Source organism: Rhodococcus sp. NPDC056516, assembly GCF_042794655.1.
GTDB lineage: Bacteria > Actinomycetota > Actinomycetes > Mycobacteriales > Mycobacteriaceae > Rhodococcus_F.
Genome location: NZ_JBHTTG010000006.1, coordinates 57,347 through 172,387 on the forward strand (window position 1 = coordinate 57,347; position 115,041 = coordinate 172,387).

A 115,041-nucleotide genomic window follows, 5' to 3' on the forward strand; every position below is an offset into this window, starting at 1 on the left:
ACCGCACCGGTGATTGCAGTGATCACGCCGAAGCTGAGCGAAACGTGCTCGGCCACACCCTGATGAAACACATCCCACGGATCGAGGCCGAGCCCCGCTGTGATCATCATGGCCATCGAGAACCCGTACAACCACAGACCGACGAACAGCGAGGCAAATCTCCGTATCAACACTCGACCATCCTGAAGGCCACTGGACTGTTCATCCATAGCCAAGTTGCCGATACTGGACTGGTCGGTTGAGTCTTACGGAACCGCGATGACTGTCATGGAACCCGGTGCCACTTCCGTGAACCCTGCATCACGAACCGCGACGGCCTCCGACTTCTTCAATCGATCTACTGCCTCGGCCCACTGTTTCGGACTCGCGTCGCGGACCGAGCAGCGAAAGTCGTTCTGCGCCCAGGTCCAGCATTGTTCCTCGGACATGGCCGCTGCCAACAACATCGAGGCATGGCCGACCTGAGCCGACGCCTTGCCTACCGTCATCTCGAGCGCCGAGTCGATCCACAGAACCGGCAGCCCAGGCTCGGGCGGTCCGGGTTCGTCGTGCTCGAGATCGGTGCCACCGATCTGCAACTTCTTGATTCGGGGGTCCAGTTCTCCGACCGGCCCGGGAACCAAAGCCCGCGCCTGGGCACCATCCACGTCGACGGTGATGCCCGGTACCTCCTGTGCGGCAAGCCACTGAGCACCTCGCGCTCGACGAGAGACCTTCCGGATCCGGGCACCCACCCACGCCGAATAGTCCTCGTGCCACGGGCCGGGTTCCCCGTCTTCGGTGAACCCGACGCGTTCGTCCAGGCACAGCGCAACTGCCGCGGTTGCCGCAGCCTCGAGGAGTGCAGTGCGTTTCGGCGGGTCTGCCTTCGGAATGTGGAGAACGATCGGCATCGCCAGCACCAGCGCCGGATCCGCAGGATCGTCTTGCCCACCGTACCCAGCAGCCAGCACCGCGTGACGCTGGCGCCACCGAGAATCGGGGCCGGACATCACAGCGGGATCGGAACTGACAGCTGGATCGGAACTGACTGCTGGATCGGAACTCATGGAATCGGTACGCGTCGTACGCCACCGTCGACGGCGTCTGCCGCCTCGACCTCGTCGCGAGTCACACCGAGAATGAACAGCACAGCATCGAGGAAGGGGTGCGACAGAGCCGCATCCGCTACCTCGCGCAGCGCAGGCTTGGCGTTGAACGCCACACCCAGGCCCGCAGCGTTGAGCATGTCGATGTCGTTGGCACCGTCACCGACGGCGACGGTCTGTTCCATCGGCACACCGACCTGATCGGCGAACTTGCGCAGCGCTACGGCCTTCGCGGCACGGTCGACGATCTCACCGATCACACGCCCGGTCAGCTTGCCGTCGACGATCTCGAGGGTGTTGGCGTGTACGAAGTCCAGTTCGAGTTCGTGTGCGAGGCCTTCGATGACCTGCCGGAAGCCTCCGGACACGACACCGCAGTGGAATCCGAGACGACGCAGGGTGCGAATGGTGGTGCGAGCACCCGGCGTCAGTTCGATGCTCTCTGCCACCTCGTCGATGACGGAGGCGTCGAGACCGGCGAGTGTGGCAACCCGCTGGTGCAGTGATTCGGTGAAGTCGATCTCGCCGCGCATTGCAGCTTCGGTGACAGCGCGGACCTCGTCCTCGACGCCGGCCTTCGCGGCCAACATCTCGATGACCTCGCCCTGGACGAGCGTCGAATCCACGTCGAACACGATCAGACGCTTGGCCCGGCGAGCGAGACCTGCGCGCTCGACCGCGATGTCGACGTTTTCGAGTGCAGCAACCTCGGCGAGTCCGGTGCGCAACTTCGCGTCGCCGTCGACAGTATCCGCGGCACTGACGCTGAGTTCGAGACCGGTGACGGGATAATCGGCGACACCACGGATGGAATCGATGTTGGCGCCCTGCTTCGCGAGTTCGCGCGCAACCGATCGCATAGCGCGAGCATTGACCGGGCTGCCGAGAACAACTACCGCATGGGTGGACACCGCGGGCCGTCCGGGATCGGCACCGATTTCGATGTCGACGTTCATTCCGACCGTCGCCATCGCCTGTTCGAGTTCTTCCTGAAGCGCTTCGGGATCGTTCGGGCAGGCCACCATGACTCCGAGTGTCAATCGACCTCGAATCACCACCTGCTCCACGTCGAGTAGACGCACATCGTGCCGCGACAGCGCCGCGAACAATACCGAGGTGACGCCAGGGCGGTCCGGCCCGGTTACAGTCACCAGAACAGTGGTGTCAGAGGCACCCACCGAAAACTCCGATCGTTTCTTCGTTCGCGTCTTTATCGTCACTATTGTGCCAAGCGAAAGGCCCCACCCGTTACTCGGGCGGGGCCTTCGCTGATTACTTCAGTGTGTTACTTCGCTCAGGAGCGGCTGTCGGTGCCGGGGTCGCCTTCGTCCCCGACTGTCAGCGGCTCGTGACGAGCATCTTCGAGCACGGTGCTGGCGTTCTTCCCGCCGTGGCCGGGGCCGACGTGCGCTTCCGCGCGCATCCGCTCCACCATGTGCGGGTAGTGCAACTCGAACGCCGGACGCTCGCTACGGATGCGCGGCAACTCGGTGAAGTTGTGACGCGGCGGCGGGCAGGTGGTTGCCCACTCCAGCGAGTTTCCGTAACCCCACGGATCGTCGACGGTGACAACTTCGCCGTAGCGGTAGCTCTTGAAGACGTTCCAGATGAACGGAAGCGTCGAGGCACCGAGTACGAAGGCGAAGATCGTGGACACCGAGTTAAGAACCGTGAATCCGTCCGAGGGCAGGTAGTCGGCGTAACGACGCGGCATACCTTCGGCACCGAGCCAGTGCTGAACGAGGAACGTGCCGTGGAAGCCGACGAACGTGGTCCAGAAGTGCCACTTGCCGAGGCGCTCGTCCATCATGCGACCGGTCATCTTCGGGAACCAGAAGTAGATACCGGCGTACGTGGCGAACACGACCGTGCCGAAGACCACGTAGTGGAAGTGGGCGACGACGAAGTAGCTGTCCGTGACGTGGAAGTCGAGCGGCGGGCTCGCGAGGATGACACCCGACAGACCACCGAATAGGAAGGTGATCAGGAAGCCGATCGAGAACAGCATCGGCGATTCGAAGGTCAATTGCCCCTTCCACATCGTTCCGATCCAGTTGAAGATCTTCACACCTGTCGGCACGGCGATCAGGAACGTCATGAACGAGAAGTACGGCAGGAGAACAGCGCCTGTTGCGTACATGTGGTGAGCCCACACCGCGATCGACAGAGCGGCGATGGCCAGCGTTGCGTACACCAGGCCGCTGTAGCCGAAGATCGGCTTACGGCTGAAGACCGGGAAGATCTCCGAGACGATGCCGAAGAACGGCAGCGCGATGATGTACACCTCGGGGTGACCGAAGAACCAGAACAGGTGCTGCCACAGGAGCACACCACCCGTCGCCGGGTCGAAGATGTGTCCACCGAGATGGCGGTCGACGAACAGGCCCATGAATGCAGCGGTCAGCAGCGGGAACGCCAGCAGGATCAGGATGCTGGTGATGAAGATGTTCCAGGTGAAGATCGGCATGCGGAACATGGTCATACCGGGTGCGCGCAGGCAGATCACGGTGGTAACCATGTTGACGCCACCGAGGATGGTGCCGAGGCCGGCGACAGCCAGACCCAAGACCCACAGGTCGGCGCCGACGCCGGGGCTGTGCAGCGCGCTGGTGAGCGGCGTGTATGCCGTCCAACCGAAGTCTGCTGCGCCACCGGGCGTGACGAATCCGGCCGTCGTGATGATCGCGCCGAACAGGTACAGCCAGTAGCTGAACGCGTTCAGACGCGGGAACGCGACGTCGGGTGCACCGATCTGGAGCGGAAGAATGTAGTTCGCGAAGCCGAAGACGATCGGGGTCGCGTACAGCAGCAGCATGATCGTGCCGTGCATGGTGAACAGCTGGTTGAACTGTTCGTTGGAAAGGAACTGCATGCCGGGTACAGCAAGTTCGGCACGCATCATCAGTGCCATGAGGCCACCGATGAGGAAGAAGGCGATGGAAGTCGCCAAGTACATGATTCCGAGCACCTTGGGATCGGTGGTCGTGATCATCTTGAAAATGAATGAGCCCTTGGGTCCCTGCCGCGGCGGGTAAGGCCTGGCCGGCGCTATCGTGGGGACTGGCTGGGGCGCTACGGCAGTCACTGATCCTCCTGAATGTGCCTTTGGTCGCTCCGCAGACTCCGTTACAGAGCCCTTGGTTGCGCCCGCAGGGTCCGTCGCCCGGGCTGCGGACAACGGCTTCTGGCTTGCGCTCATCGAATCGTAGACCGTGACTCCGAGGCACCGCGACCCGGTCCTACTCTGCGTCGTACTCGAGCATCCGTTTTTCGGGGAACCAAACGAACGACCTGCGGTTTATGTTCCCTGGGGAGTCCGAACCCACTTCCGAATCGGCGTGTCGCACCCGTCGAAGATTTCGGCCGGTGTCCGTTTTCGGCCAACTCCTCCACTGATAAGGTCACCCTCGCCTAACTCATTTCAGGAGCCAATCAGTGAAATTCTTTCCCCGCCGGGCCGCGCTGGTAGCGGTCGCAGCTTCGATCGCCTTGGTCGTTCCTGCGTGCTCGAGTAACGACGAGCCCGCTGCAACCACCAACTCGACCGAGTCGGGCGCATTTCCCCGTACCGTCGAGCACTTCCGCGGAAGCACCGAAATCCCGGCCGCACCCCAGCGGATCGTCGCGCTCGACAACAGCTTCACCGACGCCGTCCTTCTCCTCGAATCCCCGCTCGTCGGCTACGTCGACTACCGCGAGCCCGGTCTGCCCGACTACCTCGGATCCTCCCGGGAGGAATTCGCCCCGGACGCCGTCTCGGTCGGCACGGTCAGCAGCGCAAGCCTCGAGAAGATCGCCGCACTGCAGCCGGACCTCATCATCTCCGCCGAGGTCCGCGACGGGAAGAACTACGAGCAGCTCTCCGCAATCGCGCCCACCGTCTTCACCCAGACGACCGGTCCGACGTGGAAGGACAACATCCGCGTAGTCGGTGAAGCGCTGGGCAAGGAATCGCTGGCCGAGGCGAAAATCACCGAATACGAAACACGCGCGGCTGCCGTCGGCAAGGAAATCAACGAGAAGGCAAACAACCCGGTCATCTCGGTGGTCCGATTCGCCGGTGAACCGACCGCACGCCTCTACCGCACCACCTCGTTCAGCGGCATCGTTCTTCAGGATGCCGGGCTGAAGCGTCCGGACAACCAGGGGCCAGACCCCGCCGACGCCGGCAACATCATGATGAAGATCAGCCCCGAGCTGATCAACGAGGCCGACGCGGACGTCATCTTCATCAGCACCTGGCAGGACGCCGAGGGCAAGAGCGCCGAAGCTGCGAAGCCGTTCCTCGAGAGCCCGCTGTGGCAGACACTTCGAGGACGCAAGGTAGACGTGGACGATTCACGTTGGATGTCGCCGGTCAGCGTCCAGGGCGCGCACATGATCCTCGACGACCTCTCGGACACGTTTGAGGTGGACAAGCAGAACAGCTGAGTCGAGCAGCTAACCTGAACGGCGCCCGCTCACACAGGAAGCCGTCGACTTGTCTGTTCTCTCACGCACGTCTGTTCTCTCACGCACGACTGTTCCCTCACGCACGACTGCCCGCACGTCCATTCGTCGTGTCTCGATCCTGGGGATCGCCGCCACGATGCTCGTCCTCGGTGGTTGCTCGTCCGACTCGTCGGACGATCCCGCGAGCACCATCGTCCGGACCACCACGTCGATCGCCGGCGCCGGCGTGATGGGCATCGAACGCGACACCGCCACCGCCTGCCCGACGCCGACGCCGGCCGACCCGGGCGCGGGCCCCGAGGTGAAGCGTCGAGTGGTGCACACTGCGGGCGAAACCGAGGTTCCTTCCGATCCACAACGGATCGTGGTCCTCGACAGCGTCTCGATGGACGCCGTGTGCGCCCTCGGACTGTGGGAGCGGGTGGTGGGCGCTGCGACCGGCGTCGACTCGCCTCAACCGTCGTACCTGGGTTTCGGCATCTCGGAGATTCCGAGTGTCGGTCCCGTGAGCGCACCTGACGTCAACGCCGTGAAGGCCGCCGCGCCGGACTTGATCCTCGGGTCGAGTCCGGCGTCCGACGGTTTGTACGGGCAACTCGGCGCCATCGCGCCCACCGTGTTCGCCGGGTCCGATCCCGTGTACTGGAAAGCGCAGTTCGCGCTCGCCGGTCAGGCACTGGGCCGCTCGTCAGCGGCGGCGACGGAGCTCGATCGATACCAGCAGGACGTCGTGCAACTCGGCGACACATTGAATTCATCACAGACGCAGGCATCAGTGGTTCGGTTCGGTGCGAAGGACCTGCAGATCGAGGGTCCCGCGTCCTTCGCCGGACAAATCCTCAGCGACGTCGGCGTCCGGCGCCCACCGGCGCAGCGATTGACCGATGCGACCACAGCACCGATTCCGGCCGACGATCTCAGCGCAGCAGAAGGTGACTTGATCTACGTCCTCTTCGACGGGCCGAACGGTCGTACCTACGGCACCGAGGTCATGAAGAGCGACCAGTGGCAGGACCTCGCCGCCGCCTCCGATCGGCGCGTGTTCGTGGCGGAAGACGAAATCTGGAACGGAAACGGGATGACTGCCGCCCATGCCGTATTGGCGGATTTGAAGGGAACCTTGAACGGATATGCGAGCTGACCGGAACGAAACACGACTCCCACATTCGAGGCAGCTCGCCGCAACTGTGATGGTCGGTTTCTGACCATGCCGATCCCGGAATTCATTGTCGCCCTGCGCGAGAAGGTCGGTCATGCGCCGCTCTGGCTGTCCGGAGTGAGCGTCGTGATTCGCGACGACGACGGCCGAGTCCTTCTCACCCGCCGAGCCGACAACGGTCAATGGGCCGTCGTGTCCGGTGTTCTCGAGCCCGGCGAGGAACCGTCGTCGGCGGCGGTGCGGGAGGCGAAGGAAGAAACCGGAGTCGACGCCGAATTGATTCGGATCACGAGTGTCGATGTCACAGAACCCATTACGTACCCCAACGGCGACGTGACTCAGTACCTGGACGTGTGCTTCCTGGCCAAGTGGACCGGCGGAGAAGCGCATGTGGCGGACGACGAGAACCTCGAGGTCGCATGGTTCGCGCCGGGCGAATTGCCCTCGGACATGACCGACACCTCGCGACTACGCCTCGAAAAAGCGTTGCAGGACAAGCCGGAAGCCTGGTTTCTGCGCTAGTCCACTCCCCCATGGACGACCGAAGCCCGATTCCCGCGTGTGCAGGAGTCGGGCTTCGTTTGATATAGGCGCTCTAGAAGTCCCGAGCGGGTCGCTCTAGAAATCCCAGTCGTCGTCTTCGGTGTTGACGGCCTTGCCGATGACGTAGGAGCTTCCCGAGCCGGAGAAGAAGTCGTGATTCTCGTCCGCATTCGGTGAAAGTGCCGACAGGATAGCCGGATTGACGTCCGTCTCGTCCTTCGGGAAGAGGCCTTCATAGCCGAGGTTGTTGAGTGCCTTGTTGGCGTTGTAGCGCAGGAACTTCTTGACGTCCTCGGTCAGACCGACGCCGTCGTAGAGGTCCTGCGTGTAGTCGACCTCGTTCTCGTAGAGCTCGAAGAGCAACTCGAACGTGTAGTTCTTGAGCTCTTCGCGCTCGGCCTCGGTGAGCTGTTCGAGGCCCTTCTGGTACTTGTAGCCGATGTAGTACCCGTGCACGGCCTCGTCACGGATGATGAGGCGGATGAGGTCGGCGGTGTTGGTGAGCTTGGCGCGCGAGGACCAGTACATCGGCAGGTAGAAGCCGGAGTAGAAGAGGAAGCTCTCGAGGAGCGTCGAGGCGACCTTGCGCTTGAGCGGCGACTCGCCGTTGTAGTAGTCGAGAACGATCTGCGCCTTGCGCTGCAGGTTGGGGTTCTCCTCCGACCAGCGGAACGCGTCGTCGATGTCCGGGGTGGAGCACAGCGTCGAGAAGATCGAGCTGTAGCTCTTGGCGTGCACCGATTCCATGAAGGCGATGTTGGTGTAGACCGCTTCTTCGTGGGGAGTGATTGCGTCGGGGATGAGGCTGACTGCGCCGACGGTCCCCTGAATGGTGTCGAGCAACGTCAGACCCGTGAAGACACGCATCGTGAGCTGCTGCTCCTGCGCGGTCAGCGTTCCCCAGGACGGGATGTCGTTGGAGACCGGCACCTTTTCGGGCAGCCAGAAATTGCTGACGAGGCGATCCCACACCTCGGCGTCCTTCTCGTCCTGGACGCGGTTCCAGTTGATGGCGGAAACGCGACTGACCAGCTTGACCATAATTCCTACCTAGCGAGAGAGATACTGCCGAATGTTGGCTTGCCTGAACACTACCCGTTGTGTCGGGTCCGCGATGCCAACACAACAACATGTGTCGCACGCGCCCCTCCGCAAGGATCAAAAATGTGATATCAATTAAATATCACTTACCGATGGAAAGCGAGTCTCGCATGACCAGCACACCCACCGTGGCCGAGAAACCGACCGGTGTCGCCACCACCACGATCGCCGAACGCCCAGGCTGGGACCTGTCCGGCGGGTGGATGCTTCTCGGCGGCGTCCTTTTGTTCCTGGCCGGAATCGCGCTGTCCGTCGTAGGCGGAGTTCTGGGACTCTTTGCCCTGATTCCGGTCGGAGTGGTGCTGTTCATCGCGTCACTCCCCCTGCTGATGGGTCTGACTTTGGTGCAACCGAATCAGGCCAGAGTTCTTCAGCTCCTGGGCAGCTCGTACAGCGGCACCCTGCGCACGCCGGGACTGCGATGGACAAACCCGCTGACGGTCCGTCGATCGATCTCCACGCGTATCCGAAACCACGAGACCGGTCAGGCGAAGGTGAACGACGCCGACGGCAATCCCATCGAGATCTCGGCGGTGGTCGTCTGGCAAGTCGCCGACACTGCGCTCGCGTCGTTCCAGGTGGACGACTACGAGGAGTTCGTCTCGGTGCAGACCGAGGCGGCCGTCCGCCATATCGCCGGCAGCTATCCGTACGACGCCGAAGGCCGAGTTTCGTTGCGCGAGAACGCCGATATCATCACAACCACCTTGTCGGAGGAAGTTCACGCCCGCGTGCGGGCGGCAGGTGTCGAAGTGATCGAGACACGGATCAACAGGCTCTCGTACGCACCGGAGATCGCCAGCGCGATGCTTCGGCGCCAGCAAGCGGGTGCTGTGATCGCCGCCCGCAAGCAAATCGTCGAAGGTGCGGTGTCCATGGTCGACATGGCACTCAAGCAGCTCGAGGAAAAGCACGTCGTCGAACTCGACGAGGAACGCAAGGCAACGATGATCAGTAACCTTCTGGTCGTGCTGTGCGGCGACCGCGACGCACAACCGGTGCTGAACACCGGTTCGCTCTACCAGTAAAGGAAAGGCCACATGGCCACGGATCCAGCTCCGAGATCCGAGCGTAAAAAGATCCTGCTTCGGTTGGATCCTGCGGTGCACGACGCGCTCGCCCGGTGGGCGGCCGACGACCTCCGAAGTACCAACGCCCAGATCGAGTTTCTCCTTCGGCGCGCACTTACCGAACACGGTCGTATGCCGAAGAATGCCGGCAAGATGCACGGCCCCGGCCGTCCGCCGGCCTGATACCCCTGTGCGCCTTTTCGGTAGCAGTCACTACCAAAAAGGCGCACGGGGGGGGCGAAGCCCTTACAACATGCAGGAAACGCAGCCCTCGACCTCGGTACCTTCGAGTGCCATCTGACGCAGACGGATGTAGTAGAGCGTCTTGATGCCCTTACGCCACGCGTAGATCTGCGCCTTGTTGATGTCACGCGTGGTGGCGGTGTCCTTGAAGAACAGCGTCAGGGACAAGCCCTGGTCGACATGTTGCGTTGCGGCAGCGTAGGTGTCGACGATCTTCTCGTACCCGATTTCGTAGGCATCCTGGTAGTACTCCAGGTTGTCGTTGGTCAGGTAAGGCGCCGGGTAGTAGACGCGACCGATCTTGCCTTCCTTACGGATCTCGATCTTCGACGCCACCGGGTGGATGGAGCTGGTGGAGTAGTTGATGTACGAGATCGAGCCGGTCGGCGGGACGGCCTGAAGGTTCTGGTTGTAGATGCCGTGCTTCTGGACCGAAGCCTTCAGCTCACGCCAGTCGTCCTGGGTGGGGATGTGCAGCTGCGCATCGGCGAAGAGTCCGCGGACCTTGTCGGTTGCAGGCTCCCAGACCTGGTCGGTGTACTTGTCGAAGAATTCACCCGAGGCGTACTTCGACTCCGGGAAACCCTTGAAGTACGAGCCGCGCTCGATGGCGATCTTGTTCGACGCACGCAAAGCATGGAAGAGCACGGTGTAGAAGTAGATGTTCGTGAAGTCGATGCCTTCTTCGCTGCCGTAGAAGATCCGCTCACGAGCGAGGTATCCGTGCAGGTTCATCTGGCCGAGGCCGATGGCGTGAGAGTCGTTGTTGCCCTGCTCGATCGACGGCACCGAGTAGATGTGCGTCTGGTCGGACACTGCCGTCAAACCGCGGATCGAGACCTCGATGGTCTTGGCGAAGTCGGGCGAATCCATGGTCTTCGCGATGTTCAGCGAACCCAGGTTGCAGGAGATGTCCTTGCCGACCTTCGAGTAGGAAAGATCGTCGTTGAACAGCGACGGCGTCGAAACCTGCAGGATCTCCGAGCACAGGTTCGAGTGCGTGATCTTGCCTTCGATCGGGTTGGCCCGGTTCACCGTGTCCTCGAACATGATGTACGGGTAGCCCGACTCGAACTGCAATTCGGCGACGGTCTGGAAGAACTCACGAGCCTTGATCTTGGACTTGCGAATTCGCTTGTCGTCGACCATCTCGTAGTACTTCTCGGAGACGTTGATGTCGGAGAACGGAACACCGTAGATGCGCTCGACGTCGTACGGCGAGAACAGGTACATGTCCTCGTTCTTCTTCGCCAGTTCGAAAGTGATGTCCGGGATCACGACGCCCAGAGAGAGGGTCTTGATACGGATCTTCTCGTCGGCGTTCTCACGCTTGGTGTCGAGGAATCGGTAGATGTCGGGGTGGTGCGCGTGCAGGTACACAGCTCCGGCGCCCTGACGCGCGCCCAACTGGTTGGCGTAGGAGAACGAGTCCTCGAGAAGCTTCATGATCGGGATGACACCCGAACTCTGGTTCTCGATCTTCTTGATCGGCGCGCCATGCTCACGAACGTTGGTGAGCAGCAAGGCAACACCGCCACCGCGCTTGGAAAGCTGCAGTGCCGAGTTGATGGAGCGACCGATGGACTCCATGTTGTCTTCGATGCGAAGCAGGAAGCAGGACACGGGCTCGCCGCGCTGCTTCTTGCCCGAGTTCAGGAACGTCGGGGTGGCGGGCTGGAAGCGTCCGGCGATGATCTCGTCGACGAGTTCGACGGCCAGGTCTTCGTTGCCTGCGGCCAGCGTGAGCGCAACCATGCAGACACGATCTTCGAAACGCTCGAGGTAACGCTTACCGTCGAAGGTTTTGAGCGTGTAGGAGGTGTAGTACTTGAACGCGCCCAGGAACGTCGGGAAGCGGAATTTCTTGGCGTACGCGTGATCGATCAGGAACTTCACGAAAGTACGTGAGTACTGATCGAGAACCTCGGGCTCGTAATAGTTTTCCTCTACGAGGTAGTCCAGCTTCTCGTCGAGGTTGTGGAAGAACACGGTGTTCTGGTTGACGTGCTGCAAGAAGTACTGACGGGCTGCGGCGACATCCATCTCGAACTGGATCTCACCGTTGGCGCCGTACAGGTTGAGCATGGCGTTGAGTGCGTGGTAGTCGAGACCGTTGGTGGAATCACCGCCGCGTGCATCACGCTCTACGCTTCCTGCCGCGATCGTGTCAGTGATGGTTGGCGCCACTGCCCGTGCTCCTTCTCTGTTTCGAGATGATTCCAGAACTCCCCCAAGCCTTCTCGTACTCGGTCTACGTCCTCGGCAGTGCCCATGAGTTCGAACCGGTACAGAAAAGGAACGTGGCATTTCTGGGAAATGATGTTTCCTGCATAGCAAAAGGACTCACCGAAATTGGTGTTTCCCGCCGCGATCACTGCTCTGATCAACGACCTGTTGTGTGGATTGTTCAAAAAACGAATGACCGGCTTCGGCACATAACTGGTGTCGCGCCCTGTCACGGTGGCCCCGCCACCATAGGTGGGCAGAATCAGCACATAGGGCTCGTCTACGCGAAATGAGCCGTCACGGTCATGGATGGGTATACGTGTCGCAGGCAGGCCGAGACGTTGAACGAATCGGTGGGTGTTCTCCGACACGCTGGAAAAATAGACCAGCGAAGTCATCGGTTGTCACCATTTTCTTGTACGGTGCCCGGAACTACTCAGATGTGTCGGCGGAGGTGTCCACCGCCGACACTGCGGCGCTTCAAGCAGCGACGGTCAGGGTCTTGATGCGATCGGGACGGAAGCCCGACCAGTGATCTTCACCGGCAACCACGATGGGCGCCTGGAGGTACCCGAGAGCCATGACGTAGTCGCGGGCTTCGGCATCCTCGGTGATGTCGATGATGTTGTATTCGAGACCGGCCTTGTCGAGGGCGCGGTAGGTGGCATTGCACTGAACGCAAGCGGGCTTGGTGTAGACGGTGATGCTCATGAGAGTCCCTCTTTCGCTTAGCCAACAAAGGCCGATGTAGTGATGTTCAGCACCGATTCGACCGATTGCCGGAGTCTCGCTCAAGGCGTTCCGCGTTGTGGTCTCTCAGTGCTCAAGACACTACACCTAGTGGCCGACAGAAACACATAACGCGAGATGTTGTGAGTCACATCGTTGGAATTCCCAGGTCGCCCCAGTTCAGCGCCCTCATTTCCCGGCGCGTCGGCGTGTCGCCCGTCACATTTTCTTTTTGTGCTCGCCGGCCTCTCGGAGCCGCGTCACGGACCTACCATGAGCGTCGTGGAAACACCCCCGAAGGACGAAGCACCGCGCCACCAGGCAACCGTGACGAGAACGCAGCAGGTGACACCGCTGATGCGCAGAATCACCTTCGGCGGCACCGGCCTGAGCGACTTCGAGACGAGCGGAAGCCCCGACGAACGGGTGCTCGTCAGATTCCCTCTCGATCCCCCTCACGCCCGCAGTTACACGGTCCGGCGCTGGCAACCGTCGAAGAACGAACTCGAGATCGACTTCGTTCTCCACGGCCATGGCGGAGCCGCTCTCTGGGCCGAGAATGCGCAAGCAGGCGAGACCGTCCACCTCTCGACCGCCAGCGGATGGTTCGAGCCGCCGACAGAGTGCGACTGGCTCCTACTCGTCGCCGATCACGCCGCTCTGCCGGCAGTCGGGCGAATTCTCGAAGAGGCCCCAGGCGGTCTGCCGATCCACGTCATCGCACAGGTACCCGCGCCGAGCGAACAGCAGACGTTCACCACGCGCGCCGACGCTCACTACCGATGGATCGACACAGCGGGCTCTCTCCTCACCGAACTGTCCGCCTATCCCCTACCGCCCGGCACCGGCTATATCTGGTGCGCAGTCGAGGCCGCGGCTGCCAGACGCATCCGCACCCATCTGCGTCGAACGATCAATATTCCGGCAGCGCACATGCACGTGATGGGCTACTGGCGAGAGGACAAGGAGAACTGGGAGCGTCGGTACGCCGCGGTCGCCAACCGGATAGATGCCGCGATGGGCGAAGCGATGATGGCGGGCAAGGATTTCGAGTCGGTGCGCGACGCCGTCGACGACGCGATGGAACGCGAAGGGCTCTAAGTACACAAGAGCTTTAGTGCACATACGGCTGAGGGCCACGCCTTTCGGCATGGCCCTCAGCTGTGAAACGGATCAAGCGTTGACGAGCTGCTTGCTGGCGTCGACGAGGTCGGAGACGACCTTGGAGACCTGAGCGAGCACCTCTGCGTTCTCACGCGGGTGCAGCTCGCCGAACAGTGCGCCGGTTCCACCGATGCTCAGTGCGGTGTCCTCGACGACCTTGCCACCGGCGATGCCGACTGCCTTGGTGGTGTCTTCGTGTGCCCACTTGGCGCCGTTGCCGCTGGGCGAAGCGCTGATGACTGCGACAGCCTTGTCCTTGACAGCGCCGACGCCGTACGGACGCGAGATCCAGTCGATGGCGTTCTTCAGCACTGCGGGGATGGTGCCGTTGTACTCGGGGGTGACGAGCAGGAACGCGTCCGCGTTGCTCGCAGCGGAGCGCAGCGCGTCGACAGCGGGGATGGAAGCACCCTCGACGTCGATGTCTTCGTTGTAGAAGGGAACGTCGGCGAGGCCTTCGAAGACCGTCAGCGCAGCACCCTCGGGCGCGGCGGACACAGCAGTCTCGGCAAGCTGGCGATTGACGGATCCGGCGCGCAGGCTGCCGACGAGAACGAGAACATTGGTCTGTGACATAACGAGTTTCCTTCGAGAGTGGTGCGGTTGGTGGCTCCGGTTGAAAGTTATATCAACTAAACGGACCGCGGTCCACTTACATTCCCCAGCCCTGTAACCTGATCCCGTGAGCGCAATCCCCCTCCCCCAGATCGGCGCCGCGCCGGTCGAGCGCGGTGACGCAGCACGTAACCGCGCACTTCTGCTCGACGCCGCAGCCCTCCTCGTCGCCGAGCGAGGTGTCGACGCGGTGACGATGGATGCCGTCGCATGCCGAGCCGGTGTGGGCAAGGGCACAGTTTTTCGGCGCTTCGGCAATCGATCGGGACTGATGCAGGCACTGCTCGATCACACCGAGCGAGAACTGCAGCAGGCATTCATGTTCGGCCCCCCACCGTTGGGTCCTGGCGCGCCGCCGATCGAGCGCCTCATCGCGTTCGGACGAGCCCGGATCGCCATGGTGGAAGTACAGGGCGAAGTCCTCCGAGCGGCGGAAAACGCTCCTGAATACCGCTTCGGCGGTCCGGCACGAGCACTCGGCATCGCTCACGTCATCGGACTTCTTCGAGGAGCCGGCGTCGAGGGCGACCTCGATCTGCTCGCTTCAGCGCTGTTGGCACCACTCGAAGCGTCGCTTGTCCTTCATCAGGTGCGCGATCTCGGGATGACCACCGAGCGCCTGGCCGCCGGCTGGGAAGACCTTGCCCGGCGCGTTACTCGATGTTGACTCCCCAGATCCGTCCCACCACTTAATGTGAGCCCATGCGCATCGCAGCTGCCGTCATCGGCCTCCTGACCATCGCCGCGGTAAGCGGTTGCTCCGCTTCGTCCGACTCCCCCGAGGACAAGACGGAGCCCTCCGGCCGCGTCTTCATCTCGACCTCCGTCGACGGAACACAAATTCCCGGCGGCGGCCCGCTGACTCTCGATTTCAGCCAAGCGGGTCGAGTGTCCGCGAGCGCCGGATGCAACACGGCAAACGGCTCGGTCGAGTTCACCGACGGCAAGCTGACCACCGGCACCATGGCGTCGACCATGATGGGCTGCCCTCCCGGCATCGCCGAATCCGACGCCTGGACAACAACATTGCTGACCTCCGCGCCGACGTGGACCCTCGACGGCGACACCCTCACCCTGACATCGGACGAGGCCACAGTGACCCTGCAGGACAAGAAGATCGTCACGCCGGATCGAGCGCTCCAGGGCACGACGTGGACCGTCACGTCGCTCATCAGTCCCGATGCGATCAGTACGAGCCTGGCTCTGGAGACGTCAGCTCCCGAACTCACGATTGCCGCAGACGGTTCGGTCAGCGGGACCACTGGATGCAATCGCATGACCGGCAGCGCCCAGATATCCGACACCACAGTCACGTTCACGCCGATGGCAACCACGCGAATGGCCTGCCCCGAGGAGAACATGGACATCGAGCGTCAGATCCTGGCGGTACTCGACGGTGAAGTGAGCTACACCGTCGACGCCGACACGCTGACCCTGCGCAAGCCCGACAACACCGGATTGATACTGACTGCGCAGGCTTGACCAGACGCTGCAGGCTCGATCAGACGTTGTCGAGCAGCCAGCGCCCCAACTCACGGGCGCTGGCATCGATCATCGCGGGCCAGTCCAAGGCCGAGTCGTCCGCGTGATCGCTGACATGTTTGACGAGTCGGCAGCTAGCACCCGCAGCCTGCGCGGCGAATGCGATGGCAAACCCCTCCATGTCGACCAGATCGGCTCGCTGAGCGAGAGCGTCCCGGGTCGCAGTGTCGGCGATGAATGCGTCGCCGGTCGCCAACACCGAGTCGTCACCGCCGGCGAGCACCAAACGGTCCGCGACGTCGTGCCCCAGCGCTCGGATCGCGGTGCTGCTGATGTCGTGATTGATGACAACCCCGGGAACATAGAGGCCACCGTGGTGCGCGTGCAGCGCACCGGCGGTCCCGATGTTGACGACCAGCGGCAGATTCTCCCGCTCGTACCGCGCGAGAGCAGAGGCGACTGCTGTTGCAGCACTGACCTTTCCAATCCCCGTGATCAGCAGTTCGTATCCTTGCGGCACGTATGCCGCTTCCGACTTCGTCGCACTGACCACCAGAACGTTGTTCGCACTCATGTGCGCGACCGTACCGCCCAGGTTGCGGTGGCACTGCACGCGCCTGCTCACATCGCTAGAGTCCATTCATGGCCACACTGCGTGAAAGCATCATCGAAGAACTCGGCACAAAGCCGACAATCGACGCCGCAGCGGAGGTTCGCGCGCGAGTCCAGTTCCTGAAGGACTACGTTCGCTCGACCCCCGCCACAGGGTTCGTTCTGGGAATCAGCGGCGGTCAGGACAGCACGCTCGCCGGGGCTCTCGCCCAACGCGCCGTCACCGAGCTTCGCGATGAAGGCCACGACGCCGAGTTCGTCGCGGTCCGACTCCCCTATGGCGCACAAGCCGACGAATCCGATGCGCAGATCGCACTCGGCTTCATCAAGCCGGATCGCTCGCTCACCGTCAACGTCAAGCCCGGCGCCGACGCCACAGCCCGTGAGGCGTCCGAGGCGTTGGGGAACGGCGAACTGCGCGACTTCGTCCGCGGCAACATCAAAGCGCGCGAACGCATGGTCATTCAGTATGCGATTGCCGGGCAGCTCGGCTACCTGGTGATCGGTACCGACCATGCTGCGGAAGCGATCACCGGGTTCTTCACGAAATTCGGCGACGGAGGTGTCGACATCACCCCGCTCACCGGCCTGAGCAAACGTCAGGGCGCTGCGCTCCTGCAGGAATTGGGTGCACCGGAGAGCACGTGGCGCAAGGTTCCGACCGCCGACCTCGAGGACGACCGGCCCGCGCTGCCCGACGAAGTTGCGCTGGGTGTCACCTACTCACAGATAGACGACTACCTCGAAGGAAAGGACATTTCCTCCGAGGTAGCCGAGAAGCTCGAGAAGCTGTTCATCAACACTCGTCACAAGCGCACGGTGCCGGTCACACCCCTCGATGACTGGTGGAAGTAACTCCTACCAGAGCTCTTACCAGCGACTAGCTACCGAACAGGCTGCCGAAGATGTTGCCCAGCGAACCCGTTCCCGAAGCCGGATCCTTCTTCGCGAAGTTGGTGGTGCATCCGTTGAACTGCACTGCATCGACCAGCGTCGACGTGGCGGCGGAACCGGTGCCCACGCTGACGCCGTAGTGGTCGACTACCGCGTTCGGGTTCGCGGCGACGATGTCAGCCAAAGGCACTGACACGCGATCCTTGGCGCCGTCGATGTTCTGAGTGCTCCACCACACGCCCTTCTGGAGATCCGCGTGAACGCCGCCGTCAGCCGTCGGCGTCGCGTCGGGTCCCGGGACCCACACCAGGGTGGTGAATCCGTTCTCGAACTTTCCGCCGGTCGTTCCGGTGAGGCGGAGCTGGAACGCCGCAGTCGGCGTGGCGGCGCGCTCGGCAAAGCCGATCGCCTTGCTGACGGCGTCGGCGAGCTTGATACCGCCGGCCGAATGATAGGAAACCGAACGGTCGCCGGTGCCGTCGACGGCGAGCTTCAATGAACCGTCCTTGTCCAGGACATTTTCGGCCGAGTACGACGCGGTCTGGTCCTTCTCGTCGGCGAACGGGATGCCCCATCCGTTCGGTGTCGCTTCGGTAGACAGGGTTGAGCACGAGGCTTCCGGTGCAGAAGAGCCGAGCGAACCGGTGGACGGAAGCGCAGTAGCAATTGCCGGAGCGGTGAGTGCAGCTGCTCCGAGGAGTGCTACGACGACTCCGACACGGCGCGTGGAATTAATCGACATTGAAATACCTTTCGCATATCCCGACTGGAATTGCGCCAAAATTAACACATGCCGCCAATTACCAACAGCGGCGGAATTTCTTTTGTCATCCGAACAGATGACAATTGGCATCGGCAAACAAACGTGCATGCACTCCCCTAAAAGTAGGAGAAATGAAACAAAACAACCAATTCTGAACAATTGACCAAGAGTGGATTATAAAGATATAAACGCGACTTGAACTGCAGCGATATCAATCAACCTATTCGAACCGGGCCGCTGAAATCCGATAGTAGATCTGTCGCCGACAAATAGCTGCGCCGACAATCCTCGGACTATCCTCCCGCGAAAGGCGGAAGAATATCGACAGCACTACCGGAGGGCCGAGTGACGTCGCGAGTCAACTCGTCGCCCACGAGGAACGCCGAGACCGACAACACTCGCTCCATCTCCGGGCCGTATTGCGCGATCAGCACCGCCACCAACTCGGCAAGTGTGTTGTCGGGCGAGATGGCGACTACCTCGCTACGGCAACCGGAAACATCCGCTGCAGCAGCAAAGTATCGAACCGAGATCGAATGCGAATCAGCCACCAATCGCTCCCATACTTCTTTCCGGCGGAACGAAGTCCGCGGCGTCGATGCCATGCCCTGCCCACTTGTTCCACATCGCACCGCGCCACAAATCCGCAAGTTCGTCATCACTTGCTCCCGACCGGAGCGCCGCACGCAAATCAACCTCGCGATCACTGAACAAGCATGACCGAATTGTCCCTTCGGCGGTCATTCGTGTCCGATCACATTCACTGCAGAACGAGCGGGTCACGGAAGCGATGATTCCCACCGTCATCGAGGTCCCATTGACACGCCATTCTTCAGCCGGCGCCGACGGGTCTTCGCGGCCGATTTCTTCCAATTCGAAACGACCACTCAATACGGACAACAATTCAGCCGCCGTCACCATATTCTCGCGGGCCCATGCATGGTCTGCATCCAGAGGCATTTGCTCGATAAAGCGCAATTCGACGCCGGCATCGAGGCACCACTGCAAAAGATCCGCCGCGCCGTGGAGCGTTTCACGCATCAGCACCGCATTTATCTTCAGTGGCGCGAGCCCGGCCGCCGCTGCCGCTCGAATTCCCGCGAGAACGGACGGCAATCTGTCTCTACGTGTCAATTCAGCGAAATGGGCGCGATCAACCGAATCCAGAGAAACATTGACGCGAGTCAAACCAGCTGCGGCCAACTTCGCAGCACGATGTTCGAGCCCAACGGCATTGGTGGTCATGGCAAGTGGAATTCCTGGCACACGCGCGGCGCATCCCGCGATGATCTTTTCGAGGTCACTACGCATCAGCGGCTCGCCGCCGGTGAATCTCACCTCGCGAATACCGACTCGTTCGACACCGATTCCGACTACTCGAACGATCTCGTCGGCACTCAGAAGGTCTTCCGCAGCGATGGCCGGCAAGCCTTCCTCCGGCATGCAATACGTGCAACGAAGTGAACACTTCTCGGTGATCGAGACTCGCAGATCTCTGGCAACACGCCCGAACCTGTCGACCAGGAGATCCGTCTCGGGACGACCGGCGAGGGAGGCAGCGTCAAACCGCACGGTGGGAATTCCCATCGAGACCACTGTCATCACTTCACCAACTTCCGTATTGCTCCAGTATGACCGAAAGCCGTACTCCGTGTGTCGGACGGACCACACCGCCTAGGATCAAAACATGTCGAGGTTGTCGAGGTTACTGTCATGAGCGCGCGTTCGGTCGAGGAACACGCTGCGCACATCTCCGGATTGCTCACCGGCCTGCACACCCTCTCTCCGTCGGCGGTTCCGACGGCAGAAGCGTTGGGGCGCATAACTTGCTCTGATATCGCATCTCCGGTGGACCTCCCGCTCTTTCGTAACTCTCAGATGGACGGATATGCGGTCGACGCCGCCTCAGTGGCCTCGGTTCCCACCACGCTGACGGTTCGAGGTGTGATCGCCGCCGGAAGCGGAAAACCACCGAAACACCTTCCAGGATCGGCATTTCGCATCATGACCGGTGCGCCGCTCCCCGAGGGTGCCGACGCCGTCGTTCCCGTCGAGGACACCACGGGCGTCACCGAACACGTCGTCACCATCGAACGGGGCAGGTCTGTAGGCGAATTCGTTCGCGAACGCGGCAGTGACATCACTGCCGGAATGCTACTGGTCACGGCGGGAACGCACTTGGAACCTCGCCATATCGCTGCGCTGAGCGCCGTCGGGTTGGCCTCACTCGACACGTACACGAGACCACGGGTCGCCGTCATCACGACGGGCGCCGAACTCAAGAGTGCCGGAACAACTCTCGAACCCGGCGAGATTTACGATTCCAACGGTGCAGCTTTGGCAGCATTGGCCGAAGCCAACGGTGCCGATGTCGTCTCCGTCGCTCGAAGCAGTGACGATCCGGCTGAATTCCGCGAATTGCTCTCGTACGCAACCTCGGTCGCCGATCTGGTTTTCACTTCCGGCGGAGTATCGATGGGTGACTTCGAAGTGGTGAAGGAGACCCTCACACCCTTGGGGGCGCAATTCGGCCACGTCGCAATGCAACCGGGGGGCCCGCAAGGCACTGCCGTGGTGAACGAAGTGCCGGTACTGAGCTTCCCTGGCAACCCGGTGAGCACGATGGTCTCCTTCGAGGTCTTCGCACGGGGCGAACTGCGCCGGGCCGCGGGCCTGCCCGAGATCCCGCGCGAGCGACTCCCGTTGACTGCACCGCTGCGTTCGGTGGACGGCAAACGGCAGTTCCTGCGGGCACGCAGAACTGCGGACGGTATCGAACTCGTTGCCGGACCCGGATCGCACCTCGTTGCAGCCATGGCGTGGGCCGACGTCCTGATCGACATCCCCGCCGCCGTGACCGAACTCGGCGCAGGCGATCTCGTCGACGTCGTCCCGCTCTCGACTTCCTCGATTTGATTCACTCGATCTGATTCAAAGGACACTCATGACCGAATTGACACACGTCGACAGCGAAGGCCGCGCACGCATGGTCGACGTCAGCGCCAAAGCCGAGACGACGCGGATCGCCGTCGCTGCCGGTGAACTTGTCACGACCGCCGAGGTGGTCCGCCTCGTCCGCGCCGACGGCATGCCCAAGGCCGATGTCCTCACCACCGCACGCATCGCCGGAATCGCCGGCGCAAAGAAGACGTCCGAACTGATTCCGTTGTGTCATCAGCTCGCACTTTCGTCGGTCAAGGTGGAGTTCGGATTCACCGAAACCTCGATCACCGTCGAAGCGACGGCAAAGACTCGCGGACAGACCGGCGTCGAGATGGAAGCACTCACCGCCGTCGCGGTGGCCGGCCTGACCTTGCACGACATGGTCAAAGCAGTCGATCCCGGCGCCACCATGAACGGTGTGCGTCTGCTCACCAAAGACGGTGGTAAACGCGGGCATTGGACCCGCGAGGCTCAGGGCGCCCCGGCTACTCCGGAGCACGTCTTCACCTCGACGAGGTCCGCGACCGTGCTAGTCGCCTCAACTGGCGGCGCCAACGGAACCAGACCCGACACCACCGGACCGAAGATCGCGGACTGGCTCCGCGAGCGGGACTTCGAGGTGCGTGGACCGCTCGTGTACGCCGACGCAGACATCGCGGCGGGCATAGCGGACGCGAAGCAGGGCTCCCCGTCGCTTGTCATCAGTACCGGCGGCACCGGCGCTTCCCCCACGGATGCAACCCCGGAAGCTACCCGCTCGGTCTTGACCCGTGAGTTGCCCGGGGTCGCAGAAGCGATCCGAACCAAAGGACTCGAGAAGACCCCGCACGCATCACTGAGCCGTGGTGTGGCAGGTATCACAGGTACGACGGTCATCGTCAATCTTCCGGGTTCTCCCGGCGGAGTGAAGGACGGTCTCGCCGTCCTCGAACCCATCATCGATCACCTGCTCGCGCAGGTCGCAGGCGGAGGAGCACACGATGAGTGAGCTACTGGCTCGGATCTCCGAGCAACCGATCCATGCAGACACCGTCGACGCGGCCGTGGCCGGTCCGAAGAACGGTGCTGTTGTGGTGTTCACGGGAACGGTGCGCAATCACGATGGAGGCCAAGCGGTTTCGGCGTTGGAGTACCAAGCGCATCCGGATGCCGAACGCTTCCTCCAGACATGCTGCCAAGAAGTTGCAGCCTCGACCGGCCTACCGGTTGCCGCGATTCATCGCGTCGGGCATCTCGAGATCGGAGACCTCGCACTGGTCGCCGCCGTCGCCGCGCCACACCGCGCGGAGGCGTTTGCCGCGTGCGCCGAACTGGTCGAGCGCATCAAGCACGAGGTACCGATCTGGAAGCGGCAACACTTCGCGAACGGCGTCTCCGAATGGGTCGGGTTGTAGGTCGAACGCTCTGGGAAGGTAGAGTTGCGATCACTAGGTGCCTGAAATCGGGCATCCAGCGTCGTAGAACGCAAAATTTCTTGCTGAGTGCTCAATGCACCCGCTCTTCTTACGGCGAAGAAGCCTGCCGACCGGCAGCGCCGCCACCACTGTGCTTGATTGTTCGACCGGTTAATTCCCGTGTCGGCATCCGGGCACGAACACGTGCCCGAAAGGCTCTGAACACACTTGTCTGACATCTCTACGCCCGCTACCACCTTCGCAGCCCTCGGTGTGCGCGCACCGCTGGTGAAAGCTCTCGAAGACGGCGGAATCACTTCTCCGTTCCCGATCCAGATCGACACCCTCCCCGACACTCTCTCGGGTCGCGATGTACTGGGCCGCGGAAAGACCGGAAGCGGAAAGACCCTCGCGTTCTCCATCCCCATGGTCTCTCGCCTCGCCGGCGAACTGTCCGGCGGCAAGCGTCGCCCGGGTCGACCGCTCGGCTTGGTGCTCGCACCCACGCGTGAGCTCGCCACCCAGATCACCGCAACCCTCGAACCGTTGGCCGCCGCATACGACTTGCGCGTGACCACGATCTTCGGCGGCGTCTCGCAGCACCGCCAGGTTCAGGCTCTGAAGGCCGGAGTCGACATCGTCGTCGCCTGCCCCGGTCGCCTCGAAGACCTCATGAAGCAGAAGTTCGTGAGCCTCGACGCCGTCGAGATCACCGTGCTCGACGAGGCCGACCACATGGCCGACCTCGGCTTCCTGCCCGTCGTCACCCGCATCCTCTCGTCCACGCCGCAGGACGGGCAGCGCCTGCTGTTCTCGGCGACGCTCGACAACGGCGTCGACAAGCTCGTCAAGCGTTTCCTCAAGAACGAGGTCATGCACTCGGTCGACGAGGCCAACTCCCCCGTCGCCGCGATGACGCACCACGTGTTCGACGTCGACGGCGTCGAAGCCAAGAAGGCTCTGGTCGAGAAGCTCGCTTCCGGTACCGGTCGTCGCATCCTGTTCATGCGCACCAAGCACCAGGCTCGCAAGTTGGCTCGCCAGCTCACCGAGTCGGGCATCCCGTCCGTCGACCTGCACGGCAACCTCTCCCAGGCCGCTCGCGACCGTAACCTGGCAGCTTTCTCCGCCGGTGAAGCGCGTGTCCTCGTCGCCACCGACGTCGCAGCGCGCGGCGTCCACGTCGACGATGTCGAGTTGGTCGTTCACGTCGATCCCCCGGCCGAGCACAAGGCTTACCTGCACCGCAGTGGTCGCACGGCTCGCGCAGGCAGCGCCGGCGACGTGGTCACAGTGGTCTTGCCCGAGCAGCGTAAGGATCTTGCGATCCTCATGCGTAAGGCAGCCATCAAGGTGACGCCGGTTCGTTCGACGGCCAACTCCGAGCACGTCGTCAAGTTGGTCGGCGACATCGCACCGCACGTCACTCCGGCTCCGAAGGCTCCGGCCCAGCCGAACGGTGGACGCGGACAGCGCCCCGCCGGCCAGGGTGGACGCGGCGGCGCAGCACGTTCGGGTCAGGCTCGCTCCGGACAGGGCGGTCAGTCACGCGGTGCACGCACCGGCGGCGCTGCCCGTCAGGAACATGCCGGCGGCGGCGCTCGCCGTCCCCGCACCGGCGGCGGCGCTCGCACTGCGGGCTCCACCGGTGGCCGTCCCGCACGCTAGGTCGTCCCGCGCGCTAGGCCGCACAGGCACAATTCAAAAGGTTTCGTAGTGGACAGCGTCGGCCAATGGCCGGCGCTGTCGCCATCCGAAGCGCTCGAGATCCGGAACCTGTTGGAATTCAGTCACCTTCCCGACGCAGAGCCAGGCGATGGGGCGAACGGGTGAGGGAATGCCCATGAGTTCGGTGAGGTACTTCTCGTCGTAGAACGAGACCCAGCCGATCCCGATCTCCTCGGCTACCGCGGCGAGCCACAGATTCTGAATCGCGAGCACTGCCGAGAACAGGCCGGTGTCGTCGACGGTGTGGCGGCCGAGGATGTTCGGGCCACCGCGTGACGGGTCGTAAGTGACGACGATCCCGGTACCGCTCTCGGCAATTCCCTCGATCTTGATGGGGTCGAACGTCGAGCGGCGATCCTCGGGCAAAGACTGCGCGAAATTCATCCGGGCATCGGCGACGTGCGCCGCGAAGGTGTTGAGCGTCTCCGGATTACGAACGACGACAAAATCCCACGGTTGCGTGTTTCCCACGCTCGGCGCGCGGTGAGCGGCGTCGAGAATTCGCATCAGGGTTTCGTCCGGGATGACCTCTCCCGAGAACTCGGCGCGAACGTCTCGCCGTCGCCGAATCGCTTCGTACACGGATACATCGGATTCACTCACGCTCCGACGGTATAGCGGTGCAATCCCAGCATGGCGTCGGGGTGCGGTTCGGCCGTTTCTTCTCGTACGCAGGTGCGCAGGGCTCTGCCCACCGCTCCCGAATCCATCCCGGTACCGATCACGACCAGTTGCGTAGTTCGAGGTTCGCCCGACTTCCATCGCAGCGGGGTGATCCGAACATGATCACCCACCGACTGGATCTCGAATTTTCCTGTGTACCCGGGAATTTCGAAGTTCACGAATCCCTTGATGCGGTAAACACCCGACGGCTGATTCTCGAGAAAGTGCGTCAGAGCCCTGGCATCGAGTGGTGTCTCCGATATGAAATCAACCGACTCGTAGCGATGATGCAGGTGATCGTGGTGACAGGAGCCGTCCTCGTGGTCGTGCCCGTGATCGTGGTCGAGTCCGTCGCGCAGGAGCTCGTCAAGGCTCAGTTGATCGCCCGGAGCGGGAGGGGTCACCTCACCGGAATCGAACAACAGAGCGGGGTCTATCCGCGAGTGCGACGTTTCCACTATCGGCGCTCGCGGATTCAACTCACGAATTCCGGCCGAGAATTGCTCGCGCTCGGCGGCGGGAACGCTGTCGATCTTGTTGACTACCACCAGGTCTGCCAGGCGGACGTGTTGATCGAGTTCGGGATGTTCGCTGCGAACGGTGGAGAAATTGGCTCCGTCGACCAAGACCACCAGGCCGCCGTAGACGACGGACGGGTTCTCACTTCCGAGGACGAGTCGAATCATGTTCCGCGGCTCGGCAAGCCCGCTGGCCTCGACGACGATCACGTCGATCCCTGATTGCCGGTGCGCCAGCTTGTTCAGCATCTCGTCCATGTCGGAGACGTCGACAGCACAGCACAAACAGCCGTTGCTGAGCGTGACCATCGAATCGACCTGACCGGCGACCATCATCGAATCGATGTTGACGGAGCCGAAGTCGTTGACGATCACGCCGATGCGTACGCCGTCGTTGTTACGCAGGAGATGGTTGAGCAGCGTCGTCTTGCCCGAACCGAGAAAGCCTGCGACGACTATTACGGGAATCTGCTTCTTCGCCACCACACAACCTTCCGAAACCACACGTACCGATCAGTGATCGTAGTGGAGTGTGGCTTCGGAAGGTTCACGCTGACAGCAGACTCACACCGTGCAGAGTGGGCGGATGTCCGAAGTGCCCTCGGTGGTCGGTGACGTCAAGATCGTGCACGCGTTGTATCCACGGGATTCGGCGACCCGGCGGATTTCACTCCAGCCTGCCGCGTCGACGACCGGCGACCGTGAGAGCACGAACCCGGAAAGCCTGAGCGGATCGCCCACCAGGGCCCACGAATAGTCGTCGGCGATATACGTGACGATGTAATTGGGCGGACCGTCCAAGCTTTCCTGTGAGGGCACCCCGGGGAAGCTCACATGCAACTGGGCACCCGTTGCTGGATCGGTAACTCGGGCATTCCCGACGATCTCGTTGGCTTGGCCGGTCCACGTCGTACACGTGTTCTTCACGCTCACGTTCGACGAATCGACTATCCCGTAACTCGCCCGGGTGTCCTTCGCGCACGCGAGGTTGAAGGGCTGAGGAATCGCCGCCACCTGGTTCCATTCCCCTACGTAGCGCGCGGCGTCCAGGTTCGCCACCGGCTGCAAGGGTTCCCAGAGTGGGCTCGCCTGCGCGGTTCCCGAAAACATCGCCGCTGCGGCGCACACTCCCGCAATCGCAATCGCACTTCGCCCCGACCACTTCATATCACTGCTCCTCGTCTGTACAACGCTCGATCGGCATTGGTTCCTCAAAGCATTCGGAGCTGACGGACTGGAGGATGGGAACGTATGTAAAACTACTTTTGGTTTGTTATGGACCTACTTCACATACCTTATGTAGTCTTTGCTAAAAGATAGCTGAAAGTCGGACGGAGCTACTGTGATGAAGGTTGTCGACTTAGGTCTAGAGCGCACGCGCTACGCAGTCATCGACGAGACGATCGAGTCGAGGTGGCGCCGAGTTACCTCGATGCAGCACGACACCGTTGCCGTCGTGACTCCGCGCGACCGGATCACTTTCGCCGAACTCGAACTCCGGACCGACGCATTGGTCCGCGAACTTCGCCTGCGCGGGTCACACGGGGCTTGCCCGGTTGCGGTCGATCTCGAACCAACCGCCGAGTCGGTACCCGCCATCCTCGCCACTCTGATTTCCGGTCGGCCGTTGGTCATGATCGACCCACAACTCCCCGAGGCCCGGCGAGCGCACATCATGAGCACCTCGGGTGCCGTCGCGCTGCAGTCGATACTCGACGAATCAGCCGCAACGGGCTTCCGTTTCGACAACGCACTTGAACCCTCCAGTTCCGACCCTGCCATGATCGCGTTCACGTCCGGGACCAGCGGAGCCCCCAAGGGAGTCGTGCTGAGCCACTCCATGTGCCTGAACAAAGCCGACGAACTTGCCGCAGCAATCGACCTGCGACCCGACGATCACATCGGGAACCTGTTGCCCGTCAGTTTCGGAGCCGGAATCACGGCCCTGATCATGGGACTGATGAACGGAGTCACGGTCTTCTGCTGGGATCCACGCACAGACGGAGTCTCGGGAATCGATGACTGGCTGATCGAGAACTCGATCACGACCGCGCACTGCGCACCGTCATTCCTGCGAGCGTGGTCGGATCTCGAATCCGATGAAGCACTGGATAATTCGCTCGGATCGCTGAGGGTCGTCGTGACGTACGGGGAACCGGTTCACGGCGAGGACTACGCGCGCCATCGCAGTCACGGCTTTGCTCGCGTCACCTATGTCAACTGGCTGGCCACCACTGAGACCGGCGTCGTCGCATACAACGCGTTCCCGCCGCATTCCGAACTGCCCGACGGAGTGGTGCCGGCCGGACGTGCTCGCGATGGCAAGGACGTTCAGATCGTCGATGTGAACGGCGTGCCTCTCCCCGACGGGGAGATCGGCGAGATACAGGTTGTCTCCAGCGATCTTGCCGACGGATACCACGGCGACCCGGATCGAACTGCAGCACGATTCACACGTCTCGGCGAGGGGGTGAGTATCTACCGGACCGGTGACCGGGGCCGCATCGACGAACACGGCGAACTACAACTGCGTGGACGGGTTGACGACGCCGTCAAGATTCGGGGCTACCTGGTAGAACCGATGGAAGTCGAGTCGCATATTCGTCGAATTCCCGGCGTCGCCGATGTTTTCGTCGCTGCCGTACTGGAGAACGATCGACCGGAGATTGTCGCTTACGTGGTCCTGACCAAAGCCGTGATGACTCGGTCGGGGGCCGAGATGCGGCGGGAATTGGCGAAATACCTGCCCGCCTGGATGCTTCCGCGACATTTTGTTCTCATGGCCGAGCTGCCCCGTAACGAAAGGGGGAAGGTCGAGAGAACAACATTGCCATCCGTCGCGGTGAGGGACACTCCCCCAACTCTCGCCGGACCTGCCGAACTGTGGCTGTCCTCGATCTGGGAGTCGATTCTCGGCATCGATTCCATCGACCGTGAGGACGACTTCTTCGAGCTCGGCGGCGACTCCCTTGCTTCGACCGAGGTGGTGGCCAAAATTCACGACATGTTCAGGGTCCGGATCACGGCGGCAGAGTTCGCGACCGCGAGCACCGTCAAAGACCTTGCAGCGCTGATCGATCGGTGCACAATCGATCCCGACGATCGCGTCTCTCACGACACGATGGTTCCACTGAAGCTCGAAGGGTCAGGGCGACCGCTGTTCATCATGAACGGTGCAGGGTGCCCCTCGACAACACTGTCCACCTTGTCGAACGCGCTCAACACCGATCGCCCGGTCTACGCACTTCAGCCACACGGCTTCGAATCTCGCGGACTGCCCGATCGGTCGGTAGAGGCAAGCGCTCGCCGTTTCATATTCGAAATCAAGAAGATTCAGCCCACGGGCCCCTACCTCCTCGCCGGCTACTCGTACGGCGGCTACGTGGCGCTGGAAATGGCGTCACAGCTGTCCGAGACCGGTGACGCTGTCGAGCACGTCACCGTTCTCGACACCAGAATCCCCACCGACACTGCCGCACGACTAGCCGACCGTGCGGGCATCAGTTTGGATCCATCGATCGTCGACCTCGCACCACAACCATCCACCAATACCCGCTGGAAGCCGACCAGACGCACCGTAGCCGCGATGTGGATCCGCACGCTGTTCGCCGGCATTCTGCAGTACCCACCGGCCACCCAGTGGACAGTGTTCCTCTACATCGGAGGCCAGGCGCTCCGGAAGCATCGGATGCGGGAGTGCTCTGCGCCCGTCACCGTGATCCGTGGAGCCACCAACAACCGTGGACGCGAGATCTGGTCACTCATTGCCACGGGCTCACTCGATTTCGACGACGTCGACGCGTGCCACGAAGACGTCGTCCGCCAACCGTACGTCCGCAAGACTGCGGCGATCATCGATCGAGTCTGTGATCGAGCGTGACCAGCGCTGCTCATGTCCAGCTGTAGAAGAAAGAGCGGCGCGGAGTGAGTGCCCAGTCGGTCGTCGACGAACACACTCGTTCCTTGACGAACGCACCCGCCCTGCCTGCGACGAACATGCCCGTTGCGTCGTCGACACGAGTGGTCCGCTGGAACACACCTCGCCGCCTCCCGAGACTGATGCACCGGCCTGCGAACTGCGGAGCCACCGGGCGCGGCGCGGAACCTTCGAGTCGATGCAGGATCGTCTCGGCCGCATGGACTCCCAAGGGAATCGCGGCCTGACAACTCATCCTCAGTGACAGATCACCGACCGCAACCGCATCGCCCGCACCGACGATGTTGGGGTGGGACGGGCATTCGAGTCGGTCGTCGAGTTTCAGGCGACCGAGATCGTCCACGGGAAGGCCACTTCGGCGCGCCAGCTCCGGGACGCCGAATTCTGTCGCGAGAATCGTGCAATCTGCCTCCACCCGCACGCCTCCCGCTAGCTCACAAAACGCATCATCGATCCGAGTCACCCGGGATTCGGTGACAATATCGACCCCAAGATCGGTCAATGTTCTGAGAATTGCCGATCGCGCACGCTCTGACAGGTCCGGGGCCACGATTCCACCCGTCACCAAAGTGATTCGGCTGCTTCGATGCTCAGCCAGTTCTGCGGCAGTCTCGATCCCGGTGAGACCGCCGCCGACAACACAGACTGCAGCCTTCTCATCGAGAGCCGCCAGCCTGGATTTTAGGCGTACCGCGTCCTCGAATTCGGAAACGCTGAACCTGTGCTCCGCCGCCCCAGTGGTGGGTGACTGCCCACTTCCGACTGCGTAGACCAGATAGTCGTAGTCGAGCACACTGCCGTCGTCGAGGGTGAGCCTGCCGAGCCTCGCCTCGATCGTCGTCACCTCTCCGAAGACTCGGTGTGCCGCACGCGGTAGCGCCCTGTCGAACGAGACCGTCGCGTCGTAGCCAGCCGTGATCATCTGATGGAGCCTGATTCTTTGCACGAAGTGCGGGCGCGGATTCACGACGGTGACCGTGACGTCCGAACGAGTTCTCAGCAGCCGCTTCGCTGCCATGGCGCCCGCATATCCTGCACCGATTATCACCACGTGTGCGCGCATGACTCCCCATTCCGAAAACGACAAATGCTCTGCACCGATTGGTGCAGAGCATTTGTGTTGGGTGGAGCTAAGGGGACTCGAACCCCTGACCCCCACACTGCCAGTGTGGTGCGCTACCAGCTGCGCCATAGCCCCGTATTCAATTAACTCTAACAGTCGAACTCGCAGCGGCTTTTCTGCTTTCCGCTTGCTTGAAGAAAGTTACACCACTTCGATCCTGGGCAACAAATCGCCTGCTCAGAGGGAGGCGGCCGCTCCTCATCGGAGCGGCCGCTTCGACTCAGGAAAGCTTGGAAACCCAGTCGCTACTGCGCGTGTCAACGATCTTGCCGTTTGCCACGACGGTGGGGGTCCCGGTCGATCCGGCATCCTTGAGTGCCTGGCTCGCGGCTGCGGCGTTGGTTGCGGCGGCCTCGACGTTGGTGCCGGAAGAGATGCAGGTTGCCACATCTTCGGATGCGCCCGCATCCCGAGCGATCTGGGCGAGGTCGTCGTTGGTGTGGTCACTGCTGCCGCCCTCCGCAGGCTGCGTGTCGGTCGCGAAAAGCTTTGTGTGGAATGCGGAGTACGCGATCGCGTCGCCACTCTGAGCGACGCACAGCAGAGCGGCGCCGGCCCGTGTGGAGTAGTCACCGCTGCCCGACGCCCGGTTGAGGAAGTTCAGCATGTGGTAGCGAACGGCGACGTCACCGTTGTCAACGGCAGCCGAGAGCGCTTGGCCACTGAGGTGCTCGAGAGCAGCACAAGCCGGGCACAGCGGATCCTCGAAGAGATCAATGGTCGTTGCGGCGCTGGGCTTGCCGAGCAGCACCACGCCGTTGTCCTGCACTGTGACGGCAACTTCGGAATTCTGCACGGAGCCGTAGCCGTCGTTCTGGGGCTTGTTCTTGTTGTTCGTCCACAAGACACCGCCGATGACGAGGGCCGCGATCACGAGCACTGCGAGGCCACCGATGATGTAGGTGGAGCGGCTCGAGACCGGTTCCGGCGAGTATTTGTTCTTGCTGCTCTTGGTGCTCACGCTGATGCAGTCCTTCGTGCGTCGAAACGATTTACCGATTGCTTACCTTGCCACTGAAGACTGAGTATCCACTGAGAACGCCGCGCGTGATCCGGGGCCCAATGCCAACGGCGAACGCGGGAACACGAGCAGCCACACGGCAAGCGCCATGAAGCCGAGGTCCCGGAGAATCTCCTTCAGATAGTCCCAAGCACCGACGTCAGCAGCACCGCCGCCGCCGAAACATCCACAGTCGATGGACAATCCCCTGGCCCACACCGAAATGATCACCGCGATGAGGACCGTGAGAATCACCACCGAGACTGCGGCGGATACTCGAACCGCCAGACCGACGAGGATCAGCAGTCCCAGGACTATCTCGACCAGAGGAAGAGCCGTCGCCACCGGACCCACCAGTGACTCGGGCAACAGTTGATAGGCGCGCACCGCGATCTTCGTCTGCACGGGATCAAGGAACTTGAGCCCGCCGGAGATCAGCCAGACGGCTGCCAAGCCCAATCGGGCTACAAGACTCACGATACGAATTGCCACCCGATCGAGAGTACAGAATGCCCGGTCAGTCCAGGTTTGTCCGCGCAGGCGTATCCGTAAGCACCGTCACATCAGTCAGATCTTCGACGACGGATTCGACTGTCTTCGTTCGCGACGGGACGAACAACCAACCCGTAGCCGACACGACGACGACCGCTCCCATCACCGCGAAGGCCGCAGAGTACGACACATGCTGGGCGATCAGCCCGGCACAAATCGGCGCCACTACCCCACCGATGTCCGACATCATCTGGAATACCGCCAGGACGGGTCCGCCGCGAGCCGTCGACCCGATCACATCGGCAACCGCTGCTTGCTGAGCCGGGCTCATGAGCCCTGAACCGACGCCCGTCACTGCAGCGATGACAAAGAACACCACGAGGTTGTCCGTGAATCCCATCGCGATGGTGCCCACACCACAGATGAGCAGGCCGCTCACGACAAAGGGCTTGCGTCCGAAGCGGTCCGAGAGTCGTCCGGAAACGATCAACACCAACGCATTGCCGACGGCGAAGATCGTCAGGGCGTAGGCCGCAATCGACGGATCCCGATCGAGGAACTCCACGACGAACAGGGGGACCATGGCAACGCGAACTCCGAAGATGACCCCGCCGAAGGCGAGGTTCGATCCGAGCGCTGCCCGGTACACCGGCGACTGGAGGCCTTCTGTGAGAGTCATCGACTTCACATCGACAGCCTTGTCCGGTGACGCCAAATGAGATCCACGCAGGCTCACGAAGACAACGAGCGCGGCGATCACCAACGCAATTGCGTAGATGATGAACGGCATCCGGAGACCGAACTGCAACAGCGCACCGCCGACCAGCGGGCCGCCGATCGATCCCATGAGAAAGCTTGTCGCGTACAGACCCGACACGCGGCCGCGACTGTCCGGCGGTGACATGCGAATGATCAGCCCGAGAGCCGACACGGTGAACATGGTCGACCCGATGCCGCCCAACGACCGGAACAGCAGAAGTTGCCAGTACTCCCCCGCGAAAGCGCACGCGCCGGTCGAGACCGCGACGATCAGAAGGCCGACGATGTAGACCGGTCGCTCACCGAGTTTCTGTACCAAAGAGCCGCTCATCGGCGCGAACACCAATCGCATGAACGCGAAAGACGAGATCACGATCGTGGCGGCGGTGACCGATACGTCGAAGCTTCGCGCGAACTGCGGTAGCGCCGGAGCGACCAATCCGAATCCGAGGGCGATGACGAAGCTGGCGGCGACCAGTACCCAAATTTCCTGTGGCAGCTTGGCTGCACGAGTTTTCATGTCGCCCGGAATTCTAGCCGGGCGACATGAGGGGTCCGCGGGCTAGTTCGCCTTCAAGACTCCGGACACCAAGTCCTTGGCCGCTGCCTGAACCTGAGCCAGATGATCGGTGCCCTTCATCGACTCGGCATAGATCTTGTACACGTCCTCCGTGCCGGACGGCCTCGCTGCAAACCACGCATTTTCCGTCGTCACTTTGAGACCACCGATCGCCGCACCGTTTCCGGGCGCCGCTGTCAGTGTCGCGGTGATCGGCTCACCCGCCAGTTCGGTTGCACTCACCTGATCAGGAGACAGCTTTGCCAGGACTGCCTTCTGTGCGCGTGTTGCGGGCGCATCGATACGTGCGTACGCGGGGCTCCCGAACTTCTCGGCCAACGCGGCGTAGTGCGCTGACGGAGACTTTCCCGTCACAGCGGTGATTTCCGAGGCGAGCAGCGCAAGGATGATGCCGTCCTTGTCCGTCGTCCAGACGGAACCGTCGTGTCGGAGGAAGGACGCGCCGGCGCTTTCCTCGCCGCCGAATCCCACAGACCCGTCGAGTAATCCTGGAACGAACCACTTGAACCCGACCGGAACCTCGAGCAATTCGCGACCCAGGCCGCTGACCACACGGTCGATCATCGAGGAACTCACGAGGGTCTTGCCGACCTTGGTATCTGCGCCCCACCTTGGCCGGTTCGCAAACAGGTACTCGATGGCAACGGCGAGATAGTGATTCGGGTTCATCAAACCGCCGTCGGGAGTGACGATGCCGTGGCGGTCGGAGTCCGCATCGTTTCCGGTCGCGATGTCGTAGCGATCCCGAATCCCGATCAGCGACGCCATCGCGTCGGGCGACGAGCAGTCCATGCGGATCTTGCCGTCCGTGTCCAGCGTCATGAACCGCCAGGTCGGATCCACGAGAGGATTCACCACTTCGAGGTCGAGTCGATGAGTGTCGGCGATCGCGCCCCAGTAGTCGACACTTGCCCCGCCGAGGGGGTCTGCACCGATCCGGATTCCGGCGTCGCGGATCGCATCGAGGTTGAGGACAGAGGGGAGATCTTCGACGTAGTAGCGGAGGAAGTCGTAGCGTTCGACGCGGTCCAGCGCCTGCGCTGCCGTGACGCGCCTTACCCCGGAAAGCCCTTTGCGCAGTAGCTCGTTCGCTCGGTCGGCGATAACCGACGTCGCATCCGTGTCCGCGGGTCCGCCGTGCGGCGGGTTGTATTTGAAGCCGCCGTCACGAGGCGGATTGTGTGACGGTGTCACGACGATACCGTCGGCCTTGGCCTCCGGCCCCGTCGAGTTGTATCGCAAGATCGCGTGGCTCACAGCCGGGGTGGGCGTGTAGGCGTCGCGCGAGTCGACAAGAACGACGACGTCGTTGGCGACGAGGACCTCCAACGCGGAGAGCCAGGCGGGTTCGGACAGCGCGTGTGTATCCCGGCCGATGAACAGCGGGCCGTCGATTCCCTGCGAAGCGCGGTACTCGACGATCGCCTGGGTTGTCGCCAGGATATGAGCTTCGTTGAAAGCCGAGTCGAGACTGGAACCGCGATGTCCGGAAGTGCCGAAAAGTACCTGCTGCATCGGGTTCTCGGGATCAGGAGTGCGCGTGTAATACGCGGTGACCAGATGAGGAACGTCGATCAGATCCTCTGGCAGAGCCACTTGTCCTGCTCGTTCGTGCGCCACGAATCCCCCTCGGCCCGGTGGTCGACCATTGTGTCGACGCGACTGTGGACAATTGTCTACCCTGGCCGCGTGGCGTGCACGCTCGACGCCGAATACGTCAGTCCGTGATCTGGATTCCCACCCACGCAGCGGACAAGCCGACGATCAGACTGACGACGATGTAGATCAGCGAAAGCATCGTCTGACGCCGCTCGACCATGCCCACATTCTCGGTCGCGAAGGTCGAGTAGGTGGACAGGCCGCCGCAGAAGCCCGTCGCCAGGAGCGCGGCCATCTCGGTGGAAAGAGTTGCCCCGGTGAACAATCCGAGCAGGAAGCAGCCGATCACGTTCGCGGCGAAGGTTGCAGCCGGGAATCCCCTGTAAGCGGGCACATACCGCGCCAACAGGTACCGGCCGCTCGCACCCGCGCCGCCGCCGAGTGCCACCAGGAGAACCGTCATGCCGACACCCCGTCCCGCGCACGGATCCAGCGTTCACCGAGCCCTTTGCCCAGCGCTGCGGCGAGGATGGCAGGAATCAGCGTCCCGAGTACATAGAGAATCGATCGCCACGGACTCTCCGTCACCGCGTGAACCGCGAATGACGAGAAGGTCGTGAAGCCGCCGCAGAACCCGGTGCCGAGAAAGAGGTACCCCACCTTGTTGTGGACCAGCAGGGCCGCGAGTATGCCGAGAATGAGCGAGCCGACGACGTTGATGACCAGCGTCGTCCAGATGTGGGGGAACAGCTCTCCCAGACCGTATCGGCTCAGTGCCCCCAATGCTCCACCGACGGCAACCGCGCTCACTGCAGCCGGCAGCTTCAGATCACCCATGCTCTCGCCTCATCCGAAAGAGCCTACGTCCCGGATCGGGCTTTCGGCGGGCGCGGAATGAAGTAGCTTGTCCGCTGCTGATACTCGCGATAGCCCGGGCGCTGTTCCATGTGTCGCTCGAGCAACCGCGCTCCGGTGGCGAAGACCAGGAAGTACGTCATCGCGATCGGCGAGAGGACGGTCAACACCCCCGGCCACACCGAGGCCGAGACGAGGAAGATCCCCCACCACACGCACGCGTCGCCGAAGTAGTTGGGATGACGCGTCCACGCCCACAAACCTTGATCCATGATGTGGCCACGGCTGCCCGGATCGGATTTGAACTCCTCCATCTGCCGATCGCCAACCGTCTCGAACGTGACGCCGACAATCCACAGCGCGATACCGAGTACAACAAGAAGCCCGAAGCTGCCGTGCGAGACCGCAGCGACCTGGATCGGCAGGGAGACGAACCACAACGAAATCCCCTGCGTGAGATAGATCTTGCGGATCGCGTAGAGCGTTCGACTACCCGTCGTCCGTCCGAGCATTTCCTCGTACCGCGGATCTTCACCCTTGCCACGCGATCGGATCGCCATGTGGGTCGCCAAGCGCAGACCCCAGATCGCCACGAGCGCAAGCATCAGCAACCGGCGCCAGAGGTCGCCGGTTCCCACTATCGCGGACACGAGCGCGATGAGAACGAAGCCGGCGCCCCACGACACGTCGACAACATTGTGGCGCCCGATCCGTACACCGATCGTGGCTGTCACTGCCATTCCGATGGCGATCGCCAGCAGACTCGTGAGCGTGACCACTCCGAATGCGCCCCAGTCGAATCCGTTCATCGCCGCGACACCCACTGCGGCCGGACCGGTTCCATGCCCGATCGACCATCACCGAGCGGCCGGACCGACAGAATCTGATCGACGCCCATCCTGCCGTCCCGAAAAGCCATTCCCCCGCCGACGAGGTAGAGACGCCACACCCGAGCGACTTCGACGCCCACAAGTTCCACGACGCGGTCCCAATTCGATTCGAAAGTCTCGATCCACGCGTCCACCGTCCGCACGTAGTGCTCACGCAGGGCGTGGACGTCACGGACTTCGAGTCCGCCTTCCTCGATCATTCCAACGGTCCGGCCCACAGGCCTCATGTACATGTCCGGCGCGATGAACGACTCGATGAACGGGCCTCCCCCGGGATGCGAGCCGGTGCGCGACATCTGCTGAATCAACACACGCCCGCCCGCAATCACGTTGTCGTGGAGCGCTTTCACGTACGTCGAATAGTTGTCTTCGCCGACGTGCTCACCCATCTCGATCGACGCGACCGCATCGAACGGACCGTCGGGGATCTCGCGATAATCTTGTAATCGGATCTCGACCCAGTCTTCCAAACCGAGTGCGCGGATCTTCGCGTCGACAAATGCCTTCTGCTCAGCCGAGATAGTGATGCCGACGACCCGAGCGCCGTACTCCCGCGCTGCATGCAGGCTCAGCGAGCCCCAACCACAGCCGACGTCGAGAAACCGCAGCCCTCGCGCCCGATCAAGACCGACTTTGCGGCACACCAGGTCCAACTTGTCTGTCTGCGAGTCTTCGAGCGTGTATTCCGGTGCATCGGAAGTCCAGTATCCCGAGGAGTACGCCATGTTCTCGTCGAGAATCAGCTCGTAAAAATCGTTCGACAAATCGTAGTGGTGCCCGATCGCCTCGCGGTCGCGGGCGAGACTGTGCAAGCGGCCCTTCACTTGGGCCTGCGACGCCGGTGGAGCCAAAGGTCTCCCGAAAGCACCGAAGGACCGCGCGGCCTTGACCGCAGCGAGGACGAGCGATGGCGTCGGGGTGATCGACCCGAGTCCCCGCTCGGCAGACACCTTCCACACGTGTGTGAGCGCATCGCCCAGATCACCCTCGACGTCGAGTTCGCCGAGAACATATGCCTGCGCAGCTCCCAACTCGCCGGGATTCCAGAGCAGGCGTCGCAACACGTTCGCGCTGTAGAGCGTCACCTTCGGAGCGTCCTCCGGTCCTGCTGTGCTGCCGTCCCACGCAGTCAACCGCACCGGAAGCTCGCCGCCGACAAGTGGACTCAGAATTTCCGACAGTCGGCCCGCAACACCGGTGCCTTGGATCGCTCGATCCATCGTGGCGGTCACCGCTGGTTCCTCCGATCGAGAACAATTTGCTGAACGTCGAGATACCCCGATCGGAAGCCCGCCTCGGAATAGCAGAGATAGAAATGCCACATGCGCGCGAACACTGCGTCGAACCCGAGTGCAGATGCCTCGTCGGTGCGAGCGCTGAAACGCTCGTCCCACAGCCGCAACGTCTGCGCGTAGTGATCGCCCATCGACATCCGCTCACGCACCCGGAGCGTCGTCAAACGTTCGGTGACATCCTCGATCGCCCGCACCGACGGAAGGAACCCACCGGGGAAAATGTATTTGTGTACCCAGGTATAGGTGTTGCGGGTCGCGAGCATCCGGTCGTGCGGCATCGTGATCGCTTGGATCGCCGCGCGCCCACCCGGCGCCAACAGAGCGTCGATCGTCTGGAAGTAGCTGCCCCAGTACTGGTGTCCGACCGCTTCGATCATCTCGACCGAAACAACCGCGTCGTACTCCCCCTGCACCTGCCGATAGTCGAGAAGGTCGACCTGAACGCGATCTGCCAGTCCCGCAGCGCTAATCCGCTTCGCTGCCAATTCCTGTTGTTCGACCGAAAGAGTCACCGAGCGCACCGTTGCGCCGCGCTGGGCCGCTCGGATCGCCAATTCTCCCCAGCCTGTGCCGATTTCGAGCACTCGTGAACCTGGACCGACGCCCGCGCCGTCCAGCAGGCGATCGATCTTCCGGTGCTGGGCAGCTGCGAACACATCCCACGACGGGGATGCTCCTACCGACAGATCCTCGAAGAGTGCACTGGAATAGGTCATCGTGTCGTCGAGGAACAGTTCGAACATCTCGTTCGATAGGTCGTAGTGCCTGGAGATGTTCGAGCGCGTGTTCTGCGTCGAGTTCCGCTCACTGCGAGGCTGCTTCGGAATGTACAGGCCTCGTAGCCGCTGCAGGAAGTCTGGAATCAGCGTCGCCACGCGGGAGGCGAAGACTTCCAGGACCGCGGTGAGGTCGGAAGCTTCCCAATCGCCCGCCATGTACGACTCGCCGAATCCGATCAAGCCACTGTCCCCCACACGAGCGGCGAAGTCGTCCGGGCGATGAATAACCATCAACGGTGAATCCGGGCTACCGCCGCCGGAGAACTCACCATTCGGCATCTGAACACGCAGCGGCAAGCGCGCGACCGCCTTGTGGAACAGAGCGCGGGCAACCGGCGACGCAACCCGCACTTTGAAGCCGCTGGGCACCGTGGCAACGCCTGGCCACCGCTCGGTTTCGATCGTGTGAGCGGAAGGTTCGGTGCCGAGAGTAGTTGTGGTCATTGCACTGCCTCCTGCGGGTGATGTTGCGGTCGGGGAACGATGGGTAAGCGCCTGGCCCACAGCCGGATTCCTTGAAATCTGATCTGCGCGGCGACTCGGAGAGGAGCCAGCGGAACAGAGAGCGCACTGCGGACGATCTCGCGCGTCGTCGCCGGCACGCATCGACCTGACACCGTGGCTACGAATGGCGCCTTGCCGTCTCGGGCCAGAACTATCGAAAGCGCGAGCGCGGTGTCGGGTAGTGGGAGTCGCATCCGGTACTCGCCGTCCAGATCGTTGAACGGAGACACGTAGAACTCTTTGGACGTGCGAGCGGCGCCACGTTCGTCGGGTTCGAGCAGGTAACAGTGCCGCTCGCCGTAGGTGTTGTGAACCTCTGCAACAACGCAACGCTGAGTTCCGTCGTCGTTCAAGCACCAGAACACGCTCAGCGGGTTGAAAACATGGCCGAACACACGTGCGTTCGCAAGCATGAGGATCCGGCCGCCGGAGAAGTCGAATCCGTTGGTCGCCAGAAAAGTCTCGACGTTGGTACGAATCGATCGGGTGGGGTCGCCGAGGTGATCCCCGGCGTCGAACGTAGCCAAGGGGCGCAATGCCTTCGGGAGCTCGGGCAATTCGTCGACGTCGACCAGCCAGCTGTAGCTTCGGTACTCGAACTCGTTGTGCAACGGCTCCGTTCGTACGTGTCGGACGCTCGTATGAACGATGGACGGCGTGATGGGAGTCGTCACGGCCACCGACCTCCGACGCGTTCGGCGGCACGCAGGCCCGACAGTGCGCCGTCCTCGTGGAAGCCCCATCCGTGGTACGCGCCGGCAAACGCGAGCACGTTCGAGTCCAACTCGGGAAGCCGTCCCTGAGCTGCGACGGAAGTCGGTGTGTACTGCGGATGCTCGTAAGTCATCTGATCGATCACCGACTCCGGCGACACCATCTCGCCTCCCCCCAAGGTCACTATGTATCGCCGGCCGGTATCTGGGAGCCGTTGCAACCTCGTCATGTCATAGCTGACCAGAACGTGATCGGGCTTCGCGTTGCATTCCGGGATGTAGTAATTCCATGACGCGCGCGCATTGGTGTTGTCGGGCAGCACATTTTCGTCGGTGTGAAGTTGGGTGTGGTTGACGGAGTACGGCATTGCGCCGAGGACCTGCGATTCGACGGCCGTCGGTTCGGCCAAGATCTTCAGCGCTTGCTGCGGATGCGTTGCGACCACAACTGCGTCGAAGGTCTGGATCTGGTCGTCGCCGTCACGAATGTCGACGCGATCGTCGAACCGGTGGACGGCGCGAACTGGCGTGTTCAGGCGGATATCCCCGATACTTTTGGCGACGAGACGAACGTATTCGCCCGATCCACCGGTGACTGTTCGCCAGGTCGGCGATCCAGTGACGCTCAGCATTCCGTGGTGATCGAGGAACGAGAACAGGTACCGCGCGGGATACTTCAGCGCCGAGCCGGGATCACACGACCAGACTGCCGACACGAGCGGAGTCATGAAGTGAGCGGTGAAGTAGTCGGAGAACCGGCCGCTGCGCAGAAACACTCCCAGTGTCTGGTCGGGTGCCGACGGATCCGTGTTGTCGAGCAGGGCGCGGGCACGGCGATGGAAGCGCTTGACCTCCATCAACATCGACAGAAAGCTGCCGTTGACAAGGAGCCCCGGCGTCGGGAGAACGCCGCGCAACCCTTGGCCTCCCGAGTACTCGAGCCCGCAACCCCCACACCTGACCGACATACTCATGTCGGATTCCTGCGTAGGCACATCGAGTTCTGCGAACAATCGCAACAAAGTCGGATAGGTGCGGTCGTTGTGGACGATGAACCCGGTGTCGATGGCGAGGCTTCGCCCTTCCGGGTCGGTGACCGAATGGGTGTCCGCGTGCCCACCGAGCCGTGAATCCGCTTCGTAGAGCGTCACGTCACTGTCCTTACTCAGCACCCACGCCGCTGTCAGACCCGCGACCCCACTGCCGACGACTGCAACCCTGCGCTTGTCGGAACTCATCGTCGTTCTCCCGTCTTCGTCGCGGCTACCCCGCGGCTCATCCCTGCAACTGCATCGGCGACGAGGCGATGCCAGGTCGCCGCCCGGCGGAGCATGAAGTGCCCGGCGCCGTCGATGCCGAACCATTCGGCGCTCTTTCCAGACTTCTGCAGTTCGTCAACTTTCCGACGAGACGCTGCCGGGTCAGTCCAGGAGTCGGCCGTGCCGTGGAGCACCACCAGTGGTGTGTCGGAACGCAGATTCACCGACGTTCCTTCGAGCGTTCCTTCCGGCCACCACGGCGCCAGCGCAACCACACCGACCACCGCCGGATCGCCACACAGTTCAGCGGCAACTCGTCCACCCATCGAGTGCCCGAGCAGGATCACCTGAGCTTGTGCATCACGTCTCGTGATCGCGTCGAGTGCGGCTCGGGCATCGGCTACCGGACTGCGCTCGGCGCCGTTCCAACCACGGACCCGGTACCGAACCTGCACCGCTGTCACACCGGAGCGGCGAATCTGAGCAGTGAACGGGCGCATCCGAAGGTTGGACAGGTGCCACGCTCGGGCAGGGCGATGGCTCGAGACCTTTCCTCCAGGCAGCACGAGCACCACCAGGTGCTGGTCACCGTCCTGCTCTTGCCGTCGGGTAGGCGTCATGCAAGGCATTCGGAGCCGAAAACCATTTGGATGGGGTTCGTAGAATTTCTTTTGTGAATCGTGAAGCACCCGTCGGTGACGTCCTCGACGCCATGGACGCCAACTTGGTCTCCCATGCCTGCCACCTGCATGAACACTTACCGACGGCGTCGGTCACTCTCGCTGCAGATGTTGCCGTCGCAGACAGCGGCCTCGCCGACGACACTTTCAACATCATCGCCGGCGCTCGCTTAGCCGTACCTGATGAAGGCCCCGACGAAGACCCCGACGAAGACCGACGACTGCTCGACATTCTCTCGTCGATTCGAGCAACGGGACGTCCGTTCTCCTGGTGGACGGGTCCGCGCGACAAGCCCTCAGACCTCGGCGCTCGCTTGTCAGCCCTCGGCTGCGTGCGCTCCGAGGAAGAACGAGCGATGACGGCAGACCTAGATGTCGTCCCGCGCCCAACGCCTGTCGGAGAATTCTCCGTTCAGCGAGTGACGACTCGTTCACAGCTCGCCGACTATGCCGCCGTGATGGCCGCTAATTGGTCGCCGCCCTCGGCGGCAACAATTGGCTTCTTCGAAGAAACTGCCCATGCCGTCCTCGATGAGCGTTCGCGCAGTTCGTTTGTCGTCGGGTACGCGAACTCCCAGCCCGTCGCCGGAGCCGAGGTCCATTTTGCTGCCGGCGTCGCAGGACTGTACGGCGTCGTCACACTCGACGCGGCCCGCCGACGCGGATTCGGCTCGGCGGTCACCCTGGCCGCGCTCGACATCGCCCGCGAGCGGGGCGCCCGAATCGCCGTACTTCAGGCGTCCAGCGACGGCGCCCAGCTCTATCGAAACCTCGGCTTCAAGGATGTCGGCACCTACGCCGAGTACTCGATCGGCTGCGGTTAGACGTCCCCGCGGGGACGCTTTCAGTCCGCATCCATGGATGTCGGCACCCACATCTAGTATCGAACGTACATTCGAAACGATGTCGGACTCGCGCCGGGGGGCAACGATGAACGCAGCACTGATCAACAACGCAGCACTGACCGATACCGCAGCACTGACCGATGAAGAGACGCGGTGCTCCGCCCGAGTGGACGTGGAGGAACTCGGCTCCGAAATCTGCGCTCTCGCCGGCCAGATCGCCGCGGCCACTGCCCGATTCCTCACCCTCCTGTCGAAATTCGACGAAGACCGCGGCTGGACCGGCCCTGGACTGCACTCGTGCGCCCACTGGCTGTCGTGGAAATGTGGAATGAGCCTGCATACCGGCAGGGAATACGTTCGCGTCGCCAAGGCACTCCGACCATTACCTGAGATGCGGAAGGCCTTCGAGCAAGGCCGGCTGTCCTACTCGAAGGTTCGCGCACTCACTCGGGTCACCACGCCGTCCAACGAAAAGCAGATGGTTCGGTTCGGCTGTGAAGCACCCGCAGCCCAGATCGATCGCCTCGCCGCCGGTCTACGTAAAGCAACCGACAACGAATCCGGCAAAGGCAAAGCACCCGAACACCTTCAGGTCCGGTGGCATTGGGACCCGGATACGGGCGAATTTGTCATCAAAGGACGCCTGCCCGCGCAGGACGGCGCCCGAATCCTCGCAGCGCTGGCGGTGGCGGAACGTGAACGCACCCGAACCGCGTCCATCCACCCCGTCGACGAGTCAGCCACGAAGACCCCAGTCGGAAACATCGGGCCAGTCCTGGTCGCCATGGCCGAGCTCGCCACCACCGTGGTCGCAGACCGCACGTCCAAGGCCGCCACCAACGAAGTTGTGTTCTTCCACGAAGCGAACAGCGTCCGAGTACCGAGTGGACCCGCGCTCCCCCGAAATGCCGCCGAGGAAGTGCTCTGCAACGCGAAACTTCGCCTGGGAACGACAAAGGAGAGATGCGTTCTGAGTCTAGGCCGACGGACCCGTGTCGTCAGCGCCAAACAAATGTTGGCATTGAATTACCGCGACGGATGTTGCCGCACACCAGGTTGCGGGCGGACTCGTTTCCTGCACGCGCACCACGTCAAATTCTGGGGACGCGGCGGCACCACGGATCTGGACAACTTGATCACGCTTTGCGGAACCTGCCACCGTGCACTGCACGACGGCCAGTTCACCATCACTGCACTCGGCGAGCAGAAGTTCGAGTTCGTTTACGCCAATGGTCACGTCATCGACCCAGCACCGCCGACCGAAGGATTCGCCGATGGCCTACTGCGCGGAGACATACCCGACGATGCGATCGCCGCGACATGGGACGGCGAACCCCTCCACCTCGAACACGCGGTCAGCGTCATCCTCGACGGCTGGGCCGCCTGAGGAAACATTGGTCTAGTCCAATCTGAATCTGCCGTGAACAACTGGACAACCCTCACATCCAGGTAGTGCAATTGGTCTAGTCCTATCGCAAGATGCTTAGCGTGACCAAGAAAATCGCACGCACCTCAGCCGCCATCACACTCCTCCTCGCCGGCGCGGTAGCAGCCGGAACTGCAACCGCTGCAGCAATTCCCGGATCATCCGACCTCAATCCGTCGGCTGCCGAGAAGACAGTTGTCATCGGCCTCGACGGCACCATGCTCAGCCACATCAAGACCGCCGACGCTCCCCGTCTCCAGAAGCTGATCGCCGAAGGAACCAGCGGAGAATCTTCCATCCTCGGCCACACCACTATCTCCGGACCGTCGTGGTCGACGATCCTGACCGGGGTCTGGGACACTAAGCACGGCGTCAAGGACAACACGTACGCGGGCGCCCGCTTCGACCTCTACCCGAGCGTCTTCACCCGATTGGAAACAGCAAAGCCCTCCCTCCTCACCGAATCGATCTCCACCTGGGGCGGCATCGACAACATCGCTTCTAGTGGGACACCGAAAGCTGACGTTGTCGTGACCACAGCCGATGCAGGTTCCGAAGCGGCCACCGACGCTGCAACGGCAGACGCCGTCGCCCGGGACATCACCGACAAGGGACCTGACCTGATCTTCACCCAACTCGATCAGGTGGACGGCGCAGGGCACAGCGGCGGCACCAACGGCGCTGCGTACGACGAGTCGATTGCCTCGGTCGACGCCCAGGTGGGCAAGATTGTCGATGCTGTCGATCAGCGCGCAGCGAAGACCGGCGAGAAGTGGACTGTACTGGTCACTGCGGATCACGGGCACAAGCCCACCGGCGGGCATGGCGGTCAGACACCGGCGGAAGCAACGACATTCGCCATAGCGCGCGGTGCGGGATACGCGGCCGGTAAGACCACCCACGCGTACACGATCGCCGACATCACTCCGACAATCCTCCAGAGTCTGGGCGTTGCATTGCCTGCCGACCTGGACGGCAAGCCGCTAGCCGAGGAAGCTCCCGGCTTCGTCGGCTCGGTCGACCTGGGATTCTTCGGCTCCTGATCGCAAGAAAGCCCCTGCGCGGCCGCAAAGCGCCGCAACATGACAGCAGCAAGACAACAAAAAGGTCGGGCCGGAGAGCGTGTGCTCTCCGGCCCGACCTGTTGTGGAGCTGCCGGGAATTAAACCCGGAACCTACAGTGGTGAGTAGCTGTGACTTCTTAACTACAATCCTCGCACGATCGATCGATTACTTGCGGTTGTGCCGGCGGTTGGTTTGCGGGTCAACTCCGGCGCGTTCGGGCGTTCGGATCTCCCCACCTTTCTACGGGCACTAAGAACCCTTGCAAAGCTGCGGGGGCTCTATAGTGAGGAATCTCAGTTTACAACATTACAATCTTCTCGTGGCACCCAATTATTTTCATCCCGAGCCTGGGCAGCCCGCCCGGATGTAGGAATCCCCACGTCGGTCTTCGAGTTCGTGCTCGAAGAACTTCCAAGGACGAGTTCTGTCATTAGTCCACTCGGATCCGTCACGGCGCACTTCCCCCGCGCTTATCGCAGTGCAGGCAGGTTTGGTTCTTCATATCGGCGACAATATTAGACCTGGATACCAATAGAAAGGAGATCACCAATGCCGGACACTAGGAACTTGAAGAATTAGATGGCTGCGGATACTTCGCTGCCAGCCGTTGCTCCTCCTTATTCAGTTGCCTTCCTCGCGCTGCAATATTAAATACAGCAACGAAAATGCACACAATTGCAACGCCAGCCAGCACATCCTCTATGCCATCGGGTTGTTTGGCCACACTGATAACTGCTAAGGCGGCCATCGCTCCTGCTCCCAAGGACAGGCTGAAGAGTGACATGAATCGGTGATACGCCAAGTTGTGTTTGGACACCAACTCTCGGACTGCTCTGTCTATTTCATCCTTCATCATCAGGTGCGCCGGAAGGTCCTCTGGGAGCAATGCCAACAGTTCGACATCTCGCCGAATGTTGTCTCGGTCGTCACGCCGATTCTGTCGCGCACCAATCAACCCCACAACTATCGACGAGGCTGCAGCTACAACACCCACGACAATTGCAACGGTGCCATTCACGTCTGACACTCAGAACTCATTTCGCCGTAGTTTCACCGAGTCGGTGCATGCCGAGCCAATTTACATTGAGTCCTTTGCGGGCCGATCAACGACTACCCGGAATGGATGGGCTTGATCAAGCGACGGTGATTGTGCCTGCCAGAGTGGGACCGGCGCCGCCGGCCGCGAGTCTCAAGGTGACGCCTCAGATTTGTCAATTATTCTGTTTTTATAGATGCCTTACCTCACAATCCACTACCATGACGCGCCCTCGCAAACCTAAAAACGGAGTTCGTGAACCTCGAAAAGAATCGAATGCATCGAACGCTGGCCCCGGAGCGGACTCCAGCTCGACCGGCGCCTTCAACCATCGCGCCACCGACTCCGAACCGCTCAGCGTCTAATGCAAGTGGCACAATCCTGCGCTAGCACTCATCGAGCATGAACAGCGGATCACCGGTCACGCCGCCTAAGCCTTCTGGGTCACACTGCCTGTGTTCAAATCATGTATCGAACGACTACCGCCGCGAAGAACACGCATACATCCAACGACGCATCGCATCCACCAACTGAAAGGCCCACACAATGAGCACTCCCCCGGCGGGCTGGCATCCCGACCCCGAAGACAATAAGCAGCTCCGCTACTGGGACGGTCAACAATGGACCAGCGCGACACAACCCATGCCCGCCGCGCAGACCCCGACACTGGAAACGCCCGAGCAGAAGAAAGATCGAAAGCGTCAGCTCGTCGCCATTGGCATCATCATCGCTGCGGTAGCGAGCATCGCTATCTTCAAGAGCATCGACTTCAGCAGCGACGACACTGAAACCGCAGCAGCCGAAACAACGACCACGCAGGCAGCTCGCACAACCACAACAGCCCGTACGACAACAGCTGGTGCTGCGGCCACCCCGCTAACGACATCCGCAGTACCCAGTTCGACCACCCTGCCCGTCGCCGCGCAAACCTCGAAGCCACTGCCGGCCACATGCAAGACTCCAGCGCAATCGGTAATTGACCAGATCGATGCGTCCTTTATCGAAGCCGACAGACACCTTGAAGATGTGTTCATGGTCTACGGCCGCAAAGATGTCGCCTACATCGGCGCGAACATCGTGGACTCCGCAGGCACCCGAGTGTCGAGCGCTGACATATGGGTGCAAAGCGACGGCATGCTCTTCTCGCTATCGAGTGACGCACGCAGACGTACTGCCCTACCTGATGGACGAAAGCTGCTCGACATCAGCGCAGGCGACGAGTTCGGATCTGCTGTATCCGACTGCATCATGGTCAGCGTCATCAACCGAAACGTCTCTGGCGGAAACTGATGCCTCGGCCCCGACTATCTGTGGGTGAGCACGGGAAGATCAGCCGCCGAGACTCCCAGACGGGCGGTGGGTCGCCACATGCTGGGTACGTGACGAAGACGGCAAACGCCGCCAAGCCACCAAACAAACACCCCTCGGCATCCGCGACAAACACGGCGCCGTCGCCGAACGCACCCTGCTCGAATCACTCAAAACCCGACACGTCCAAGCCGCCGGCCAAATCACCTGAACCAGCTCAGTCCACTACCTGTGGACCGAATTCGAAACACAACTCATCACCCCAGGCAAAGCCGAGAACACGTTGAAGGACTACCGGCGACAGTCCAAGCACATCCTTCAACGCCTAGGCGACTTACAGATCTGGGAAGTCACCACCCAAGCGCTCGACTCGTTCGTTCAGGACGTGGCCGTCAATCGTGGTGTGCCGACAACCAGGAAGAACCGCACCATCCTGCTCGGCATGTTCAAGATCGCTGTCCGCTACAACGCAATCCCGGTCAACCCGATCCGCGAGCTCACCTCGATCGCAGGGAAACGAAAGAAGCGGGCACGGTCATTGGACCCCGAATCGTTGGCTGCGCTACTTCGGGACCTTCGTACCTCAGATGTGCCGTGCCCGGTCATCTTGGCGCCGTACCAGCTCGCTCGCGGGCAGAAAACTTCTTCCACTGACATCCCGACTGTTGCGAAGTTTTGTGCGTCGAACGACATGGCCGACATCATCACAATGTTCGCTGCTACCAGCTGCCGCATCGGTGAACTACTCGCGATCCGCTGGCAAGACATCAACCTCGACACCAAGACAGTCGCAGTGACAGGCCAGATCGTCCGGATCCGCGGCGAAGGACTGGTGCGACAGGACCGGACGAAGTCGGAGGCCGGCGATGACCGAGACCTTCCGCTGCCAGCGTTCGCTATAACCATGCTTCGCGGACGCCGTCAGGATTCGGTGTACGTATTCGAGTCCTTGGCGGGAACAATTCTGGATCCGGAGACGGTCGGTCGTCGGTGGCGTCAGATCCGGGCCGCCGTGGACTTGGAATGGGTCACCTCACACACCTTCCGCAAGAACCTCGCGACGATCCTCGACGAGGAAGGCTTAACTGCCCGGCAGGCTGCGGACCAGCTCGGGCACGCTCAGGTCAGCATGACGCAGGACGTGTACTTCGGTCGAGGGAAGGTGCATACTGCTGCTGCGGACGCGCTGGATACTGCGGTTTCCGGGAAGTAGCCGGGGCGCGAAAGTGGAACGTAAGTGGACAGTGACCTATTTCGGACACAAAAAATGAGGCAGGCCCTACACCCTGTCTCGAGTGTCTGACCTGCCTCTTTGTGGAGCTGCCGGGAATTGAACCCGGGTCCTACGTTGAATCGCTAGGGCTTCTCCGTGTGCAGTTCGCTAAGTCTCTACTTGGATCTCCCAGTCTCGCGAACAAGCCAGGATGACGATCCCAGTCACTGTTTGATGTCCCATTCGACTCCGTGACCGAGCCGAACAGTAAAGCCCTCTAGCTGATGCCAGGAACCGGGTCGAGGGCAACCCCGGGCTGACAGACACGCTTCGCTACTTAGGCAGCGAGAGCGTAGTCGCGCTGATTGGAATCGGCGCTTATAGGTTTGCAGCGACGCTTACGGTGGTCTCTTGCCTGCACCGACACGCTTCCCCTAACTCAACACACGCAGTCGAAACCGTTCAGCCCCGTGTGTGCCCCGCGTCTTTCGTGGGGCTATTCACTATAACGCGCCGAAGTTCGGAAGTCATACCAATTAATCGGCGGCACTTTCCGTGTCTCTCGCCCCAGCCGTGTCCCTCGCCCCAGCCGTGTCCTTCGCCCCAGCCGTTTCCTGCACTGCAGCCATCTCACGCTCGGCAGCACCGGTGATGTTGGTGATCATGCCCTGAAAGACAACTCCGTGGAAGGGCAGGATCGAGTACCAGTAAGCCCGGCCGGCGAGCCCGCGCGGAAAGAAGACCGCACGTTGATCGAGGTGCGAACCCACCGGTCGGCCGTCCGCGCCCGTCGGACCTTCCGATACTCGCAACTCCAACCATGCCCCGCCGGGAACCTTCATCTCGGCGCGCAAACGGAGCAACTTGCCTCGATCGATCTCTTCGACGCGCCAGAAGTCCAGGGCTTCACCGGTGTTGAGTCGCCGGGGATCGCGTCGACCTCGGCGTAGGCCGACACCGCCAACTGCTCGATCCATCCACCCCCGGATCGCCCACGCCAAAGGGAAGGAATACCAACCATTCTCACCGCCGATCGACTCGACGACCGACCAGAGGGTTTTCGGATCGGCAGCACAGTCGCGTTCGCGATGATCGACGTAGACCGCTTCACCAGCCCAATCCGGGTCGGATGGAAGAGGATCGGAGGGTGCTCCCGCGATCGTTGCACCGGACCACGCCGTCTCCACCTCACCGGTCTCGATCTTGTGAAGTGCCAAACGCACCGCTTCCCGATACGACGTGAGGCCACAGGCGGGAGGCGGGATGAAGTCGTCGATGTCGTGATCGTGCATCACCGCGTCGTTCTGCAGTGACTCGATCAACGGCATCGCCAAGCCCCGTGGGATCGGGGTGACCAATCCCACCCAGTGACCTGCCAGCCTCGGCGTGAGAACAGGCAGGACGAGGATGCGGCGACGTACCAGTCCTGCAACGTCGGCGTAGGTGTTCATCATCTCGCCGTACTGCATGACATCCGGCCCACCGATGTCGAAGGCGCGGTTGACCTCCGGCGTTGTTGCCGCGGCTGCGGTCAGATAGTGGAGTACGTCACGCACCGCGATCGGCTGGATGTTGTTGTGCACCCACTTGGGGGTGGTCATCACCGGAAGTCGATTGGTCAAGTGACGCACCATTTCGAAGGACGCCGAACCCGATCCGATCACCACTCCAGCTTGGAACACAACCGTCGGAACCTCGGAGTCGAGCAGGATCCGACCGACTTCGAGCCGAGACTGCAAGTGAGTCGACAACTCTCGGTCGGACGGATGAAGCCCACCGAGGTAGACGATCCGGCGCACCCCCGCATCGCGTGCGGCGGCGGCGACGTTCTGCGCACTCCGCTTGTCGATGTCAGAGAAAGACCCTCCCCCGCCCATGGCGTGAACGAGGTAGTAGACCACGTCGATGTTGTCGAAAACACCTGTGAGTGAATCACTGTCGGTCAAATCCCCGCGCTTGATCTCCACCGAATCATGCCAGGGCACATCGCGAAGCTTCTCGGGACTTCGCACCACCACCCGCACGCGGTGTCCCTCTTCGACCAGGCGAGGGGCAAGACGTCCGCCGATGTATCCGGTCGCACCCGTGATCAACACTCTCACTGCGTCCATCACCCCACGCTACGCAGAATTCAGCTCCGAAGCGCGAGCGCAACCTCGAGGTCGTCGTTCGTCAGCATCATGTTGATCCCCGCCCCGGCCTTCGCCCCGGCGGCTGCGGCCATGATGACCTGGGCACCCGGGTCGACGACGTTGCCGGCGGCGAACACGCCGGGCACACTTGTGGCCCCCATCATGTCGACAGTGACGAAATCGCCCATCATCGTCTCTGCGCGCTGCGCGCCGAATGTACGCAAGATCGCATCGTTGGGATCCATCGTGAGGGCTCCGCCGACAAAAACTGCCGAACGCGCGACCACAGTGCCGTCCACCAATCGCACGCCCACCAAGCGATCGTCCTCTACGGCAGGACCGGCGACCTCACCCTCCACGATCGAAATATCTCGGGCTGCAAGCTTTTCCCGATCTTCGGCACTCAGTTCGGTGATTCGATGGAGGAAGAGAACCACGTCGTCAGACCACTGGCGCACCATGAGTGCCTGGTGCATCGCAAACTCCGCGCTCTTGGCGATCACGCCGAGCGGCTGATCACGCACGCTGTACCCGTGGCAGTACGGGCAGTGCAACACGTCGCGGCCCCATCGCTCACCGAAGACTTCGAGTTCTGCCGGTAGACGGTCCGTCAGGCCCGTTGCGACAAGGACTTTGCGTACCTGAATCTTGCTGCCGTCAGCGAGTTCGACGGAGAAATCGGCCGAAGGATCCTCACTGTCCCGTGTCACGGAGACGACCGTGCCGTCGTGGAACTCGCCGCCGAATTTGCGGACCTCACCTCTGCCGATGGTCAACAGTTCGGCAGGGTTCATGCCGTCACGGGAGAGGAATCCGTTCATGTGGTCGGCGGCCGCGTTTCGTGGCGATCCGTTGTCGAAGACGATCACGGACCTGCGTGCCTGACCGAGAATGAGTGCGGCGTTGAGGCCTGCCGCACCGGCTCCGATTACTGCTACGTCGAATGAGTTCTGCGTCATGAATCCAGAATGACAAGAGAACGCAATCTTGACAAACACTGTTGCCACTTTGGCAAAATGAATGCATGACCGAAACATCGTTCGAAGCCGTACTGGCCGGCATCGGCCCTCGCCTACGTGCGTTGCGCCAACAGTCCGACATGACCCTGGCCGATTTGTCGGAGGCCACCGACATCAGTGTGAGCACACTGTCGAGACTCGAATCAGGTACTCGCCGAGCCAACTTGGAGCTTCTGCTGCCGATCGCCAAGGCACACGGCGTCCCGTTGGACGACCTCGTGAACAGCAAGATCAAAGATCCGCGTGTGCGAGAAGAACCTCGGACGGTCGGATGTATGACGGTCATTCCGCTGACGAGCCAGCCCGGCAATCTGCAGGCCTACAAGATGATCATCTCCCCCACCGACGACGATCGCGAGCCAGGATCTCACGAGGGTTACGAGTGGGTCTACGTTCTGTCCGGGCGCATCAGACTCCAACTCGGCGACCGTGATTTCATCATGGGTGCCGGCGAGGCAGCCGAATTCGATACACACATCCCGCACCGCATCAGTGCTGCCGACGGTCGACCGGCCGAGGCGATCAGCCTCTTCGGAAAACAAGGCGAGCGGGTTCACCTACGCGCTGCACCGGCCGACAGACGCGGCTGAAACACTGAGACTGAAAACGCTGAGACGGAAACGCTGGGACGGAAAACGCTGGAGCTGAAAAGAATCTAGGCACCCGCGACGGCAATCATGCCGACTGCCGCCAGCGCCAACAGCATTCCCGCTTGTTGCACGCGGCTGACCCGCTCGCCCAGCATCACCATCGCGAGCAGAACCGTCGCAGCCGGGTACAGCGAACCGATCACGCTGACGAGTGAGAGCAATCCGCCTTGGAAGGCGTAGATCATCGTCCCGTTGGCGACGACGTCGAGGACGCTGACGTACACCGCGAGCTTGAGTGGCTCACCTCGCGGGAGAACGAAGTGACCGGCCGCCAACGCGACCAACCACACCACGACGGTCGCGGCGCCGCGAGATACGGCCAACGCCCACAGCCCACTACCCTCACCGATCTGGTGAAGTGCGATGAACGAGAGTGCAAATGCGCCACCGCTTCCGACGGTCAGCAGCGCCACCTGTCTGGTGAAACGGAGAGTGATTCCGCCGGCAACTTCACCCGCGGTGTCGTCGGGCGACTCGCGACTGACCAGAACGACGGCGACCAACGCGACGGCGATACCCAGGTACGCGATCAGTCCCGGCCGTTCACCGAAAGCAAATCCGACGAGCACCGGAATACCCGCCACCAGAACGGCGGTGAGCGGCGAGACCACTGACATGGGGCCGGTCGCCAACGCGAGATAGAACCACCACACCGCCAGACCACTCGTGATACCGGCGATCGCACCCCAGATCAACCCGTTCAGCGTCAGCGTCCCGGAGACGAAAGGTGCTGCGATCAACACGATGACGAGCGAAAGCGGATACGAGACGATCACCACGCGCAGTGCGGCAACCCGTCGTGACGCAACTCCACCGACGAAGTCGCTGACTCCGTAGGCAACTGCAGCCACGAGGGCAAGCAGGATGGAGGTCAGCGCATGCCCTTGATACGACGACCGAGCTCGCGAGTCACCTCGCGCTCGGCGGTGCGCTTGGCCATGTCCTGGCGCTTGTCGTAGTCCTGCTTACCCTTTGCCAGCGCGAGTTCGACCTTGACCTTGCCGTCGTTGAAGTACATCGACAGCGGGACCAGCGTCTGGTTTCCCTCGCGGGTCTTGCCGACGAGGTGCTCGATCTCACGCTTGTGCAGCAGGAGCTTTCGGGTACGACGCGGCGAATGGTTGTTCCACGTGCCTTGCGTGTACTCCGGAATGTGCAACGAGCGCAGCCATACTTCGCCGTTGTCCACGGTTGCGAAGGCGTCGACGAGCGATGCCTTGCCCTCACGCAAACTTTTGACCTCGGTCCCGACGAGAGCGATGCCGGCCTCGTAGGTGTCGATGATCGTGTAGTTGTGGCGTGCTTTGCGATTGGTCGCAATGACCTTGCGGCCCTTTTCCTTCACTGTCCGGGCCTCTCAGTCCGCTGTCTTGCTGTCGAATACTGTCTTACCGTCAAATACAGTTCCAGCATAGAAGCTCGTGCAAACCGATTATTCGCGGACGTACAGACGCAGCGTCACATACGCCGTCACCGCGGCCATTCCGACTCCGGCGAGCACGAGGATCGGCGAAACGAACAGCACGTCGCTGTTGGAAATGCGCGCCACGATGTTGGCTTCGTAGACGTCGGCCAGGACCCCGTCGATGAAGACGTTCTTCGCGGTGAACAGTCCGGCGATGGCGAGCACCGCGCCGATCAGGGCCGCGACGACGGCTTCGAGGAGGAACGGAAGCTGGGTGTACCAACGCGTCGCGCCGACCAACCTCATGATGTTGACCTCGGTACGACGCGTGAACGCCGCGATCTGGACCATGTTGGCGATCAGCAGGATCGCTGCGATCGCCTGGACGATCGCGATCGCGAATGCCGCGTTGCGCACTCCACCGAGCACGCTGAACAGTCGGTCCACCAACTCGCGCTGATTGAGCACACTCTCGACGCCGGGCCTCGAACCGAAGGTGTCGTTGATGACGCCGAACCGCTCCGGGTCACTGAGCTTGACCTTGAACGACGCCGGGAAGCTGTCGGGGCTCACCAGGGCTGCCAGTTCGGGCTGGTCCTTGAACACGCGCTCGGTGGCGTCCTTCACGGCGTCTTCGCGGTTGAGGTACTGAACCGCGACGACGGACGGAGTCTGCTCGAGTTCCTTGCGCAACGAACTGCAGATCTCCTGCTCGCAACCGGGATCGGCCGAAGAGATGTCGTCGGTCAGGAAGATCTGCACCTCGACGCGTTCGAGGAAGATCTGCTGGGTCTTGCCTGCCATCTGCACGACCAGCAGACCACCGCCGAAGAGACCGAGGGAGATCGCCGTCGTCAAGATCATGGCGATGGTCATCGTGATGTTGCGGCGTAGGCCGGTCAGTACTTCGCTGAAAATAAAGCTGGCGCGCATCGGGGAATCCGATTCCTTTTCGAGAGGCCGGTTGTTTCACGACAACCGGTGGGCATACGGGACGTGTGGTCGTAGTCGGCGCTACCTGCCGACGCCGTACACACCCCGCGCTTCGTCTCTGGTCACCTTGCCGAGATCGAGTTCGATGACGCGTCGACGCATGGAGTCGACGATGTGGTGATCGTGGGTCGCCATGACGACGGTGGTGCCCGTGCGGTTGATCCGCTCGAGCAGCAGCATGATGTCCTGGCTCGTTTCGGGGTCCAGGTTGCCGGTGGGCTCGTCGGCGAGCAGGACGAGTGGGCGGTTCACGAATGCACGAGCGATGGCGACGCGCTGCTGCTCACCGCCGGAGAGCTCGGTGGGCAGTCGGTCGGCTTTACCGGCCAGACCGACCATGTCGAGCACCTCGGGAACAGTGCGCGCGATGACGTTGCGGGGCTTGCCGATGACTTCCAACGCGAAGGCAACATTCTCGGAGACCGTCTTCTGCTGAAGCAAGCGGAAGTCCTGGAACACACAGCCCATGCTCTGACGAAGCTTCGGCACACGGCGGGCCGCCAACTTGTTGACGTGGAAATCCGCGACCTCGATATCGCCGGACGTGGGCGACTCCATCTTGAGCAGCAACCGCATGAACGTCGACTTGCCAGAGCCGGAGGGGCCGATGAGGAAGACGAACTCCCCCTTCTCCACCTCCACGCTGACTTTGTCGAGCGCCGGCCTGGTGGAGGCCTTGTAGGACTTCGACACATTCTTCATGCTGATCACAACTAGCCAGTCTAGCCGTTATCTAACGGTGACCTTGGCGCCACGCGCGAGCACCCTCGTCCTTATCCGGTACCGGTGGTCGCAGGTGACTGCGGCACCGTCGTCGGTGCCTGCATCGCCGCGCCGGGTTGCGGGACGGTCGTCGTCGCAGGAGTGGTCGGCACGGTGGTCGCGGACTGTTCGGCGTTGCCCGGCGCAGGCGCGGAACCCGAAGTCGGCGTCGGAGAACCGGAACTGCCCGTGCTCGATTCCGGAGACTGGGTCTCGGACGTAGTCGTCTGCTCGGTCGAGGACGGCACGGGGGTCGTCGTCGACGGCTTGACCGACGGAGCAACGTACGGCTCGGTCACCGACGTGTCTGCGCTCGGTGGCGGAGTCGCTGCCGGAACTTCCGGATTGAGGTACGTGTGCAGCAGATACGTCAGTATCCACGCCACGATGAGGATGAACGTCGAAGTTCGCATCCGGCCGCCGAAGATCCGTGACGGTAGCCAGTCCAGGTGAATCAGTCGGTCGAGTCCGCGACGCGGTTCCTGATCGGTCATTCGCTCGCCTCCTCGGTCCGTACGGTGTGCAGATCCGGTGACACCGTGATCCCCTGACGTCGCAGCGCTGCCGCGACGCGGACGCGAAGTGCGCGTCCGACCTGGAATTGTTTGCCAGGAAGCGTGCGCGCAACCATCCGTACGTTGACCTGATCGACCTCGAGGCTTTCGACGCCCATGACGGTGGGCTCGTCGAGCAGGAGTTTCTTGAGTCCGCGGTCGGCCATCGCGTCGACTCCGACCTGACGAAGTACCTCGTTGACCCGGGTGAGGTCGGCAGTCGCCGGTACCGGAACGTCGATGACGGCGCGGGCCCAGTCCTTGGACAGGTTGGTCGCTTTCACGATCTGGCCGTTGGGGACGGTGATGACCTCGCCGTCGGAGTTACGCATCCGCGTCACTCGCAGGGTCACGTCCTCGATGACACCTTCGGCGTCGTCGGAGGATCCGGTGATCGCAAGCCGGACGGTGTCACCGAAGCCGTACTGGCGTTCGGTGATGATGAAGAAACCGGCAAGGATGTCCTGCACGACGCGCTGCGCGCCGAAACCGAGCGCCGCACCGAGAACGGTCGCCGGCGCGACGAGACTTCCGATCGGCAGGTTCAGTTGGTCGAGGACCTTCAGCGTCGCGATCACGTAGATGAACGTGATGACCACCCAGGTGATGACCTGCGCGACCGAGTGACGATGCTTGGTCGCCTCGGAACGAACCAGCGCATCGCCCAACTGATAGTTGGAGTCGATCTGGTCGGTGACCTTGTTGCCTCCCCAACTGACCAACCGGGCGAGAATCATCGCGCCGAGCACGGTCATGAGGACTGACAAACCGGTGGTTTGAAGCCAATCGAGCAGGTTCTGCCCAGGTCTGAGTAAAGTCATCGTGCCTTTCGGTATCCGAACGCTATGCGGACTGGTTCTCGCTCATGCGCCAACGGATGCCGGCCTCGAGGAACCCGTCGATGTCACCGTCGAGCACTGCCGACGGGTTGTTGACCTCGTACTCGGTACGCAGGTCCTTGACCATCTGGTACGGATGAAGGACGTAGGAACGCATCTGGTTGCCCCACGAGCTGCCGCTGTCGCCCTTGAGCGCATCCATCTCGGCGCGCTCTTCCTGACGCTTGACCGCGAGCAGTTTGGCCTGCAGAACGCGCATCGCCGACACCTTGTTCTGGAGCTGCGACTTCTCGTTCTGACAGGTGACGACGATTCCGGTCGGGATGTGTGTGAGTCGAACTGCGGAGTCCGTGGTGTTCACGGACTGACCACCGGGACCGGACGAGCGGTAGACGTCGACTCGGATGTCGTTCTCGTTGATCTCGATGTGGTCGGTGGTCTCGACGACCGGCAGGACCTCGACCTCGGCGAACGACGTCTGGCGGCGGCCCTGGTTGTCGAAGGGACTGATCCGGACGAGCCGGTGAGTGCCCATCTCGACGGACAGCGTTCCGTAGGTGTACGGGCCCTTGATCGCGAACGTCGCGCTCTTGAGTCCGGCTTCTTCGGCGTACGACGTGTCGTAGACCTCGACGCCGTAGTCGTGCTTCTCCGCCCAGCGGATGTACATGCGCATGAGCATCTCGGCCCAGTCCGCGGCGTCGATTCCGCCGGCACCGGAGCGGATGTTGATCAGGGCGTCGCGCTCGTCGTACTCGCCCGAGAGCATGGTCTTGACTTCCATCGCCGCGATGTCTTCACGCAGGCTGGCTCGCTCGGCGTCGGCATCGGCCAGCGCGTCTGGTCCTTCGTCTTCGGCCAATTCGTAGAGGATCGGCATCTCGTCGAGCCGCTCGCGCAGTGCCACGATGCGCCGCAGTTCGGCCTGCGCGTGGGAGAGCTGGCTGGTGACCTGCTGGGCGTGTTCCTGGTCGTTCCACAGACCCGGGTCGGCTGCCTGGTGCTCGAGCTCGTCGATGCGTCGGCGCAGCTCCTCGACGTCCACAACCGATTCGCAGGTGCGAAGGGTGGTGTCGAGGGCGTTCAGGTCTGCAATTACGTCGGGATGCACGGTTCTCAAGGCTACCGGGTGCCGACCTCGGCTCTGCCGTGCGTCACCTTCTCAGGTCCACCGCGCGTCACGTATTGAGATCACCGGGACTCGAAGCCTTGCCAACGTCGGCCTGAGGGAACCTACTGGAACGATGACTGTCACCGACGAATACCTGCAGAACAACGCCGCCTACGCCGAGCAGTTCACCGGACCGCTCCCCCTCCCACCCAGCAGACACGTCGCCGTTCTCGCCTGCATGGACGCCCGCATCGACGTCTATCGGGTGCTGGGAATCAAGGAAGGTGAATCGCACGTCATCCGCAATGCGGGTGGAGTCGTCACCGACGACGAGATCCGATCCCTGGCCATCAGCCAGCGGCTGCTGGGAACCACCGAGATCATCCTCATCCATCACACCGAGTGCGGAATGCTGACGTTCACCGACGACGACTTCAAGCGTTCGATCCAAGACGAGATCGGCATCAAACCCAACTGGGCCGCTGAATCGTTTCCCGATATCGACGAGGACGTCCGTCAGTCGTTGAAGCGTATCGAGAACAGTCCGTTCATCACCGCGACGACGTCCCTCCGCGGATTCGTCTTCGACGTCGCGACCGGAAAGCTGAAGGAAGTCCTCCCCGTTTGAGCCGGTAGGTTGTGTACCCGTGACCGATCGCGCATCCGACCTTGCACTCGCCCTCCGTATCGCCGACGAGGCTGACGCGATCACGCGCGCCCGCTTCGGCGCACTCGATCTTCGAGTGGACGACAAGCCGGACCTCACCCCCGTCTCCGACGCCGACCTCGCTGTCGAGCGGGCAGTGCGCGCGACGCTCGGTGAGCATCGGCCTGCAGACTCCGTGCTCGGCGAAGAATTCGGCGGCGACGCAGTCTTCGAGGGCAGGCAGTGGGTGGTCGATCCCATCGACGGGACCAAGAACTTCGTCCGCAACGTACCGGTGTGGGCCACTCTGATCAGCTTGCTCGAGGACGGCGTCCCGGTCATCGGCGTCGTGAGCGCACCGGCACTGAATCGGCGATGGTGGGCTGCAACAGGATTGGGCGCACATACGTCTTTCGGAGACGGCGATGCGCGGGCAATCCAGGTATCCGCCGTCGATCGCAGCGAATCGGCGAGCCTGAGCTTCTCGAGCCTGTCCGGCTGGAAGGACCGCGGAATTCGCGACCAGTTCGTCGAACTCACCGACCTTGTGTGGCGCGTGCGCGGTTACGGCGACTTCTTCTCCTACTGCCTCGTGGCCGAAGGTGCCGTCGACATCGCTGCCGAACCCGAGGTTTCCCTGTGGGATCTGGCAGCGCTCGATGTTCTGGTCCGTGAGGCCGGCGGCGCGTTCACCGATCTGGACGGCGGCGCGGGTCCTCACGGCGGCAGTGCGGTCGCCACCAACGGCCTGCTGCACGAAGACGTTCTGACCCGCCTGCGGTAACCACCCGACTACCAGAACATCCCACCCGCCGCAAGGGTCCGCGGGAGGAGTCCCGACAGGCCCGTCGGCAGGATTCGGCAGCACGCCGCGACCCGTTGACTGGAAGTAGTTGATCACGCACTACTTCCAGGAGAACGATGAACCGGATTTCCAGGCGCACCATTCTGTTCGGTCTTGCCGCCGCGCCCCTCGGGCTCGCAGCGGGCTGCGGGGCCAACTCGGCAGCAAGAAGCGCCGCACAGGCGGTACCCGGAACCTCTCGCCCGCTACCGGTTCCGCCGCTGGCCGAATCGACGGTCGACGACGCCGGCGTTCGCCACTTCACACTCCGCGCCGGTGCCGCAGCCACCGAGATCGTCGCGGGAAAGATCACCGACACTTGGGGTTTCAACGGATCCATCCTGGGACCGACCATTCGAGCCGCACGCGGAGAATCTGTCGCATTCACGATCGACAACACACTGACAGAGCCGACGACCGTCCATTGGCATGGCATGCATCTGCCGGCAAAGTTCGACGGCGGCCCGCACCAGACCATCGAAGCCGGCGGAGGCTGGGAACCGGCGTGGACGATCGACCAAGCGGCTTCGACGCTCTGGTATCACCCACACCCGCACGGATCCACCGAACGGCACGTGCAGCGCGGACTCGCCGGACTGTTCCTGATCGACGACGCCGATACCGACAGGCTGGACATCCCCAAAACCTATGGGGTTGACGATGTTCCGTTGATAGTCCAGGATCGTCGATTCCTCGCCGACGGCAGTTTCGACGAGTCCGACCCAACCGACATCGGCCTGCTCGGCGACACCATCGTCACCAACGGCATCTCCGACGCCTACCTCGACGTCACCACCGGGATCGTCAGGTTGCGCATCCTGAACGGCTCTTCCGGTCGTCTTTACAACTTGGGGTTCCCCGACGACCGGACCTTCGATCTGATCGCCACCGACGGCGGACTGCTCGAATCACCGATACCGATCAAGCGGATTCAGCTCAGCCCCGGGGAAAGAGCCGAGATCGTGGTTCGCGTCGACCCCGGCGCGACGACCACATTGGTGTCGTTCCCGATCGAGGACGGCGGGGGCGTGAACTCATCGGACGCAGAGAACTTCGGCATGAACGACCGCTTCGACATCGTCGAACTGCGGGGCGTCGGCACTCGCGCGTCGCGGTCGACTCTGCCCCCGCAACTGGCCACCCTGGCGCGCCTCGACCTGTCGAAGCCTAGCGTTTCCCGAACCTTCGATCTGCAGTGGTACATGATCAACGGGCAACGAATGGACATGAACCGCATCGACTTCGAGGCCGAGGTCGGCGCGACCGAAGTGTGGACGATCACCAACAAGGACAACTGGCCGCACAACTTCCACGTCCACGACGTGCAATTCCAGGTCCTCGACGTCGACGGTCGCACTCCCCCGCCTCACTTGCGCGGGCTCAAGGACACTGTTTACACACCACCGGGCAGCAGGATTCGTGTCGCGCTGCAGTGGTCCGAGTACACCGACCCCACCTTCCCGTACATGTTCCACTGCCACCTGTTGATGCACGAGGACCAAGGCATGATGGGCCAATTCCTCGTACTAGGGCCAGGACAGAGGGCAATGCCGATGCAGATGGACATGCCGATGGACATGCCGATGCCGTCGTCTGGTGCGCACTCCGGTCACTGAAAGTTCTGCAAGTGGTACACGGCGAGGCGAACCCGATTGTCACAGCCGGTCTTCGACATCAGGTTCGCCACGTGCGTCTTGACCGTGGTCACACCCAGATGGAGTGCGTCCGCGATCTCCTGATTGCTCTGCCCTTCCGCCACCAATGCGAGGACCTGTGATTCGCGCTCGGTCAGCGGAACCTTCTCCGTCACAGCAGTGTCGGCGTCTGCGCCGATCACCGCACGATCCACGACGCGGCGGAGCAGTTCCGGGGAGAACACCATCTCTCCCTCGGCGATCCGTCGAATGGCGCTGAGCAACTCGGTCGGTTCGGTGTCTTTCACCAGAAACCCGGAAGCCCCGGCGGCGAGCGCGGGATACAGGTGATCGTCGTCGTCGAAGGTTGTCAGCACGAGAATGCGTGCTCGCCGACCGGCCTTGACGATCTGCTGTGTGGCACCGATCCCGTCGAGCCCGGGCATCCGCAAATCCATCAGGACCACGTCGGGATCCAGTTCGGCAGCTAGCGCTACCGCCTCGACCCCGTTCGACGCCTCACCCGCTACGGTCATGTCCGCAGCTGCCGTGCACAACATCCGTAAACCAGCGCGCACCAGTCGCTGGTCGTCAACGATGAGCACTCTGATCACGAGGCACCACCTGTTTTAACGAGTGGAATACTCACGTGGACTTCCCATTTCCCGTCGCTGTTGGTGCCGGCAGTCATCTCGCCGCCGACCAGTTCTGCACGCTCACGCATTCCGACAAGTCCGTGTCCGGCACTCCTTGCCGATCCCTCGCAGCTGTTGATCACCCTCACGTCCACCCGACCGTCGAGACGACGAACCGAGACCGAGACCGACCCCTTCCGATCGCCATGCTTCATGACGTTGGTCAGTGATTCCTGAATCACCCGTAACAACGTCAGCCTGCCGATCGCATCGAGATCAGCTGCGCCTGACTCGACATTCCCCTGAACATCGAAGTCGGCCTGCACCTCGAAACCCGCTGCACGCACACGATCGACCGCCGCCGCGATTTCCGCGTCGACGGCATCCGGCTCGACCAGAGCAACCTCGCCGAGCGAGGGATCACGAAGGGCTATCAGAAGGCGACGAATATCGGTCAGCGCATCCGACGCCGTGGCACGCACATCCGCGAGGACCTCACGCACGGCCTCGTCCTGGGGCGCCAAGACATGCTGAGCCACACCGATTCTCAAAACGATCGACGCCATGTGGTGCGCAACGAGGTCGTGGAGTTCGCGGGCGAGCGCACTCCGCTCCGCAGCGCGGGTCTGCGCAAGATTGTTCGCGGCCAATTCACGCTGCGAGCGCAGATACAGCCCGAGCAGCAGCGGCAACCCCACGTAAGCAAGCACTTTCACAGCAGTGGTGACCGACCAGAGTGCTTCGTGAGATTCGAACCAGATCCCCGCGAGCACCGAACCGCACCAGCCTGCTGCCGAAACGGCGACCCACTCTCTGCGATCGGCCCGCATCGTGACGTCGACAACCGCTACCGCGCCGAGGTACGGGACAAGTTCGGACAGCCCCCAGGCGTCGGCGACGAACATCGGAATGGCCAGCGCCGAGACGATCAGGGACGCGAGGACCGGCCATCGACGGCCGGCGACGAAGACGAGCGCCGACAGCATCGCGAAGATCCAGTAGGTGAGCGGGACTCGATACTCCCCGGGATACGTGCTGGCGATCAACAGGCACGGAACAACCACCAACGGCACGTAGCGCACGTACCGCTGTATCCGATCTGGCACCTCTGTCCGGTTCACCCGTCGAGCCTATGACGCGCATCATTTTGCCGTTTCTCGACAACAGACCTTACTGATGAGTAAGATAAGAATCGTCCAACGCCCCAACACCGAGAAACAGCTGGTGATCATGACCAAGCAAGACAGTGTTGCCTCCGACAAGAGCGCTCAGCGCAGCGAATCGGGCGCGCAGCGCGGCGGCACCAAGGGTGCGCCCCGCGACACGTCCGCCGTCGGCCTGAACCCGATCAAACGCGACGCCATGGGCGCAGCCATGCGCGTGCTTACCAAGATCACCGGTTCGGAACTGGCCGAGAAGTTCAATCTGCGTCAGACCATCGATCGTGTGACCTACGAGGGCACCAAGACGGGCTTCAAAACCCTGGGCGCCGCTACTCGTGGATTCCAGAAGGTCTCGGGCAACGGTGCACCCAAGCGCCTACCCGACAACCCGAGCAAGAACGCCGACTACTTCGACCTCACCCCGGACGACGATCAGAAGATGATCGTCGAGACCGTGCGCGAGTTCGCGGCCGAAATTCTGCGTCCCGCGGCCTACGACGCCGACGGTGCAGCTCAGGCCCCCGCCGACCTCTCCAAGCGTGCGGCCGAGCTCGGTATCACGCTGATCAACGTTCCCGAAGAACTCGACGGAGCGGCCGCCGATCGTGGCGCGGTCACCAATTCTCTTGTTGCCGAGGCACTTGCGCACGGAGACATGGGTCTGGCACTGCCGATCCTCGCACCCAGTGGTGTTGCAGTCGCACTGACCCAGTGGGGCACCGACGCGCAGCAGAAGACCTACCTCCCGGCGTTCACCGGCGAGCAGGTACCCGGCGCAGCAGTGGTGGTCAACGAGCCCCGCGCTCTGTTCGACCCGTTTGCCCTGCAGACCAAGGCAGTTCGCTCCCCCAGCGGCTACAAGCTCAACGGCGTCAAGAGCCTGGTGCCGGCAGCGGCCACATCCGAGCTCTTCGTCATCGCCGCAGAACTCGACGGCAAGCCGTCCTTCTTCATCGTCGAGTCCGACACCAAGGGACTTGTCGTCGAGGCAGATCCCAGCATGGGTCTGCGCGCCGCCGGTCTGGGTCGCCTGATCCTCACCGACGTCGCGGTGCCGGAATCCGCACTGCTCGGTGACGGTGACGCCGATCAGCGCAAGGCCGAATACGCCGACGCGATTCGCCTGGCCCGCCTCGGTTGGGCGTCCATGGCCGTCGGAACCAGCCAGGCAGTTCTCGACTACGTGATTCCGTACGTCAACGAGCGCGAAGCGTTCGGCGAGCCGATCAGCCACCGCCAGGCGGTTGCCTTCATGGTCGCCAACATCGGCATCGAACTCGACGGACTGCGTCTGGTCACGCTTCGCGGCGCTTCACGCGCCGAGCAGGGCTTGTCCTTCGCCCGCGAATCCGCTCTGGCCCGGAAGCTGGCTTCCGAGAAGGGCATGCAGATCGGCCTCGACGGTGTGCAACTCCTCGGTGGACACGGGTTCACCAAGGAACACCCGGTCGAGCGCTGGTACCGCGACCTCCGTGCCATCGGCGTTGCCGAGGGCATCGTCCTCATCTGACGCCGCTGAACTTCCAGGAGAACCACGATGATCAACCTCGAACTTCCCAAGAAGCTCAAAGCATCAGCGAACCAGGCACATCAGGTCGCGGCGCAGATCTTCCGACCCATTTCACGTAAGTACGATCTGGCCGAGCACGAGTATCCCGTCGAACTCGACACCATGGCCGCCATGGTCGAAGGCCTCTCCGATTCCGGTGGAGACATCGGCGGTGCCAGCGGCGGACGTTCCGACGCGAGCGCCAAGGGCGGCAACGCCAACGGCGGCAACATGTCCGCGCTTCTCAACTCGCTCGAAACATCTTGGGGCGACGTCGGACTCATGCTCTCGATCCCCTACCAGGGACTCGGCAACGCCGCGATCGCCGCAGTGTCCACCGACGAGCAGCTCGAACGTTTCGGCAAGGTGTGGGCCTCGATGGCCATCACCGAACCGAGTTTCGGTTCCGACTCCGCTGCCGTCACCACCACCGCTGTTCTCGACGGCGACGAGTGGGTCCTCAACGGCGAGAAGATCTTCGTCACCGCTGGTGAGCGTTCGACGCACATCGTCGTGTGGGCGTCGGTCGACAAGTCGAAGGGCCGCGCGGCCATCAAGTCGTTCGTCGTACCGCGTGACGCGCCGGGCCTGAGCGTCGCTCGTCTCGAGCACAAGCTGGGCATCAAGGCTTCCGACACCGCCGTCCTCCTACTCCAGGATTGCCGCATTCCGGCAGACAACATCCTCGGCAGCCCGGAGGTCAACGTGGAGCAGGGCTTTGCCGGCGTCATGCAGACGTTCGACAACACCCGCCCGCTCGTTGCAGCCATGGCCGTCGGCGTCGGACGCGCAGCTCTCGAAGAACTGCGCGCCATCCTGACCGAAGCCGGTGTCGAGATCTCCTACGACACACCGGTCTACAACCAGCATGCAGCTGCAGCCGAGTTCATCCGTTTGGAGGCCGACTGGGAGGCCGCGTACCTGCTGTCTCTGCGCGCGGCGTGGATGGCCGACAACAAGAAGCCGAACTCGCTCGAAGCGTCGATGTCCAAGGCGAAGGCCGGCCGCACCGGCACCGACGTGACGCTCAAGGCAGTGGAGTTGGCCGGCACTTACGGCTACTCGCAGCGCCCGTTGCTCGAAAAGTGGGGCCGCGACTCGAAGATTCTCGACATCTTCGAGGGCACCCAGCAGATCCAGCAGCTGATCGTCGCTCGCCGTCTGCTCGGAAAGTCGTCCGCCGAACTGAAGTGACGGTTCCGTAGGTCGGTCACCAGAAATACAACATCGCACACGCTCCGCCCCGCCACCTTCCGAGATGGCGGGGCGGAGTGCTCGGTCGCCATCCGGAAACTCCACCACTGAGCCGTGGTTGCGCATTAGTGTGTAATCAGTCCTACAACGACGCTCGGAAGAGGTTCACGTATGCCCGGATTGGTCACCAAGGTCACTGACACCATCGGCGCGGCGGGGGTCATGTTCCGAGCCGGGCTCGTTCCGTTCCCCCGCCTCGATCGCGGACTCAAATCCATTGCAGCGGTAGACAAGTACGGGCCCTTCGCCGGGCCGGTTCACGCGCACGCCGAGAACGGCTACGACGCGGTGGCGATCATCGACGAACGTGGACCCATCACCTACGCCGAACTCGAACGTCAGAGCAACGCGTTGGTCCGAGCATGGCAGGCGGACGGCATCACGTCCGACTCCGTCATGGGCGCGATGTGTCGCAACCATCGTGGCTTGGTGCTGACCATGCTGGCTGCGGCAAAGAACGGAACCAAGCTCGTACTCATGAACACGGGCTTCGCTCGGCCCCAACTGGTGGACGTCGCCGCGCGCGAGAAGGTTGTCGCCTTCGTCTACGACGACGAGTTCGCGAACGTCGCCGATGCCTTGCCAGGCGACGTCGTCCGGTATCGCTCGTGGCCGGAGACGGACGCGTCCGCCGAAAGCTCCTCAGCGACGACTCTCGACGAGGCCATCGCCGGACGCACCACGTCCTCGGTGCAAGCTCCCGAGAAGAACGGTGGCTTCGTCCTCCTCACCAGCGGTACGACTGGAACTCCCAAAGGCGCGCCGCGCGGACACACCTCCCCGCTCGCTTCGGCGCAGTTCCTCGACCGCGTTCCGTTGCGCCGCGGACAGACCATGATGATGGCCGCCCCGGCCTTCCACGGCACCGGCGTCTCGCAGTTCGCTCTCGCGTTGGCGCTCGGGCAGACCGTGATCATGCATCGAAAGTTCGACCCGGAGAACACGATCAAACTTGTCGCGCAACACAAGTGCGACAGTCTGGTAGTGGTCCCGACGATGCTCACTCGTATCATCGACCTCGGCCCCGAGGTTCTGTCCAAGTACGACACGTCGAACCTGAAGATCATCTTTTCGGCAGGTTCGTCGCTCTCCCCCGACCTGTGTAAGCGAGTCACTGCCTCGTTCGGATACGTCCTCTACAACCTGTACGGGTCCACCGAGGTCGCCGTGGCCACGGTCGCGACTCCCGAGGACCTGACCATCGCTCCGGGAACCGCGGGCCGAGCTCCAGTGACGTGCCACGTCGAACTCTTCGACGAAAACAACAAGAGAATTACCACTCCCCACACGATCGGCCGAATCTTCGTCGCGAGCGGACTGAGCTTCGAGGGCTACACCGACGGGCGGGACAAGGAACGTATCGACGGACTTCTCTCCACCGGCGACGTCGGACACTTCGACGCCAACGGCCTCCTCTTCGTCGACGGCCGCGACGACGACATGATCGTTTCGGGCGGCGAGAACGTCTACCCGCTCGAGGTCGAGAACCTTCTCGCCGACCGCGAGGACGTCCTCGAAGCCGCCGTGATCGGAGTCGAAGACGCCGACTTCGGCCACCGCCTGCGAGCCTTCGTCGTCGTCGCTCACGGCGCCGAGCAGAACTCCGACGAATTGAAAGACCACGTTCGGTCCAACCTGGCCCGCTACAAGGTTCCCCGCGAGATCGTCTTCATCGACGAACTTCCCCGCAACGCCACGGGAAAGCTGTTGCGCCGCGTCCTCATCGAGATGGAGGTCAGTGAGGACTGAGCTCAGTCACAACGCGCTGAGCGTCCGGATCAATTCCGCCTCGTCGACGCGAGTGGAATGCCCGTCACGAATCACGACCTCGCCTGCAACCAACACCGTGTCGACGATCTGACGACTTCCCGTCGTGAGAATTGACGCACCCGGATCTCGTACCGGGAGGCAACCGAAGTCTCGTTCGAACCGAATCATGGTGAGGTCAGCGGGATCACCGACGGAGATTCCGCCGGACCTGGCGGGTAGACCAAGCGCTGCGTTCGCGCCGCCGGACGCGATGTCCATCATGGCTTCGAAGCCGAACAGGTCGGCGCGGCCGCGCGCGGCTCGCTGCACGTAGGCGCCCGTGCGCAGTGTCTCCAGCATGTCCTGGGTGTCGTTACTGGCCGCGCCGTCCACGCCCAACCCCACCGCGATCCCCGCGTCGAGGAAGCTCGGGATCGGTGCGATCCCACTGCCGAGGCGCATGTTGCTGACCGGGTTGTACGACACTCCGACGCCGCGCTCCGCCAACACTTTCTGGCCACGGTCGTCGAGTTCGACACAATGGACCGCCAGCACCCGATCCCACAGAAATCCGTGGGAATCGAGGTAGTCGACAGCGTTCACGCCTGCATGTTCGGTACACATCGTGTTGTCGGTCTGCGTCTCGAGCAGGTGGATCGAGACCGTCATGTCGCGAGACTGCGCGAATTCACGCACTGCCGACATCCCCTCCGGGGTCAGCGATCGCGGGTTCGGTACCGCCACCGCCACGTCGACGCGGGAACCAGTCACGTCGTGCATCATCTGATCTGTATGTGCGAGGACATCTCCGAGTGGTTGCATCAGCCGTGGATCGAACCCCCACTTCCTCGTCGGGTCCGCCCTGTCTGCAGTTCCGCGTCCTAGCACCGCTCGAATCCCGGTGTCGCGCAACGCCCGGATCACAGCGTCGTGAACCTCACTGGACGGGTGCGGCCACATGTGTTCGACCAGGGTGGTCGTACCGCTGCGCAATGCTTCCAACGAGGCTGCGACGGCGGCCGCGTACGCCCGCTCCGGGGTGATCTGGACGGACTCTTCCGCGACCGCGAGCAACCATTCGAGAAGCGGTGTCCCTTCGGCGATCCCACGCATCAGTGACTGTTGAAGGTGCGTATGGGTGTTGACGAACCCAGGGATCAGATACGCCCCCGATCCGTCCACACTGCCTGCGCCGGCGCTCCCGGCGGAAACCTCGATCGATTCGACAACGCCGTTCAAGACGACGACATCGCGGCCGCTCAGCCATTGGCCGCCGCTGTAGAGCGTGACGTCCGTGACGATCGTGTCGGCCGAGTTCCGGTGTGCGGTAGTCATCGACAATCCTCCTGAAAGTGTGTGACGGAACGGGTGCGGATCAACGTGCGAAGTTCGCGCGTACTCGCTGGTCGATGTAGTCCTCCGCGGTGATCGGAGGGTACTTGCCCGCGGGGCCCTCGATGGTTACGTCGCGGTTCGCCTGAGCGAAGAACGCGAGGCTGTAGCGAGGTCCCCGGTAGTCGGTGACGCCGGGACTCTTCACCCGATGAAAGTTCGACGGCAGGACGTCATCACTCCATCTCATCAGCATGTCGCCGATATTGCAGGTGATCGCTTCCTCGGCCGGAACCACCGACGTCCATTCCTGGGTGTCCATCTCCTTGCCCGGGCACAGTTGCAAGCCACCCTGACCGTCGCGCTGGAAAAGCAATGTCAGGCAATCGAAATCGGTGTGTGCACCGGCGCGCCACATCCCTTCGACATCCGCGTCGGCGGCAAGGGGGAAGTAATGCAGCAGCCGCAGTGTGCTCTGGTAGGTGTCCACCGACGGGTCATGTGCCCTGGTGAAGAAGTCTCGTTCGAATCCCAGCTTCTCGGCGAAGCACGAGAGCAGATCCATCGCAATGCCCCAGCACTTGGCCTCGAAGTCCAGGATCGTCTCGCGGAACCCGGCCAATTCGTCTGCTGTGGGCCACAGATCTCCCATATGCGGGCGGGTCACCTGGTAGGACTCTTTCTGATCAGGTGTTCCGATGGACGGACGCACCTGCGTCATACTCTCCCAGCCGGAGTTGAAACCCTTCTTGAGCGGATACTGCGCTTTGACCTCGGCGGGGAGCGCAAAGAATCCCTCGGCCGCCGCGAAAGCCTCGCGAACCTGGTCCAGATCGATTCCGTGATTGACGATTTGGAAGAACCCGATGTCGGTCGCTGCCGACCACAACTCCTCGGCGATCTCGCTGCGCCGGTTCTCGAAGTCCGCGAGATCGATTCTTCGGACCTCGCGGTCGGTCGTCTCGGTGCCCAGGCCACCCATGCGGGTCTCGCGGTTGAGTTCTGTCATGTCGTAAGTCATTTACTGTCAGCTCCTTCAGCGGATTCCGATGGACGGATCGGTGAACTTGTCGGTATAGATCTCTTCGGCGGTCAGTGACTGCGGTATCGCCGCACCCCCTGCGATCAGAATGGGCTTCAGTTCTTCGACGGTATGGGCGACTCGGGTCATGTCGAACGTCCCGACGGATCCGTCCGCCTCATTCGCGATCAGGCCCTTCTCTTTCAGGAGCTGGGCACTGAACGCCGCCTCGCCCTCGGTGTACGGCGAGAACGACACGTCCTGCGAGACGACGTCGACAATGGCGGCATTCGCGGTATCCGGCGCGGTGATGTAGTCGGCCGTGGCCTGCTGAATGATCGGAACCAGCTTGCTCAAGCACGGCGAGAGTGTCTCGACCTTGTCGGCACGGACGGAAACATTGGAGGCATAGATGTCGAAACCCGAATCCTTCAGCAGGTCATAGGAAACCGGCTTGTCCCATGCCGGCGTCTCCTTCTCGTACGTGTACGGTTCCGAATTCGCGAATCCTTGCTGAGCAATGGTCGGGTCACCGACAAAGCGCGACGGAGCTCCGTCGTAGCTCGTGTCGAGCTGGGACTGCTTCAGTAGTCCTTTTGCCACGAGCCACTGCGGGAAGAGCTGTTCCTTCGAAACGACGACACTCGCGTCGGACTTACCGATATCGGCGACACTCGTCCAGTCCGGATGAGACTCTTTGTCCCACATGAGGATTGCCGGACTGTATTTGAGCAGTGGAGTAACGGCCACGACGGGCTGACTTGCTGCCGCCGCAATCACCTGATCGCCGTGCACGAGTCCGAGGGTGATCGAATCGTCGACGTACATCTGGGAGCTCACGGACTGGAACCCGATTGCCGGTCCCCCGGCTCGCAAGGTCAGGTCGACTCCGGTGTCCTTCCCTCCCGCAACGAGAGTTCCACTGACCGACTTGTCATCGGTGTCGACCGAGTACCCGGGACCCAGCATCTCGAACAGTGCTCCCATGTCCGACTGTGGCTGCCATTGAAGTTGAACCACAACGTTTTCCGGACAGAGCCCCGCCAGGTTCTGAGCCTCGGCGGCGGGTTCGAGCGATTCGGCTGTGGCCGTATCGGCTTCGCTGGAGCTGCAAGCAGTCAATCCGATGGCCGCACACATGGCCAGTGCCACGCCGGCCACTCCCACACTCTTGCGATTGGAATACACCTTGCGATTCGAATACACAGCGTCTCCTTCGTGAAAACAATTGGGATGGGGGCGAACCAAGAAGGGTGATCCGATGAGCACACTCTGCAGCACTTGGATTACATGCAATCGCCTGGTTGTTTCCATCAGGTAACGCAGGCCAAGATCCTTTCCTTACCTGCAATGTCACCTCACATTTACATTCAGCAATCTCGACGACATACATGCAATCCAAGATATGTCGTAGATCTTGAAGAATGTTTGCATGCATTATTGAACCGGAGGCTCAGATGGAACTCGCGAACACGATGCAGGATGCCGACGCTCGCAAACTCACCGCGCCGATGCAGATGGTCTTTTCCGACGTCGTCAAGAAGTTCGACACCGGCACAGTCGCGCTGGACGGCATCGATCTGGACGTGGAGCGGGGAGAATTTGTCGCCGTGATCGGACCCTCCGGCTGTGGCAAGTCGACCTTGTTGCGCATGGCGGCCGGCCTCGAACGACCGACGAGCGGCGCGGTTGCCCTCGACACCGAATCAGTAGGCTTCATCTTCCAGGAGCCGACCCTTCTCCCCTGGCGGAATGTGCAGGCCAACGTCGAATTGTCAGCCGAACTCGGTGGCGGCGACAAAGCAGCGCGAAAGTTGCGCGCCGACGAGGCAATCCGCGCGGTAGGCCTTGCGGACTTTGCACAGCAACTGCCCAATGCGTTGTCCGGCGGAATGAAGATGCGCGTGTCGTTGGCTCGCGCCCTCACGCTCGCACCCGCTGTGATGCTCCTCGACGAACCTTTCGGCGCACTCGACGAGATGACCCGCCTGGAGATGCAGGTGGAACTTCAAAGGTTGTACACCGAAAAAGGATTCACCTCGATGTTCATCACGCACTCGGTATCCGAGGCCGTGTACCTGGCAAGCAAGGTGGTTGTCATGACCGCCAGGCCCGGACGAATACATTCGGTCGTCGACATCGATTTCCCTTACCCACGTAGCCCGGAACTGCGCTACGACGCCCGCTACACCGAATACGTCGCCGATATCTCGGCCAGTCTGCAAGGGAGCCTACGATGACCGAAGTTCTTGCAGTTGGGCGAGGCAACACCACACGCACGACCGCGGTTCGCTCTGACTCTGCGACCACCACACAAGCAGAGGCACAGAACGGACGGAACTCGCGAATGAGAGCGCTCGGTGCCCTCGTCCTTTATCCGCTGCTCTCCCTTGCCGGCGCGGTCGCGGCCTGGTCGATCGTCAGCTATCTCGTCCTCTCTCCTGAACGTCGGTTTCTCCTCCCGCCACCGAGTCAGGTGCTGACCAAGTCGCTGCTCGACTGGAAACATCTCTCTCCCATGCTCGAAGCCCTCGCCGTGACGGCGCAGGTTGCGCTGGTCGGCTTCGTCGTCGCGGTGGCAGTCGGCGTCGGAACCGGTGTGCTGATGAGCCAAGCCAAGTGGATCGAGCGGATCGTCTATCCGTACGCCGTTGTGCTGCAAGTCATTCCCATCCTCGCCATCGTGCCCCTCATCGGCCTCTGGTTCGGCTACGGCATGACCGCTCGTACTCTGGTGTGTGTTCTCATCGCAGCCTTCCCGATCATCACCAACACACACTTCGGATTACAGTCGGTCGATCGCGGATTGCACGAACTCTTCACCCTCGGACGAGCGTCGCGGTGGGATCGACTGGTGAAACTCGAACTGCGAGCGGCAATGCCGGCCATTCTCACCGGTATCCGTACCGCATCCGGCCTTGTTGTCGTCGGCGCCATCATCGGCGACATGTTCTTCGCCAAAGGACAACCCGGGATCGGAACTCTGCTCGACGTCTACCGAAGCCGCCTCCAGTCCGAGGACCTGATCGCCGCGATCGTGATCGCGTCGGTGTTCGGCGTCCTCGTCTTCTCTGCCTTTGGATTCCTCTCACGTGTGCTCGTCGGTAAGTGGCACACGTCCGGCCGCAAGGACTTTAAATGACCCACGAAACTCCTGTCTTCGAAATTCCTACGATCGATATCAGCCCGTACCTCCGCGGCGAGGCAGCGGTTACAAACGCCACCAACAGCACTGCCTGCGCTGAGGTCGCAGCTCAACTCGATCGCGCGTGCCGGGACGTCGGCTTCATACAGATTGTCGGGCACAATATTCCACGATCAGCGACCGACGGCCTGGCCGATGCGCTTGACGAGTTCTTTGCTCTCCCACTTGCGGTGAAGAACGACTATCGCCGCCCCTCGTCCGAGAACCGTGGTTACTCACCACCGAAGTCGGAATCACTCAGTATGAGCCTGGGCGTCGCGTCTGCGAACCAGATGAACGACTTCTACGAAGCGATAGTCGTCGGTACAGAGGTGAGCGACTATCCGGGCGTCGACCTACCCCTGTCCAGCTACGCCGACAACACCTGGCCCGACGCTGCGCCCGGCTTCCGACCGGCAATCGAAGAGTATTTCCGCCAGGCACAGAGTTTGGCACGAATCCTGATGTGCGCCTTCACCGACGCCCTCGGATTGCAGCCCGGGTACTTCGATTCGATGCTCGACCACTCGATCGACGCGATGAAGATGAACAACTACGCACTGCCCGAGGGCGAGATCCGGATCTCCGGCGACATGACGGGAATGGGCGCTCACACCGACTTCGGAATCTTGACCATCCTGTGGGCAGATCAGGTTCCGGGCCTACAAGTTCTGAGTACCGACGGCGTGTGGCACGACGTCCAACCTGCCGACGGCGCACTCTTGATCAACCTCGGAGACGCGATGGCGCGCTGGACGAACGACCGATGGCGCTCGACAGTGCACCGAGTCGACCCGCCGATCGTCGACGGCCAGATCATCCGACGGCGCTCTGCCGCATTCTTTTTCGACGGAAACTACGACGCCGTCATCGAAGCACTGCCAGGAACTCTCACACCGGGCGAAGTGGGATACCCGCCGATCACGATCGCTGAGAACATCGCGGCCAAGGTGGCCGGACTGAAAGGCGCGACGAAGCCCGAGATCGACCGTCGCAGCGCTGACCGGGTGCGCGCCGCCGGGTGACGGTGCCGGGTAGCGCTCCCGGGTACCGTCGATATCGTGCAGGATCGAAGTGAGGACAAGATGACAACCACCGAACGAGCTTTGCTCACCGAGTCCGTGCACGAGACACTTCGCGAACTGATCTTTTCGGGAGAGCTGGCGCCGGGGACACCACTGAGTGTTCCCGCGCTGGCAAGCAAACTCAATGTCAGTCGCACGCCGGTCCGCGAGGCCGTGCAGCAGTTGATCTACGAGGGCATCGCCGTCCACACCCGAAATGCGGGTGCAAAAGTCGATTCGCTGGACGCGGAGTCTCTGCGCGCTGTTTTCGAGGTGCGTGAGGTACTCGACGGTCTCGCAGCGTTCAACGCGACGGCGAATGCCACTCACGAAACCGTGTCGCAGCTCAGCAAGATGGTGCAGGTGCAACGCGAACTTCTCGAGAGTCCGCCGGATCAGCGTCGAGACTCGAAGCTGGACCTCGAGTTCCACACGTTGATTCGTGAGACGGCATGCAATCACCCACTCAGTGAAGCCCTACACCGTCTGGATGGGCAGTCACATCTCTACCGTTCGGACATGTGGAGCCTCGAGCTCAATCGCCGGATCGCTGTCACCGAGCACGCTCGTATAGTCGCGGCCATCGAATCTGGTGACGCCTTGGGAGCGAGAACAGCCGCGAGCGCGCACGTGGCCGGGCTACTCGTCCGAACAACCCGGACCTGAAGCTTTACCGGAAGGACGGGAACAACGTGTCCGGCCACGTGATGTCGCCGTCGTTCTCGTCCACGAAAGTGCCGACACAGTCGCGCCCCAACGCGCTGATCGCTCCCGAGATCACCTCGGGGTGCTGGAGCTCGGTCAGGTGGTCTGCTCCGGTTCCGGAACCGGGAACGCCATCGACGTACACCCGGCACTGGCCCCCGTCCAGCCGACCGTCCGCCCACTCGCCCGAGCTCTGCACCACCGAATAGTAGGCAGGACCAGGAGTGTCCTCTCCGGCATTGAGCTTGGTGAGAACTTCGGAGAACATGCAGGTGTCGTAGCCGTCGGCGGGGCCCTGCACGCAGCCACCGGGGCTGCCGTACTGCGGAGCGCCAATAGCGACGTATGAATCCACGATGTTCGAGCCACCGAAGAATTTCGCGTAATACCGGGCGCTCAGTCCGCCCGCACTGTGCGCGACTACGCCGACGTATGTGGCGTCAGCAGCGTAGGTGCGAATCGACTCGGCGATCAGTTCGGCATCTGCGGCAATCGTTTTGCCGGGTGCATCGACAAAATGCGTCTCGTAGCCCGCATCCTGCAGTGCCTCGTCGAGGGCGCGGTAAGGCGCTTGATGGGCTTCACCTGAGCTGTAGAGCTGCTGGCCCGGAACGATGAAGACCACGCGCTTCCCCGTCTCGACCCATCCACCGGCTGCAGCATTGCTCGCAGAGAGCACCGACGCCGCAATCGCCAGAAAAGCGGTGATGACCGATAACAGGGGCACCTTCGAGAATCGCACGTCGCAACCCTACGACGGACGCACGCAAAAAGGGACCGCCGCACTGGAATCCAGTACGGCGGTCCTTTTCTAGTAGCGGGGACAGGATTTGAACCTGCGACCTCTGGGTTATGAGCCCAGCGAGCTACCGAGCTGCTCCACCCCGCGATGCATGGACAAAGTTACACGAGCAGATGAACGGAACGCAAATCGCCTGCGCTGGAGTGAAATACACGCCTGAAAGTCGCAAATCCGAGTGACTGGCTTCACAAAATTCCCGTGAGCATCAACACATAACAGGCATGTAACGAACGTACCTCGAAACCGCATCGGAAAGGCTCTACCAGCATAAACGCCGAAGTTCGCCGGCGAGAGCAGACCAGAAGGTCCGGAAATTTGCGAATCGACCCTCGTTCAGTGCTCCCGTACGGTCGGTCCCGGCCCGAATCAACCGGGCGAACGCCGACCCGCCGCTGCTCGACTCTGCCCCGCGGGATCGGAACCCCCGAAACCTTCGAGGGGCAGAGACACGGAGAGACAAGCGCCCGGGAAAGCCAGCACCACCGCCGACCCGCAGGCCCGCCGATGTCAGCAAGCGCGGAGAGGATTTACCCCGACATGACGTACACCAGCATCAGCAAGCGTGCACTCGGCACATTGGCAGTAGCCGGCGCACTTGTCGCAGTGCCCCTCACCATCAGCACCGGCACCGCTTCCGCAGCCACCCACAACTGGGACGGCGTCGCACAGTGCGAGAGCGGTGGCGACTGGAACATCAACACCGGCAACGGCTACTACGGCGGCCTGCAGTTCTCGCAGAGCACCTGGACCGCCAACGGCGGCAGCGGCTCGCCCGCCAACGCTTCCAAGGAAGAGCAGATCCGCGTCGCCGAGAACACCCTGCAGAGCCAGGGCCCCGGCGCATGGCCCGTCTGCGGCCAGCGTCTGACCGTCGCGAGCGAGCCCGCAGTCGAAGAAGCTCCCGCAGCGGCACCGGCTCCCGTCGCCGAGGCACCCGCAGTTGCACCCGCCCTCGAGATCCCGGCCGAGCTCAAGCCCGCCGCACAGCAGGCCTACGACACCGCTCGTGACCTCGCCGGCCAGTACGGCTTCGCAGCACAGTTCCAGCAGCTCTCCGATGCCAACGCACCGATCGTTGCAGCACTGCGCTGATTCAGCTCGTACAGTTTCACCTGAGCACACAAGAAGGCCCACCATCCGAACGGATGGTGGGCCTTCTGCTGTTCACGAACTGACGCTGTTCACGAACTGACGCTGCTTACCTCGGCAGCGCCTGGTACGCGTCAACAGCCTTCTGCAGGCGGTCGAGCGCAGCACCGTAGCTGGTGAAGTCACCGCTCTGTTGCGCCGACTTCAATGCGGCCATTGCCGAATTGACCTCGGCCAGTGCCTTCGTAACGTCGTCCGAAGAAGCCGGCGGGGCCGGTGCCGTCGGAGTTGTCGGCGTTTCCGGTTGCGCTCCGGTATCCGGATCGGGTGCCGGCTGGGTGACCGTCGCTGCCGAACCCGCGCCCGGCCAAATCTGACTGATCGCCTCGGAGACGGTCGGTGCATAACCGATCCGAATGCCGTTGGTGTCGCTGAAGCTCACCAGCACACGCGCCAGCTGAGGGAACGCGTTCTGCGAGTTTCGCTGCGAATACAAGGGCTCGACGTAGAGGATTCCGCCCTCGGCAATCGGCAGAGTCAGCAGGTTTCCGTACTGAATCTTGTTCGACTGCTTGAGCAGTGACACTTCCGAAGCAACACGCGAATCCGACGTCATCGCAGACTGAGCCTGCTGTGGACCCTGAGTCTGCGTATCGGTTGGCAACTGCAGCACCGTGAACTTGCCGTAGTTCTCCTTGTCGTTCGCCACCGAAATGTAGGCCGACAGCAACTCACGACTGAACCCGACCATCGGACTGGTCAGACGGAAATCCGCTTTCGCGGTGTCCTTGTCGCCCACCAGCACGTAGTACGGCGGCTGGTTGGCGGTCGTGTCGATCGTCGGATCGCTCGGAACCGACCAGAACGCGTTGTTGGTGAAGAACTCACTCGGATCGTCGACGTGGTACTTCGCCAGCATCTCGCGCTGGACCTTGAACATGTCTTCCGGGTACCGGAAGTGCGCCTGCAGGTCGTCCGAAATTTCGCTCTTCGGCTTGACCGTGTCCGGGAAGACCCCCATCCACGCCTTCAGAACCGGATCCTGCTCGTCGACCTGGTACAGCGTGACGGTGCCGTCGTAGGCATCGACCGTGGCCTTCACGGAGTTGCGGATGTAGGAGAACTCCTGGCGCGGAATGAGGCGCCCGGTCGTCTGGTCGATGCTGTCCTCGACCAAACCGTCGAGCGAACTGCGCTGCGCGTACGGGTAGTCCTGGGCAGTGGTGTAGCCGTCGATGATCCACTGCATCTTGCCGTCGACCACTGCGGGGTAAGCAGCGCCGTCAGTCGTCAGCCAAGGCGCGACCTCCTCGACCCTTTCCTTCGGATCACGCTTGAAGATGATCTTGGAGTTCGAGCCGATTGCACTCGAGAACAGGATGTTGCGCTCGGTGTACTTCGCCGCGAATGCAAGACGGTTGAACCAGTTGCCGATCGAAACGCCACCCGAGCCTGTGTAGGTGTACTTCGAGGTGTCGGTGTCGTACTCCCGCGGTCCCTCACCGTCGACGGAACCGACGATCGAGTAATCGGCGTCCGACTGACTGATCACCTCGCCGTAGTACGAACGAGGATTGTCCACCTTGAGGTTCTCGTTCTCGGGTGTGGTCGTCAGGTCGCTCACCGAGTAGATCGGGTAACCACCGGTGTTGTTCTGACTGTCGCCCTGCACGGCCGTGACTTCGTTTGCCTGGGCCGCGACGAAGCCGTTGCCATGCGTGTAGACCGTGTGCTTGTTGATCCAGTCCGTCTGGTTGCCGGAAAGGTTGTTCGGCGACAGCTCACGCGCGGCGACAACGAAGTCGCGCAACTGTCCGTCTTGTTCGTAACGGTCGACGTTGAGCGTCTGCGGGAACCCGTAAAAGTTCTTGAGCTGACGCTGAGCGGTGAACGTCGGCGACAGGATCGTCGGATCCAACAGTCGTGTGTTCGCGATCGTGGTCCGGTCGGCCGGAACATCTTGGGGCTGCTTGGTGCCGATGCCCGGGTAGTCGACGTAGTCGACGTTCTCTTCGGTGATCCCGTACGCCTGACGGGTCGCTTCGATGTTCCGCTCGATGTACGTGCTCTCCTTCTGCGCCGCATTGGGCTTGACGGAGAACTGCTCGACGATCATCGGGTACACGGCACCGACGAGCACCGACGAGAGAACCAGGAGAGCGACTGCCATGGCCGGTATCCGAAGATCCCGCGTGAAGATCGACGCGAAGAACGCCAAGGCGCAGATGACGGCGATGGACAACAGAATGAGCTTCGCCGGCAGCACCGCATTGATGTCGGTGAAGCCCGGACCGGTGAACGTCGGTTCCTTACGACTGCTCGACATCAACGAGTATCGATCGAACCAGTACGCAACCGCCTTGAGGAGCACGAAGGTTCCGGCGATAACTGCGAGTTGAATACGAGCGGCAGTGGTGAATGTCCCAGCGCGCCCGGCCAATTTGATTCCACCGAAAACGTAGTGGGTGATCAGATTTGCCACGAATGCCAGCAGGATCGAGACGAACAACCAGTTCAGAACGAAACGGTAGAACGGCAGATCGAAGGTGTAGAAGCCGACGTCCAGATGGAACTGGGGATCGGTGATGCCGAACTGCTGACCGTTGAGGAACAACTGGATGGTGACCCAGTTGGCCTGCGCGATGAGACCGGAGAGGATGCCGATCGCTACCGGAATGATCACGCCGAACAGACGAAGTCGCGACATGACGGTGGTGCGGTAGCGCGCGATCGGATCATTGGGTCCGGAGACCGGGACGAACACCGGACGGGCACGGTACGCGAGAAGCATCGCGAGCCACACGATGGCTCCGACGACAATTCCGACAACGAGGAAGAGAACGAATCGCGTCAGCAGAACCTTGGTGAACACACCACGGAAGCCGACTTCGCCGAACCACAACCAGTCCGTGTACATGCCGATCAGTCGCGGCCCCACGAGCAGCAAGGCCGCCACAACGACAGCCACCACCAACAAGATTCGACTGCGTCTGGACAGAGAGGGTAAACCTGCGGGGGGCCGCATGCCCACGTGCCACGCTCCAAGATTTGGCGACGCCGTGGCGTCGCAACCGATTGCATCGATCACTGCGGCCACGCCCGAGTGGACTTGGCCGTTTCCGACCACTCTACGTAACAACGGTCACGGGTTGACAACACGGAGAGCGGGAAGCCAGGCAGAAGGTGCGAGGATGAACGTGTGAGTGAAGAGAATATGAGCAGATCACCGAGTGCCCTCGCCCGGTGCGTTCATGAAGTAGTCGACCACATCGACGCCGAAGGCTGGGATCAACCGCCGAAGCTGTACGCGTTGGTACCCACCGAAATGCTCGCCGCAGCCGAACCCGGACTGCTGGACCAACTCGCCGAGGGTGCCGAATACACACCGATCGAGCAGGAATCGCTCCCCGAGGACATCATCGGCGGTTCACGGGCACTCGACGAGTTCCTGGCAACGACGCATTGGCCCGAGTCTGTGCAGGGTTGCATCCTGGTGCAGGAAATCGTCGTCCTACCGCCCGAGGCGGAATCGGATCTCGACCACGCCACAGCGCCGGTGTTGACCGATCAGCACGCGGCGGACGAGGTCGCTCGACTGACTGCCAACGCGCATCCCGATCGACGCGAAGCTCGACTGTTCGTCGGCGTGCTGCGTGACGGTCCTTCGCTGTCGCTGTTGCAGATGCGTCCCGACGAAGATGCGGATCCGTACGGCGACCTGGAACTGCTCACCTACGACGGTCTCGCACCTCACCTCGTGCACGCGCTGTACGCGACGCTCGACGAGGTCGAAGAAGACTGACAGAGACTGCTTTCAGCAGCGGGGTGCGTCGCCGCCGGTGTTGAGGCTCTCGAGTGAGTCCACTGCGCCGGGCAGGTTGTCGACCTTGACGAGTCGAAGCCCGTCCGGCGCATTCTGTTTCGCCTCGTCACAATTCTGGGCCGGCACGAGGAACGTCTCCGCACCTGCTTCGGACGCGGCGATCAACTTGTACCTGATACCGCCGATCGGACCCACTTCACCGGCGGAGTCGATGGTGCCCGTTCCGGCCACGAACTTTCCGCCGTTGAGCTCCCCCGGTGTCAGTTTGTCCACCAAGGCCAGCGTGAACATCAGTCCGGCAGAAGGACCACCGATGTCGGCGAGGTTGAACTGCACGGTGAAGGGGACGTCCGGGACCTCGTTGGGCGTGACGCCGAGGTAACCCGATTCGGGCTTGTTGGGCCGCGCCCCGACGGTGACCGGCACAACGGTCTCCACGCCCGCGCGAATGACGGTGACGTTGATCGCAGTGCCGGGAGCAATCGCCCCGACCGTGTCCTGAACGCTGCTGATCGTGGTGACCGGAGTGTCACCGATCTTGACCAGGACATCACCTTCTTGCAGCGCACCCGCAGCGGGACCGTCGGGGGTCACCTTCGAAACAGTCAGTGCCACCGGCTTGCCGAGAAAGTGGAGTGCGGCCAACTCGGCACTGTCCTCGGACTGCTGGAAGTCGGCGGTGTTGGCCTGCTGGATCTCTTCCTTCGACTTCTCGGGCGGATAGATCTCCGAGCGCGGGACGAGTCCGTTGCTGCCACTCGCCCACAGTCCGAATGCTTCGAAGATGTTGAGGCCGTCGCGAACAGACACCGTTGTCATGTTGAGGTTGCCGTCGGTGGGATCGACCTCGGCCCCCTGGATGTCGACAACGGGCTTACCGTCGACGTCGCCGAGCGTGTTGAAGGTGGGGCCCGGACCGAGCGCGACATAAGGAACAGTGACCATTGTTCCGACGACTCCCAACACGACGATAGGTGCGAGTGCGGCCAAGAGCGTCACTATCCGTCGATTCACCTGATCCAGAGTAAAGCGCGAAGGCGCCGGAGCACCGATCGCACCGCCTGAGCGCCGTGCGTGTTCGCCGTCAGCGTGACTCGGAGGGCGACTCCGACCGCTCGAGCCTTGTACCGTTGAGGTATGAGCAATATGCCGTTCGGCTTCTCCAACTCCGACGACGATCCCGATCGCGACAAGAACGCGGCGGGTGGCAATCCGTTCGGGGGTGGTGACATGCCGTTCGGGTTCGGCGCGGGCGGTGAGGGATTCGATCCGGCTCAACTCGGCCAGATGCTCACCCAGTTCGGTCAGATGCTGAGCGGAATGGGCTCGTCGATGGGCCAGGGCGATTCGTCCGGCCCGGTGAACTACGACATCGCCAAGAAGCTGGCACGCCAACAGATCGGATCGGTCACACCGATCACCGAGGGCAACGTCAAGGCGATCGCCGACGCAGCGCATCTGGCAGAGATGTGGCTGGACGCCGCGACAACGCTCCCCGCCGGAGCGAGCCGCACCCTCGCCTGGACTCCGAACGACTGGCTCGACAACACGATCGACACGTGGAAACGACTCTGTGATCCGGTAGCCGAGAAGGTAGCTGGCATGTGGGTCCAGGGACTTCCTGCCGAAGCGCAGCAGATGGCGGGCCCGATGCTGGGCATGCTCGGCCAGATGGGCGGACTCGCGTTCGGCTCGCAATTGGGCCAGGCACTGGGTCAACTGTCCACCGAGGTGCTCTCCTCCACGGACATCGGCTTGCCCCTCGGACCCGAAGGCACCGCGGCCCTTCTCCCCGCTGCGGTTCAGGCTTTCAGTGAGGGTCTCGAACAGCCACATCAGGAAGTTCTCGTGTTCCTCGCCGCGCGGGAAGCAGCTCATCAGCGCCTCTACAGTCACGTTCCGTGGCTGCGCCAGCGCGTCCTCGCGACAGTCGAGGAGTACGCCCGCGGGATCACGATGGACTTCTCGGCGATGGAAGAATTCGCCAAGGACCTCGACCCGTCTGCTCTCACCGATCCGAGCAAGCTCGAAGCGCTGATGCAGCAGGGCACGTTCGAGCCGCAGAACACACCGGAGCAGAAGGCCGCTCTCGAGCGGCTCGAGACACTGCTTGCGCTGGTCGAGGGTTGGGTGGAGACGGTCGTCACCGCCGCACTCGGCGAGCGACTGCCCGGTGTCGCCGCGATGAGCGAGACGTTGCGGCGTCGCCGTGCCACCGGTGGACCGGCCGAACAGACCTTTGCGACGCTCGTCGGACTGGAACTTCGTCCTCGTAAGGTCCGTGAAGCGGCCGGATTGTGGCAGAAGCTCACTGCGGAAGCCGGTATGGATACTCGTGACGGCGTCTGGTCACATCCCGACCTCATGCCCGATTCGAGCGATCTCGACGCACCGGACGGATTTGTCGCCCGTGTCCTCGGCGGCGGCGAAGCCGGCAATTTCGACGACCCGATCGCCCAGCTCGAAGCCGTCGAGGCAAAAGAGCGTGCGGCTGAGGCTGCGATGGACAAGACCCGCGAGGACGACGAAGAGAAGTAATTCCTTCTCGACACATCTTCGCAGTTCAGCAAGCTGACGGCCTGTGGATAACTGCCGCTGAAGCGGACTCTCCGGCCGCGCGTCATGCCAGCATCGAGCGATGACCGGTGACACGCAGAACAGCGCGATACACGACAGCACGACACAGAACACACAGCGATCCGTGGGACCCCGATGGGATCCACGGATCGCTGTTCTGTCACGCCCGGAGGGTCGGCTGCAGTTGGGATGGACCCCGGGACGCGCCGTCCTGCTGACGCTGCCTGTCGGGGTCGATGCGCGGGCGGTGAAGTCGATCCTTCGCACGATGGACGGCTCGAGATCACGCGCCACCATCCTCTGGGAAGCGTCGAAGCGCGGGATTTCGACGTCGGTGACGGAGGAGTTGCTCGAGCAACTCGCCGATTCCGGATTCGTCCACACTGCCGGCACTAGCGCCGCGTCCGTCCGGATCCACGGCGTCGGTCCGCTCTCGGACGCCGTCGACCGCGCCCTCGTCACCGACGGGATCAGCACGCGACGCTCGCGGGGCTACCGCAATACCGATGTCGTGCGCACGTGGAACGAACAACTGGTGGTCTTGGCCGACGACGTCGTCACAGATCCTCGCTTGGTCAGCGATCTCGTTCGATGCGGACTCCCCCACCTTTCCGTCCGCATCCGGGACGGCAACGGTGTGGTCGGCCCTCTAGTCCTGCCGGGTCAGTCGAGTTGCCTGCGGTGCGCCGACATCATCCGATCCGAACTCGACCCTCATTGGCTTCATCTGTCCGCGCAGCTACTCGGCAGCGCGGGCCACGCGGAATCGGCGATGATCCATGCAAGCGTCGCGCTGGCCCTGGCCGAGATCGACGCGGCTCTCGGTGTGGTGGACCGGCACGGTGCAACATCCGCAGCCAGTCTGTCGTCGACGCTCGAGATCGCGCTCCGTCCGTATCGAATCACAACGAGGCGCTGGCCTCGGCAAATATCCTGCAGTTGCCAATACCTGGCACCTGTTTCGGGCAAAGGGCGCCCCAGTCAGACATGATGGTGTGGTGTCCGAGATCCCACGCAAGAGTTCTGCCCGTACTGCCAAACTCGCGAGCATCCCCCTGGGGATGGCCGGTCGCGCCGCCATGGGCTTCGGACGCAAGCTCGCCGGCGGCGACAAAGGAGAGATCGACGCACAGTTGAGCGCGAAGGCTGCCGAGCAATTGTTCGCGGTGCTGGGTGAGCTCAAGGGTGGCGCGATGAAGCTGGGGCAAGCGCTCAGCGTCATGGAGGCGGCTATTCCGGAGGAATTCGCGGAACCGTACCGTGAGTCGCTGAACAAGCTCCAGGCCGCTGCCCCGCCGCTGCCGACCAAGCAAGTACACAAGATGCTCGATCAGCAACTCGGAACCAAGTGGCGCGATCGATTCCAGTCGTTCGACGACGAACCGACCGCGTCGGCAAGCATCGGGCAGGTTCACCGTGCGGTCTGGGCGGACGGCCGCGACGTAGCCGTGAAAGTTCAGTACCCCGGCGCCGACGAAGCTCTTCGCGCCGATCTCAAGACCTTGGGCAGATTTGCCGGCCTGTTCGGTTCGGTCATGCCCGGTGTCGACGTGCGACCCGTGATCGAGGAGTTCACCGCCCGCACGGAGGAAGAACTCGACTATCGGATCGAGGCGAACAATCAGCGAGCATTCGCGAAAGAATTCGACGGGGATCCGCAATTCGTGATCCCGCACGTCGTTGCGAGCGCGCCGAAAGTAGTCGTGACCGAATGGATGACGGCGACCCCGTTGACCAGAATCATCGAAAGTGGAACGCCGGATCAGCGCAATGCTGCCGGTGCGCTACTCGCCGAGTTCCACTTCGCGTCTCCGGCACGCGTCGGCTTGCTCCACTGTGATCCGCACCCCGGCAACTTCATGCTTCTCGAGGACGGCCGACTCGGCGTCATCGACTTCGGTGCTGCAGCGCCGTTCCCGAACGGATTGCCACGGGTTCTCGGGACGATGGTGCGCTTGGCGGTCGAGGAACAATTCGACGAGTTGACGGAGTTGTTGCGCGCCAACGGTTTCGTGATTCCCGGTCGCACGGTGACCGACAAGGAAATCGCAGATTACCTGCGCCCGTTCACCGACCCGATCCAGACCGAGTCATTTCACTTCACTCGGTCATGGCTGCAAAAGGCCGCCGGAACCGCCACTGACTTCAACAGTGCGCAGTTCCGAACGGCCCGTGCACTCAACCTTCCGGCCGAGTATTTGATGATCTTTCGTGTTCTTCTCGGTTCGGTCGGCATATGCGCCCAGTTGGACGCATATGCCCCGTACATGGAAATCCTGACTCGTTGGTTGCCAGGGTTCGCGGAGCCGGATCTGGATGAAACCGGCTCCGCCGAATAGAGCTCTCACGCGCACACGAGTTGCTTGCGTGGGCGCCCCCTCGGTCTCTTGCGCGCTATGACGGCCCCCTGATCGAGTATCTCGCCTCCCCACACCCCCCAGGGCTCGGCGCGGTCGAGAGCCGCACTGAGACAACGGGAACGGATGGGGCACTGCGCGCACAGTGCCTTGGCCTGCTCGAGTTCGGCCGGAGCTTCGGCGAACCAGAGATCGGGGTTGGATGCCCGGCACGGCAGGTCGCGGCGGGTGGAGGCGACCTCGATGAATGTCACTGCAGCCGAAGTGACGTCGGTGGATGTTGCTGCAGTGGTGGAGTTTTCGGATTCCACGCGGATTGTCTGGGCAGACAACTCGGTCTCCTAGTGCTCGGATGCGAAACTGTGTCGCACGATATGGGTTCGATGGGTGCGAACCTGAGCCGAGTCGGAAACCAGATCAAGAGGGGTATCCAACACAAAGGCCACGGTCCGCAGGGGCTGCGGGTCCGTGGCCGTAAGTGAACGGATGTGTCCTACCGAGAAATACCTCGATGGCTTAAGAACACGGACTCGACAGCTGCTTTCTTTGCTGCTGATTGAGGGCGCAGGCGGAACGCATGCTGCGCCCATTCCGCTGCACGCGGCAGCATGGGGGCGGCAACAGCGAACTTTGCGCTTGCGCACACTTCGTAAGAGATCAAGTTCGTCATTTATTTGCCACCTCCATTTCGTGTCGGTCCGGATAGTTTCTGCGCACAGGTTGCCCCGTAACACTGAAAACCAGAGTAGAGAATCTCTCGAATCTGCACAACCTATTTTTGACCTGCGGTTATGTAACTCACGGTTGTCGTTTCAGATGTGTTGTCAGATATCGAGTGTCGCTGCTCGCAGTTCACCGCGAATGACAGCAAGTACGTCTTCGCCGAAATTGTCGAGTTTCTTCGGCCCGATTCCGGGAATCGAGACCAGTCCACGATTGTCTTGTGGTCGTTGTTCGGCAATAGCCATCAGTGTGTTGTCACTGAAGACGACATAGGCCGGAACTTTGAGTTCACGGGATTTGTCCAGACGCCAGGCCTTGAGATGTTCGAGCAATTCCAGGTCGACATTGGACGGGCACTTCTCACAGCGTCCGAGCATTGTCGCCGACGTCCCGATCAGCGGTTTGCCGCATACGCGGCAGCGCGGACGCTTCTTGTTCCCCGACGACGGCGCGGCGACGCGCGAGGCAGGCGAGTCCTCCGGGATGAGTCCGTTGAGGAACCTCGACCGGCGACGGGACTTGCGTCCGCCCTCGTTGCGGGCCAGCGCCCACGACAGCTGCAGATGCTCACGAGCGCGGGTCACCCCCACGTAGAGAAGCCGACGCTCCTCCTCCACCGCTACGTCGTCGGCGCCGGAATTGGCGTCGCCGAGAACGTGTTGGATCGGCAGGGTGCCGTCGTTGAGGCCGACCAGGAACACCGCATCCCATTCGAGTCCCTTGGCCGCGTGGAGCGAAGCCAGCGTCACGCCCTGCACTGTCGGTGGGTGCCGCGCCTCGGCTCGGGCCGTGAGCTCCTGCAGGAGCCCGGTGAGCGTGAGTTCGGGTTCATGGACGAGTTGTTCTTCGGTCAGCGCCACGAGAGCCGAGAGCGACGCCCAGCGTTCGCGTGCCTGAGTACCCGAAGGCTCCTCGTTGGTCAGGCCGAGCGGAGCGAGTACGGCGCGAACGAGTGAGACCAGCGCTTCGCCGTTGTCTGCACCTTCGGGGAGGTCGTCGCGTCCGGCAGCCTGGCGCAGCGCCGCCACTGCCTGACGGACCTCGGTGCGAGTGAAGAAGCCCTCTCCACCGCGCACCTGAAACGGGATGCCGAGCTTGGTGAGCGCCTGCTCGTGCGCCTCGGACTGGGCATTGATCCGGTACAGAACAGCGATCTCGGCGGCGGGGGTGCCTGCCGCGATCAGCCGTTTGATCGCCCGCGCAACGCCGAGCGCCTCGGCCGGCTCGTCGTCGAACTCCATGAACTCCGGCTCGGGCCCTGGTGCGCGCTGGCCGATCAGCTGCAGACGCGTCCCGGCGATCCGCCCGCGCGCCGCACCGATCACGCGGTTCGCCAACGACACGACCTCAGGTGTGGAGCGGTAGTCCCGTTCGAGCCGGACGACGGTCGCCTCGGGGAATTTGCGGGAGAAGTCCAACAGGTAGTTCGGGGTGGCTCCGGTGAAGGAGTAGATGGTCTGATTCGCATCGCCCACCACGGTCAGGTCGTCGCGGTCCCCCAGCCAGGCGTCGAGCACTCGCTGCTGAAGTGGGGTGACGTCCTGATACTCGTCCACGACGAAGCAGCGATAGCGCTCGCGGAACTCGTCGGCGACCGTCGAATGCTCTTCGAGAGCTGCCGCTGTGTGAAGTAGGAGATCGTCGAAGTCCAGGAGCATGCCGTCCTGGCCGCGTGCCTTCAGCTCTTCGTATGCCGCATAAACCTGGGCCACCTTGGTGGCGTCGACCGGTGCCTCACGGCGAATCTTGGCGATCGCCCGTGGGTAGTCCTCCGGCGCGATCAGCGAAGCCTTCGACCATTCGATCTCGCTGGCGAGGTCCCGGACGCTTTCAGTGCTGGTGGACAATCCCACCCGAGCTGCGGCGCTACTGACAACTGCGAACTTTCGGTCGAGCAGACGCCAGGGCGTGTCACCGACAACCTGCGGCCAGAAGTACTTCAGTTGCCGGAGAGCAGCGGCGTGAAAGGTTCGAGCCTGGACCTGCGGCCCACTTCCGCCGACGCCCAGTTCACGGAGACGCCCACGCATTTCCCCGGCCGCACGAGCGGTGAATGTCACGGCAAGCACCTGACCGGCCGACACATGACCGTCGGCAACCAGATGAGCGATCCGACGCGTAATAGTGCGGGTTTTGCCTGTTCCAGCGCCCGCGAGAACGCACACCGGGCCGCGTGGCGCGAGCACGGCGGCCGATTGTTCTGGATCCAGTCCGGTGTCCGCAGGCATGGGCACCATCATGGCAGGACGTTCCGACACTCCAATCGCCGCGCCCGACGGTATGTGGGCAAGAGAACACGGGCCGATACGGAACAACGCTCTCGGTCGTGGTGTTATATCGGCCGTGACTTCTACCGAAAACGCGCCTGCCCTGACCATCTACTCGACCACGTGGTGCGGCTACTGCCGCCGCCTCAAGACGCAACTCAACGCGTCGGGGATCGAGTACACCGAGATCGACATCGAGAACGATCCGGCAGCAGCTGACTTTGTCGGCAGCGTCAACGGTGGCAATCACGTCGTTCCGACCGTGAAGTACGGCGACGGCAGCGTCGCGACCAACCCGTCGCTCAACCAGGTCAAGCAGGCTCTGGGTCTGTAGGTCCTCTCCGGCTGCTACCTGAACCAGCCCTTATTTGACCCAGCTCTCGAGCATTCCGCGAGCGATGGAGATCGATCCGGGCAGCAGCAGTGGCGCGTCCGCTTCCGAACCCCAGTCGCCGAGTTCGAGAGCGGCGCGCACCTCGTCCTTGGTGAACCAGGTGCCCTCGGCGATCTCGCCGTCTGCGAACAGCAGCGGAGCGGCGGGATCGCCGATTGCGGCAAAGCCCAACATCACCGAGCGCGGGAACGGCCAGGGCTGGCTGCCGAGGTATCGGACGCTGTGCACGTCGATACCGACCTCTTCCTTGATCTCGCGGACAACACACGTTTCGAGCGACTCCCCGGCCTCGACGAATCCCGCGAGAATCGAGAAACGCCGCTGCGGCCAGGTCGGCTGACGCGCGAGCAGAACTCGATCGCCGCCGTCGTGCACCAGGCAGATGACCGCCGGATCGGTTCGGGGAAACTCCTCGTGGCCCGTGGACGTGGAGATGCGAGACCAGCCGGACATGGTGGGCTCACTCGGCGCGCCGTCGATAGCGCTGAATCCGGCACTGTCGTGCCAGTTGAGAATCGCGACGGCACCGGTCAGCAGGCCGGCGTCCGCGTCGTCGAGTGTTCCGCCGAGCATCCGCAATTCGGACAACGTGCCCGCCAGCAGCGACACCCGCACTGCCCACACGTGGCGATTCTCGCGAATTCCCAGGAACACCGCACCGCGCACCGGTTCGGGTCCCAACTCGGTTGCCTCGGCGAAGACCAATTGACCTTCCGGCGACACCTTGACCTGCCCCCGTGAATTCACTCGTAGAAGCAGCGCATCCGTCCAGCCCGTGGTCAGTGCAGCGGCGTCCGACCGCAATTCCTCGGCGCGGCCGACGCTCGAACGTGAGAGCAGAGGTGTTTCGGTCAGCTGGAAGTCGTTCACGCTCACGACATTACTGCGCGCACGAAGCTCGGTAGCACTCAGTTCGTGACGCGGCGGATGTACAGCAGGCGATCGTTCTCCTCGACGGCGTCCACCTCGGGCGAACCGACGCGGACCAGACGACCGTCGCGAACGACGCCGAGCACGATGTCGGAGAGATGACGCGGAGAGCCACCGACCTCGTCACGCTCGACAGCACGCTCGGCGATCGCGAATCCGGCTTCTGGAGTCAGCAGGTCTTCGATCATCTCCACGACGGTCGGCGTCGTGGTCGCGATGCCGAGGAGTCGGCCGGCCGTCTCCGACGAGACGACCACCGAGTCTGCGCCGGACTGACGCAGGAGATGCGCATTGTCGGCTTCACGGATGGCTGCGGCGATCTTGGCCTTCGGCGCAATTTCCCGAGCTGTCAGCGTCACGAGCACTGCGGTGTCGTCGCGGTTGGTTGCCACGATGATCGACGACGCATTCTGCGCGCCCGCCAACCGGAGTACATCCGATTTCGTAGCCGAACCGAATACCGTCACCAACCCCTTGCTGGCAGCGGAATCCAGCACGGCCTGATCGGTGTCGACGACCACGATCTCCGACGCCGGCACACCGTCCCCGAGCATGGCTTCGATTGCCGTGCGTCCCTTGGTTCCGTATCCGACGACGACGGTGTGATTACGCACGTGCTGCCTCCAACGCTGAATTTTGAACGCCTGACGCGAACTCTCGGTCAGAGCTGAAAGTGTGGTGCCGACCAACACGATCAAGAAGAAGATTCGAAGTGGCGTGATCAACAGGACGTTGACCAGGCGCGCGGACGGCGTGAACGGGGTGATGTCGCCGTAGCCGGTGGTCGAGAGCGAAACCGTCGCATAGTAGATGCAGTCGAGCAGGGAAAGTTCGTTGTCCTGAGCGTCACGGTAGCCCGCACGATCGATGTACACGATCAGCACGGCGGCGCCGAGAGCACCCAATGCGATGAGAACTCGCTTGTAGATCGCCCGAGCTGGACTGGTCTGCAGCTGGGGAATTCGCAGCACCCCGACAAGGGCGAAGTCAGGCTGATCGGTCAATGCTTCCGACCTGGTCAAACGCGCCCGGAGCTTACCGGCCATACATCGACTCTCTCACTCGAACTTACGAAATACCTACACGGACATCGGCAGGCAGCGTAACCCTCGAAGATCGACTTCGGAACTCGGGCGCCGAATAGCGGACCGGTAGTGGTGCCGTTACTGGCAAGAAGGTCCACCGTGAGGCAGGCTGGGCAAATGCCTTTCACCAGTTCGACGTCCACTCCCAGCCAAGCAGCCGCTCTTCGTTTGTCGGCCATCCTTGTCGGCGCCGGGACCATGCATTTTGTTGCGCCCTCCTTCTTCGACAGCACCGTTCCCCGCCAGCTTCCCGGTCAGGCGCGCACCTACACGCAGGTGTCGGGCGTCGCGGAATTGGCGATCGGCGCGGCCTTGGCCGTGCCGAAGACTCGCAAGCTCGGTGCGGGCCTTGCCGCCGCGCTCTTTGTTGCCGTCTTCCCCGCCAACATTCAGATGGCGATCGACTGGTGCCGAAGCCCGAAGACGTCCACACCGCAGAAGATCGGTTCGATCGCACGTCTCCCCCTGCAGGTTCCGCTGGTGACCGAAGCGCTCAAGGCTCGTCGAAACGCCGGCTAGTCCTGCGCGCCTGCCGTTCGGATGAGGTGCGCGAGAGCCTCACCGTCCGGCAGGTTCTCGGGGGCGATGGTGCGACCCGATCGCACGTAGTGAAACGCCGCGCGCACCTTGTCTGCCGGGAACTGTTCGTTGCGCCCCGCCGAACGAGCTCTGGCCGACATCAATTCGGCCCAGGCCACTCGATAGGCGGCCAACTGCATGACAACCGCGGCCTCGTTGGCGGCCGAAGGTTCGGCACCGGTCTTCCAGTCGATCACCGTCCAACCGCCGTCCGGGTCGGCGAACACGGCATCGATCCGGCCCCGCAGTACCGTGCCCGCGATAGAAGTCTCGAAGGGAACCTCCACTTCGATCGGGCTGCGATTGGCCCACGGGGACCGCAGGAATGCATCTTGAAGTTTCACCAGATCGGTCTCGGGGCCCGCGCCGGTATCCGCGGCGCCGGGTAGTTCGTCGAGATCCAACAGCCGGGTCGCACCGAACCTTCGCTCGATCCAGGCGTGAAAAGCCGTCCCTCGCCGAGCGAGCGGATTCGGTGGGTACGGCAGTGGTCTACGCAGACGTGCCGCGAGTTCGTCCGGATCGGCTTTGAGGTCGACGAGCTGAGTCACCGAAAGCTGTGCGGGGAGAATCACTTCGGCACGCGCGTTTGCCCGGGCTTCGCGCTCGGCCAAGAGAACGTCGACATCCGATGCCCAGTTTTCCGGATCGTCCTCCGGTTCTTCCGTCTCTTCGCTGTCTTTCGGCAGCGAAGCGAGAGCGGACAGGACGCTCGCGGCTCCCGCCTCGACGGCCCCGCGGCGCGCACCCAGCGGATCGGGTGGCCACTGCGCCGTGCGGGGCGTGGAGGCCAACGGGTTCTCGGTATCGGGTTCCGGTGCCGGCGCCCATTCCTCCACAACGCCGATCGCACCGCGTGAACCGTCTTCACCGGCGTCGTTTTCGGCAGTAACCATCTGATGCAGCTCGTCCAGGAACTCCGAAGGCCCCTTCGGTTCCGAACCGGATTCCGCCCAATGATGAGCCGAGATGAACAGTGCCCGTTCGGTTCTGGTCAACGCGACGTAGAACAATCGACGGTCCTCGTCCAGTCGACGGTTGGACAGTGCCTTCTTGTGAGCCGTTATCGCGTTCTCGAGGTCCTTGCGGTTGTACAACTCCTCGAGGTCGAGCACTGGCACGCCGTCCGCCGAATCCGCGTCGACCGCCCGGTCACCGCGCAACGACGGTGGCAGTTCGGCGAGCGCACCGAGCCAGGACCCGGACGCGGTGAACGAGGGGAACACGCCGTCGCTGACATGCGGGATCGCGACCACTTCCCATTCCAGACCCTTCGCCGAGTGCACGGTCAAGATCTGCACACGATCCGGCGCCACCTCCACCTCGCCCGGGGTGAGGCCCTTCTCGATCTGTTCGGCAGCCGCGAAGAATGCGAGCATCCCGGTCAGATTGGCCGTCGGACGCGTCGCGTAATTGGCGACGACGTCGGCAAACGCGTCGAGATGCTCACGGCCTGCGGTGCCGACGACACCGACTCGGGTCCGCGCTCCCGCCTCGATTCCGATACCGAGCACCCGCTCGACCTCCGCCACCAATTCGGTGAGCGGTTGGCCGATGCGTTCGCGCAACGACGCCAACTCTGCTGCTATCGCGTTGATGCGTGTGTACCCGAGGGCTGAATAGCGTTCCGCCGGACCCGGATCGGAGATCGAGTCGACCAAACCTGCTTGCTCGGCGTTCTCCCCCGGCAATGCATCGTGGACCGCCGAGGTGAGCGCCTCGGCGTCGGTGACCGCACCTGCCGTTCCGTATCCCGCGGAGATGGCGAGCTCGCGGGAGCGTTGCGAGAGTGCGGCGAGGTCCTTCGCCCCGATTTGCCATCTCGCTCCCGTGAGTAGCCGAACCGCTGCGCTGCCCGCCAGTGGATCGGCGACCACTCGGAGCATGGCGATCACGTCCGCCACCTCAGGTGTGTGCAGAAGCCCACCGAGGCCGACCACTTCGACCGGCAGACCTTTGGACCGCAGAGCTTCGGCCAGCGGGGCAGCGTCCGCGTTTCGGCGGATCAACACTGCTGCCGTGGGCGTCGGGCGGTCTTCGGCACGTGCCGCCTCGTATTCTTCGGCGATCTTCTCCGCCACCCACTGACGTTCCTGTTCGACGTCACCGAGCAACGCCAGTCGAACATCTCCGGCGACGGCTCCTGGCCGCGCACGAAGAGTGCTGACGGCCACGCCGCGTCGACGCAACGGCGCCGAAGACAGGTTGGCCAGCTCGAGAGCCTCCGGAGGGTTGCGCCAACTGGTGAGCAGTTCGAGTGTCGGAGCCGGCTTTCCGTTGGCGAGCGGGAAATCGGTTGCGAACCGAGGCAGGTTGGCCGCCGACGCGCCGCGCCAACCGTAGATCGACTGCATCGGATCGCCGACGGCCGTCAACGCCAACCGGCCGTCTGCTCCCCCACCGAACAACGACGACAACAACACTCGCTGAGCGTGGCCGGTGTCCTGGTACTCGTCGAGAAGAACCACCCGAAAGCGCTCACGCTCGGTCTGCCCGACCTCGGGGTGCTCGGAAGCGACCCGCGCCGACAGCGACATCTGACTTCCGAAGTCCAGTGCACCTTCGCGCCGCAACGTCTCGCCAAGCCGGGCGACGAGGGGCAGTAGCTCGATGCGTTTGTGTTGCACATCAAGGTAATTCAGTAATTCCTTGCTCGGTCCGCCCCGCTGTTTCGGACCGGCAGGCAGAGTGTGAATCAGCTTGTCCAACTCGGTGTGAGCCTCGAGCAGCTGCTCGGGATCGACCAGATGCTCCGCCAATTGACCGGCAAGGGCCAGAACGGTTTCGGTGATCGACCCCGGATTTTTGTCGGTGTCCAGATCACTGTCCCAGCCGCTCACGACGCGGTGCGCAACCTGCCACAGTTCGGTCTCGGACAGCAACGTCGCCGTGGGTTCGATGGGCAACAGCAGTCCGTGTTCGGACAGCAACCGTCCCGCGTAAGCGTGGTAGGTACTGACTTCGGGTTCCCCGGCCAGAATCCGGGAACGCACTCCGCCGGTCGGATCGAGTGCCCGCAGCACGTCCGAACCCGCCAGTCGCGCCAAGCGCTTGCGGATTCGCGACGTGAGCTGTTGCGCTGCTTTACGCGTGAAGGTCAATCCGAGAACGGCCTCGGGATCGACGAAGCCGTTGGCCACCAGCCACACGACGCGAGCAGCCATCGTCTCGGTCTTACCGGCACCGGCACCGGCGACCACCAATGTCGGACCGAGCGGTGCGGCGATCACTGCCGCCTGTTCCGGCGTCGGCGGGTGCTGACCGAGCGCGACCGCGAGGTCGACAGGGTCGATCTTCGGTCGGCGTGCCTTCTGCGTCGCGGCAGCCACTTAGTAACTCACCTGTCGTCCCTCGTCGTGTGCCGGGCAACTCGAACGCACCGGGCAATGTCTACATCCGTCGTTGACCCTGGCCAGGTACTCGGGTCCTTGGGTCGCTGCCGCGGCGTTGTGAATGACGTCCCGCCACATCTCGACTGCTTCGGCAGTCAACGGCGGCTGAACTCGCTGCGCCGCACCGTCTTTCTTGTTGGACTTGGCCACGAATACCAGGCGTGCGCCGCCGGGTTGTGTCGCCGGTTCGCCTGCTATCGCACCCTCGGCCGCTGCGACCTGGTACGCCGCCAACTGCGCGTGAGATTGGGCGGCCTCGTTGCTGACGGGATTTCGCGCAGTCTTGACGTCGACGACGACCGGGCGGCCTTCGGTGTCACGTTCGAGCCGGTCGATCCGGCCGCGAAGCTTGACTGCAGGCGCTCCTTCTTCGCGCGGTTCGAGGACCCCCTCGACCGCGACCTCGACGCCGACTTCGGTCAGTTCACCGCGAGTTGCGTTCATCCAGGCGGTGAAGGTCGCCAGCATCTCACGCGTTCGATTGAGTTCGCGGCGCGAGTACCACTGCGATCCCAGATCGATCGACTCCCAGGCAGTTTCGAGTGCCTTCTCGACCTGGTCCGGTGGAATCCGGCCGGCCAGCGCCTGCACCAAGGTATGGACCAGGGTGCCGGCGATCGCGTGAGTGTTGTCTCCGTCGCTGCCCCCATGACGCTCGAACACCCATCGGAGAGGGCATGTTTCGAGAAGCTCGATGGTGGACGGCGAGAGTGATACCGGTCCGTCCTCGGGTTGCCACATGGGAGCAGCGGTGCTCGGCTCGGCTGTGCCGTACCACTGATCCGGATGAGCGCCTCGTACTCCGGCAGCAGCCAGACGCGCCAACTGGTGTGCGGCACGGGAGTGCTTCTCGGGGTCGAAATGCGCGATGTCGGGATCACACACCACGCTGCGAAGCTGTGCGACCAGTGCCGGCAGCGACAGAACCCGGGTATCTCCGGTCTCCGGTGCAACGACGTCGAGATCGGAAGTCGGGTCGTCCGAGTACGCGTCACCACGGATCAATTCGTCCACGAATCGCGAAGGCACCAGATCGGTGTCTCCCGAAGCCGATTCGACTGCGGTGATCAGCAGACGGCGACGAGCACGGCTGCAGGCGACCAGGAACAACCTGCGTTCTTCGGCCAGCAGGGGCGCGGTTCGCGAGAGTCGTTCAGCAGCCGAGTCACTGCCGTCGGAGACTCCGTTGACCAGGTCGATCAGTGCTTCGGTGCGCAGCAGCGATCCGCGTGCCCGCAAACTCGGCCAGAGCCCCTCCTGCACACCCGCCACCGCCACGACGGCCCATTCGCGACCCGCCGCGGCGTGAGCGCTGACCACGGTGACGGCGTCCGGAGCGATAACCGATCGGCTCCGCGAGTCGGTCGGTATCTCCTGGCTGGTCAAGTAGTCGACGAAACCGGCGAGTTGCGAACGCGGCAGTCGGTCGACGTAGTTGGCAGCCGCGTCGAAGAGTGCGACGACGGCGTCCAGGTCGCGATCGGCTTGTGAGCCGATAGGACCCCCGCGCGCCGACGCAGCCGCCCAGCGCCGTTCCAGTCCCGTCGCCTGCCAGGCCGCCCAGAGAACTTCCTCGACCCCGAGACCACGCTCGAGAGGTACCCGGGCCTTGCGAAGGACCGACAGCACTCGATTCAGGGCGGCAGCCTCGACGTCCGTCAGTTTGCCCATGAGCCGCTTGGACTGCGCGCGATCCTCGTCGATCAGGATCAGCCGCAACAACTCCGAGGAGTCCCGATCACTTCCCGACGCCAACTCGACGCGGCGCAGACCACGGCGCAACCGGCGCAGGGTGACCGGTTCGGCGCCGCCGATGGGGCCGGCCATCAGGGCCAGAGCGTCGTCCCCGGTGAACTGATCGCCGCCGAGCGCCCGAAGGACCAGCAACAGGCCGGACACGCCGTGTTGTCTGGCGAGCGGCAATTCGGTGGCAGCAGTGGTGACGGGCACCCCCGCTGCGAGCAGGGCCCGCCGGAGAGGGGCAAGGGTGCGCGGGACCGACCGCACGACGACTGCCATGTCGGACCACGCAATCCCGTCCAGCAGATGCGCCCGGCGCAAGGTATCTGCGACAACTGCCGCTTCTTTGGCCGTCGTGCCGAGAACCCGCACCGACGCCCGCCCGGGGTCCTCATCGGTGAGATCGGACGGAACCGCGATGCGGTGGGCGAGGTTGCCGGGCAGCCGCGCAGCGATCTTGGCCGAGATCGACGCGACGTCGGCATTGTTTCGAAACGTGGTGGGCAGGACGATCTGGCGCTCGTCTCCGCGCTCGGCGAGTCCGAGCAGGAACGCCGAGTCCGCACCGCGGAACCCGAAGACCGACTGATCAGGATCGCCGGCGATGACAGTGCCTGCGGTTCCGGTTCCGATCAGTCGAACCAGTTGCGCCGCCTGGGGATCCAGGTGCTGCGCGTCGTCGACCAGGAGGTGCCGGATGCGGGCGCGCTCGGAGCGGAGCAGCTCGGGGTCGGTGGCAAACGCGGTCAGCGCGGCGCCGATCAACTCAGCTGCGTCCAGTGCCGGCGCTGTGGCCTCCGGAGCCTCGACGCCGACGCTTCCGCGCAGCAGCACACCCTGCTCGTAAGCCTCGGCGAACCGGCCGGCCGCCACCCACTCTGGTCGGCCGCGCTTCTTACCGAGCTTGACCAGATCTTCGGGACCGAGTCCGCGTTCGTTGGCACGCAGCATCAGGTCTCTGAGTTCGACGGCAAAGCCGTTCAAGCCCAGCGCGGGTCGCAGGCGCTCCGGCCACCGGAGTGCACCGTCTTCGATGTCGCCGCGCAACATCTCGCGCAGCACCGAATCCTGCTCGGCACCGGTGATCAGGCGTGGCGGCGCGTTGCCGTGTGCTGCGGCTTGAAGCCGAAGAACGGCGAAGGCGTAGGAGTGAACGGTGCGGACCAACGGCTCACGAGTTGCCTGCGGTCCGCGTTCTTGTTCGTACCCGAGCAATCCGGCTGTGATCTGCTCACGGACCTGCGTCGCTGCCCGGCGTGACTGGGTGAGCACGAGGACCGATTCAGGATCTTCGCCACCGGAGATCTTCTGCACTGCCAGATCCACGAGAAGGGACGTCTTGCCGGTTCCTGGGCTGCCGAGCACCTGCCAGGGATTCCAGGCGGCCGCCGAGCCGAACGCGAGCTGGAACGGATCTTCTGACGGCGGAGCGAACAGCCGCGCCGTCCCTTCGTCCCACGTTCGGGGTATCGGAGACGGCGCAGTTCGGTGCACCAACCGCGCCCGGGGAATGGTGACCTTGCTGCGTGTTGCCGTCTCACTCACCCAGGCATTCCACCAGAGCGCACCGACAACTCATGCATCGCCCACATCCGGCATGATTGCTCGTGTGTCTGCACTCCATACGTATCTCTACGGACCCGTCGGGGCGCCGGAGATCCTTTCGCTGCACGGCCTGACCGGTCACGGCCGGCGTTGGCAGTCGATGGCCGAGAACCAACTGCCCGAAGCGCGCTGGATCTCGCCCGATCTGCGCGGTCACGGGCGCTCCACCTGGGCTCCCCCGTGGAACATCGAATCCCACGTGGCCAGCCTGCTGGAGACGCTCGACGAACATGCCACCGGACCGGTGGTGATCCTCGCGCATTCGTTCGGCGGAACGCTGGCGCTGCACCTCGCGGCCACCGCACCGGAACGCGTTCGTGGGCTCGTCCTGCTCGACCCGGCGATCGGTTTGGATCCGACTTTCATGCAGGAAGTGGCCGAACTCACAATCGGCTCACCGGATTACACCGATGCGGCAGAGGCTTACTCCGAGAAGATTCACGGCTCGTGGGGTGAGGTTCCCGCCCCGGATCTCGACATCGAGATGGCCGAGCACCTGATCCAACTGGGCAACGGGCGCGTCAATTGGCGCCTGTCCACCCCTGCGATCGTGACCGGGTGGGGTGAACTCGCTCGCCCGATCGTGCTGCCACCGTCATCGATGCCGACCGTGCTGGTTCAAGCAATGAAGGTTCAGCCTCCCTATGTCACCGACGAGTTCCGCTCAGCGCTCACCGAACGCCTCGGTGAAAATCTGACCAGCGTCGAATTCGATTGTGACCACATGGTCCCGCACGTGCGGGCCGACGAGGTGGCGACCCTCGTCCGGACAGTGCTCTGACGAGGCCCCGATGGCAGCCACAACGGAAGAGCAGATCGAAGAGGTAAGGCGACTCATCGCCTCGATTCCCGCCGGCTTCGTGGCGACGTACGGCGACATCGCCGACGCCGCAGGACTTTCCAGTGCTCGCACGGTCGGCTGGATCATGCGGACCGACTCTGCCGATCTGCCGTGGCATCGGGTTCTCGGTGCCTCCGGCAAACCGTCGGCGCACCTGGCCCATCGTCAGATCGCCAAGCTCGAACTCGAAGGCGTGCCGATCAAGGACGGTCGGATCGACCTGAAGAAAGCTCGGTATCACTTCTGATTCACGTGTCACCGGTCGTCGTGACCCGGGCGATGGGGCAGCATGGAGGTATGACCATCACGCCGCCGACCGCCGCCGTCATTCTGGCGGGTGGTCGCGGGACCCGAATGGGTGGTGTCGACAAACCTGGCCTGCTCGTTCACGGCCGCAGGCTCCTCGATATCGCGCTTTCAGCGACGGCGCATCTGGACGCCGTCGTCGTTGTCGGTCCGCATCGACCCGAACTGGATGCGCGCATCACCCAGACGCAGGAATCTCCGATCGGCGCCGGACCCGTTGCGGCGATCTGGGCGGGGTTGTCCGCGACCGGGTTGTCATCCGGGTTGACTGAAGACGCTCTGGTGGTCGTGCTGGCATCCGATCTACCGCACATCGAGGCCGAATCGGTCGACGCGTTGATCGCTGCGACGTCGACGGACAATCCGGTGACGTGCGCGGTGGACGAGACCAACCGAACCCAATTCCTGTTCTCCGCCTGGACTGTTCGTGAACTCCGACAGCGCCTCGCCACTTTGCGTGAAAGCTCAGGGCTCGAGAACCAACCGATGAAAGCAATTGTCACCGAACCGTTCTCGACCCTGCGTGTGGCTGGTACCACCGACTGCGACACACCGGCGGACATCGATCGCGCGCGAAGGCATCCGCGCCTGACGATCGATCAAGCCCGCATCGCCGTCACGAACGCCTTGACACCGCTGTCCCCGCACCGGGCCGACCTCGCCGACAGTCTGGGAGCGACCCTCGCGCAGCCTCTCGTCGCCCTGGGTGATCTTCCTCGATCCGATGTCTCGGCGATGGACGGGTACGCCGTCTCCGGCGAGGGTCCGTGGCGGGTGCGTACCGAGATTCGCATCGCGGGCGCTGACGGGCAACTCGAACTCGGCGAAGGCGAAGCGATCCGCATTGCCACGGGAGCGCACCTGCCCACCGGTGCCACCTCGGTGGTCCGGGACGAGTACCTGTCCCTCGACGAGCCAACTCGGATACTGCGACGACTGCCGGATGCGCCGTACCGCAACGACGCTCGCCCGCGAGGGGAAGACTGGACCACCGGATTCACGATTGCCCCGACTGGCACCGCGGTGACCCCGTCGGTAATCTCGGCGGCTGCCAGCGGCGAAGTCTTCGCCGCCCTCGTCCGTGGTCCGGTCCGGGCACGCCTGATAGTCACCGGCGACGAGATCCGGCAGAGAGGCCCACTGCGTGAAGGTCAGACCCGCGACTCCGTCGGTGGAATTCTTCCCTATCTGCTCGAACGCAACGGCGTACGGTGCGAGTCGAATTCGCACCTGCGCGACACGGCGGACAGTTTCGAGCGTGTGCTCGCGGATGCGACCGAACAGGACCTGATTGTTGTCATCGGTGCGACGGGTGGCGGCGCGGCCGACGAAATGCGCAGTGCACTCGATCGACTCGGCGCTCGCACGATCGTCGGCCGGGTTGCCTCGCGCCCGGGCGGATCTCAGATATCGGCGGTCCTGCCCAGCGGTCGGGTGGTTCTCGGCCTCCCCGGCAACCCCTACGCCGCGGTGACCACCCTGTTGACGATGCTGCCTACCGTCGTGGCCGCCCTGACCGGGCGCGAGACGCCGCCGCCGCTGCTCGGCATCATCGAGAACGCTGCTGCGGTGAGTTCCGATGCGGTACGCCTACTTCCGGTCACACAATCCCCCGACGGTGGCTGGCGAGCCGATCCGTCCGTGCGTACCGCGCACCTTGCAGGGTTGATCGGACGCTCGGCGTTTGCCCTCGTGCCGGCACACGCACAGAACGGCGCCGTTGCCGAATTGATCGTCCTCCCAGACTGATCGGGGCAACACCCCGCAGTCAGAACTCCTGGTAGGACGACGCCGCCGGGGCATCGCTGACCCCGAGACTGTTCCGGCGCCTACGCCGGCCGGCGCCCGCCAGCACGATCACGGCGACACCCACCGCGAGTACCAGCGAATACACGCCCCACAGCACCACGAACGGAAGCAGCCAACCGGCATCGACGGTCTGACCGCGCGGCCCGACGCAATACAGGGTGAAATTGGTGGACGTACCGTCGCCGTCGGTAAAGGTATCCGAGACGACCATCGCGCTCGATGTCGGATCTTCACAGAAGATCGGCGCCAAGTGAGCCACCTGCCCGGGCCAGATCACCGAAGACAACAGTGCGGCAAAGATTCCCACGACCACGATCACCACCACCGAGATGACCAGCGGAACGATACGGCGGCTCACAGCGGCTGCACCAGAAAGGGAGTTCCGTCCGGGTCGAAGACCACCAGCACCTGAGAGCGTGGGGATTCCACCATCACGGAGGCGTGTATCGCCTCGGTGCGACCGACCGAGATCCCGGTGACTTCACCCTCGTCGATGCCGCTGCTCGCCAGCGCGTCGTCGACCAACTTCTCGACGTTCGCCAATGCCGGCACTTGATCCAACGTGAACGATCGTGCATCAAGATTTTCGGTGACGCTCACTTGCACGGGGCTCGGCTCGCCGAGAATGACGCCGTCGAAAGAGAACCGGTCGAGCTGCGACGGCTTCCCCGGGTCTCGAACGGTGACGCCGAGCGTCTCGATCGGACTGATGTCGACGCTGGTCACCGCCACCGCGTCGACGCCGTATCGCTCTGCGAGGCTGTCGAACCCGTTCCGCACCAGATCCGACGTCATCCCACCGCCACGTTCACGCATCCGATCTTCGAAATCCATCCGGTCGACGGCACCGATGCATCCGCTCAGACTCGAGGCCGTCAGGGCGAGGGCCGCAATCCACAGCACCGGCCGCACCCGCGAGGACGCCAATTTCATGAGCGGAGCGTACCGCGAGTGTCCGATTCGATCAGGTCGACCGGGTTTCTGTCGGCGACTCGTGGGATCATCGCGCCATGAATCGTGTCGACGAAGGATTCGAACCGCCGGACGCATTGGTCGAGTGGTGCCGCTCCCGCACCTTTCCACTGCACGTCCTCGACGACGAAGCGACCGTCGACCTGGACTGGTGGAACGCACACCTCGAGGATGCCGGCCACACGATCAGCCTGCGCGGGCGCGATCTGGACGGCAAGGTGATCACCGAAGGCCGAGCCATCGTTCAACGCAACGACCTTCGCCCGTCGAGCGATCTCGTCGTCGCCCAGCACGACGGTCTCGGACTGCTGTTCCTCTGCGCAGCCTGGCAGGGCTCGCACGAGAGCAGACGGTTCACGCGGCGATTCCCCAACGTCTTCAACCCGCATCACCGCGAGGACGAGGACCCGCTGACCCAGATCACAGCCATTCTCGATCACTGTTCGAAACACAAGTCCATGCCCGTCGTTCGGCGTGACACCTGGTCGGGTTGGCCACTCACCCCCGGCGTCGGGGTATCGCTCATAGCCGCATTCATGTGGGCGGTGGGCGTACAGGACGAAGGCCGACGCGCTCAGATGATCGACCAGTACGGCGTCTCGACGCTCATCCACGAGGGCTGGCTCGAGGATCCTTCCGTCACCGGATTCACGACGCGCCGCTACCGCCGGTACTGCGAACTGCTCGACAGTTGGGCCTATGCCGCCGGCACCCAACCCGAGATCGTCGAGATGTGGTTGGTGAAGCGGTGGAGTGCGCGACTCGCCCAAGCGCGCAACGACGTCAGCGCCCCCACCCTCTTCTAACTCTCAGAACGGCTGTATCTCAGAAAGGCTGTATCTCAGAAAGGCCAGGCAGGCAGGGTAGGCAGCCCCACTCTCGTCGGCCTCCCGACCAACCACGCCAAGGTCTCCGCGTCGGACAGTGACGGCACTCGTACACCCGGAACAGCGGTCTCGAGTGCGCCCAACTGACTGGCGAGCGTGAACTCCACGAACGCGGCCGGCCAATCGTGGCAGGTGTAACCGATGTCGAGGTCGAGCAAGTGAATCTCGATCTCGTTCCAGCGCAGGATCGGAAGATCGAATGCAGTGACAGGTTTGCGCCACGGAACCGGCGTGTCCAGTCGATCTGTCGGGAGGTCAGCCAATGCGTCGACCAGTCTCGTTCCCGAGAAGCGATAGTCGAGTGCCAACAACTCGGCCGGGCGATCGGCGCCTTCGTCGATTGCGGCGTTGCGCGCGTCCGGACCCCCGGGGTACATCTCCCCCGACTCGCCGCGGTGTACTCCGGCTACAAATCTACCCAGCGCGTCGGCGTTGCGCGAGAGGTGTGTGACGACGTGCCCCCGGCTCCAGGCGGGTAGCCCCGAAGGCTCACGCGCCTGTTTTTCGGTCAGTTCACCGATGAGAGCCTGTGCCTTGACGTCGGATTCACGAACCGCTGCGACCAGGTCGGCATACGTCGGTGTTACGGAGTGAGACGTCATGCAGCGATACTAGTTCCCCTCGCGCACTCTCATACCGATTCACGACAAGGTCCACCACTCCTTGGTCGACACCGAGTGGTTCGGTGACACCGTCGGCTCCCGCAGCGTGCAACCTTTCGTGAAAAAGTCCGTGCGCGAGGAGGTACGAGGCGACAAAAACTCGCTTCGCGCCGCGAACGCGTGCTGCTGCAACAACATCGGCTACCTTCGGCTCTCCGGTCGCGATGTACCCGATATCCACGCGATTTCCCGCCACTTCGGCGAGCATCAGTGCAGCACGCTCGACGTCTCGCAGCGCGCGGGCATCGGAGGACCCGGCAGCAGCAAGCACTATCGCCTCACCCGGGTTCCACCCCGCTTCGGCCAATCGTCCAAGCAGTACCCGCGCCAGGGCCGGATCGGGTCCGAGAGCAGGCGTCACAGTCACGGCCGCGTGCTCACTGATCGCAACTTCGCGTCGAACGTCGGTGTGGACGTGATAGCCCGACGCCAGGAAAGCGGGAACGAGAATCGCTCGGCCCGGAGTGTCCCGGAGAACTTCCGAAGGAGACGGACCGAGCACGTCGACGAAGGCAACGCGAGTACGCCCGACGCGCTTGCCGACGGCTTCGGCAAGTGCGGCAACCATTTCCACGCCGCGTGCACTACGCGTGCCGTGAGCTACCAGTACGAGTACGTCGTCATCGCGTTGCATAGTCTCCTGAATTCTGTACGTAGTCGCCGGGGTCGAGGGCAAGTCGGTAGCCTCGTTTGACCACGGTCTGAACGGCTTTGGGTGCGCCGAGGCACGCGCGCAATCGGGCGACGGCGGTCTCGACGGCGTGGGTGTCGCCGCCGCCACCTGGAAGCGAAGCGAGGAGCTCGTCGCGGGAGACGACTCGGCCGGGACTGGCCCCGAGCGTGCGGATCAACGACATTGCCGCCGGCGGCAACTGCTTCACTTCACCGTCTACGACGACGCATCCTCCACGGATACTGATCTCATGTTCACCGGCTTGAATCTTGTTGGCTCGCTGCGGGAGTTCGTCGACGATATGACGCGCGAGCGCCCCGAGACGCGCTCGTGCCGGAGCCGTGGTCGGCACGTTCAATGCCTCGAGCGGCGCTGACGTCACCGGGCCGACGCACATTGCCGCCACCGGACCTCGCATCGCGTCGAGGATGTCGCCGAGATCGCCGGTCTTGTCGGCTCGCATCAACATCGAGGCTACGGCCGGTGCACTGGTGAAACTGACGGCGTCGATTCCGGCTGAAGCGATGGCGTCGATCATCCGGTCGAGCAGCGTCGGATCCTCCGGCGGTTCCCATCGGTAGACCGGCACCGCTATGACCTCCGCACCCGCCTCGCGCAACACCTGACAGAAATCCGGAATCGGCTCCCATTCGGTGGTTGCACCGTGCAGCTGTACGGCGATTCTCTTGCCCGAGACACCTTCTGCAAGAAGATGTTCGAGCACTTCGGCGGACGACTCGGACGCCGGCGACCATTCTTCACGCAGGTCGGCTGCACGGATTGCGCCTTTGGCTTTGGGGCCGCGAGCAAGCAGACGAGCCGAGCCCAAAGCGGATCCGAGATTTTCGGCTTCGCCCCATCCGTCGGCGGCTTCCAGCCAGCCACGGAACCCGATGCCAGTGGTGGCGACGACCACCTCGGGAGGATCCGAGATGATCTGTTGTGTCACCCTTTCGAGCTCACGGTCGTCGGCCAGCGGGATGATTCGAATCGCCGGAGCGTGAACGACATCGGCTCCCCGACGAGTCAGCAAGGTCGCGAACTCCTCGGCGCGGCGCGAAGCAGTGATACCTACCGTGAATCCAGCCAACGGCATGTCGTCACTCACGAGACTGCATCGGAGACAGTCGAGCGAACGCCCTGCATCTGCAAGCTGTGTACCTGAACGACTCCAGCCCACACGCGAACGCCGTACACTGGCAGCGCAACCGACGAGTCGTCCAGCGCCCGGCCGTCGACCAGCGAGAACGCCTGCTTGAGCAGTGGCGAGACCACGATCGGTTCACCGTCCCGGTCGCCGACGAGTCCGCGAGACATCACCGCGGCGCGGCCGTACGGATCGAAGTTGCTGACAGCCCGGAGTGTGCCGTCCTCGAGTAGGAACAGTGCCACCTGCTCGCCGCCGCGAAGAAGCACGGCAACTCCGCGTCCAGGGATCAGATGGCTCAGCGGGCAGGCCGACGTCCATTCGAGTCGATCCGAATCCAGCTTGGCGATCTGCGCATCGATGACACTCATCGAAGTCCTCCTGTCGATCCGGCGACAACGTCGCGCGGGTTCTTGTCTACGTTTCTACGGATCCCGTGTTTCCCTCGGGTTACGCGACTATTACCGGCGCGTGGGGATGCTCGGCATGCCCATCAGGACCGGAACCTTGCGCACTCCGGTCTCGTCGAAGACAACCGTCGGGTCGGCTTCTTCCGGTGCGTTGACGAACGAGACGAACCTCGACAATTTCTCCGGATCACCCAGCACACCGGCCCATTCGTCCTGGTAACCCTCGACGTGCTTGGCCATCAGTGCCTCGAGTTCCTCGCCGATACCCAGGCTGTCTTCACAAATCACGGCCTTGAGGTGATCGAGTCCGCCTTCGAGTGATTCGACCCACGGCGCCGTGCGCTGCAGGCGATCGGCAGTGCGGATGTAGAACATGAGGTAGCGGTCGATGTACTTGACCAAGGTCGCGTCGTCGAGGCCGCCGGCAAGCAACTGAGCGTGTTTGGGCGACTGTCCGCCGTTACCGCCCACATACAGATTCCAACCGTTCTCCGTCGCGATGACGCCGACGTCCTTGCCGCGCGCTTCGGCACATTCACGGGCGCAACCCGAGACGCCGAACTTGATCTTGTGCGGCGAACGCAGACCGCGGTAGCGATTCTCGAGGTCGACGGCCATGCCCACCGAGTCCTGGACGCCGTAGCGGCACCAACTCGAACCGACGCAGCTCTTGACCGTCCGGAGGGACTTGCCGTACGCCTGACCCGATTCCATCCCGGCGTCGACGAGGCGCTTCCAGATCGCGGGCAATTGTTCGACGCGGGCACCGAACAAGTCGATGCGCTGACCGCCGGTCACCTTCGTGTACAGGCCGAAGTCGCGCGCCACCTCGCCGATGACGATGAGCTGCTCGCCCGTGACCTCTCCGCCGGGCATCCGCGGGACCACCGAGTACGTACCGTTCTTCTGGATGTTCGCCAGGAAGTGATCGTTCGTGTCCTGCAGCGACGCCTGCTGCCGGTGCAGAATGTGATCGGAATCCGTCGACGCCAGAATCGAGGCGACAACCGGCTTGCAGATATCGCAGCCGGCTCCCTTGCCGTACTTGGCGATCAGAGCCGAGAAGGTTCGGGTCTGCGTCGACTGCACGATCTGGAACAGCTCAGCACGTGACTGCGCGAAGTGCTCACACAACGCCTTCGACATCACGACGCCGGAATCGGCCAGCAGTTGCTTGACAGTGGGAAGGCAACCGCCACAAGTGGTTCCGGCACTGGTGCACGCTTTCACGGAAGCGATGTCGCACGCACCGGCTGCGATAGCGCCGCAGATGGCACCCTTGGTCACTGCGTTGCACGAGCACACCTCGGCGTCGTCGGGCAGCGATCCCGCACCCGGCTTCTCCCCCGCAGGCGAGATCAATGCCGCTGGGTCGCCGGGCAATTCGCGACCGACCAGCGGGCGCAGCGACGCATAGGCTGACGCATCACCGACAAGAATGCCGCCAAGCAGGATCTTCGCGTCGTCGGAGACGACGAGCTTCGCGTACGTCCCTTTGGACGCGTCACTGAGGACAACTTCGAGAGCACCCGGCGAGGTCGCCATCGCGTCACCGAAGCTGGCGACGTCGACACCCATGAGCTTGAGTTTCGTGGACATGTCGGCGCCCGGGAAATCCGCAGCACCGCCGAGCAGGCGGTCGGCAACGATCTCGGCCGTCGTGTAACCGGGAGCAACCAGTCCGTAGCAACGACCCTCCACCGCAGCACATTCGCCGACTGCGTAGACGTTCTCATCCGACGTCACGCAGCCGAGGTCGGTCAGGATACCGCCGCGCTCACCCACCGCGATGCCGGCGTCGCGGGCCAGCTGGTCACGCGGCCGGACTCCGGCCGAGAAGACGAGCAGCGACGCCTCGATGGTGGAACCGTCGGACAGCTCGACCACGATTCCGTTGTCGGCCTGCGTGATTCCTGCTGTGCCGACACCGGTGTGGACGGTGAGCCCCAGCTCGGTGACGAGCCGGGCGAGCAGTGCGCCGCCGCCCTCGTCGACCTGCATCGGCATCAGTCGCGCATTGTGTTCGACAACGTGTGCCGTCATTCCCATGAGCGAGAGAGCATTTGCGGCCTCGAGTCCCAGTAGACCTCCGCCCACCACGACGCCGACAGCGCCAGGGCCCGCCTTGTCGGCAGCGGCCCGGATACCGTCGAGGTCGTCGAGGGTGCGGTAGACGAAACACCCCTCGCCGTCGTGTCCCGGTACGGGAGGTACGAACGGATACGAGCCGGTCGCCATCACCAGAGCGTCGTAGGAGATCGTGTTGCCGGTGGTTGTCGTGACCGTGCGGGCGTCCTTGTCGATCGAGAGCGCGCCCTCCCCGACTCGGAGATCGACCAGGCTGTCGCCGACGTAGTCGTTTCCGGCCAGTGCCAATTCCTTGGGGTCCCACGCTCCGACGTACGAGGACAACCCGACTCGGTCGTACGCTGCGTACTGCTCGTCGCAGAGCACGGTCACCGACCAGTTGTTCGCTTCGTCGCGCGAACGCAGTGCCTCGACGAATCGGTGTCCGACCATTCCGTGTCCGATGACAACAACCGACTTGCTCATGACGCCTACTTCCTGAGGTACGAGAGAGTTCTGAGATTCTGCGGAGCGGTCGTCATGCCGTGACGGCGACCTTCGTGTCGTCGACGTCCGTGGTCAGCGTCGACGGCTTGCGCAGGAAGACGAACCAGGTGACCGCGATGCAGGCGATGTAGAAGGCGAGGAAGACCCAGAAGGCCATGGTCGCCGACTTCGCGGGGCTGCTGTACGACGCGCGCAGGACCAGGTTGATGCCGACACCGCCCAAACCGCCTACCGCACCGGCGAATCCGATGAGCGCGCCGGAAATGCTGCGCGACCACGTTGCCTTCTCGCTGCGATCCATGTGGTCGAAGCTCTGAGCCTTCGCTTCGAAGATTGCCGGGATCATTTTGTAGACGGATCCGTTTCCGATGCCGGAGAGCAGGAACAGAGCGATGAACCCGAGAACGAACGTCACCATGATCCCGGCGCTCGCGACGCCCGCGGTGTTGTCGTCCATCGTTCCGGCCGTCACGAGGATCGATGCCGCGAACGCCATGGCGACAAACGTCCACATCGTGATCTTGCCGCCACCGATGCGGTCGGCCAGCTTTCCGCCGAGGGGGCGAGCGATCGAACCGAGGAGCGGTCCGATGAAGGCGATCTGTGCCGCATGCAGTGCCGCCGCTGCAGGAGTGGCGCCGCCGGCGAGGAAGTTGATCTGCAGAACCTGACCGAAGGCGAAACTGAATCCGATGAAGGAACCGAACGTACCGATGTACAAGAAGCTGATCACCCAGGACTCGGAGAACTTCAGCGCCTTGGCCATCGATCGCAGGTCCGACTTCTGGTTGCCCAGGTTGTCCATGAACAGTGCAGCACCGACGGCGGCGGCCGCGATGAACACGAGATAAACAGCGCAGACGATCCACGGAGCTCGGTTACCCACGGTGGCGATCACCAGCAGGCCGATCAGCTGGATCATCGGCACACCGATGTTGCCGCCGCCCGCGTTGAGACCGAGCGCCCACCCCTTGAGGCGCTGCGGGTAGAAGGCATTGATGTTGGTCATCGACGACGCGAAGTTGCCGCCGCCGATACCGGCTGTGGCCGCTACCAACATGAACGTGGTGTACGACGCACCCGGGTTCATCATCAGGTAAAGCGTGAGAAGTGTTGGTACGAAGAGGAACAGCGCACTCATGACGGTCCAGTTACGACCGCCGAACCGTGCGGTGGCAACCGTGTACGGAATGCGGAGGACGGACCCGACGAGTGTGGGCACTGCGACGAGGAAGAACTTTCCGGCCGCGTCGATGCCGTAGATATCCGTCGGCATGAACAACACCATCACGGACCAGATCGACCAGATCGAGAAGCCGACGTGTTCGGCTACCACTGACCAGATCAGGTTCCGCTTCGCGATGTCCTTGCCGCCGGATTCCCAGGCGTCGACGTCCTCTGCATCCCAATGCTCGATGTAATGACTCACCAGGGCCTCCTGAATATGTTGGAGACCCAAAGGTAGAAAACGGTTATTGCGCCGGTGCTGCGTGCGATGACCGCGAAGTCAATTGATCCTCACCCGGTAACAAGACCGGGTGTGAGCTAGTTTTTCGCAGGTGCGTGCCAGGAATCCTCGAGCATCCGAGGCTTACATGCCTGGTAAGCGCCCAGGAGCACCACGATCACCGCGACGACGAGCAAGCCGAACGGCGCAGCGTATCCACCGGACACGTCGTGGAAAACGCCGAACAGGAGCGGACCGAGGCAGGCAACGGAGTAGCCGATGCCCTGGGTGAAGCCGGACAGTGCCGAGGAACCGATGTGCGAACGAGTACGCAGGTTGATCAGCGTGAGCGACATCGGGAACGTGCTCGGACCGAGGCCCAGTACGACAACCCATACGATCGGCGCCGCCATCGGGGCAAAGTACAGCCCGCCCATGCCGACCAGGTAGCAGACGGCACACGCGATTACGACGGGGAAGGGATTGGCCATGCGGGCGCACAGCGTCGGTGCACCGAAAGCTGCGACGAGCCCGATCACCGAGAACATGCCGACCATGGTTCCGCCGAATGCGTCGCTGGCGCCGGCATCACGAAGGATCGAGGGAATCCACGTGAACATCGAATAGGTGATCAGCGAAGTCATGCCGAACATGCCGGCCATCCCCCAGGCCACGGGCGAACGCCAGACCTGACCGCGCGGCTGTTCCGTCACTGCCGCAACAGAATCCGATGCACTCTCGACGGACCCGGCTTCGTTCGCACGAGCCTTGCGTGAGCGAGCGAGGGTGATCAACCACGGCACTGCGGCGGCGAAGCCGAAGGCCGACCACCAGCCGATCGAGAACCTCCACCCGAAGGCGTCGGCAACCGGGACTGCGACGAACGCCGGAACGATGGTGCCGATCTGCACGGCCACGATGTAGACCGAACTCATGGTGGCGAGGCGATCGGAGAAGTACCGCTTGACCAACGGCGGGATCACGACATTGCCGATTCCCATGCCGGCCAGCGCCAGAGCCGACAGAGCCAGCAACGACCACGTCTGAGACATCATGGCGCGCAACAGCATTCCGACGCCGGCCATGAGCATCGCGACGAGGGCGGTGCGTTCGAGCCCGATCCGTTTCGCAATCGCCGGGGTGATGAGACCGAAGATCGCGAACATAGCGGTCGGAACCATGCCGAAGACGCCGACGATCGAGGCGGAGAAGCCGATCTCGTCGCGAATCTCTGCCGCCAACGGCGAGAAGGAGGTCACCGCAAGTCGAAGTACGAGCGCAGACATCGCAATAGCGGCGAAGACGAGCACACGGCCTTGTATCAACGAACGGGTTTTGGTTCTCTCCAGTTGAGCAGTCACCGGCAAATCATAGGATGACCGGACGAACTCGCACAAGCGCGGTAATCTAATGTCACATTCACACCACGACCCAGAGTCACAACCCGGACCCGAGGAAACACCACGTGCAACCCGTTCGACGCGCAAGCCTCATCTCGCAGGTCACCGAACAACTCCGCAACGAGATCCGGAGCGGAACCTGGCCGATCGGCTCCAGAATCCCCACCGAACCGGAACTGTCGGAGCTGACCGGCACCGGACGCAACACGGTTCGCGAGGCGGTCCAAGCGCTCGTTCACGCCGGAATGCTGGAACGTCGTCAGGGATCGGGCACCTATGTCGTTGCCCTCTCCGACCTCGGCGGCACTCTCGGCAACTACTTTGCCGGCGCCCACCAGCGGGATGTGCTCGAACTGAGGCGCGCGCTCGACATCACCGCGGCCACTCTCGCCGCCGCACGCCGAACCGAAGACGACATTGCCGAACTGACGCGGTTACTCGCGCTCCGCACGGCGTCTTGGGAGGGTCAGGACATCGACGCCGCCACCACTGCGGACGTCGCCCTGCACCGGGCGATAGTCGCGGCCAGCCACAACGAGGTCTACCTGGAGTTCTACGACTCCCTGCTCCCGGTCATCGAAACCACGATTCAACAGCACATCGATGCGACCGGTGAGGGATTTCACTCGCAGCACGCGAAGCTCGTCGAGGCTGTCGTCGACGGGGACACGGTGGCTGCCTCGAACGCCGCACGCGAATTGTTCGAGGGCCTGGTCTCGGACTTCGGTGCAGGTGCGGCGCTCTAGAGCAGCAAGCGCACGATGTCGGACGTGCGGGCCAGCCCCGGAAACGCGTCCGCCGTCGAGCGAGGATGCAGAACATGAACGGCCAAGCGGAACATCACCGCACGTAGAAGCATCTGCGGCCACTCGGGTAGGTCTTCCCAACGGCCGACCAGCGCCTCGTCGGCACCGCCCCACGAGATCGCGTCGACCACCGCGACGGCAGCCGCCCACGCTGCCGGACGCCAATACGGCGTGATGTCGGTGATTCCGGGCGCCATACTGCCCGAGAACAGCACGGTCCCGAACAAATCGCCGTGCACGAGCTGGTCCGGGCTCTGCACCGGCTTACGCAAAGTCGCGAGCCCGGCAATCAGTTCCAAACTCTTGCGGCCGTCCGGCGTAGGCGTCTCGAGCTGCTCGACGCCCTTCGCGATCCTCAGCGGAACCGTCTCCCACGCCGCGCGATCAGCCGCGACGAATACGTCGACCTCGGCCCACGGCGGCACCGGCGGTTGCGCAAGGAAGCGCGGGCGCTCGAGCGAGGCCGTCGCCGCATGCAGTCGGCAGGACATCGAAACCACTTCGTCGTGTCGCGGTTCCGGCGATCCGACGATGAATGTGTCGGCGCGCCAGCCCGAGACGACATACCGACCGTCGGTCGAACGCACCGGCCGAGCCAGTCGAACACCGTCGACTTCGAGGTTCTCTCGCACCTTCGCCGACCACGCTGCGCGGGCATGATCCGCGACTGCTGAAAGGACGACGTCTCCACACAGCCAACCGCCGTCCCAATCCGCACCGAGTGGGATGGGGTCGACTTCACGTAGGCCAAAGGTGGAGCACACGTGCTGGGGAGGTTGGCCTGTGCTCACACCACAACGCTACCGGTGCGCACCGCTGCCTCCCGCGAGGCGCGCCTAGTAGACCGGCAGACTCGCATCCACTTGGTTCGCCCAGGCGATCGCGCCGCCGTGAACGTGAACTGCGTCGGCGAAGCCCGCGTTCTTGAGAAAGGCCAGCGCCTCGGCCGAACGAATTCCGGTCTTGCAGTACAGGACTATCTGCTTGTTCTGCGGCAAGGTCGCCAGGGCTTCACCGGACAGGATGCGGTCCTTCGGGATCAGCACCGCCCCCGGCAGATGCATGATGTCCCATTCGACCGGTTCTCGTACGTCGACCAATTCGATCGATCGACCCTCGCCGATCATGGCCTTGAGTTCCGGCGCCGTGATCGTCGAGCCGGCAGCGGCAGCGCTCGCCTCTTCGGACACGACACCACAGAACGCGTCGTAGTCGATCAAGGCGGTGACCGGAACTCTGGTCGGATCACGCTGAAGGCGGATCGTCCGGAACGTCATCGCAAGTGCGTCGTAGATCATCAGGCGTCCGAGAAGAGGTTCACCGATACCGGTGATGAGCTTGACCGCCTCGGTCGCCATGATCGAACCGATGGTCGCCGGCAGGACTCCGAGAACACCGCCCTCGGCACACGAGGGGACCATGCCCGGCGGCGGCGCCTCGGGGTAGAGGTCGCGATAGTTCAGTCCCGCGCCGTCCGGGGCGTTTTCCCAGAAGACCGAGACCTGCCCTTCGAAACGGTAGATCGAGCCCCATACGTACGGCTTTCCGGCGATCACGGCGGCATCGTTGACGAGGTACCGCGTCGCGAAGTTGTCCGTGCCGTCGAGGATCAGGTCGTACTCGGAGAACAACTCGACCGCGTTGGAGTTGTCCAGGCGAAACTCGTGCAACCGGACGTCGACGTGCTCGTTGATCTCGAGAATCGACTCTTTCGCGCTGACCCCCTTCGGGCGTCCGACGTCGGAACGTCCGTGAATCACCTGACGCTGCAGGTTCGACATGTCGACCTCGTCGAACTCGACGATTCCGATCGTGCCCACTCCTGCAGCCGCGAGATAGAGCAGTGCAGGCGAACCCAATCCACCGGCGCCGATGAAGAGGACTCGTGCATTCTTGAGCCGCTTCTGACCGGTCATGCCGACGTTCGGAATGATCAGGTGCCTGCTGTACCGGGCAACTTCCTCCCGGCTCAACTCGGCTGCCGGCTCCACCAGTGGTGGCAATACGACGGGTGTTGCAGACACCGCGAAACACTCCTAGTTCAAGACGAGATCAGGGGTTCTTGATCCGGTCACGCTCGGGGGTACGGCCACGGATTGAAGCGGCACGTGAGTCCGTTCATCGGAACGACGCCCTCGGGATCCAGCCTAGCGATGTCGTTGTTCGCGGTTCCGAAGGTCTGCTGCATCATGATCGGCGCGAGTCCGCCCTCGGTCTCGCACGGCTGATGAGCGGCGTAACCGATGGCATGGCCGACCTCGTGATTGATCTGATACTGGCGATACGAACCGATGTCACCCTGGAACGAAATGGCGCCTCGAACCCACCGCGGTTCGTTGAGCAGGACTCGGTCCATGCTCGGGTTGTAGCAGGATCCTTCGAGTTCGATCTCGTAGCCGCAGCCTTCGCGGATAGTCATCTGTGAGGTCAGGGAGATCCGGAAGTCCGGCTCACCCGCGTCGACGCGCCGGAACGCGACTTTGGGATCGTTGGTCCAACTCTTCGGATTGGCCAGTGTCTGATCGACCATGCGTCCGTACGATTCGTCACCGCCGAAGCCGGTGGTGTCGACCCCGTCCTCGATCTCGACCGTGTACGTGAACTCGCGTTCGGTTCCCTGTCCGACCTTGCCCGTCGTACCCGGTACGACATGCCACGTACCGCCGCCGGCGACGGTGAACGGACCACCGTCCGGAAGTGCACCGGACGGTATCGACGACGCAAAAGTTCCGTCTCCGGCGGGTGGTGCGCCGA

107 protein-coding genes, 2 tRNA genes and 1 other RNA gene (2 of these 110 only partly in view) are annotated in these 115,041 nt (G+C 62.8%); 42 read left to right on the forward strand and 68 right to left on the reverse strand.

Going from position 1 to position 115,041, the window contains the following annotated elements; translation table 11 throughout:
• The 4 genes from ACFQ6Y_RS18890 to ctaD form a co-directional block, all read right to left on the reverse strand.
• On the reverse strand, nt 1–209 hold the start of the coding sequence (locus ACFQ6Y_RS18890) for a YitT family protein (protein WP_378635808.1). Its footprint begins 586 nt before the window's first position; 209 of the gene's 795 nt are visible here — the first part of the coding sequence; it begins with the start codon at nt 207–209; the stop codon falls past the left edge of the window.
• Between the two features lie 36 nt (nt 210–245).
• The gene (locus tag ACFQ6Y_RS18895; RefSeq protein WP_378636742.1) at nt 246–992 is read right to left on the reverse strand and encodes a peptidyl-tRNA hydrolase; all 747 of its coding nucleotides are present in this window, start codon (nt 990–992) and stop codon (nt 246–248) included.
• A gap of 53 nt (nt 993–1,045) precedes the next feature.
• Nucleotides 1,046–2,266 (reverse strand): phosphoserine phosphatase SerB, encoded by a 1,221-nt coding sequence (serB, locus tag ACFQ6Y_RS18900; protein ID WP_020969288.1) that lies wholly within the window; start codon nt 2,264–2,266, stop codon nt 1,046–1,048.
• 116 nt (nt 2,267–2,382) lie between these two features.
• Nucleotides 2,383–4,173 (reverse strand): cytochrome c oxidase subunit I, encoded by a 1,791-nt coding sequence (gene ctaD / locus ACFQ6Y_RS18905; protein ID WP_020907234.1) that lies wholly within the window; start codon nt 4,171–4,173, stop codon nt 2,383–2,385.
• Between the two features lie 350 nt (nt 4,174–4,523).
• Between ctaD and ACFQ6Y_RS18910 the strand changes: the two genes are divergently transcribed.
• The 3 genes from ACFQ6Y_RS18910 (at nt 4,524) to ACFQ6Y_RS18920 (ending at nt 7,221) form a co-directional block, all read left to right on the forward strand.
• Nucleotides 4,524–5,519 (forward strand): ABC transporter substrate-binding protein, encoded by a 996-nt coding sequence (locus ACFQ6Y_RS18910; RefSeq protein WP_378635813.1) that lies wholly within the window; start codon nt 4,524–4,526, stop codon nt 5,517–5,519.
• A 157-nt stretch (nt 5,520–5,676) separates the two neighbouring features.
• Nucleotides 5,677–6,681 carry an iron-siderophore ABC transporter substrate-binding protein gene (locus ACFQ6Y_RS18915; protein ID WP_378636747.1) on the forward strand — a complete coding sequence of 335 codons (1,005 nt, stop codon included), beginning with the start codon at nt 5,677–5,679 and terminating at the stop codon, nt 6,679–6,681.
• A 66-nt stretch (nt 6,682–6,747) separates the two neighbouring features.
• Nucleotides 6,748–7,221 (forward strand): NUDIX domain-containing protein, encoded by a 474-nt coding sequence (locus ACFQ6Y_RS18920; RefSeq protein ID WP_378544710.1) that lies wholly within the window; start codon nt 6,748–6,750, stop codon nt 7,219–7,221.
• 96 nt (nt 7,222–7,317) lie between these two features.
• Here ACFQ6Y_RS18920 and nrdF read toward each other — a convergent pair whose 3' ends face one another.
• Nucleotides 7,318–8,283, reverse strand: coding sequence for a class 1b ribonucleoside-diphosphate reductase subunit beta (gene nrdF, locus ACFQ6Y_RS18925; protein WP_003944744.1), 966 nt, complete (start codon nt 8,281–8,283; stop codon nt 7,318–7,320).
• Nucleotides 8,284–8,453: 170 nt separating this feature from the next.
• Here nrdF and ACFQ6Y_RS18930 point away from each other — a divergent pair, with 170 nt between their 5' ends.
• Entirely contained in the window at nt 8,454–9,371 is a 918-nt protein-coding gene (locus ACFQ6Y_RS18930; protein ID WP_378533891.1) for an SPFH domain-containing protein, read from the forward strand.
• A gap of 12 nt (nt 9,372–9,383) precedes the next feature.
• Complete coding sequence (locus ACFQ6Y_RS18935; protein ID WP_003944723.1) at nt 9,384–9,596, forward strand: hypothetical protein; 213 nt, start codon at nt 9,384–9,386, stop codon at nt 9,594–9,596.
• A gap of 63 nt (nt 9,597–9,659) precedes the next feature.
• Here the strand turns inward: ACFQ6Y_RS18935 and nrdE are convergent, their stop codons facing one another.
• From nrdE to nrdH, 3 genes are all read right to left on the reverse strand, one after another.
• On the reverse strand, nt 9,660–11,843 hold the full coding sequence (nrdE, locus tag ACFQ6Y_RS18940; RefSeq protein WP_378449137.1) for a class 1b ribonucleoside-diphosphate reductase subunit alpha: 2,184 nt from the start codon (nt 11,841–11,843) through the stop codon (nt 9,660–9,662).
• Entirely contained in the window at nt 11,801–12,280 is a 480-nt protein-coding gene (gene nrdI / locus ACFQ6Y_RS18945; protein WP_230812772.1) for a class Ib ribonucleoside-diphosphate reductase assembly flavoprotein NrdI, read from the reverse strand. Before nrdI ends, nrdE begins: the two co-directional genes overlap by 43 nt.
• A gap of 82 nt (nt 12,281–12,362) precedes the next feature.
• Nucleotides 12,363–12,593, reverse strand: coding sequence for a glutaredoxin-like protein NrdH (nrdH, locus tag ACFQ6Y_RS18950; protein WP_019747886.1), 231 nt, complete (start codon nt 12,591–12,593; stop codon nt 12,363–12,365).
• A 291-nt stretch (nt 12,594–12,884) separates the two neighbouring features.
• Between nrdH and ACFQ6Y_RS18955 the strand changes: the two genes are divergently transcribed.
• Entirely contained in the window at nt 12,885–13,712 is an 828-nt protein-coding gene (locus tag ACFQ6Y_RS18955) for a siderophore-interacting protein (protein WP_378635818.1), read from the forward strand.
• Between the two features lie 72 nt (nt 13,713–13,784).
• Here ACFQ6Y_RS18955 and ACFQ6Y_RS18960 read toward each other — a convergent pair whose 3' ends face one another.
• Nucleotides 13,785–14,351 carry an NAD(P)H-dependent oxidoreductase gene (locus ACFQ6Y_RS18960; protein WP_283303672.1) on the reverse strand — a complete coding sequence of 189 codons (567 nt, stop codon included), beginning with the start codon at nt 14,349–14,351 and terminating at the stop codon, nt 13,785–13,787.
• A gap of 106 nt (nt 14,352–14,457) precedes the next feature.
• On the opposite strand from ACFQ6Y_RS18960, the gene ACFQ6Y_RS18965 reads away from it, so the two are divergent.
• Together ACFQ6Y_RS18965 and ACFQ6Y_RS18970 are read left to right on the forward strand one after the other, a co-directional pair.
• Nucleotides 14,458–15,057: a TetR/AcrR family transcriptional regulator gene (locus ACFQ6Y_RS18965; RefSeq protein ID WP_378449139.1), complete on the forward strand. Its 600-nt coding sequence runs from the start codon at nt 14,458–14,460 to the stop codon at nt 15,055–15,057.
• Between the two features lie 35 nt (nt 15,058–15,092).
• Entirely contained in the window at nt 15,093–15,872 is a 780-nt protein-coding gene (locus ACFQ6Y_RS18970) for an META domain-containing protein (RefSeq protein WP_378635823.1), read from the forward strand.
• A 19-nt stretch (nt 15,873–15,891) separates the two neighbouring features.
• Here the strand turns inward: ACFQ6Y_RS18970 and ACFQ6Y_RS18975 are convergent, their stop codons facing one another.
• Nucleotides 15,892–16,446, reverse strand: a complete 555-nt coding sequence (locus tag ACFQ6Y_RS18975; protein WP_080910898.1) for a nucleosidase — start codon at nt 16,444–16,446, stop codon at nt 15,892–15,894.
• A 68-nt stretch (nt 16,447–16,514) separates the two neighbouring features.
• Between ACFQ6Y_RS18975 and nadE the strand changes: the two genes are divergently transcribed.
• The gene (nadE, locus tag ACFQ6Y_RS18980) at nt 16,515–17,339 is read left to right on the forward strand and encodes an ammonia-dependent NAD(+) synthetase (protein ID WP_378635828.1); all 825 of its coding nucleotides are present in this window, start codon (nt 16,515–16,517) and stop codon (nt 17,337–17,339) included.
• A 25-nt stretch (nt 17,340–17,364) separates the two neighbouring features.
• Here nadE and ACFQ6Y_RS18985 read toward each other — a convergent pair whose 3' ends face one another.
• The 3 genes from ACFQ6Y_RS18985 to moaA form a co-directional block, all read right to left on the reverse strand.
• The gene (locus ACFQ6Y_RS18985; protein WP_378635833.1) at nt 17,365–18,120 is read right to left on the reverse strand and encodes a hypothetical protein; all 756 of its coding nucleotides are present in this window, start codon (nt 18,118–18,120) and stop codon (nt 17,365–17,367) included.
• 314 nt (nt 18,121–18,434) lie between these two features.
• A complete protein-coding gene (locus tag ACFQ6Y_RS18990; protein WP_378635837.1) occupies nt 18,435–18,692 on the reverse strand; it encodes a MoaD/ThiS family protein in 258 nt (85 codons plus the stop codon).
• Nucleotides 18,685–19,743: a GTP 3',8-cyclase MoaA gene (moaA, locus tag ACFQ6Y_RS18995; RefSeq protein ID WP_378635840.1), complete on the reverse strand. Its 1,059-nt coding sequence runs from the start codon at nt 19,741–19,743 to the stop codon at nt 18,685–18,687. Before moaA ends, ACFQ6Y_RS18990 begins: the two co-directional genes overlap by 8 nt.
• 111 nt (nt 19,744–19,854) lie before the next feature.
• On the opposite strand from moaA, the gene glp reads away from it, so the two are divergent.
• The 4 genes from glp (at nt 19,855) to ACFQ6Y_RS19015 (ending at nt 24,146) form a co-directional block, all read left to right on the forward strand.
• The gene (gene glp / locus ACFQ6Y_RS19000) at nt 19,855–21,057 is read left to right on the forward strand and encodes a gephyrin-like molybdotransferase Glp (protein ID WP_378635843.1); all 1,203 of its coding nucleotides are present in this window, start codon (nt 19,855–19,857) and stop codon (nt 21,055–21,057) included.
• Nucleotides 21,058–21,085: 28 nt separating this feature from the next.
• The gene (gene moaCB, locus ACFQ6Y_RS19005) at nt 21,086–22,072 is read left to right on the forward strand and encodes a bifunctional molybdenum cofactor biosynthesis protein MoaC/MoaB (RefSeq protein WP_378635847.1); all 987 of its coding nucleotides are present in this window, start codon (nt 21,086–21,088) and stop codon (nt 22,070–22,072) included.
• Entirely contained in the window at nt 22,065–22,478 is a 414-nt protein-coding gene (locus tag ACFQ6Y_RS19010) for a molybdenum cofactor biosynthesis protein MoaE (RefSeq protein WP_007731311.1), read from the forward strand. The genes moaCB and ACFQ6Y_RS19010 overlap by 8 nt, the downstream gene beginning before the upstream one ends.
• Nucleotides 22,479–22,706: 228 nt before the next feature.
• Entirely contained in the window at nt 22,707–24,146 is a 1,440-nt protein-coding gene (locus ACFQ6Y_RS19015) for a DEAD/DEAH box helicase (protein WP_042450056.1), read from the forward strand.
• A 33-nt stretch (nt 24,147–24,179) separates the two neighbouring features.
• Here the strand turns inward: ACFQ6Y_RS19015 and bluB are convergent, their stop codons facing one another.
• The 3 genes from bluB to ACFQ6Y_RS19030 form a co-directional block, all read right to left on the reverse strand.
• A complete protein-coding gene (gene bluB, locus ACFQ6Y_RS19020) occupies nt 24,180–24,809 on the reverse strand; it encodes a 5,6-dimethylbenzimidazole synthase (protein WP_378635852.1) in 630 nt (209 codons plus the stop codon).
• On the reverse strand, nt 24,806–25,870 hold the full coding sequence (locus ACFQ6Y_RS19025) for a CobW family GTP-binding protein (protein ID WP_378635856.1): 1,065 nt from the start codon (nt 25,868–25,870) through the stop codon (nt 24,806–24,808). Before ACFQ6Y_RS19025 ends, bluB begins: the two co-directional genes overlap by 4 nt.
• Nucleotides 25,871–25,951: 81 nt before the next feature.
• Nucleotides 25,952–26,554, reverse strand: coding sequence for a lipocalin family protein (locus ACFQ6Y_RS19030; RefSeq protein WP_378635860.1), 603 nt, complete (start codon nt 26,552–26,554; stop codon nt 25,952–25,954).
• Nucleotides 26,555–26,732: 178 nt separating this feature from the next.
• On the opposite strand from ACFQ6Y_RS19030, the gene ACFQ6Y_RS19035 reads away from it, so the two are divergent.
• Nucleotides 26,733–29,267 carry an alpha/beta fold hydrolase gene (locus ACFQ6Y_RS19035; RefSeq protein WP_378635865.1) on the forward strand — a complete coding sequence of 845 codons (2,535 nt, stop codon included), beginning with the start codon at nt 26,733–26,735 and terminating at the stop codon, nt 29,265–29,267.
• A 10-nt stretch (nt 29,268–29,277) separates the two neighbouring features.
• Here the strand turns inward: ACFQ6Y_RS19035 and ACFQ6Y_RS19040 are convergent, their stop codons facing one another.
• The 14 genes from ACFQ6Y_RS19040 to ACFQ6Y_RS19105 form a co-directional block, all read right to left on the reverse strand.
• A complete protein-coding gene (locus ACFQ6Y_RS19040) occupies nt 29,278–30,387 on the reverse strand; it encodes an NAD(P)/FAD-dependent oxidoreductase (RefSeq protein WP_378635868.1) in 1,110 nt (369 codons plus the stop codon).
• Nucleotides 30,388–30,449: 62 nt separating this feature from the next.
• Nucleotides 30,450–30,522: transfer RNA gene (locus ACFQ6Y_RS19045), tRNA-Ala, on the reverse strand.
• 145 nt (nt 30,523–30,667) lie between these two features.
• Nucleotides 30,668–31,408, reverse strand: a complete 741-nt coding sequence (locus ACFQ6Y_RS19050) for a thioredoxin domain-containing protein (RefSeq protein WP_378635872.1) — start codon at nt 31,406–31,408, stop codon at nt 30,668–30,670.
• 42 nt (nt 31,409–31,450) lie between these two features.
• Nucleotides 31,451–31,939: a MauE/DoxX family redox-associated membrane protein gene (locus ACFQ6Y_RS19055; RefSeq protein WP_283303651.1), complete on the reverse strand. Its 489-nt coding sequence runs from the start codon at nt 31,937–31,939 to the stop codon at nt 31,451–31,453.
• A 25-nt stretch (nt 31,940–31,964) separates the two neighbouring features.
• Nucleotides 31,965–33,218 (reverse strand): MFS transporter, encoded by a 1,254-nt coding sequence (locus tag ACFQ6Y_RS19060; protein ID WP_378635877.1) that lies wholly within the window; start codon nt 33,216–33,218, stop codon nt 31,965–31,967.
• A 42-nt stretch (nt 33,219–33,260) separates the two neighbouring features.
• Nucleotides 33,261–34,898 (reverse strand): phosphoglucomutase (alpha-D-glucose-1,6-bisphosphate-dependent), encoded by a 1,638-nt coding sequence (pgm, locus tag ACFQ6Y_RS19065; RefSeq protein ID WP_378635882.1) that lies wholly within the window; start codon nt 34,896–34,898, stop codon nt 33,261–33,263.
• A gap of 97 nt (nt 34,899–34,995) precedes the next feature.
• Nucleotides 34,996–35,340 (reverse strand): fluoride efflux transporter CrcB, encoded by a 345-nt coding sequence (gene crcB / locus ACFQ6Y_RS19070; protein WP_378635887.1) that lies wholly within the window; start codon nt 35,338–35,340, stop codon nt 34,996–34,998.
• Nucleotides 35,337–35,714, reverse strand: a complete 378-nt coding sequence (locus tag ACFQ6Y_RS19075; protein WP_283303647.1) for a CrcB family protein — start codon at nt 35,712–35,714, stop codon at nt 35,337–35,339. The genes crcB and ACFQ6Y_RS19075 overlap by 4 nt, the downstream gene beginning before the upstream one ends.
• Nucleotides 35,715–35,737: 23 nt before the next feature.
• Entirely contained in the window at nt 35,738–36,541 is an 804-nt protein-coding gene (locus ACFQ6Y_RS19080; RefSeq protein WP_378635893.1) for a DUF1295 domain-containing protein, read from the reverse strand.
• Nucleotides 36,538–37,854, reverse strand: a complete 1,317-nt coding sequence (locus tag ACFQ6Y_RS19085) for a class I SAM-dependent methyltransferase (RefSeq protein ID WP_378635898.1) — start codon at nt 37,852–37,854, stop codon at nt 36,538–36,540. Before ACFQ6Y_RS19085 ends, ACFQ6Y_RS19080 begins: the two co-directional genes overlap by 4 nt.
• Entirely contained in the window at nt 37,851–39,140 is a 1,290-nt protein-coding gene (locus ACFQ6Y_RS19090) for a class I SAM-dependent methyltransferase (RefSeq protein ID WP_378635901.1), read from the reverse strand. Before ACFQ6Y_RS19090 ends, ACFQ6Y_RS19085 begins: the two co-directional genes overlap by 4 nt.
• Nucleotides 39,137–39,880, reverse strand: coding sequence for a DUF1365 domain-containing protein (locus ACFQ6Y_RS19095; protein WP_378533933.1), 744 nt, complete (start codon nt 39,878–39,880; stop codon nt 39,137–39,139). Before ACFQ6Y_RS19095 ends, ACFQ6Y_RS19090 begins: the two co-directional genes overlap by 4 nt.
• Complete coding sequence (locus ACFQ6Y_RS19100) at nt 39,871–41,151, reverse strand: NAD(P)/FAD-dependent oxidoreductase (RefSeq protein WP_378533935.1); 1,281 nt, start codon at nt 41,149–41,151, stop codon at nt 39,871–39,873. Before ACFQ6Y_RS19100 ends, ACFQ6Y_RS19095 begins: the two co-directional genes overlap by 10 nt.
• Complete coding sequence (locus ACFQ6Y_RS19105) at nt 41,148–41,792, reverse strand: alpha/beta hydrolase (protein WP_378533937.1); 645 nt, start codon at nt 41,790–41,792, stop codon at nt 41,148–41,150. Before ACFQ6Y_RS19105 ends, ACFQ6Y_RS19100 begins: the two co-directional genes overlap by 4 nt.
• Nucleotides 41,793–41,845: 53 nt before the next feature.
• Here ACFQ6Y_RS19105 and ACFQ6Y_RS19110 point away from each other — a divergent pair, with 53 nt between their 5' ends.
• From ACFQ6Y_RS19110 to ACFQ6Y_RS19120, 3 genes are all read left to right on the forward strand, one after another.
• A complete protein-coding gene (locus ACFQ6Y_RS19110) occupies nt 41,846–42,676 on the forward strand; it encodes a GNAT family N-acetyltransferase (RefSeq protein ID WP_378533939.1) in 831 nt (276 codons plus the stop codon).
• A gap of 79 nt (nt 42,677–42,755) precedes the next feature.
• Entirely contained in the window at nt 42,756–44,084 is a 1,329-nt protein-coding gene (locus ACFQ6Y_RS19115; RefSeq protein WP_378635905.1) for a DUF222 domain-containing protein, read from the forward strand.
• A gap of 101 nt (nt 44,085–44,185) precedes the next feature.
• Complete coding sequence (locus ACFQ6Y_RS19120) at nt 44,186–45,166, forward strand: alkaline phosphatase family protein (RefSeq protein WP_378533943.1); 981 nt, start codon at nt 44,186–44,188, stop codon at nt 45,164–45,166.
• A 581-nt stretch (nt 45,167–45,747) separates the two neighbouring features.
• Here the strand turns inward: ACFQ6Y_RS19120 and ACFQ6Y_RS19125 are convergent.
• The gene (locus tag ACFQ6Y_RS19125; RefSeq protein ID WP_153212485.1) at nt 45,748–46,215 is read right to left on the reverse strand and encodes a hypothetical protein; all 468 of its coding nucleotides are present in this window, start codon (nt 46,213–46,215) and stop codon (nt 45,748–45,750) included.
• Nucleotides 46,216–46,770: 555 nt separating this feature from the next.
• On the opposite strand from ACFQ6Y_RS19125, the gene ACFQ6Y_RS19130 reads away from it, so the two are divergent.
• The gene (locus tag ACFQ6Y_RS19130) at nt 46,771–47,514 is read left to right on the forward strand and encodes a DUF2510 domain-containing protein (RefSeq protein WP_378533948.1); all 744 of its coding nucleotides are present in this window, start codon (nt 46,771–46,773) and stop codon (nt 47,512–47,514) included.
• A 301-nt stretch (nt 47,515–47,815) separates the two neighbouring features.
• Entirely contained in the window at nt 47,816–48,745 is a 930-nt protein-coding gene (gene xerC, locus ACFQ6Y_RS19135) for a tyrosine recombinase XerC (RefSeq protein ID WP_378533950.1), read from the forward strand.
• Between the two features lie 99 nt (nt 48,746–48,844).
• Here the strand turns inward: xerC and ssrA are convergent.
• The 3 genes from ssrA to ACFQ6Y_RS19150 all read right to left on the reverse strand — a co-directional run bounded on the left by ssrA (nt 48,845) and on the right by ACFQ6Y_RS19150 (nt 51,836).
• Nucleotides 48,845–49,215: a transfer-messenger RNA gene (gene ssrA / locus ACFQ6Y_RS19140) on the reverse strand.
• A 66-nt stretch (nt 49,216–49,281) separates the two neighbouring features.
• Nucleotides 49,282–50,856, reverse strand: coding sequence for an SDR family oxidoreductase (locus tag ACFQ6Y_RS19145; RefSeq protein WP_378635911.1), 1,575 nt, complete (start codon nt 50,854–50,856; stop codon nt 49,282–49,284).
• A 20-nt stretch (nt 50,857–50,876) separates the two neighbouring features.
• Nucleotides 50,877–51,836, reverse strand: a complete 960-nt coding sequence (locus ACFQ6Y_RS19150; protein ID WP_378635916.1) for an NAD(P)/FAD-dependent oxidoreductase — start codon at nt 51,834–51,836, stop codon at nt 50,877–50,879.
• 65 nt (nt 51,837–51,901) lie between these two features.
• Between ACFQ6Y_RS19150 and ACFQ6Y_RS19155 the strand changes: the two genes are divergently transcribed.
• A complete protein-coding gene (locus ACFQ6Y_RS19155; protein ID WP_283303635.1) occupies nt 51,902–52,486 on the forward strand; it encodes a helix-turn-helix domain-containing protein in 585 nt (194 codons plus the stop codon).
• A 65-nt stretch (nt 52,487–52,551) separates the two neighbouring features.
• On the opposite strand, the gene ACFQ6Y_RS19160 is transcribed toward ACFQ6Y_RS19155, so the two are convergent.
• The 7 genes from ACFQ6Y_RS19160 to prfB all read right to left on the reverse strand — a co-directional run bounded on the left by ACFQ6Y_RS19160 (nt 52,552) and on the right by prfB (nt 58,210).
• Nucleotides 52,552–53,409 (reverse strand): EamA family transporter, encoded by an 858-nt coding sequence (locus ACFQ6Y_RS19160; RefSeq protein ID WP_378636750.1) that lies wholly within the window; start codon nt 53,407–53,409, stop codon nt 52,552–52,554.
• Between the two features lie 8 nt (nt 53,410–53,417).
• Nucleotides 53,418–53,891, reverse strand: coding sequence for an SsrA-binding protein SmpB (gene smpB / locus ACFQ6Y_RS19165; protein WP_003942330.1), 474 nt, complete (start codon nt 53,889–53,891; stop codon nt 53,418–53,420).
• Nucleotides 53,892–53,978: 87 nt separating this feature from the next.
• Nucleotides 53,979–54,884: a permease-like cell division protein FtsX gene (gene ftsX, locus ACFQ6Y_RS19170; protein WP_378449174.1), complete on the reverse strand. Its 906-nt coding sequence runs from the start codon at nt 54,882–54,884 to the stop codon at nt 53,979–53,981.
• 81 nt (nt 54,885–54,965) lie between these two features.
• Nucleotides 54,966–55,646, reverse strand: a complete 681-nt coding sequence (gene ftsE / locus ACFQ6Y_RS19175) for a cell division ATP-binding protein FtsE (protein ID WP_020969258.1) — start codon at nt 55,644–55,646, stop codon at nt 54,966–54,968.
• Nucleotides 55,647–55,717: 71 nt separating this feature from the next.
• On the reverse strand, nt 55,718–56,200 hold the full coding sequence (locus ACFQ6Y_RS19180) for a hypothetical protein (RefSeq protein WP_378635920.1): 483 nt from the start codon (nt 56,198–56,200) through the stop codon (nt 55,718–55,720).
• Nucleotides 56,197–57,081, reverse strand: a complete 885-nt coding sequence (locus ACFQ6Y_RS19185; RefSeq protein WP_003942304.1) for a mechanosensitive ion channel family protein — start codon at nt 57,079–57,081, stop codon at nt 56,197–56,199. Before ACFQ6Y_RS19185 ends, ACFQ6Y_RS19180 begins: the two co-directional genes overlap by 4 nt.
• A 22-nt stretch (nt 57,082–57,103) precedes the next feature.
• Complete coding sequence (gene prfB, locus ACFQ6Y_RS19190; RefSeq protein WP_058038579.1) at nt 57,104–58,210, reverse strand: peptide chain release factor 2; 1,107 nt, start codon at nt 58,208–58,210, stop codon at nt 57,104–57,106.
• 133 nt (nt 58,211–58,343) lie between these two features.
• On the opposite strand from prfB, the gene ACFQ6Y_RS19195 reads away from it, so the two are divergent.
• From ACFQ6Y_RS19195 to ACFQ6Y_RS19205, 3 genes are all read left to right on the forward strand, one after another.
• A complete protein-coding gene (locus tag ACFQ6Y_RS19195) occupies nt 58,344–58,838 on the forward strand; it encodes a beta-class carbonic anhydrase (RefSeq protein WP_378635942.1) in 495 nt (164 codons plus the stop codon).
• Nucleotides 58,839–58,857: 19 nt separating this feature from the next.
• Nucleotides 58,858–59,640 carry a histidinol-phosphatase gene (hisN, locus tag ACFQ6Y_RS19200; RefSeq protein ID WP_378635946.1) on the forward strand — a complete coding sequence of 261 codons (783 nt, stop codon included), beginning with the start codon at nt 58,858–58,860 and terminating at the stop codon, nt 59,638–59,640.
• A 137-nt stretch (nt 59,641–59,777) separates the two neighbouring features.
• Nucleotides 59,778–61,316 carry a multicopper oxidase family protein gene (locus tag ACFQ6Y_RS19205; RefSeq protein ID WP_378635951.1) on the forward strand — a complete coding sequence of 513 codons (1,539 nt, stop codon included), beginning with the start codon at nt 59,778–59,780 and terminating at the stop codon, nt 61,314–61,316.
• Here the strand turns inward: ACFQ6Y_RS19205 and ACFQ6Y_RS19210 are convergent.
• On the reverse strand, nt 61,310–61,948 hold the full coding sequence (locus tag ACFQ6Y_RS19210) for a response regulator (RefSeq protein ID WP_378635956.1): 639 nt from the start codon (nt 61,946–61,948) through the stop codon (nt 61,310–61,312). The genes ACFQ6Y_RS19205 and ACFQ6Y_RS19210 overlap by 7 nt on opposite strands.
• A complete protein-coding gene (locus ACFQ6Y_RS19215; RefSeq protein ID WP_378635960.1) occupies nt 61,945–63,090 on the reverse strand; it encodes a sensor histidine kinase in 1,146 nt (381 codons plus the stop codon). Before ACFQ6Y_RS19215 ends, ACFQ6Y_RS19210 begins: the two co-directional genes overlap by 4 nt.
• Before the next feature lie 103 nt (nt 63,091–63,193).
• On the opposite strand from ACFQ6Y_RS19215, the gene ACFQ6Y_RS19220 reads away from it, so the two are divergent.
• The 3 genes from ACFQ6Y_RS19220 to ACFQ6Y_RS19230 all read left to right on the forward strand — a co-directional run bounded on the left by ACFQ6Y_RS19220 (nt 63,194) and on the right by ACFQ6Y_RS19230 (nt 67,684).
• A complete protein-coding gene (locus tag ACFQ6Y_RS19220; RefSeq protein WP_378636754.1) occupies nt 63,194–64,642 on the forward strand; it encodes an acyl-CoA dehydrogenase family protein in 1,449 nt (482 codons plus the stop codon).
• Nucleotides 64,643–64,669: 27 nt separating this feature from the next.
• Nucleotides 64,670–65,875, forward strand: coding sequence for an acyl-CoA dehydrogenase family protein (locus ACFQ6Y_RS19225; protein ID WP_378533968.1), 1,206 nt, complete (start codon nt 64,670–64,672; stop codon nt 65,873–65,875).
• A 171-nt stretch (nt 65,876–66,046) separates the two neighbouring features.
• Nucleotides 66,047–67,684: an acyl-CoA synthetase gene (locus tag ACFQ6Y_RS19230; protein WP_378635964.1), complete on the forward strand. Its 1,638-nt coding sequence runs from the start codon at nt 66,047–66,049 to the stop codon at nt 67,682–67,684.
• A 6-nt stretch (nt 67,685–67,690) separates the two neighbouring features.
• On the opposite strand, the gene ACFQ6Y_RS19235 is transcribed toward ACFQ6Y_RS19230, so the two are convergent.
• Genes ACFQ6Y_RS19235 through ACFQ6Y_RS19245 form a run of 3 tightly spaced genes read right to left on the reverse strand, consistent with a single transcriptional unit; the run spans nt 67,691 to nt 71,243 of the window.
• A complete protein-coding gene (locus tag ACFQ6Y_RS19235) occupies nt 67,691–69,019 on the reverse strand; it encodes an amidohydrolase family protein (RefSeq protein ID WP_378635969.1) in 1,329 nt (442 codons plus the stop codon).
• A gap of 40 nt (nt 69,020–69,059) precedes the next feature.
• Nucleotides 69,060–70,037, reverse strand: a complete 978-nt coding sequence (locus ACFQ6Y_RS19240) for an isopenicillin N synthase family dioxygenase (protein WP_378635973.1) — start codon at nt 70,035–70,037, stop codon at nt 69,060–69,062.
• 15 nt (nt 70,038–70,052) lie between these two features.
• Nucleotides 70,053–71,243, reverse strand: coding sequence for a nitrate ABC transporter substrate-binding protein (locus tag ACFQ6Y_RS19245; RefSeq protein ID WP_378635977.1), 1,191 nt, complete (start codon nt 71,241–71,243; stop codon nt 70,053–70,055).
• A 251-nt stretch (nt 71,244–71,494) separates the two neighbouring features.
• Here ACFQ6Y_RS19245 and ACFQ6Y_RS19250 point away from each other — a divergent pair, with 251 nt between their 5' ends.
• From ACFQ6Y_RS19250 to ACFQ6Y_RS19265, 4 genes are read left to right on the forward strand one after another with little or no spacing between them, the layout of a single operon-like run.
• A complete protein-coding gene (locus tag ACFQ6Y_RS19250; RefSeq protein WP_378635982.1) occupies nt 71,495–72,277 on the forward strand; it encodes an ABC transporter ATP-binding protein in 783 nt (260 codons plus the stop codon).
• Nucleotides 72,274–73,179, forward strand: coding sequence for an ABC transporter permease (locus ACFQ6Y_RS19255; protein WP_378635987.1), 906 nt, complete (start codon nt 72,274–72,276; stop codon nt 73,177–73,179). Before ACFQ6Y_RS19250 ends, ACFQ6Y_RS19255 begins: the two co-directional genes overlap by 4 nt.
• Nucleotides 73,176–74,246: an isopenicillin N synthase family dioxygenase gene (locus ACFQ6Y_RS19260; RefSeq protein ID WP_378635992.1), complete on the forward strand. Its 1,071-nt coding sequence runs from the start codon at nt 73,176–73,178 to the stop codon at nt 74,244–74,246. The genes ACFQ6Y_RS19255 and ACFQ6Y_RS19260 overlap by 4 nt, the downstream gene beginning before the upstream one ends.
• Before the next feature lie 60 nt (nt 74,247–74,306).
• The gene (locus ACFQ6Y_RS19265; RefSeq protein ID WP_378533985.1) at nt 74,307–74,951 is read left to right on the forward strand and encodes a GntR family transcriptional regulator; all 645 of its coding nucleotides are present in this window, start codon (nt 74,307–74,309) and stop codon (nt 74,949–74,951) included.
• 4 nt (nt 74,952–74,955) lie between these two features.
• Here the strand turns inward: ACFQ6Y_RS19265 and ACFQ6Y_RS19270 are convergent, their stop codons facing one another.
• Nucleotides 74,956–75,732 carry an esterase/lipase family protein gene (locus tag ACFQ6Y_RS19270; RefSeq protein ID WP_378635995.1) on the reverse strand — a complete coding sequence of 259 codons (777 nt, stop codon included), beginning with the start codon at nt 75,730–75,732 and terminating at the stop codon, nt 74,956–74,958.
• Between the two features lie 73 nt (nt 75,733–75,805).
• Nucleotides 75,806–75,879: transfer RNA gene (locus ACFQ6Y_RS19275), tRNA-Met, on the reverse strand.
• Nucleotides 75,880–76,329: 450 nt separating this feature from the next.
• Here ACFQ6Y_RS19275 and ACFQ6Y_RS19280 point away from each other — a divergent pair.
• Nucleotides 76,330–76,884: a transglycosylase family protein gene (locus ACFQ6Y_RS19280; RefSeq protein WP_347872101.1), complete on the forward strand. Its 555-nt coding sequence runs from the start codon at nt 76,330–76,332 to the stop codon at nt 76,882–76,884.
• 106 nt (nt 76,885–76,990) lie between these two features.
• On the opposite strand, the gene ACFQ6Y_RS19285 is transcribed toward ACFQ6Y_RS19280, so the two are convergent.
• Nucleotides 76,991–79,906 carry a UPF0182 family protein gene (locus ACFQ6Y_RS19285; RefSeq protein ID WP_378533989.1) on the reverse strand — a complete coding sequence of 972 codons (2,916 nt, stop codon included), beginning with the start codon at nt 79,904–79,906 and terminating at the stop codon, nt 76,991–76,993.
• 174 nt (nt 79,907–80,080) lie between these two features.
• Between ACFQ6Y_RS19285 and ACFQ6Y_RS19290 the strand changes: the two genes are divergently transcribed.
• Nucleotides 80,081–80,683, forward strand: coding sequence for a PPA1309 family protein (locus ACFQ6Y_RS19290; protein ID WP_019747831.1), 603 nt, complete (start codon nt 80,081–80,083; stop codon nt 80,681–80,683).
• A gap of 12 nt (nt 80,684–80,695) precedes the next feature.
• Here the strand turns inward: ACFQ6Y_RS19290 and ACFQ6Y_RS19295 are convergent, their stop codons facing one another.
• Nucleotides 80,696–81,718, reverse strand: coding sequence for a PDZ domain-containing protein (locus ACFQ6Y_RS19295; RefSeq protein WP_378635999.1), 1,023 nt, complete (start codon nt 81,716–81,718; stop codon nt 80,696–80,698).
• 123 nt (nt 81,719–81,841) lie between these two features.
• On the opposite strand from ACFQ6Y_RS19295, the gene ACFQ6Y_RS19300 reads away from it, so the two are divergent.
• The 3 genes from ACFQ6Y_RS19300 (at nt 81,842) to ACFQ6Y_RS19310 (ending at nt 85,620) form a co-directional block, all read left to right on the forward strand.
• Nucleotides 81,842–83,242 (forward strand): zinc-dependent metalloprotease, encoded by a 1,401-nt coding sequence (locus tag ACFQ6Y_RS19300; RefSeq protein WP_378533993.1) that lies wholly within the window; start codon nt 81,842–81,844, stop codon nt 83,240–83,242.
• 100 nt (nt 83,243–83,342) lie between these two features.
• Nucleotides 83,343–84,272 carry a hypothetical protein gene (locus ACFQ6Y_RS19305; protein ID WP_378636004.1) on the forward strand — a complete coding sequence of 310 codons (930 nt, stop codon included), beginning with the start codon at nt 83,343–83,345 and terminating at the stop codon, nt 84,270–84,272.
• A 4-nt stretch (nt 84,273–84,276) separates the two neighbouring features.
• Nucleotides 84,277–85,620: an ABC1 kinase family protein gene (locus ACFQ6Y_RS19310; protein ID WP_378533997.1), complete on the forward strand. Its 1,344-nt coding sequence runs from the start codon at nt 84,277–84,279 to the stop codon at nt 85,618–85,620.
• A 5-nt stretch (nt 85,621–85,625) separates the two neighbouring features.
• Here the strand turns inward: ACFQ6Y_RS19310 and ACFQ6Y_RS19315 are convergent, their stop codons facing one another.
• Nucleotides 85,626–85,892, reverse strand: a complete 267-nt coding sequence (locus ACFQ6Y_RS19315) for a WhiB family transcriptional regulator (protein WP_269590699.1) — start codon at nt 85,890–85,892, stop codon at nt 85,626–85,628.
• A gap of 570 nt (nt 85,893–86,462) precedes the next feature.
• A complete protein-coding gene (locus ACFQ6Y_RS19320; RefSeq protein ID WP_003942300.1) occupies nt 86,463–88,601 on the reverse strand; it encodes an ATP-dependent DNA helicase UvrD2 in 2,139 nt (712 codons plus the stop codon).
• Nucleotides 88,602–88,704: 103 nt separating this feature from the next.
• Between ACFQ6Y_RS19320 and ACFQ6Y_RS19325 the strand changes: the two genes are divergently transcribed.
• Complete coding sequence (locus ACFQ6Y_RS19325; RefSeq protein WP_003942350.1) at nt 88,705–88,962, forward strand: mycoredoxin; 258 nt, start codon at nt 88,705–88,707, stop codon at nt 88,960–88,962.
• A gap of 30 nt (nt 88,963–88,992) precedes the next feature.
• Here the strand turns inward: ACFQ6Y_RS19325 and nudC are convergent, their stop codons facing one another.
• Both nudC and ACFQ6Y_RS19335 read right to left on the reverse strand, forming a co-directional pair.
• A complete protein-coding gene (gene nudC / locus ACFQ6Y_RS19330; RefSeq protein ID WP_378534003.1) occupies nt 88,993–89,892 on the reverse strand; it encodes an NAD(+) diphosphatase in 900 nt (299 codons plus the stop codon).
• A gap of 38 nt (nt 89,893–89,930) precedes the next feature.
• Nucleotides 89,931–90,998, reverse strand: a complete 1,068-nt coding sequence (locus tag ACFQ6Y_RS19335) for a potassium channel family protein (protein WP_378449194.1) — start codon at nt 90,996–90,998, stop codon at nt 89,931–89,933.
• 156 nt (nt 90,999–91,154) lie between these two features.
• Between ACFQ6Y_RS19335 and ACFQ6Y_RS19340 the strand changes: the two genes are divergently transcribed.
• Nucleotides 91,155–91,556 (forward strand): hypothetical protein, encoded by a 402-nt coding sequence (locus ACFQ6Y_RS19340; protein WP_378636008.1) that lies wholly within the window; start codon nt 91,155–91,157, stop codon nt 91,554–91,556.
• Here ACFQ6Y_RS19340 and ACFQ6Y_RS19345 read toward each other — a convergent pair.
• Entirely contained in the window at nt 91,553–94,945 is a 3,393-nt protein-coding gene (locus ACFQ6Y_RS19345; RefSeq protein ID WP_378636013.1) for an ATP-dependent helicase, read from the reverse strand. The two genes, ACFQ6Y_RS19340 and ACFQ6Y_RS19345, sit on opposite strands and share 4 nt — an antisense overlap.
• Entirely contained in the window at nt 94,946–98,293 is a 3,348-nt protein-coding gene (locus ACFQ6Y_RS19350; RefSeq protein ID WP_378636016.1) for an ATP-dependent helicase, read from the reverse strand.
• A gap of 52 nt (nt 98,294–98,345) precedes the next feature.
• Between ACFQ6Y_RS19350 and ACFQ6Y_RS19355 the strand changes: the two genes are divergently transcribed.
• Genes ACFQ6Y_RS19355 through ACFQ6Y_RS19365 form a run of 3 tightly spaced genes read left to right on the forward strand, consistent with a single transcriptional unit; the run spans nt 98,346 to nt 101,249 of the window.
• Nucleotides 98,346–99,134, forward strand: a complete 789-nt coding sequence (locus tag ACFQ6Y_RS19355; protein ID WP_378636763.1) for an alpha/beta fold hydrolase — start codon at nt 98,346–98,348, stop codon at nt 99,132–99,134.
• Nucleotides 99,135–99,144: 10 nt separating this feature from the next.
• Entirely contained in the window at nt 99,145–99,441 is a 297-nt protein-coding gene (locus ACFQ6Y_RS19360) for an MGMT family protein (RefSeq protein ID WP_003942322.1), read from the forward strand.
• A 50-nt stretch (nt 99,442–99,491) separates the two neighbouring features.
• Nucleotides 99,492–101,249: an NTP transferase domain-containing protein gene (locus ACFQ6Y_RS19365; RefSeq protein ID WP_378636020.1), complete on the forward strand. Its 1,758-nt coding sequence runs from the start codon at nt 99,492–99,494 to the stop codon at nt 101,247–101,249.
• A 19-nt stretch (nt 101,250–101,268) separates the two neighbouring features.
• Here the strand turns inward: ACFQ6Y_RS19365 and ACFQ6Y_RS19370 are convergent, their stop codons facing one another.
• Complete coding sequence (locus tag ACFQ6Y_RS19370; RefSeq protein ID WP_378636024.1) at nt 101,269–101,667, reverse strand: hypothetical protein; 399 nt, start codon at nt 101,665–101,667, stop codon at nt 101,269–101,271.
• Nucleotides 101,664–102,242 (reverse strand): hypothetical protein, encoded by a 579-nt coding sequence (locus ACFQ6Y_RS19375; protein ID WP_378636029.1) that lies wholly within the window; start codon nt 102,240–102,242, stop codon nt 101,664–101,666. The genes ACFQ6Y_RS19370 and ACFQ6Y_RS19375 overlap by 4 nt, the downstream gene beginning before the upstream one ends.
• A gap of 77 nt (nt 102,243–102,319) precedes the next feature.
• Here ACFQ6Y_RS19375 and ACFQ6Y_RS19380 point away from each other — a divergent pair, with 77 nt between their 5' ends.
• The gene (locus tag ACFQ6Y_RS19380) at nt 102,320–103,087 is read left to right on the forward strand and encodes a hypothetical protein (RefSeq protein WP_378449202.1); all 768 of its coding nucleotides are present in this window, start codon (nt 102,320–102,322) and stop codon (nt 103,085–103,087) included.
• A gap of 35 nt (nt 103,088–103,122) precedes the next feature.
• On the opposite strand, the gene ACFQ6Y_RS19385 is transcribed toward ACFQ6Y_RS19380, so the two are convergent.
• The 7 genes from ACFQ6Y_RS19385 to ACFQ6Y_RS19415 form a co-directional block, all read right to left on the reverse strand.
• On the reverse strand, nt 103,123–103,770 hold the full coding sequence (locus tag ACFQ6Y_RS19385) for a maleylpyruvate isomerase family mycothiol-dependent enzyme (protein WP_378636034.1): 648 nt from the start codon (nt 103,768–103,770) through the stop codon (nt 103,123–103,125).
• Nucleotides 103,715–104,464 carry a sirohydrochlorin chelatase gene (locus ACFQ6Y_RS19390; protein WP_378449222.1) on the reverse strand — a complete coding sequence of 250 codons (750 nt, stop codon included), beginning with the start codon at nt 104,462–104,464 and terminating at the stop codon, nt 103,715–103,717. Before ACFQ6Y_RS19390 ends, ACFQ6Y_RS19385 begins: the two co-directional genes overlap by 56 nt.
• Nucleotides 104,451–105,611 carry a uroporphyrinogen-III synthase gene (locus ACFQ6Y_RS19395; RefSeq protein ID WP_378544857.1) on the reverse strand — a complete coding sequence of 387 codons (1,161 nt, stop codon included), beginning with the start codon at nt 105,609–105,611 and terminating at the stop codon, nt 104,451–104,453. The genes ACFQ6Y_RS19390 and ACFQ6Y_RS19395 overlap by 14 nt, the downstream gene beginning before the upstream one ends.
• Nucleotides 105,608–106,021, reverse strand: coding sequence for a nitrite reductase small subunit NirD (gene nirD / locus ACFQ6Y_RS19400; protein ID WP_042922175.1), 414 nt, complete (start codon nt 106,019–106,021; stop codon nt 105,608–105,610). The genes ACFQ6Y_RS19395 and nirD overlap by 4 nt, the downstream gene beginning before the upstream one ends.
• 90 nt (nt 106,022–106,111) lie before the next feature.
• The gene (nirB, locus tag ACFQ6Y_RS19405) at nt 106,112–108,613 is read right to left on the reverse strand and encodes a nitrite reductase large subunit NirB (RefSeq protein ID WP_378636037.1); all 2,502 of its coding nucleotides are present in this window, start codon (nt 108,611–108,613) and stop codon (nt 106,112–106,114) included.
• A 52-nt stretch (nt 108,614–108,665) separates the two neighbouring features.
• Nucleotides 108,666–110,066: a nitrate/nitrite transporter gene (locus ACFQ6Y_RS19410; RefSeq protein WP_317553415.1), complete on the reverse strand. Its 1,401-nt coding sequence runs from the start codon at nt 110,064–110,066 to the stop codon at nt 108,666–108,668.
• 113 nt (nt 110,067–110,179) lie between these two features.
• The gene (locus tag ACFQ6Y_RS19415; RefSeq protein WP_378544863.1) at nt 110,180–111,442 is read right to left on the reverse strand and encodes a CynX/NimT family MFS transporter; all 1,263 of its coding nucleotides are present in this window, start codon (nt 111,440–111,442) and stop codon (nt 110,180–110,182) included.
• A gap of 104 nt (nt 111,443–111,546) precedes the next feature.
• On the opposite strand from ACFQ6Y_RS19415, the gene ACFQ6Y_RS19420 reads away from it, so the two are divergent.
• Nucleotides 111,547–112,227, forward strand: a complete 681-nt coding sequence (locus tag ACFQ6Y_RS19420; RefSeq protein WP_378636042.1) for a FadR/GntR family transcriptional regulator — start codon at nt 111,547–111,549, stop codon at nt 112,225–112,227.
• Here ACFQ6Y_RS19420 and ACFQ6Y_RS19425 read toward each other — a convergent pair.
• The 3 genes in view from ACFQ6Y_RS19425 to ACFQ6Y_RS19435 are tightly spaced (at most 47 nt apart) and all read right to left on the reverse strand, a layout consistent with a single transcriptional unit that may run on beyond the window.
• The gene (locus tag ACFQ6Y_RS19425) at nt 112,224–113,078 is read right to left on the reverse strand and encodes a TIGR02569 family protein (protein WP_007731227.1); all 855 of its coding nucleotides are present in this window, start codon (nt 113,076–113,078) and stop codon (nt 112,224–112,226) included. The two genes, ACFQ6Y_RS19420 and ACFQ6Y_RS19425, sit on opposite strands and share 4 nt — an antisense overlap.
• 45 nt (nt 113,079–113,123) lie before the next feature.
• Nucleotides 113,124–114,311: an adenylyltransferase/sulfurtransferase MoeZ gene (moeZ, locus tag ACFQ6Y_RS19430; RefSeq protein WP_378534028.1), complete on the reverse strand. Its 1,188-nt coding sequence runs from the start codon at nt 114,309–114,311 to the stop codon at nt 113,124–113,126.
• Nucleotides 114,312–114,358: 47 nt separating this feature from the next.
• Nucleotides 114,359–115,041: the 3' portion of a DUF3152 domain-containing protein gene (locus tag ACFQ6Y_RS19435; protein ID WP_374227984.1), read on the reverse strand. 364 nt of this gene lie beyond the right edge of the window; 683 of the gene's 1,047 nt are visible here — the last part of the coding sequence; the start codon falls outside the window, past its right edge; the stop codon is at nt 114,359–114,361.

What these genes read in the sequence shown, in the direction of transcription:
- ACFQ6Y_RS18895 (WP_378636742.1), bottom strand. Translation starts at nt 992, where the DNA reads ATGTCCGGCCCCGATTCTCGGTGGCGCCAGCGTCACGCGGTGCTGGCT.
- ACFQ6Y_RS18915 (WP_378636747.1), top strand. Translation starts at nt 5,677, where the DNA reads ATGCTCGTCCTCGGTGGTTGCTCGTCCGACTCGTCGGACGATCCCGCG.
- ACFQ6Y_RS18920 (WP_378544710.1), top strand. Translation starts at nt 6,748, where the DNA reads ATGCCGATCCCGGAATTCATTGTCGCCCTGCGCGAGAAGGTCGGTCAT.
- nrdF (WP_003944744.1), bottom strand. Translation starts at nt 8,283, where the DNA reads ATGGTCAAGCTGGTCAGTCGCGTTTCCGCCATCAACTGGAACCGCGTC.
- ACFQ6Y_RS18930 (WP_378533891.1), top strand. Translation starts at nt 8,454, where the DNA reads ATGACCAGCACACCCACCGTGGCCGAGAAACCGACCGGTGTCGCCACC.
- ACFQ6Y_RS18935 (WP_003944723.1), top strand. Translation starts at nt 9,384, where the DNA reads ATGGCCACGGATCCAGCTCCGAGATCCGAGCGTAAAAAGATCCTGCTT.
- nrdI (WP_230812772.1), bottom strand. Translation starts at nt 12,280, where the DNA reads ATGACTTCGCTGGTCTATTTTTCCAGCGTGTCGGAGAACACCCACCGA.
- nrdH (WP_019747886.1), bottom strand. Translation starts at nt 12,593, where the DNA reads ATGAGCATCACCGTCTACACCAAGCCCGCTTGCGTTCAGTGCAATGCC.
- ACFQ6Y_RS18955 (WP_378635818.1), top strand. Translation starts at nt 12,885, where the DNA reads ATGAGCGTCGTGGAAACACCCCCGAAGGACGAAGCACCGCGCCACCAG.
- ACFQ6Y_RS18960 (WP_283303672.1), bottom strand. Translation starts at nt 14,351, where the DNA reads ATGTCACAGACCAATGTTCTCGTTCTCGTCGGCAGCCTGCGCGCCGGA.
- ACFQ6Y_RS18970 (WP_378635823.1), top strand. Translation starts at nt 15,093, where the DNA reads ATGCGCATCGCAGCTGCCGTCATCGGCCTCCTGACCATCGCCGCGGTA.
- ACFQ6Y_RS18975 (WP_080910898.1), bottom strand. Translation starts at nt 16,446, where the DNA reads ATGAGTGCGAACAACGTTCTGGTGGTCAGTGCGACGAAGTCGGAAGCG.
- nadE (WP_378635828.1), top strand. Translation starts at nt 16,515, where the DNA reads ATGGCCACACTGCGTGAAAGCATCATCGAAGAACTCGGCACAAAGCCG.
- ACFQ6Y_RS18985 (WP_378635833.1), bottom strand. Translation starts at nt 18,120, where the DNA reads ATGTCGATTAATTCCACGCGCCGTGTCGGAGTCGTCGTAGCACTCCTC.
- moaA (WP_378635840.1), bottom strand. Translation starts at nt 19,743, where the DNA reads ATGACAGTGGTCTCGATGGGAATTCCCACCGTGCGGTTTGACGCTGCC.
- glp (WP_378635843.1), top strand. Translation starts at nt 19,855, where the DNA reads ATGAGCGCGCGTTCGGTCGAGGAACACGCTGCGCACATCTCCGGATTG.
- moaCB (WP_378635847.1), top strand. Translation starts at nt 21,086, where the DNA reads ATGACCGAATTGACACACGTCGACAGCGAAGGCCGCGCACGCATGGTC.
- ACFQ6Y_RS19010 (WP_007731311.1), top strand. Translation starts at nt 22,065, where the DNA reads ATGAGTGAGCTACTGGCTCGGATCTCCGAGCAACCGATCCATGCAGAC.
- ACFQ6Y_RS19030 (WP_378635860.1), bottom strand. Translation starts at nt 26,554, where the DNA reads ATGAAGTGGTCGGGGCGAAGTGCGATTGCGATTGCGGGAGTGTGCGCC.
- ACFQ6Y_RS19035 (WP_378635865.1), top strand. Translation starts at nt 26,733, where the DNA reads ATGAAGGTTGTCGACTTAGGTCTAGAGCGCACGCGCTACGCAGTCATC.
- ACFQ6Y_RS19040 (WP_378635868.1), bottom strand. Translation starts at nt 30,387, where the DNA reads ATGCGCGCACACGTGGTGATAATCGGTGCAGGATATGCGGGCGCCATG.
- ACFQ6Y_RS19060 (WP_378635877.1), bottom strand. Translation starts at nt 33,218, where the DNA reads ATGAAAACTCGTGCAGCCAAGCTGCCACAGGAAATTTGGGTACTGGTC.
- crcB (WP_378635887.1), bottom strand. Translation starts at nt 35,340, where the DNA reads ATGACGGTTCTCCTGGTGGCACTCGGCGGCGGCGCGGGTGCGAGCGGC.
- ACFQ6Y_RS19075 (WP_283303647.1), bottom strand. Translation starts at nt 35,714, where the DNA reads ATGGGTGATCTGAAGCTGCCGGCTGCAGTGAGCGCGGTTGCCGTCGGT.
- ACFQ6Y_RS19080 (WP_378635893.1), bottom strand. Translation starts at nt 36,541, where the DNA reads ATGAACGGATTCGACTGGGGCGCATTCGGAGTGGTCACGCTCACGAGT.
- ACFQ6Y_RS19090 (WP_378635901.1), bottom strand. Translation starts at nt 39,140, where the DNA reads ATGACCACAACTACTCTCGGCACCGAACCTTCCGCTCACACGATCGAA.
- ACFQ6Y_RS19100 (WP_378533935.1), bottom strand. Translation starts at nt 41,151, where the DNA reads ATGAGTTCCGACAAGCGCAGGGTTGCAGTCGTCGGCAGTGGGGTCGCG.
- ACFQ6Y_RS19105 (WP_378533937.1), bottom strand. Translation starts at nt 41,792, where the DNA reads ATGACGCCTACCCGACGGCAAGAGCAGGACGGTGACCAGCACCTGGTG.
- ACFQ6Y_RS19115 (WP_378635905.1), top strand. Translation starts at nt 42,756, where the DNA reads ATGTCGGACTCGCGCCGGGGGGCAACGATGAACGCAGCACTGATCAAC.
- ACFQ6Y_RS19130 (WP_378533948.1), top strand. Translation starts at nt 46,771, where the DNA reads ATGAGCACTCCCCCGGCGGGCTGGCATCCCGACCCCGAAGACAATAAG.
- ACFQ6Y_RS19145 (WP_378635911.1), bottom strand. Translation starts at nt 50,856, where the DNA reads ATGGACGCAGTGAGAGTGTTGATCACGGGTGCGACCGGATACATCGGC.
- ACFQ6Y_RS19150 (WP_378635916.1), bottom strand. Translation starts at nt 51,836, where the DNA reads ATGACGCAGAACTCATTCGACGTAGCAGTAATCGGAGCCGGTGCGGCA.
- ACFQ6Y_RS19155 (WP_283303635.1), top strand. Translation starts at nt 51,902, where the DNA reads ATGACCGAAACATCGTTCGAAGCCGTACTGGCCGGCATCGGCCCTCGC.
- ftsX (WP_378449174.1), bottom strand. Translation starts at nt 54,884, where the DNA reads ATGCGCGCCAGCTTTATTTTCAGCGAAGTACTGACCGGCCTACGCCGC.
- ftsE (WP_020969258.1), bottom strand. Translation starts at nt 55,646, where the DNA reads ATGAAGAATGTGTCGAAGTCCTACAAGGCCTCCACCAGGCCGGCGCTC.
- ACFQ6Y_RS19180 (WP_378635920.1), bottom strand. Translation starts at nt 56,200, where the DNA reads ATGACCGATCAGGAACCGCGTCGCGGACTCGACCGACTGATTCACCTG.
- ACFQ6Y_RS19185 (WP_003942304.1), bottom strand. Translation starts at nt 57,081, where the DNA reads ATGACTTTACTCAGACCTGGGCAGAACCTGCTCGATTGGCTTCAAACC.
- ACFQ6Y_RS19195 (WP_378635942.1), top strand. Translation starts at nt 58,344, where the DNA reads ATGACTGTCACCGACGAATACCTGCAGAACAACGCCGCCTACGCCGAG.
- ACFQ6Y_RS19205 (WP_378635951.1), top strand. Translation starts at nt 59,778, where the DNA reads ATGAACCGGATTTCCAGGCGCACCATTCTGTTCGGTCTTGCCGCCGCG.
- ACFQ6Y_RS19225 (WP_378533968.1), top strand. Translation starts at nt 64,670, where the DNA reads ATGATCAACCTCGAACTTCCCAAGAAGCTCAAAGCATCAGCGAACCAG.
- ACFQ6Y_RS19230 (WP_378635964.1), top strand. Translation starts at nt 66,047, where the DNA reads ATGCCCGGATTGGTCACCAAGGTCACTGACACCATCGGCGCGGCGGGG.
- ACFQ6Y_RS19235 (WP_378635969.1), bottom strand. Translation starts at nt 69,019, where the DNA reads ATGACTACCGCACACCGGAACTCGGCCGACACGATCGTCACGGACGTC.
- ACFQ6Y_RS19240 (WP_378635973.1), bottom strand. Translation starts at nt 70,037, where the DNA reads ATGACTTACGACATGACAGAACTCAACCGCGAGACCCGCATGGGTGGC.
- ACFQ6Y_RS19250 (WP_378635982.1), top strand. Translation starts at nt 71,495, where the DNA reads ATGGAACTCGCGAACACGATGCAGGATGCCGACGCTCGCAAACTCACC.
- ACFQ6Y_RS19255 (WP_378635987.1), top strand. Translation starts at nt 72,274, where the DNA reads ATGACCGAAGTTCTTGCAGTTGGGCGAGGCAACACCACACGCACGACC.
- ACFQ6Y_RS19260 (WP_378635992.1), top strand. Translation starts at nt 73,176, where the DNA reads ATGACCCACGAAACTCCTGTCTTCGAAATTCCTACGATCGATATCAGC.
- ACFQ6Y_RS19265 (WP_378533985.1), top strand. Translation starts at nt 74,307, where the DNA reads ATGACAACCACCGAACGAGCTTTGCTCACCGAGTCCGTGCACGAGACA.
- ACFQ6Y_RS19280 (WP_347872101.1), top strand. Translation starts at nt 76,330, where the DNA reads ATGACGTACACCAGCATCAGCAAGCGTGCACTCGGCACATTGGCAGTA.
- ACFQ6Y_RS19285 (WP_378533989.1), bottom strand. Translation starts at nt 79,906, where the DNA reads ATGCGGCCCCCCGCAGGTTTACCCTCTCTGTCCAGACGCAGTCGAATC.
- ACFQ6Y_RS19300 (WP_378533993.1), top strand. Translation starts at nt 81,842, where the DNA reads ATGAGCAATATGCCGTTCGGCTTCTCCAACTCCGACGACGATCCCGAT.
- ACFQ6Y_RS19305 (WP_378636004.1), top strand. Translation starts at nt 83,343, where the DNA reads ATGACCGGTGACACGCAGAACAGCGCGATACACGACAGCACGACACAG.
- ACFQ6Y_RS19320 (WP_003942300.1), bottom strand. Translation starts at nt 88,601, where the DNA reads ATGATGGTGCCCATGCCTGCGGACACCGGACTGGATCCAGAACAATCG.
- ACFQ6Y_RS19335 (WP_378449194.1), bottom strand. Translation starts at nt 90,998, where the DNA reads ATGGCCGGTAAGCTCCGGGCGCGTTTGACCAGGTCGGAAGCATTGACC.
- ACFQ6Y_RS19340 (WP_378636008.1), top strand. Translation starts at nt 91,155, where the DNA reads ATGCCTTTCACCAGTTCGACGTCCACTCCCAGCCAAGCAGCCGCTCTT.
- ACFQ6Y_RS19355 (WP_378636763.1), top strand. Translation starts at nt 98,346, where the DNA reads ATGATTGCTCGTGTGTCTGCACTCCATACGTATCTCTACGGACCCGTC.
- ACFQ6Y_RS19360 (WP_003942322.1), top strand. Translation starts at nt 99,145, where the DNA reads ATGGCAGCCACAACGGAAGAGCAGATCGAAGAGGTAAGGCGACTCATC.
- ACFQ6Y_RS19365 (WP_378636020.1), top strand. Translation starts at nt 99,492, where the DNA reads ATGACCATCACGCCGCCGACCGCCGCCGTCATTCTGGCGGGTGGTCGC.
- ACFQ6Y_RS19375 (WP_378636029.1), bottom strand. Translation starts at nt 102,242, where the DNA reads ATGAAATTGGCGTCCTCGCGGGTGCGGCCGGTGCTGTGGATTGCGGCC.
- ACFQ6Y_RS19380 (WP_378449202.1), top strand. Translation starts at nt 102,320, where the DNA reads ATGAATCGTGTCGACGAAGGATTCGAACCGCCGGACGCATTGGTCGAG.
- ACFQ6Y_RS19385 (WP_378636034.1), bottom strand. Translation starts at nt 103,770, where the DNA reads ATGACGTCTCACTCCGTAACACCGACGTATGCCGACCTGGTCGCAGCG.
- ACFQ6Y_RS19390 (WP_378449222.1), bottom strand. Translation starts at nt 104,464, where the DNA reads ATGCAACGCGATGACGACGTACTCGTACTGGTAGCTCACGGCACGCGT.
- nirD (WP_042922175.1), bottom strand. Translation starts at nt 106,021, where the DNA reads ATGAGTGTCATCGATGCGCAGATCGCCAAGCTGGATTCGGATCGACTC.
- nirB (WP_378636037.1), bottom strand. Translation starts at nt 108,613, where the DNA reads ATGAGCAAGTCGGTTGTTGTCATCGGACACGGAATGGTCGGACACCGA.